Raw genomic sequence first — 110,824 nt, 5'->3', positions numbered from 1 at the left:
AAGCTACAGAACGTGGCTGACATTTCCGACCGCAGGTCCCGCCGCCGAGCCGAGACCCTGGCCGAGATCCGCGACATCGCCCTGGAGGTGATGGCCGAGGAAGGGGTGGCCGGGCTGACCCTGTCGGCCGTGGCCAGACGGCTCGGCGTCCAGCCGCCGTCGCTGTACAAGTACGTCCCGTCCCGGCACGCCCTCTACGACGTGCTGTTCAAACTCGGCCAGGAGGGCTATCTCGTCGCCGTGCGGCAGGCCGCCGCGCCGCACGAGCCGGGGTTGGCCGCCATGGGCGCCTCCCTGGAGGCCGGCGCCCGCTGGGTGATGGCCAACCAGGTGCTGGCCCAGCTCCTGTTCTGGCGGCCGGTGCCCGGCTTCGTGCCGTCACCGGAGTCCTACGCGCCCGCCCGGGACATCCACGCCCACTTCACCGTCCTGATCCGGGCCGCCGTCCGGCGGGGCGAGCTGCACCCGGACGCCGCGAGCGAGGAGGGCCTCGACCTGGCCTCCGCTCTGATCGCCGGGCTGATCTCGCAGCAGCTCGCCAACGAGCCGGACGTCACCTACGAGCAGGGCCGCTTCACCCGCCAGGTCCCGCGCCTGCCCGCTGTGTTCGCGGCCGTATACCCGCCGCCGTGAGCTGCGCCTCCGGCGACGGCGCTCCCGGCCGGTTGTCGATCTCCAGATGGGGCACGGCAGGCGGCTCGTTCACCTTGACGGCCGTCAGATAGTCCTCGAACGCCGCCAGCTTGCCCGCGTCCCTGTCCAGTCCCCTGGTCACCAGCCGCTCCCGCAGCGTCGGGCCGTCGGAGCGGACCCACAGCAGGCGCACCGGCGGCCCACCGAGCTCCGCCACCCAGCGCGCCCACCTGGCCGCCGAGTGGACCTGGCCGGTGAACGGGCCGTCGAGCAGCACCGGGCAGCCGTGCCCGCGGATCTGCCTGGCGGTCCTGGTCAGCCCGGCGTACTCGTGCACCTTGGCATGCTCGTCGTACCACCGACCCTCGCGCTCACCGTGCGGCCTGCCGTACGCCCGGAGAAGCTCGCCGACGAGGTCGCCGTACAGCGTGTCCTTGTCGAGCAGGGCCGGCACCGGGGACAGGCGCGCGAGCAGCGCGGCCGCCACCGTGGACTTGCCCGCCCCCGGCGGGCCGCTGACCACCCAGACCACGCCCTGCCCGCTCACCCGATCAGTGTGCCGTACGCGGATTCGCGTATGCGCACGCCGCCGCTGAGCGGACGACCGGGAGGCGGTACGCGGCCAGACTCCTGCACATGCTGACCATGCCGACCGTGCTCACCGGGGCGTTCCGGGTGCCGGAGCTCCGCAAGAAGGTGCTGTTCACCCTCGGGTTGCTCGCGCTGTTCAGGCTCGGGCAGGTGCTGCCGTCGCCGGGGGTGGACGTGGTGGCGGTGCGCGAGTGCGTGGGGTCGGCGCGCGGCGGGCTGTTCGACATGGTGCAGCTGCTCAGCGGGGGCGCGATGCTGCGGCTGTCGGTGTTCGCGCTGGGCGTCATGCCGTACATCACCGCCAGCATCGTCATGCAGCTGGCCGCGGTCATGGTGCCGAAGCTGGAGGCGCTGCGGAAGGAGGGTCAGGCGGGGCAGGCGCGGATCACGCAGTACACGCGCTACCTGACCGTGGCGCTGGCCGTGCTGAACGCCACCACGATCGTCGCCCTGGCGCGTGCCGGGCAGCTGCTGCCCGGGTGCCCCCGGCCGCTGCTGCACGACCCGAGCCTGCCGGCCGTGACCGTGCTGGTGCTGACCATGGTGGCGGGCACCTGCGTGGTCATGTGGATCGGCGAGCTCATCACCGGCCGCGGCATCGGCAACGGGATGTCGCTGCTGATGTTCACCCAGGTCGTGGCCGTCTTCCCGTCCTACATGGCGACCATGTTCGTGCTGAGCCCGTTCGCCTTCGTGGTCATCCTGGTGTCGGGGGTGTTCCTGGTCGCGGCCGTGGTCTTCGTGGAGCAGGCGCAGCGGCGGGTGCCCGTGCAGTACGCCAAGCGGCTGGTCGGGCGCCGGACGTACGGCGGCAGCAGCACCTACATCCCGCTCAAGGTCAACCAGGCGGGCATCGTGCCGGTCATCTTCGCCACGTCTCTGCTCTACCTGCCCACCCTTGCCATGCCGTTGCTGGGGCCCATGCTGGGGGAGGAGACGGTCGGGTGGATCGCGCGCACGCTGACGTCCGGCTCCCACCCGCTCTACATGGCGGTGTACGTCCTGCTCATCGTCGCGTTCGCGTACTTCTACGTGTCCATCACGGTCAATCCCGTCGAGGTGGCCGACAACATCAGGCGGTACGGGGGGTTCGTGCCGGGGGTGCGGCCGGGCAGGCCGACCGCGGAGTATCTCGCGTACATCCTGTCGCGGCTCACCGCGCCGGGGGCGTTCTACCTGGCGGCGCTGGCGCTGGTGCCGCTGGTGGCCTTCGCGATACTCAAAGATCCCGGTACGCAGCAGAACTTCCCGTTCGGCGGCACCAGCGTGCTGATCATGGTGGGCGTGGGGCTGGACACCGTCAAGCAGATCGAGGCCCAGGTGCAGCAGCGCACCTACGAGGGCTTCCTCAGCTCCTAGACGGCGAGCCCGGCCCGCATCGCGAACACCACGAGCTGCGCCCGGTCCCGGGCGCCCAGCTTGACCATGGCCCGGCTGACGTGCGTGCGGACGGTGTCCGGGCTGATCACCAGCTCCTTGGCGATCTCCTCGTTGGACCTGCCGGTGGCGACCCAGGCGACCAGCTCACGCTCGCGCGGCGTCAGCGTCTCCAGGCCCCGCACCGGCTCCGCGCCGTGCCGGCCGAACAGGCCGATGACCTTACGCGTGATCGCCGGAGACAACAGCGCCTCGCCCGCCGCCACCACCCGCACCGCGTTGACCAGCTCCTCCGGGGCGCTGTCCTTCAGCAGGAACCCGCTCGCGCCCGCCTGGAGCGCGGCGAAGACGTACTCGTCCACGGCGAACGTGGTGACCACCACGATCCTGGTGGCGCTCAGCTCGGCGTCGGCCGCGATCGCGCGCAGCGTGGCCAGGCCGTCCATGCCGGGCATCCGGATGTCCAGCAGCAGCACGTCCGGTCGGGTGCGGCGGAGCAGCGCGAGCGCGCCCGCCCCGTCGGCGGCCTCGCCTACGTGCCGCAGATCGGGCTCCCGCGCCAGCAGCGCCTTGAGCCCCATCCGCACCACCGCCTGATCGTCGGCCACGGCAACGGTGATCACCCGCCCCCCTGCGGCGTGCGAGCCGGTGATCACGCGTCCGCCTGCGGGGCGCGGGCCCGGAGGGTGGTGATCATGCGGGGTCCTGGGGGAAGCGGGCCACGACCTGGAAGCCGCCGCCCTCGCGTGGGCCCGCCGCGAACAGGCCTCCCGCGCCGGTCACCCCGGCGCGCATGCCGGTGAGCCCGCGCCCGTCGGCGGCGCCTGACCAGCCCACGCCCCGGTCGGCGACCTCCAGCACGAACTCGCACGGGTCGTTGGCCACCCGCACCAGCGCCCTGGTCGGACCGGCGTGCCGCAGCACGTTGGTCAGCGATTCGCGCACCACGCGGTAGACGGTGCCCCGCAGGTGGGCGGGGACGACCGGGCTCGCCGGCTCCACGTCCACGGGCAGCCCGGCCGCCCGCACCCCCGCGATGAGGCCGGACAGATCCTCGACCGCACCGGGAACCGGGTCGCCCGGGTCCTTCGGGTCGGCTGGGTCGTGCGGATCCAGGCGGTCGAGTGCCGCGCGTAGCTGGGTGAGCGTGGTGAGGCTGGTCTGCCGGATGGCCTGCAGTGACTCGCGGGCCTGCTCGGGATCGTCGTCGAGCGCGACCAGGGCGAGGCCGGCCTGCATGGCGATGGCCGCCAGCCCGTGGCCCGCCGCGTCGTGCACCTCACCCGCGAGCCGAGCCCGCACGTCCGCACCGACGCCTGCGAGCGGGACCTGGGCGGTTTCCTGGTCGGGTCCGGCCGACACGGTGAGGCGTTGTGCCTCCGGGGCCGGGATGCCCCAGGCCTTCGCCGGTGTCGCATCCGCGAGCGGGTGGCGTACGGACTGCGGGTGGCGTACGGACTCCTCGGCGCTGCGGGCGGGCGGCGGCGGGACGGCGTCGGCGGCGGCCGCGGCGGCGGCGCGGGCCTGGGCCAGGCCGCTGAACGACCACGGGACGGCGAGCCAGCCGGCCCACGCCAGCATGACGACGACCGGGACGTCACCCAGCCGCGTCAGGCGGGACAGCGCCCTTCTGCGGTCTCGCCCGCGCGTGTGCTGCGTCTCCATACCTCACCCGGCCAGGATCATGTGGTTCGATCCTAGCCAGTCCCGGGCGCGGCGATGGGGTCAGGCGGTTCCGGAGGTCAGCCAGCGCAGGGGGTTGTCGTGGGTGACGGTGCGCAGTGTGCTCTCCTCGACGCCGGCCTCGCGCAGCTGGGGCAGCACCTCCCGGAACAGGTGCGCGTAGCCGGGCCCGTCGTACTTGCGCACCTGCGACACCCGGCTCAGACCGGTGCTGAGCAGCAGCCGGTCGGCGTACCCCTCCTCGATCAGGTTCAGGGCCACGGCGGTCGTCCGCTCCAGGCCGGCCGCGAGCGCGCCCACGCTCACGTACGAGCCCGCCTCGGCGATCTTGCGGGCCACGGCCGGGTCGGCGCCCGCGTACCCCACGGCCACCCGCGAGCCCGGCAGCCCCTGTGCCAGCAGGATCTCCAGCTGGCCGAGAGCGTCCTGGCCGTAGGTGGCGACGGACAGCCGGGAGGCGAGCGAGGCGCGGGCGGCGGCGACCAGGGCGCGCTCCTCGGCGGGCGTGGCCCGGTCGCCCCAGCAGCCGACCTCGCCGATCACGCCGGGGAAGACGCCGCTGCCCTCCATCCCGTCGGAGATGTCGGCCATCAGCAGCCCGGTGAGCGTGTCCACGTCCTGGTCGCGTACGGTGCTGAACGGCTCGGTGAACAGGCCGGTGGCGGCGATCACCGGCACCCGGCCGCCCGAGGCGACGCGGGCCAGGCAGGTGGCGTCGCGGCCCATGCCGATGCAGGTCAGGTCCACGATCAGGCCGAGCTCGTCGGACTGGCGCAGCTCGCGGAGCTCGGCGGTGACGGTCTGCTCCTCGTCCAGCCAGCGGTAGGGGTCGGAGTCGATCCCGGCGGCCCAGCGCATGTCGGTGCGCAGGTGCTCGTGGGGGAGTACGGGACCGCTGACGGTGGCCGCGCGGATGGGGCCGGTTACGGTGCGAAGCATGACCTCGGGCATAGCAAACGATATCCGACATAAGTCGGAAGTTGCCTGATCAAGTGGGATATTTTACTCTCTTGGCGTTTATTGGACGTGTGCGCCGAAGTCCGCGTTTGGACATCCTCTCCAAATGCCCGACCCTTATCCTGGGGAACACACCGACTGTCCGGGGGGACCGTGCCCACGCATAAACCAGAGACCGGCGACGCCGACCTCGTCAAGGAAGAGGCGGCCGACCGCTCCGGCATGCCCGCACGTCGCTCCGGGCTCCATGGCAGGCTCGACGGCATCAGATCGACGCGTGCCGGCGCGCTCACCCTGAAGATCGTCATCGGCGTGATCGGCGGGCTCATGGTCGGGGGCGGCCTGGTCATGGTGCCGTTTCCGGGGCCGGGCTGGCTGATCGTCTTCGCCGGGCTGGCGGTGCTGGCCACCGAGTTCCACTGGGCGCACAAGGCCCTGGAGTTCGGCAAGCGCACGCTGCACGCCTGGACCGAGTGGTACAAGCGGCAGGGCTGGACGGTCCGCATCGTCGTGGCCGTGGTGACCGTGATCGCGGCCACGGCCATCGTCTACTTCGGGCTGCGCACGCTCGGCGTGGACGTGATCCAGATAGCGCGGCAGTTAGTCCTCAGGTAGCGCCGGCCTATAGGTAGAGGCCGGTGCCGTGGTCGGTCGACTGGGTGGCCACCGCGTGCAGATCACGCTCGCGCATCACCAGATAGACCTGCGCGTGCAGCTCCACTTCGTACTGCTCCTCGGGGTTGAGCAGCACCTTGTCGCCGACCTTGACCGAGCGCACGTTCGAGCCGACGCCGCAGATCTCGCCCCACGCCAGGCGGTTGGCCATCTTGACCGTCGCGGGAATGACGATCCCGGAGCCACTGCGCCGCTCCTCGGCCGCCTGCTCCAGCCGGATCATGACCCGGTCGTGCAGCATCTGAATCTCGAACTTGGGTGGTTCCACAGGCTCAAGTTTACGTACACCGCGCCCCCACCACTCCCGTACGCCTCGGCGCTCACGAGCGGCGGGATCGCCCCGGGCCCGTCCTGCGACGCGGACCGGGGTCACGGCAGGCCGAGCACCGCGAACACCGGGCGGTGATCGGTGCCCCGCAGCGGATGCACGTCGAACGTCAGCACCGCCATGCTCTCGTCGGCCAGCACGTGATCGATGGCGACGCCGGGCAGCCAGCCGCCCTGTGGCCAGGTGGCCGTGAGGCCGTGCCCGGTCACGTCGGCGGCGTCGCGGTAGCCGGTGGCGAGCAGGTCACGCACCAGCAGGTGGTCGAGCGTCGCGTTGAAATCGCCCGCCAGCACCCGCAGCGGCCCGCTCGCGTCCGCGTCGGGCAGCGCCTTCAGGCCCGATCTCCAGCACGGCTGCCTGGCATACAGCCGTAGCGCGCACGGGTGCACCGACACGACCTCCACGCGGGTCCCCGACGGGTGTGTGAGCACGGCCTTGACCTGGCGGAACCCGCCGTGCTCGATCACCTCGCCGCCGGTGAGCGGGTGCCGGGCGTACACGGCCGAGCCGCCCGCCCCCGGCTTGGGGCGCGTCACCGCGTGCGGCAACGCCTCACGCAGGCCCGCCGCGTCGAGGCGGGCCTGGGCGGCGGGGGTCAGCTCCTGCAGCGCCAGCACGTCCGGCCGCAGCCGCTCGACCAGCGCCATCAGCGCCACCTCGTCGGCGGAGCCCACCAGCAGGTTGGCCGCCAGCACCCGGAGCGTCTCCCCGCTCGCCCCTTCCGGCTCGGTGGCGGTGGCTCGGGGCAGCACGGTGCACGCCAGCACCACCGTGGTGGCGAGCGCCACCACGGCCGCGGCCCGCTGTCTCAGCGTGGCCGCCAGCAGCAGCCCGGCCCCCGCCACGACCGCCGCGTACGGCGTGTACGCCACCAGCGGCGTCCACGGCCACACCGGCTCGTACCCCGAGACCCGCAGCACCGCCCACCCCGCGAACGGCGTCACCGCCACCCAGACCAGCACCTTCGGCCAAACCCGCATACGCACCTCCGACCTGTATCGCCACAACGACCCCTCCGGGTTCACACCACCCGGAACGGCCGGGGCCGCACCGTCCCCCTTCGGGGTTCACACCACCCCGAATCGCCGGGGTCGGGTCATGAGAAGGTGTGGCCATGCGTGACGCCGAGACCAGGGTCCTCAACGCCATCGACGAGGCCGAGACCGTAGAACTGCTGGCCGAGACCGTCCGGGTGCCGAGCATCACGGGCAGCGACGCCGAGTCGGAGTTGCAGCACCACCTGGCCCGCCTGCTCACCGAGGCGGGCCTGGACGTGGACGTATGGAAGCTCGACCTTGAGGACCTCAGACGGCGTGAGGGCTTCCCCGGCGGCGAGGCCCCGCGCGTGGAGGGCTACGGCGTGGTGGGCGTGACCGGCGGGGAGGGCGTTCCGGCGCTGGCGTTGCAGGGGCACGTCGACGTGGTGCCGACGGGCGACCTGGCCAAGTGGGAGGGCAGCGACCCGTTCGCCGCGCGCGTCTCCGGCGGCGTCCTGCACGGCAGGGGCGCCTGCGACATGAAGGCGGGGCTGGCCGCCAACCTGGCGGTGGTGCGCGCGATCAGGCGGGCCGGCGTCAAGCTGGCCAGGCCGCTGGCCGTGCACTGCGTGGTCAGCGAGGAGGACGGCGGGCTGGGCGCGTTCGGCACGCTGGCCAGGGGGCACACCGCCGAGGCGGCCGTCATCACCGAGCCGACCAGCGGCGCCGTGGTCACCGCGAACGCGGGCGCGCTGACGTTCCGGCTGGAGATCGCCGGGCGGGCCGCGCACGGCGGCGCCCGCCTGGAGGGGGTGAACGCCGTCGAGGTGTTCTGGCCGGTGTTCGAGGCGATCAGGCGCCTGGAGGCGGAGCGCAATCGCGACGTGCCCGCGATCTTCGGCGGCATCCCGCTGCCGTACCCGATCGAGGTCGGCACGGTCCGGGCCGGCGACTGGGCGAGCACGGTGCCGGACCTGCTGGTCGCCGAAGGCCGCCTGGGCGTGCGGCTGGACGAGGACCCGGCCGAGGCGCGGACGGCGTTCGAGGAGGCGGTGCTGTCGCCGGCGCACCCGTGGCTGCGCGAGCACCCGCCCGTGGTGACGTGGCCGGGCGGGCAGTTCGCCAGCGGGCGGTTGCCGGCCGGGCATGCCCTGCTGGGCGAGGTCAGGACGGCCGTGGCGGACGCCGGTGGCGCCGCGCCCGCCGAGGCGGCCGCGCCGTACGGGAGCGACCTGCGGCTCTACGCGGCGGGCGGGATCCCGACGCTGCACTACGGGCCGGGCGACGTACGCTACGCGCACGCGCCGCGTGAGCAGGTGGAGCTGCGCGAGGTGCGTGAGGTGACGCGCGCCCTGGCGCTCCTGGCGGTGCGCCGCTGCGGCGCTTACTGACCAATTGGACTATAGTCCGGATATGGCCGAGAACGAGCCGCTGGAGCTCCTGCGCAGCCGCCCTGCACAGGAGCGGGCGGACGCCGCGCGCAACCGGGAGAAGGTGCTGACCGCCGCCGCCGCGCTGTTCGCCGCCCATGGGGTCGACGGCGTCTCCATGGACGCCGTGGCGGCGGCCGCGGGGGTGGGGAAGGGCACGCTGTTCCGCAGGTTCGGCGACAAGTCAGGGCTCGCGGTGGCGCTGCTCGACGAGCGGGAGCGCGACCTGCAGGAGCGGATCCTGTCCGGGCCGCCGCCGCTCGGGCCGGGCGCGCCCGCGCCGGAGCGGCTGATCGCCTTCGTCGAGGCCTATCTGGACTATCTGTTCGATCATCTGCACCTGGTGCGGATGTCGGAGACGGCCAGCCCGGGGGCCCGCTACCGGATCGGCGCCTACCGGTTCTGGCACCGGCACACCGTGATCCTGCTGACCGCCGCCCGGCCCGGGTGCGACGCCGAGGTGCTCGCCCACGCGCTGCTCGCGGCCGTGGGCGCCGAGGTGGCGGGCGTGCTGGAGGAGGCGTTCGGGCGTGAGCGGGCGGGGCGGGCCGTCCTGGAGCTGGCCGGGGCGCTGGTCAGGCCGGAGAGGTGACCCGGCGGCGGCAGTGCGGGACCACCATTGGCGTGCCCGACTGCGGGTCCGGGATGATCTCGCAGCCCAGGTCGAAGACCTGCCGCACCAGATCAGGGGTGACGACCTCGGCCGGATCGCCCTCGGCGACGATCTCGCCCTCGCGCATGACGACCAGGTGGGTGGCGTAGCGGCAGGCCTGGTTGAGGTCGTGCAGCACCGCCACCATCGTCCGGCCCGCCTCGTGCAGGTCGGCGCAGAGGTCGAGCACCTCGATCTGGTGGGCGATGTCGAGGAAGGTCGTCGGCTCGTCCAGCAGCAGGATCGGCGTCTCCTGGGCGAGCGCCATCGCCAGCCACACCCGCTGCCGCTGCCCGCCGGACAGCTCGTCCACGATCCGGTCGGCCAGCTCGGTGACGTGCGTGGCCCGCATCGCCTCCGCCACCGCCGCCTCGTCGGTCTTGGACCACTGGCGCATGAGCCGCTGGTGCGGGTAGCGGCCGCGCGACACCAGGTCGGCCACGGTGATGCCGTCGGGCACGATCGAGCTCTGCGGCAGCAGGCCGAGGCGCCGGGCGACCTCCTTCGACGGCAGCGCGGTGATGACGCCGCCGTCCAGGTGCACCGCGCCGGCCTTGGGCTTGAGCATCCTGGCCAGCGCCCGCAGCAGGGTGGACTTGCCGCACGCGTTCGGGCCGATGATCACGGTGAAGGACCCGTCGGGGATGGCCACGCTCAGGTCGGTGGCCACCACCCGCTGGTCGTAGGCGAGGGTGAGCTCGCCGCCCCACAGGCGGCTGCCAGGCGTCGGTACGGCCATCAGTGGCGGTCCTTTCGCAGGAGGAGGGCGAGGTAGGTGCCGCCGATGGCGGCGGTCAGCACGCCGACGGGCAGCTGGGTCGGGGCGAGCAGGCGCTGGGCGAGCAGGTCGGAGACGGTCAGCAGCACGGCGCCCATGAGCGCCGAGGAGGCCAGGCTCACGCCCGGCGAGCGGGTCAGCCGCCGGGCGAGCTGCGGCGCGGCCAGTGCGACGAACACCACGGGCCCGGCGGCGGCCGTCGCCACCCCGCACAGCAGCACCCCCGACACGATGGCCGCGGCCCGCACCGCCTCGACCCTGATGCCCATGGCACGGGCGGAGTCGTCGCCCATCTCGATCATCCGCAGCGGCCTGGCCACGACAGCGCAGACGGGCAGCAGCAGCACCAGGGCCAGCGCCACCGGGATCGCGTGGTCCCACCCGCGCCCGCTCAGGCTGCCGGTCAGCCACGCTCCGGCGGTGGCCGCGTCGTTGATGTTGGCCCTGGTCAGCAGGTAGGAGTTGACCGACAGCAGCAGGGCGTTGACACCGATGCCGACCAGCACCAGCCGGTAGCCCTGCACGCCGCGCCGGAACGCCAGCGCGTAGACCAGCAGCGCGGTCACCACGCACCCGGCCAGCGCGCCGCCCGCGATCGTCATGGCCGACCCGCCCGCGACCACGGCCATGATGCCGCCGGTCGAGGCCCCGGCGGTGAAGCCGATGAAGTCGGGGCTGCCGAGGGGGTTTCTGGTGAGGCTCTGGAAGATCGCCCCACTCACCCCGAACGCCGCCCCCACCAGCAGCCCGGTGGCCACGCGCGGGGCGCGCAGCTTGCTGACGATGAGCTCGGCGACCGGCGTGCCCTGCCCGAACAGCGCGGTCAGGATGTCGGGGACGGAGACGGTGAACTCGCCGGTCGAGATCGCCGCCACGGCCACCGCGCAGGCGATGAGCAGCAGCAGTGCGGTGACGCCGAGCGCGCGCGGCGCGATCCGGACGGACCAGGGGCCCAGGCGTACGGTCATAGGGCGGCGAGCCTCCTGCGCCTGGTCATCAGGATGAAGACGGGCGCGCCGAGCACCGCGCACATGATGCCCACCTGCACCTCTCCCGGCCTGGCGACGAGCCGCCCGACCACGTCGGCGGCCAGCAGCAGCACGGGCGCCACCAGCGCGGAGTACGGCAGCACCCAGCGCTGGTCGTGGCCCACCACCGCGCGCACGGCGTGCGGCACGGCCAGCCCGACGAACCACAGCGGGCCCGCCGCGGCCGTGGCCGCGCCGCACAGCAGCGTCACGGCCACCGCGGTCAGCACCCTGGTACGGGTGACCGCCACGCCCAGCGCCTTACCGGCGTCGTCGCCCAGCGACAGCATGTTGAGCGGCCTGCCCAGCAGCAGCCCCAGCGCCAGTCCGGCGATCATGAAGGGGGCCAGCCGCGTCATGGTGTCGGCGGTCTGCCCGGCCAGCGAGCCCGCCAGCCAGAACCGCATCCGATCGTACGTCTCGGTGTCCATGCGCAGGATGGCCGAGCTCGCCGCGGTGAAGACCATGCCCACCGCGATGCCCGCCAGCGCCAGCCGTACCGGACCCGCGCCCGAGCGGCCGGAGGAGCCCAGCGAGTAGACCACGACCGAGGCCAGCGCGGCGCCCGCGAAGGCGAACCACACGTAGACCGTCGGATCGGACAGGCCCAGGACCGCGAGCGCGAGCGTGACGCCGAGCGCCGCGCCCTCGTTGATGCCGAGCAGCCCGGGGTCGGCCAGCGGGTTGCGGGTCAGGCTCTGCATGAGCGCCCCCGCGAGCCCGAGCGACGCGCCGACCATGATGCCGAGCAGCGTGCGCGGGACGCGCAGCTCACGGATCACGGTGTGGTCGCTGGAGGCGTCCGGGGCGAGTAACGCGTCCAGCACCGTGGACAGCGGCATCGCCCGCGCCCCCAGCGCCACGCTGGCCATCGCCACCAGGACGAGCACGCCTGCCGCCAGCGCCAGACCGCCGACGAGAGCCGCCCGGCGCCCGCGAGGATGTGCCGGGGACGGGCCGGTGACCTCGGCGGAGACCGCCTGGGTGGCGGACTCGATCTGCCGCACCGGACCCCCTTTCGTCATGGTCAAGCTTAGGCGAGGCTAATCTAAAGCCTCAGTACGAAGGCAAGCCTAACCTTAGGAGACGAACATGTCGGGACCGGTACTGGCTCGCAGGGGCTTCCTCGCGACCACGGTCGGCCTCGCGGCCGCCCTCACCCTGTCGGCCTGTGGTGGTGGCGACGCGACCTCGGCGGCCCCGGCGTCGGACCCGACGGCACAGGCGGCCCAGGCGTGGACGTTCACCGACGACCGCGGCAAGAAACTCGACCTCCCCAAGACCCCCACCCGGGTCGTCGCCCAGGTCGGCGCGGCGGCCGCGCTGTGGGACTTCGGCGTCCGCCCGGTCGGCGTGTTCGGCCCGCACAAGCTGGCGAGCGGCGCCAAGGACCCGCAGGTCGGCAACGTCGACATCGCCAAGGTCACCGGCCTGGGCAACGTCTGGGACGAGTTCAACGTCGAGCAGTACATCGCCCTGCAGCCCGAGCTGCTCGTCAGCAGCATGTATGAGAAGGGCACGCTCTGGTACGTCCCGGAGAAGTCCAAGGACACCGTCGAGCAGATCGTCCCCACCGCCGGCATCATGCTCACCGGCCAGAACGCGAGCCAGGTCATCGGCAAGTACGAGGAGCTGGCCAAGTCCCTCGGCGCCGACATGAAGGGCGTGCCGGAGGCCAAGGCGCGGATGGCGGCCGCCACGAAGGAGCTCGCCCAGTTCAAGGACCTCAAGATCCTCATGGTGTCGGGCGGCGCCGACCAGATGTGGGTGGTGAACCCGCCCGAGTACGCCGACATCATGCACCTCACCGAGAACGGCCTGGACATCGTCAAGCCGGACAAGGTCGACGAGGGCGGCTTCTTCCAGACGCTGAGCTGGGAGAACGCCGACATGTACGACGCGGACGTGATCCTGTACGACACCCGCACCCAGGCGCTTACCCCCGAGGAGATGATGAAGAAGCCCACCTTCACCAAGCTCCCCGCGGTCAAGGCCGGCCAGCTCTACCCGTGGCGTGCCGAGGCCCCCTTCAGCTACCAGGGCTACGCCGACTTTCTGGAGGAGCTGGTGACCAACCTGAAGAAGGCTAGTGCGCTGCGGTGACCTCGACGATCTCGGCCAAGGGGAACTCGAGGTAGTCGCCGGCCTCCTCGCACCACGCGTCGAGGGCGCCGCCGCGCAGCTCGCCGTGGCTGATCGTGGCGGTCAGGCCGTCGGTCAGCGTGATGCCCGCCCGCACCCCCCGGTCGACGACGAAGCCGAGCAGTGACTGCTGGGCGGTCGGCAGCCGGACCGCCATCCTGCCGATGACGGCCCAGGTGCGTCCGCTCTGCTCGCCGGCCGACCGGCTGTCGGCGATCAGCCGGCGGGCGTGCTCCTGCGGGTCGGGCGTCGGCTCGGCGAGCACGTGCGGGGGCCCCTCGGGACCGGCGGGCTCGGGCAGCTCCGCCACCTGACCGCCGGGCAGCAGGATGAGCTTGCCGCCCAGCGGCCGCTCGACGCGGGTGCTGCGGCGGATGGCGATCTCGCCCGTGTCGGCGATCGGCACCGGGGAGTAGCCGTGCTCGCGCAGCGCGGCCAGCGTGCGCTCGGCCGTGGCGGAGGCCACCAGCACTGTGGGAGCCAGCAGCCGTATCCCCAGCCTGGCGAGTCTGCGATGCCCGGCGATCTCGGCGAGCAGCGCCGGGTCGGAGGCCTGCACGACGCAGCCCACGGTGGTCACCGTCACCTCGCCGTGCCTGCGGGCCACGTCGCGCACCAGATATTCGAGCGGCTGCGGGATGGCGCCGACCTCGGACAGCTCGTTCAGCAGCTCGTCGGCGTCATAGCCGCGATCGAGCGCGCGGCGCACGCTCTCGGTGGTGAAGCGCCACACCGAGGCCGCGCCCCGCGACTCCCGCTCGGCCACCCGGTCCAGCAGCCACGCCAGCTCGGCCGACGGCGGCCCGGTCACCACCGCGGTCAGGTCCGGGCCGAACAGGGCGCTCCTGCGCACGCTGGCCAGCGCCCTCGTCGAGGCCTCCACCAGCACCGGATCGTGCTCCACCAGGGGCACGTGCGCGTCGCTCTCGCCACCGGCCTGGCCCGACAGCCCCGCCAGCGCCCGGCCCAGATCGGTGAGCGCGTCGTTGGCCAGCAGACCGAGCAGCCGTGCCTCGTCGATCACCGCCGAGGCGCACTCGGCGAGCAGGTCGCGGTCGAGCAGCGGGGCATGCCAGTGCACGTTGCCCACCAGGGACGCGCGGTCGGCGAAGGCCGTACCCGAAGGCAGGTGCTGCAGGACGGAGAGCACCGCGCGGCGGATGCGGGCGACGGCGGGGCCGCTCTGGTCGTCGCCGAGCACGGTGCCGTACTTGCCGTCCGACCTGCGCAGCGAGGAGCGCTCCATGCGCCACCAGGCCGACAGCAGCACGCGCAGCCGGGCCGAGCCCTCGTCCAGCCGCCAGCGGTCGAACCGCTCGGTGGGCACCATGCCGCCGGACGGCTCGTCCCAGGCGAGCAGCCTGGCCACCGCGCAGATCTCCAGCAGCAGGCGCGTCTCGTCCTCGTCGCAGCCGGTCTCCTTGGCCACCCTGCGAACCTCGCGCACGCCCACGCCGCCGGACTTGAGCAGCGGCAGCGGCGTCTTGGAGGTGTTGTCCAGCAGGGCCGCGCACCGCTCCACGACGTGCGGCGCGGCCAGCGTCATCAGGTGGTCGACCTCCTCGGGGTCGACCGGGATGGTGGCCACCTCGGGCGCTTGCGGGGCGAACGGCGGACGGTAGCCGGGGCCGCGCAGGCAGAGCGCCACCTCCCGGGGCATCTCGGCGACGTTCCAGCTCGGCCGGTAGAGCAGGCCGTGGTCGGCCGACCACTTCTCCGGCGAGCCGTGGACGACGAACCTGGCCCCGTCGACGTCACGTACGGGGCCCTCCCAGGCGAAGGAGTCGAGCAGGTCGCGTGCGCCCGCGGGGGCGTGCGCCAGCAGGGTCTCCAGGCGGCCGGGGTCGCCGAGCGCCTCGGTCACCCGGTTGATCGTGCGGCGCTTGTTGGCGTGCGGGGGCAGGCCCAGGCTGCGGGCCAGGGCGCGCAGGGTGTCGGTGCTGATGGTCCAGGAGTTGAGGTAGTGGTCGAGCGGCTCGCCCAGGCCGAGCGGCGCGGTCCACCACCGGGAGACGGCCTCGGCCAGGTGGATCAGGCCGTCGGCGGCCGGCCAGGCGAGCGCGTGGTCGTAGAGGTGGTCGAGCCAGGGACGGAGCTCCTCGACCGGCGTGCCGATGAAGCCGGCCAGCCGGTCGGCGGTCGCCTCGTGGGTGACCGCGCAGGCCTCGGCGAGCTGCAGGCAGGGCAACGGGAGCCTCCGCAGCGCCTCAAGCGCGGCGAAGCCGTTGCTCAGCCGCTGGGCCAGGGTGTCGAGGCGCCGTGGCCACGGTGCGGCGATGGCGTCGGGACGGTTAGCCAGGATGCGGCAGAGCCGGTCTTCGTCGAGGGTTCGTAGCCAGCCGAGCAGGTGATCGTCCATCGGTCAGCACTCTCATGGGGTCGCGCGTGGAACTCACCGTGAGCCATGACCATCCACGGTAATGCAGATCACACCGGCTAGCAGAGGACTGCCCAGACGATCTTCCCGTGGGGCGAGAGGGCGGACCAGCCCCACCGAAGGCTTAACGAGTCGACGATGTGCAGACCTAGGCCACCGGTGTCAAGGGGGCCAGGGTATCTCAGCACGGGCACCGAGGCGCCGGGATCGGTGAAAGCACTGGTCACCAGTGATCCATGACGGACCAGGGACATGTGGACGGGGCGCTGGCAGCGGGGCTCCTCCAGGCGCAGGCCGTGGCGCAGCGCGTTGGTGGCCAGCTCCGACACCACCAGCTCCATGTTGTCGGCGAGCTCGGTGAGGCCCCACGCGGTGAGCGCCCCGGCGGCGAAGCAGCGGGCGGAGTGGACGGAGGACGCGACCGGGGGGAGCACGAACGTGGCGCTGGCGGAAGGCCCGGACATCAGCAGATCGCGCGCCGCGTCGGGCCACCAGCCGACCGGGGGCCACCAGTCGAACGTGGTCCATTGGCCGAGCGCCGTGGTGGATTGCACGTTGATCATTCTGCGACAAACTCTCGTGCACTTGCAAGAGCGAATGCACGTGCAGAGGGAACTTGCAGCCGCTACGGTATGGCCATCAAAAGGTCAATCGGTGGGAAAGGGGATCTTGTCCGCGGCCCATGATCTTTCGGCCGTGAAGTGACAGACTGTGTGGCAAGGAAACGACCAAGGAGCACCACGTGTCCATCGATCCGCCCGGTTCCGGTTCGACCGTTCGGCGCATCATGCTCGGTGCGAGCCTGCGGCGGCTGCGTGAGGACAGCGGGCTCACCCGCGACCAGGCTGGATTCCACATCCGTGCCTCCGAGTCCAAGATCAGCCGGATGGAGCTCGGTCGTGTCGGATTCAAGACACGTGATGTCGAGGACCTGCTCACCCTGTACGGCGTCGACGACAACGCCGAACGCCGAGCCCTGCTGGAGATGGTCCGCGAGGCCAACACCCCTGGGTGGTGGCACAAATACTCGGCAGAGTTGCCGGCCTGGTTCACCACCTATGTGGGCCTGGAGGAGGCGGCGAGCTTGATCCGCACCTATGAGGTGCAGTTCGTGCCCGGCCTCCTGCAGACCGCCGCGTACGCGCGGGCGGTGTACCAGCTTGGCAACCCCGAGCTGTCTCCCGAGAAGATCGAGCGCCGCGTGCATCTGCGCATGCAGCGGCAGGAGCGCTTCACTCAGAAGGACGGTCCGCGCCTGTGGGCCGTCATCGACGAGGCGTCGCTCAAGCGGACCATCGGCGGCACGTCGGTCATGGCCGAGCAGCTCCAGCATTTGCTGGCAGTCGCCGCCCTTCCCAACGTCACCATTCAGGTGATGCCCTTCAAGTTCGGCATGCACGCCGCTGAAGGTGGCGCGTTCAGCATCTTGCGGTTTCCCGAGTCCGACCTGTCGGACGTTGTCTACGTCGAACAGCTCTGGGGTGCCCTTTACCTGGACAAACGTGAGGATATCGACCCGTACCTCACTGCGATGGAGCAGTTGTGCGTGGAGAGCACCACGCCAGGGGGCACCGTCGAGCTCATCGGCGGCCTTCTCAGAAAGATGTAGATGAACCAGACCTATAACGGCATGCCTGCGGCCGACCTCACTCAGGTGGCCTGGCGCAAGAGCCGCTACAGCAACTCGCAGGGCAACTGCGTCGAGCTCGCCGAGCTCCCCGACGGTGGGGTCGCGGTGCGCAACTCCCGCTTCCCCGACGGCCCTGCCCTGATCTACACCCGCGACGAGATCCGGGCGCTGGTGCTCGGGGTGAAGGACGGAGAGTTCGACGCTCTGCTGGTGTAACGCGCTGTTAACCTCCGGCGTGCCCGCTTAACGAGGGCGCGCCGGGGGCGTAACGGGCAGGCCTCTCCGTCCCTGGAGGATGGGGTCATGCTCGACCAGATGACCCTTTATCCGATCGCCGACGACGTGCTGTTCGCACCCGGCGGCAAGGTCGTGATCCGCACCTACGGCGTCGCGCCGGCGCTCTCCGGCGGCTCGGTCTCCTACCGCACCTGGGTGACCGGCATCCGGGATCAGCCGCGTTACTGGCAGTGGGGGCACTTCGAGGACGCCACCCACGGGCACCGCCGTGTCCTGGAGTGGCTGACCGGCCGGGGGCCGCAGCCCGTCCAGGCTCCGTCCTGACCGTGTTACGCTCCAGGCCGAGCAACCGCTTGGTCGAGGAGGCGTGGTGCGGCGCGGAATCCACCTGCTGGAGGAGGTCGACTTCAGGCCCATGAACTCGCGGCGCCCGCTGGAGTACCTGACCTGGCTGACCCGCTACAAGCGCGAGGACGAGACCAGGACCGCGCCCGAGCTCACCTCCGGCATGTCCGTCCGATCCCGCGACATCGACCTGGCCGGCGCCTTCTACGCCGTCGGCATCACCGGCCACCCCCAGTTCAAGGTCGTCACCCTCTGGGAGTGCCACGGCGGCTGGGACGGCGGCTGGCGGCAGATGATGGACATCTACCGCGGCGTGGACGCGCGCCTGTTCCTCTCCGACATCGACGACCTGCGCCACTCGGCCTTCTCCCGGCCGCTCGGCGCCGTGGCCGGCAGCCCGCCGCTGTCGCGCGCGCCGCGCACCGAGTTCTACCTGTTCGAGAGCGCCAGGGTACGGCCCGGCGCCGCCCTGGACTACCTGGAGGCCGTACGCGCCGAACGTGCCCCCCTGCTGGCCGAGCACGGACACCGGCTGGCCGGCCTGTACGAGGTGCTGTTCACCGACAACGAGGCCGTCACCCTCTGGGGCGTCTCCCTCGACGACCATCTGGCCACCCAGCGGGCCCGGGACGCGGCCCTCGGCCTGGACGACGAGGCAGAGGCCGACCCCCGTCTGCTCGCCTGGGGCAGGCGGGCCCGCGACTTCCTCGACGGCCCCTGGCGGGAGACCCTTCTCGCGCCCTTCCCCGGCAGCCGTCTGGCGCCGGAGCGCGCATCGGGTTAGCGTCATGGTCGCGGAGGCAGTCATGACTGACGCGTACCTCTCCAACGGGCACGGCGCCGACGGCCACGTCGGCTCCTGCCCGGACTGCAGTGTGGCCGTCACCCTCCTCGACGGCCCCGACCCGGCAGCCGTGGCACCGCCGCGGCTGCGTGCGGCCGTGCTCGCCAAGGCCCGCCGCCGCAGGGCGCCCGCCGAGACGGGCGTGGCCGAGGTGGCGGTGCCCTACGCCGAGCAGGTCGCGCTCCTGGACGATCTGCTCGCGGGCCTGACCACCCGGCAGTGGGCCTTACCGGTCACCCGGCACCGCACCGTGCGCCGCATGATCGAGCACCTGGCGGCCAACGACGGGCCGGTGGCCTGGTTCCTCGGCGTGCGCGCCCCGGAGCCCGATGCCGTCTACCCGCGCTGGCGTGAGCAGGCGGGATCGCTCCTGCAGCGGGTCTCGGCGACCACGGGCGTGCTGCTCGGCGCGGAGGTGGAGCTGGCCGGCGCCAAGCCCGTACGCGGCCCGCTGCGGCACGCGCTGATCCAGCGGATGTTCGAGACCTGGACGCACGCCGAGGACGTCCGGCAGGCGCTCGGCCGCCCGGCTCAGCCACCGCAGCCCGGCCACCTGCGGATGATCGCCGACTTCGGGCTGGCCATGCTGCCCCGGATGATCAGGAAGTCGCGCCGCGACGTGTCCGCCACGTTCGTGCTGACCGGCCCCGGCGGCGGGACGTGGACCGTCCCGCTCTCGCCCGCCTCGGAGCGGGTGACGGCGGTGGTGTCGGCGGACCTGGCCGACTTCTGCAGGCTGCTGGCCGGCCGGTGGGAGCCGGGCTGCTTCCCGTACGCGGCTGAAGGGGATCCCGCCCTCGCCCGGGAGCTGCTCCGCGCCGCCGCCACGCTGGGCTGTGATTGATGGGCCGTGCATGATGGACGACGACGCATGATGGACGACGACGCGGAGCTGGCGGCGCGGCTGGTCGCGGGCGACCTCGACGCCCTGCGCGCCGCCTACGACGAGCACGGCGCCGCCGTCTACGGTGTGGCGGTCCGGGTGACCCGCGACGAGGCGCTCGCCGAGGAGGCGTCGCAGGAGGTGTTCGTGGCCCTGTGGGAGCAGCCGCTGTCCTACGATCCCCGCCTCGGCCCGCTGCGCGACTGGCTGGCCGGCCGGGCGCTGCACGAGGCCGCCCTGCGCGTCAGAGTCGGTTGATCGGCGCGTTCCAGGTCGCGATCACCGGCTCGCCGTGCTCGAAGGCCAGGCGTGAGTACGTGCCCGTGTCGAGCTTGAAGTAGCGGCCGTCCTCCGGCGGCAGGTCCAGCCAGCGAGCGGTCAGCACGCGCAGCAGGTGGCCGTGCGCCACCAGCGCCACCCGTCCCGGCGCCTGCCTCGCCTTGGCGATCACCCGGTCGACGCGCGCCCCCACCTCCTCGGCGCTCTCGCCAGGATGGGCCGCGTCGCCGCGGATCACGCCGTCACGCCACAGGTACCACCCCGGCCGGGTCTGCCTGATCTCGGGCGTGGTGATGCCTTCGTAGCCGCCGTAGTCCCACTCCCACAGGTCCGGGTCCACCTCGAAGCCGGTCAGCCCCGCCAGGTCCGCCGTGCGGCTCGCGCGCTGGGCCGGGGAGACCAGCACCAGATCGAACGGGCGCTCCTTGATCAACGGCGCCAGCGCCCGCGCCTGCTCCTCCCCGTGCTCGGTCAGCGGCACGTCGGTGAGGCCGGTGTGCCTGCCCGACCTGCTCCACTCGGTCTCGCCATGCCTCAGCAGCACCATCTCGTCCATGCGTCCATCATGAGGCACGCTTGACCTCGACTCCGCTTGAGGTAGCAGGGTGAAGCCATGCACGCCATCCTTCTGCACTCATACGGTCCCGCCGGGAACCTCCGCCTCGAGACCGTCCCCGACCCTTCGCCCGGTCCCGGCCAGGTCCGCATCGCCGTGCGCGCCGCCGGGCTGCACTTCATCGAGACGCTCCTGCGCCGGGGCGTGCCCGTCGGCCCGCACCCGGCGCCCGCCCTGCCGGTGATCCTCGGCGGCGAGGTGGCCGGGGTGGTCGAGGCCGCCGGCGCGGGCGTGGATCCCGCCCTGGTGGGGCGGCGGGTGGTGACCGGCGGCCTGGCCTCGGGCGGCTACGCCTCGCTGGCAGTCGCCGACGCCCGGAGCCTGACGCCGCTGCCGGACGGGCTGGAGTACGGCGCGGCCGTGGCCATGGTCACCACCGGCGCCACCGCCCTGGGACTGCTGGAGCTCGCGCCGGTGACCTCCGCCGACGTGGTGCTCGCCATGGCAGCGGCGGGCGGCGTCGGCACGTTGCTCGTGCAGCACGCCCGGCAGGTGGGCGCCACGGTGGTGGGCGCCGCGGGCGGGCCCGCGAAGGTGGCACGGGTCGCCGGGCAGGGCGCGGACCTGGCCGTCGACTACACCGAGCCCGGCTGGGCCGACCGGGTACGGGAGGCGGCCGGTGCGGTGAGCGTGGTCTTCGACGGGGTCGGCGGCCGGCTCGGGCGCGAGGCGTTCGAGCTGCTCGGCAAGGGCGGCCGCCAGGTCGTGTTCGGGCAGGCGGCGGGGGAGTGGTTCCATCCGGCCGAGGAGGAGCTGGCGGCGCGGGAGGTGACCGCACACGACGGCATCGGGCACCTGCTGGGCCGTCCGGGCGGCATGGCGGACCTGCGCGCCCGAGCCGTGGAGGCGGCGGCCGCCGGCCGCCTGACGCCCGCCGTCCAGTCCTTCCCGCTGGCCGGCGCGGCCGCCGCCCACGCAGCCCTGGAGAGCAGGAACACGATGGGCAAGGTCGTGCTCACGCCGTAGCGAGCCGCTCACGAGCCGGCGAGCTCTTCCACGATCGGGACGAAGGCGTCGAGGTCGTGTTCCTGGTGGACCACGAAGTAGGAGACGTCGTGCTCGTCGCGCCAGTATCGGAGCCGGTCCACGATGTCGCGGCGGGTTCCGGGCAGCACCTGGGGCGTCCCCTCCAGGCTCGGCCGGTCGGCGGCGCTCCAGGCCTGCGCCGGTCCGCGCTCGCCCACCTCGACGACGCTCGTGCCGAGCTCCAGACGGTCGTACCGGTCGCCGGCGGCCTTCCGTACGGCCTGGAGCTTGGCCAGGAAGGCCCCGGCGCCGCCGTCGCGCGAGTCGGGGCCGCGGCCGTCGGCACGCACCCGCATGGCCAGGTTCACCGAGTCGGCCTGCCTGGCCGCCAGCCGCATCATCCGCGGCCCGCCCGCGCCGAACAGCAGCGGGGGATGGGGGCGTTGCACGGGCCGGGGCCGCAGCCGCATCCCCCGCAGCGTGTAGTGGGCGCCCTCGAAGCCGAACTCCTCCCCGCTCCACAGGCCCTTGAGCACGGCGACGGCCTCCGCAAGCCGGTCCACCCGGACCCCCGGCGGTCGCAGCTCCAGCCCGGCCGCCTCGTAGTCGGCGGCCATCCAGCCCGTGCCGAGCCCGATCTCCAGCCGTCCTTCGGAGAGCACGTCCAGCGTGGCCAGCTCCTTGGCCAGCACGGCCGGATGGCGGAAGTCGTTGGCCAGCACCAGCGTGCCCACCCGCAGCCGGGTGGTCGCGCAGGCGGCCGCGGTCAGCGCCGCCACCGGCGCGAACCGGTCGCCGACGAGATGATCGGGCGCCAGCAGCACGTCGAACCCGGCCCCCTCGACGCGCCGGGCCTTGTCCGCCCACTCCCTGCCCGATCCGGCCTCCCGCACCACAGCCCCGAACCTGAACCGCCGCACCAGAACCTCCCCGACCGCACGAGCACGTCCCTGGCATCGTAGGCCTTACCAAGCGCTTGCTTCTAATGGGAGACTGGGCGGCATGGACGTCCCGGTGCGCCGTGCGAGCGACGACGAGGTGAGCTTCTTCGACGAGCACGGCTGGGTACGGCTGCCGCGACTGGTCACCCCGGAGACGGCGGACCGGCTTCGCGAGCGGGCCGTCGGGCGGCTCCGGAGCCGGGACCGGCAGCGCAGGACGCTCGTCGACGAGGCGTTCGGGCAGGCCAGGGACATCGCCGCCGACGACGAGCTGTTCGCCGCGCTGGCCCTGAGCCCCAGCCTCGGCCGCACCGCCGCCCGGATGCTGCGCGGCGTCCGGGCGGTGCGCGTCCAGGTGACGAACCTGCTGGTCAAGGAGCCGGGCGAGCACGGCGCCACCCAGTTCCACCAGGACTTCCCGTGGATGCCGATGGACCGCTCGGCCATGCTGACCGTCTGGCTGGCCCTGGCCGACGTGCCCGCCGACATGGGGTCACTGCGCTTCTACAGCGGCTCCCACCGCCACGGGCTGCTCGGCCGCAGCTTCACCCGGCCGGGCGACGACCAGCTCGGCCGCCACCCCTGGCTCAAGGAGCTGGAGCTGTCGCCGGCGCTCGACCTCAGGGCGGGCGACGCGACCGCGCACCACGCGCTGACCGTGCACGGCGCGCCCGCCAACCGCCGCGACCGCCCCAGACTGTCGTTCACCGTCACCTACTTCGACGCCGACGCCCGCTACACCGGCGCGCCGTACCAGCAGACCGACGGGCTGGGGCTGGTCGTGAACGAGCCGTTCGAGCATCCGAGGTTCCCGTGCCCGAGACCGTGATGGGGCCGGTCGCCGAGCTGGGGGCCACGCTCATGCACGAGCACGTCTTCGGCCTCAGCCCGGAGATCCTGTGGAACTGGCCGGACATCCCGGAAGGATGGGACCTGGAGGCACGGGCCGGGCAGGCGGCGGCCAAACTGGAGGCGCTGCGGGCCGCGGGCGTCGACACGATCGTGGACCTGACCGTGGTCGGGCTCGGCCGTTACGTCCCGGCCGTGCGCCGGGTGGCGGAGCGGACCGGGGTGAACATCGTGGCCGCCACCGGGCTCTACACCTACGACGCCCTGCCGCCGTACTTCGCCAACCGCGGCCCCGGCACGCTGTTCGGCGGGCCCGACAGGCTCAGCGAGTTCTTCGTACGGGACCTCACCGAGGGCATCGGCGGCACCGGCGTCAAGGCGGCCATCCTCAAGTGCGCCTCCGACCACCTCGGCATGACCGCGGGCTGCGCACGGGTGTTCCGGGCCGTCGCCGAGGCCCACCTGGAGACCGGCGCGCCCATCAGCACGCACTCCCACAGCGCCTCCCGCGGCGGTCTGGAACAGCAGCGGCTGCTCGCCTCCCTCGGCGTCGACCTCGGCCGGGTGGTGATCGGGCACGCCGGGGACTCCACGGACCTGGCCTACCTGGAGGAGCTCATCGCGGGCGGCTCCTACCTGGGCATGGACCGCTTCGGCATCGACACGATCAGCCCGTTCGAGGACCGGGTGGCGATCGTGGCGGCCCTGTGCGCGCGGGGGCACGCCGGCCGGCTGGTGCTCGGGCACGACTCCTACTGCTTCAACGACCGCTTCGACGAGGACGTGGTGCGGCGGCGGCACCCGAACTACCACCTGCTGCACATCTCCCGCGACGTGCTGCCCGCGCTGCGCGGGCGCGGCGTCACCGAGGACCAGATCCATCAGATGCTCGTCGACAACCCGCGGAGGATCTTCGGATGATCGAGGACTTCGACGTCAGCTCCGACTGGCACGTCGCCGCGCCGTACGACTTCCTGGCGAGGCTGCGCCGCGAGCGGCCGGTGTTCCGCAGCGAGCACCTCGGCGCGTACGTGCTCACCAGGTACGCCGACGTGCGGGCGGCCTACGGCGATCCCCGGCGGTTCTCCTCCCGGGGGTCGCTGACCATCTCGCGCAGCCTCACCCAGCGGACGCGGGACAGGCTGGGCGAGCACGGGTCGTTCCTGTCGAGCTTCGTGGCCAACGTCGACCCGCCCGACCACACCCGGCTGCGGCGGTCGGTGTCGCGGGCGTTCACCCCGCGCGCCGTGGCCGCGCTGGAGCGGAGCTTCAGGCGGCTCAACGAGGACCTGCTCGACCGGGCCGAGCCGCGGGGGAGCGCCGACTTCGTGACCGACCTCGGGCACGAGCCGTCGATCAAGCTGACCGCCCGGTTCATCGGGGTGCCGGAGCCGGACGAGGACTTCGTCCAGGCGCACGTCAAGGACTGGTTCCAGCTCTTCTTGTCGCCTCAGCCGCCGGACAGGCAGCTCGAACTGGCCGACAGTTTCCTGACCTATCTGGATTACGTGGACCGGCTGGTCGCCGCCAGGGCGAAGGAACCGCGCGACGACTTCACCTCACTGATGACCTCGCTGATCGGCGACGAGCTGAGCCACCGGGAGGTGGTGGAGCTGATCTCCACCATCCTGCTCGGCGGCAACGACACCGTGCCCAACCAGCTCGGCAACACCGTCCTGCGGCTGTTGCGGGAGGACCGCTGGCCGGTGCCGCCCGAGCTGATCCCGAACGCGGCCGAGGAGTGCATGCGCGTCGACGGCGCCTCGCTCGGCTCCTTCCGCTACGCGGTGACGGACATCCCCCTGCACGGGGTGGTGATCCCGGCGGGGGCGCTCGTGCTGCTGTCCACCGACTCGGCCGCCCACGACGAGACCGTCTTCCCCGACCCCGACCGCTTCCTGATCGACCGGCCCAACGCCGACGCGCACCTCGTCTTCGGCCACGGCATCCACTTCTGCGTCGGCGCCGCGCTCGGCCGCCTGCAGCTCCGCACCGCCCTCGACACGCTCGGCCGCCGCCTGCCCGGCCTGCGCCTGGTCCCCGGCCCGATCACGTACCGTCGATCACTCGTGGGCCGCGGACTGACGAGCCTGCCCGTGGAGTGGTGAGGGCTCAGCGTCCGTCCGGAGCGGTGTCCAGCTCGGCCTGACGCACCCGGGACATCGGCACGGCGCACGCGAGCACCCCCGCCGTGGCCAGCACCACGACCGGCCAGCCGCCCGCGTCACCCGGCCCCTGCCGCCCTATCAGGAACTCCGCGAGCACTTCCAGAAATGACCCGGCCACCTCCGCCACCACCAGTGCGATGATCAGCGTCGCGCCGGAGCGGCCCAGCAACCGGCTCGGCGTGATCGCCTGGCGGTGGCTGAGCAGGGTCACCCCCGCCAGCGCCGCCCCGGCCCAGGGAACCGCCCGGCCGAGGACGTACGGGATCAACCCCCAGTCCATGCCGGCCAGCACGAGCAGGGTGAACGGCTGGCTCACCAGGACGGCCACCCACGCTAGCCGGAGCGCGCCGGCCCGCCGGCGCAGCAGCACGGCGAGGACGGCTCCGATGGACGTCGCCGCGAAGGCCATCCACGACGGGTCGATCCTGAAGTCCCCGTTCACTTCCAGGGACGGCTTGGTGGCGAAGTCGTCGATGAGCCCTTCCATCGCCGTCAGCCCGAACAGGTACACCACGATCGCCCGCAGCGCCGGATGGGCCAGCGTGAACCGCACCCCCTCCACGGCCTCCCCCCACACCCCGGCCCGAGGCGGCGCGAGCTCCTCGGGCGCGCGGACGAGACCGAACAGCCACGCGGAAGCGGCGAACCCCAGGGCCGCGAAACCGACGGCCACCGCGATCGCTCCGGGAGAGTCGCCGAACTGAAAGGCGAGGCCGAAGGAGCCGAGACCGCCCACGATCACCAGCACGGCGTTGACCGGGACGAACCGGTCCCGCTCGACTGCCGCGGGCAGGTAGGCGTCCTGGGCGAGCTCGCCCGACACGCGCAGCATCCCCACGCCCACCGCCACCAGCACGACGTGCGGCAGAGTGACGGCATCCAGCCAGATGGCCGCGGCCAGGGAGGCGAGCAGGCCCGCCCCCAGCCATCCGATCATCGCCAGCGCCGTCCCACGCCGCACCCGGTCCACCAGGACGCCCAGGGGGAGGGCGAAAAGGATCGGCAGCAGGCTCACGGCCGCCTGCGACAGCCCGAACTCGGCGTAGCCCGACCCGAGCACCGTCAACATGGTCATCATCAGCAGACTCGCCTCGATGATGACGGCGAGCTGCCGGCTCACGCCGCCGGCCAGGTAGAGCACGAGGCCGCGCCGGGGGGTGTGGGTGATCATGTGGGGCATCCTGTCCGCTCGTACGCACCCTGGCAACCGGGCGGATTTCCGCACGCCTGTACGCTCCCTGGCGACTGGCTTGATCTCGTGAGAAAGTCGTATGTCTAGTGATCTAGGGGGATGTGCATGGAGCCGGTGGCCGTCGGGTTGATCGGGGCGGGGCCGTGGGCCGAGATGGCGCACGTGCCGATGCTGACCAAGAGCCCGCACACCCGGCTCGCCGGAGTCTGGGCCCGGCGGCCCGAGGCGGCGGCCCGGCTCGGCGCGCCCGTGTTCGACCGGGTCGAGGAGCTGTTCGACGCCTGCGAGGCCGTCGCCTTCTGCGTGCCGCCCGCCGTACAGGCCGAGCTGGGCGAGCGCGCCGCGCGGGCGGGCAAGGCGCTGCTGCTGGAGAAGCCCCTCGCCGACTCGCTGGAGGCCGCGCGGCGGCTGGCGGACGCGGTGGCCGAGACGGGCGTGCCGACCCAGATGGTCCTCACCCTGAGGTACGCCGCCCGTACCCGGGAGTTCCTGGCCCGGTGCGCCGAGATCGAGCCGTTCGGCGGGCACGCCGCCAACATCTCCGCCTCGCTGACGGGCGACCATCCCTTCGCCACCCCATGGCGGCTGGAGCGCGGCGCGCTGCTGGACGTGGGCCCGCACATGATCGACCTGCTCGACGCCGCGCTCGGCCCGGTGACCGGGGTGCGCGCGCACGGGCACCCGCTGCGCTGGGCCGGGCTGCTGCTGGAGCACGAGGGCGGCGCGGTCAGCGAGGCGTCGCTGTGCCAGGCCGGCGTCGGCGAGATGCCCCCCACCAGCGTCGCGGTCTACGGCGCCAAGGGCAACGCCGTCCTGCAGCGGGGCGGCGACGACGACCCGCTGGCGAAGGTCGCCGAGGAGTTCGCGCACACCGTCCGGCAGGGCGGCGGGCATCCGCTCGACGCCGCCCACGGGCTCAGGCTGCAGCACATCATCGCCGAGGCGGAGAAGCAACTGCGCACCCCTTGACTCAAGGTGCCATCTGGAGCATTGATAGCGTTTGTCCGACGCGCAGTGCTGCAGCGAAGTCCGGTGTGAGTCCGGCGCTGTCCCGCAACTGTCATAGCCAGGTCGCCTGCCTCTGCGTGACGTCATCAACCCTCGTGGAAAAGGGTGATCCGTCGCTCTTCGCGGGTCTCTCGGTTCCGACAGTGTGAAAGGACATCTCGTGAGGCCCGTACGCACGGTCTTCGCGGGCGCGCTGCTGGGAACGCTGGTGCTGGCCGGATGCGGTCAGCCCAGCACAACAGCCACCCCCGCCGCCAGCCCCGTCACCTCCCCGTCCGCCACCGGCACAGCCACCGGCGGCACCGCCTTCCCCGTCACGGTCGAGGCCGCCAACGGCAAGATCACCATCCCCAAGCGGCCGGAGCGGATCATCTCGCTCTCCGCCACCCACACCGAGACGCTGTTCGCCATCGGCGCCGGCCCCCAGGTGATCGCCGTCGACGACCGCTCCAACTACCCGGCCGAGGCGCCCAAGACCGACCTGTCGGGCTTCAAGCCGAACGTCGAGGCCATCATCGCCCACAAGCCCGACCTGGTCGTGGTCTCCGACGACATCGACCAGATCATCACCGAACTGGGCAAGGTGAACGTCCCCGTCCTGTGGGAACCCGCCGCCACCGGGCTCGACGAGGCCTACGACGAGATCGCCGACCTGGGCGCCGCCACCGGCAACGAGGCCAAGGCCGACGAGGTCGTGACCGGCATGAGGACCTCCCTGGACAAGCTGGCCGCCGAGGCGCCCAAGGCCAAGAACCTTACCTACTACCACGAGCTCGACCAGACGCCGTACGCCGCCACCTCCAAGACCTTCATCGGGCAGCTCTACGGCCTGTTCGGCGTGACCAACATCGCCGACAAGGCCCCCGACTCGGCAGGCGGCTACCCCAAGCTGTCGGCCGAGTTCGTCGCCCAGGCCGACCCCGACCTGATCTTCCTGGCCGACGTGAAGTGCTGCGAGCAGAACAAGGCCGCCCTGGCCAAGCGGCCGGGCTGGCAGAACCTGTCCGCGATCAAGAACGACCAGGTGGTCGAGCTGGACGACGACGTCGCCTCCCGCTGGGGGCCCCGCGTCGTCGACCTCGCCCGGACCATCGGCGAGGCGGTCACGAAGGCGGCCGCACGCTAGTGGCGCTGACCGCCGAGGTCACCCCATCACGCGCCCGGCCACTCTGGCTGGCCGGCGCGCTGGTGGTCCTGGCCGCGTCCATGGTCGCGGGCCTGCTGGGCGGCGCGGCCGACATCTCCCCGTGGCAGGTGATCCTCCAGGCGGCGGACTGGCTGCCGTTCCTGACCGTCGACTCCGGGCTGGCGCCCATCGAGCAGGGCCTGCTGTACGAGCTGCGCCTGCCCAGGGTGCTGGTCGCGGCCGTGGTCGGCGGCCTGCTGGCCATGGCGGGGGCCGGCTATCAGGGCGTGTTCAGAAACCCGCTCGCCGACCCGTACCTGCTCGGGGCCGCCGCCGGAGCCGGGCTGATGGCGACCGTGGCCATCGTGCTGCTGCCGGCGCTCGCCGCCTACATCCCGGCGGCGGCCTTCGCCGGAGCCGTCGGCGGCGTGTTCCTCGCCTACGCGCTCGGCAACACGGCCGGCCGTTCCGGCGGCACCGCCACGCTGGTGCTCGCCGGGGTGGCCGTCACCTCCTTCCTCACCGCGATCCAGACGTTCATCCAGCAGTTCAAGGTCGAGAAGCTGCAGCGCATCTACTCGTGGATCCTCGGCGACGTCGGCGGCGGATGGGACCAGTTCTGGCTGGTGCTGCCGTACGCCGCGGTCTCGGCCGTGCTGCTGCTCCTGCACGGCCGGATGCTGGACGTGCTGTCGGTGGGCGAGGAGGAGGCGACCAGCCTCGGCCTGCGGGCGTCCCGGGTGCGCTTCGTCGTCCTGCTGGCCGCCTCCCTGGCCACCGCGGCGGCCGTGGCGGTCAGCGGGCTCATCGGCTTCGTCGGGATCGTCGTCCCGCACGTCGTACGGCGGCTCGCGGGCGGCTCCTACCGCAGTGTGCTGCCCCTGTCGCTGATCGGCGGCGCCGCCTTCCTGGTGCTCGCCGACCTCGCCGCCCGCACCGTGATCGCCCCCGCCGAGCTGCCCATCGGCGTCGTCACCATGTTCGTCGGCGCGCCGTTCTTCGTGGTCGTCCTGCGCATGACCCGGCGGGCCGCCACATGATCACCGTCAAGGGCCTGTCGGTACGGCTCGGCGAGCGAGAGGTGCTCACCGACGTCGACCTGGAGGTACGGCGCGGCGCGTGGCTGGCGGTCATCGGCCCGAACGGCGCGGGCAAGTCCACCCTGCTCAAGGCCGTCATGGGCCTGCTCGCCCACCGCGGCGAGGTGACCCTCGACGGCAGGCCGTCCGGCACCCTCAAACCCAGGGAACGGGCCCGGCTGGTCGCCTACGCACCCCAGACGCCCGCGCTGCCACCCGACATGACCGTCTTCGACTACGCCCTGCTCGGCCGCACCCCGTACATCCCCTATCTCGGCAGGGAGAGCCGCACCGACCGGAACGTCACCGAGTCCGTGCTGGACCGGCTCCACCTGACCGCGTTCGCCGCCCGCAGGGTCGGCGAGCTGTCCGGCGGCGAGCGGCAGCGCGTCGTGCTGGCCCGAGCGCTCGCCCAGCAGGCCCCCGTGCTGCTGCTCGACGAGCCCACCACCGCCCTCGACCTCGGCCACCAGCAGCAGGTGCTCGAACTCGTCGACCGGCTCAGGCTCGCCGACGAGCTCACCGTCGTCACCACGCTGCACGACCTGACCGTCGCCGGCCAGTACGCCGACCACCTCCTCCTGCTGGCCGAAGGTCGCGCCATCGCCTGCGGCGAACCCGCCGAGGTGCTCACCGTGCCGCTCGTCAGCGACCACTTCGACGCCCGTGTCATGATCGAGCCAGGCCCCGGCGGGCGGCCCGTCGTGCACCTCGTCAGAGGAGGACCGTGAAACTCACCACGAGGACCGAGGACGGCGTCGAGCTCGGCGCGCTGCTCTGGGAGTTCGGGCCCGGCTGGCGGATGATCTCCTCAGCCATGCTCGGCGGCGGCATCGGCCCCCGCGAGTGGATACTCAACGCCCAGGTCATCGCCGGCTACTCCCGCATGGACCCGGTCGAGCACCTGGCCGAGCTGGGCCCCGGCGGCGACGGCGTCGGCATGATGACCGCCGCCTCCGTCGACCGCAACGTCCGCTCGCAGGACGGCGGCGCCGAAGTCGTCGCCACGGTCGGCTTACGTGTCCCCACCTGGGCCGCCGCTCCCGAAGGCGCCGCCGACCCGGAGCTCGCTCCCATGCTCGGCGCCCCGCGGGTGGGCACGATCAACATCGTCGCGGTGCTGCCGGTCGCGATGACGGACGCCGCCCTGGTCAACGCCGTGATGACGATGACCGAGGCCAAGTCGCAGGCGCTCCTGGAAGCGGGCTTCCCGTGCACCGGCACCGCCTCCGACGCCCTCTGCCTGGCCGTCCCCGCCGCCGGGCCGTCGGAGCTGTTCTGCGGGCCGCGCTCGGAGTGGGGGGCGCGGCTGGCGCGCGCGGTCCATTCGTCCGTACGACGCGGCGCCGAAGCGTGGCGGCCTTGGGACGGAACGTAATCGAATTTGGGTAAGTAGCATGTGCGTAAGGGCTTGATTCCCGATACTGAGTGGGTGACCACGATGGCGACCGAACCGACGACCGCACGCACGGTTCTGCCGGGCGTGCCTCCGTTCACTGTCGATGACCTGCTCAAGTTTCCCGACGACGGGAACCGATATGAGCTCTTCAACGGGAGCCTACTGGTGAGCCCTGCCCCGACCCCGCTGCATCAGCGCGTCATCTTTCGTCTCCAGCGGATTCTGGACGATGCGGCACCCCCTGGTCTTGAACCGCTGTCGACGGTGAACCTCAGGGCGGGTGACAAGGATTACTACATCCCCGACCTCGTGGTGGTGCCGGAGACCGCGACCGAGGCCGCGTCGCTCATGTTCACGCCCGAGGACATCCTGCTCGCCGTGGAAGTCGTCAGCCCGAGCACCAAGATCCGTGACAGGGCGTTCAAGAGCGAGGCCTATGCCGCTGTGGGCATCTCCGCCTATTGGCGGATCGAGCTCGATGAAGGTCCGACCGTCTACATCTACGAACTTGACGGCGATTCCTACGGGACGCCTACCCCCGTCAAGGCTGGGAGCGTTGCCACCATGGCGATGCCCTATCCGGTCACCTTCGACCCCGGCGATCTGGTCTGAGCGGGCGGCGCGGCTGGACCGTAGTTCTCGGCCGCGCCTTGAGGGGTGACGTGGCCCGCCTCCAGGTCGGCTTCGAGCAGCGCTGGATCCCGCTCCTGGGGTGGGCCGACGCCGCCGCCGCCCGTCGTCTCCACGATGAACGCCTCGCCGGCGGCGAACCGGATGTTGTTCACCTTTGACGCCAGGCGCTCGATCGAGCCGTCCGGCCGGCGCTTGAAGAAGCCGCCCAGTCTGCCGGGCTGCCCGCCGTCGCGCCCCGGCGGGGCCAGGCGCAGGCGGTCGCCCCGGGTCGTCACATGGCAGTCGGCCAGGAACCGGTAGACGGTGCGCGAACCCAGCCCGCCACGGTGCCGTCCCGCGCCGCCCGAGTCCGGGATCGTCTCGATCGACTCGACCACCAGCGGGCAGCGGCCCTCCACCGGCTCCACCTGCGGCACCGAGTTGCGGCCCACACCGAAGTGCACGCCCGTCGCGTTCGGCCCGTCCAGCCCCGGCCGCGCCCCGACGCCGCCGAAGTCGTACGAGAGATGGATCCAGTACGGCGCGTCCACGGAGGCGATCGAGAACGGCTGCAGGATCCCGCTCGCCGCGATGGCCCGCTCGGGCACCGCGTCGGACAGCGCCTGGAAGACGGCCTCCATGGCGGCGTAGATGGGGACGAAGCGGCCGCCGCAGGGATAGGGGGAGCGGGCGTCGAGCAGCGAGCCGGGCGGCAGTCGCACGTCGATCGCGCGCAGGCAGCCGTCGTTCATCGGGATCGTCGGGTCCAGGAAGCACCGCACCGCGAACACGGCCGCCGCCAGCGACTGCGACGCCGACGCGTTGATCGCCGCCGGCACCTGCGGGTCCGTCCCCGCGAAGTCCACCACCACCGATGCCCCATCGATCACCGGGGTGCCAGCACCCGGCCCTGCCTCACCGCCCGCCGACACCCCACTACGCCGGGTGCCGGCTTGCTGGGCGTCGTCCGGTGGGCTGGTGGGGGTGTCGTCCGGTTGGTTCTGCTGGCGTGCGTGGGGGGTCTCGTTGCCGGGGTCGAGGGTCCGCGCGTTGGGCTGTGGATGGTCGAGGGTGATCGTCACGCGGATGTGGTGGGGGTTGTCGGGGTTCATGCCGTCGTCGTCTATGGGGTAGGACGCCTGGTAACGGCCTGGGGGGAGGGCGGACAGGGCGGCTCGGGTCCTGGTCTCGGTGTAGTCGAGGTAGGCGTCGATCCCGGCCCGCAATCCCGTCTCGCCGTACTCCCGGATCAGGGCGTCCATGCGGGTGGCGGCGACGGCGGTGCCCGCGACGAGGGCGCGTACGTCGCCCATCACCTTGTCGGGGGTGCGGCTGTTCGCCCGCAGGATGGCCTCCACCGCGGGCTCCAGGCCGTCGGCGGTGGCCAGGCGGACGGGAGGGAGTTGCAGGCCCTCCAGGTAGATGTCCGTGGCCAGGGGAGCCATGCCGCCCGCGGACAGGCCGCCCAGGTCCGAGACGTGGATCATGGTGGCGGTGAAGTAGGCGGGTATGCCTGACGTGCAGACCGGGCGGTAGACCAGCAGGTCGTTGGTGTGGACGCCGCCCCTGTAGGCGTCGTTGAGCACGAACACGTCGCCGGGACGCATCGTCGCGAGCGGGATGTCCTTGACGAGCTCCGGAAGGGCGACCTTCAGCGCCATGCTGTTCATCAGCGTGGTGGCCATGGAGTGGGCGATCAGGCGGCCGTCGGCGTCCAGGATGGCGGCCGAGGCGTCGGAGCCCTCGACGATGAAGGTCGAGTACGCGGAACGCACCACGACGATGCCGGCCTCTTCGGCGGCGACGACCAGGGCGTTCCTGAGCACCTCGGCGGTCAGGGCGTCGCTCATGCGCCGGGCTCGCGGATCAGGTGTACGGCGCGCGCTTCGTCGAGATGCGCGGTCCAGCCTGGCGGGACGACGATCGTGGACCCGGGGTCCTCGATGACCGCTGGGCCGTGCAGCCTGTCCAGGGTGTCCCTGGTGTGCAGGGGAACCTCTACGTATGCGCCGCCGAAATACGCGGGACGGGTGGGGACGGCCGTCGATGGTTCCTCGGCCGTTGGGGTGGGGTCGGGTTCGGCTTTACGGGTGGGGTCGCGTTCCGCCGGACGGGTTGCGTTGAGCTCCGCCGTACGGGTTGCGCCGGTCTCCGCCGTACTACTTCTCGCCGTACCGGCGCTGGGAGGGGGTGCGGTGATGGTGGGGTGGTGGGCGGGTGCGGTGGTGGCAGGGGCTGCGGGAGCGGTGGCGGGGGCGGTGCCGCCCAAGCGGTCGCTGCCGGCCATGGGGGTGCTGATGGGGCGTGACTTCGGGTCCTCAGCGAGGGTGGGTTGGGGTGGTGGGGGGAGGGTTAGGCGGAGGCGGTAGGCGACTACTTCTATGGCGGACTGTTGGGCTATGCCGTACACCTGGGTGTATTTCGTGAAAAAGCGGGATGCGAGCTCCTCTCGGGCGGAGCTCCAGGGGATCGTCAGGTCGTGGGACTGGCCCCGGAAGCGGACGTCGGCTGAGCGGGTGATTTCCAGGCCGGGGGTCGTCAGGGGAAGGCCGAGGTCGGCAGCGGCGGTGTAGGCCAGCGTGGCAAAGAGGGCGTCGGGGTCCTCGGCGTCGAGGCGGGAGATGACGCGTTCGGTGGACAGGGCGCCGGTGAGGAGACCGGCGGCGGAGGCGACGCCGGAGTGGGCGGGGACGAGCACCCGCGAGATGCCGAAGCGCTCGGCGACGCGGGCCGCGTGCATGGGGCCCGCGCCGCCGAAGGCGACCAGGGCGAAGCCGCGCGGGTCGATGCCCCGCTGCACGGTCACCACGTGGACGGCCGAGGCCATCGAGGCGCTGACGATCTCGTGGACGGCGTGTGCCGCCTCGGCCCTGGTGACTCCCAGCGGGCCCGCCAGGCGGTCGACGGCCCGCGCGGCGAGGGACGGTGACAGCGGGATGGTGGCCGAGGAGAGGTAGCCGAGCACCAGGTTCGCGTCCGTCACGGTGGGTTCGCCGCCGCCGAGCGCGTAGCAGGCGGGGCCGGGGGAGGAGCCGGCCGAGCGGGGGCCGACGCGGAGCGCGCCGGCGGCGTCCAGCCAGGCGATGCTGCCGCCGCCCGCGCCGATCTCGGCCAGATCGATGGCGGGTGTCTTGATGGGCACCCCGGTCCCGGCCCGGCGGCCGCCGAAGCTGCCCTTGCCGCCCACGTGGAACTCGCGGGTGATCTCGGGGCGGCCGTCGCGGACCACGCAGACCTTGGCCGTGGTGCCGCCCATGTCGAAGGAGACGACCCTGCTGACCATGGGGCCCGCCCCGGTGCGCGCCGCCGCCAGGACGCCGGCCGCGGGCCCCGACTCGATGGTCGCCACCGCCCGCCGGGCCGCCAGTTCGGCGGAGATCACGCCGCCGCTGGAGTCCATGACGTGGATCGGCGCGCCGATGCCGAGCTCGGCCAGGCGGGCGGTCAGGCGGGAGAGGTACGAGGCCATGAGTGGCCCGACATAGGCGGACATGATGGTGGTGGTGGCGCGTTCGTACTCGCGGATCTCGGGCCAGATCTCCGATGAGATCACCACGTTCGGGACCGACTCGCGCAGGATGGCGGCGACCTGCCGCTCGTGCGCCGGGCAGGCGTAGGAGTGCAGCAGGCAGACGGCGGCGGAGGTGATGCCGCGCGCGGTGATCCGCGCGGCGACGCGCCGTACGGAGTCGAGGTCCAGGGGTGTGAGCACGGTGCCGCGCGCGGAGACGCGCTCGACCACCTCGAAGCAGTCGGCGGCGGCCACCGGCGGGGGTGGCGGGGTGAAACGCAGGTCGTAGCGGTCCTCCTCGACCCGGGCGTAGCGGCCGAGCGGGATGACCGAGCGGAAGCCCTGGGTGGTCACGAAGGCCACCCGTGGGCCCCGGCGTTCGAGCACCGCGTTGGTGGCCAGGGTGGTCGCGTGGACGACCCTGCTGACCTGGGCCGGGTCCACGCCGCCGAGCACGCGCGTAACGCCGGAGGCGATCCCCACGATGGGGTCGTCGTGGGTGCTCAAACTTTTGGCGGCCGTCAGCGTGCCGGTGGGGGCGCGCAGGACCACGTCGGTGAAGGTCCCGCCGACGTCGACGCCGATCGCGTAACCCATCTGCGCAAGGAAAGCACACAAGCAAGCGCTTGTCTACATGGCGATGTCTTGACTTACGGCAGGTGCTTGGGACGCTGGTCATAACTATTCTTCAGGGAGCGGTGGATGGCGCGTCTCACAGCCCTGGCAGGCGGTGTCGCGGTGATGACCGTCCTGCTGGCCATGCCCGCGACGGCACACGAGCATCCCAGCGGGATCACCGATCTGGTGACCCCCGCGGTGGTCCGGGTGGAGGCCGTCTCGCACGTCGAGATCACGCTGCTCGACCACCTGGGTGAGCTCAAGCATGTGGAGCGTTCCTACGACATCCCTCTCGGCCAGGGCACCGGCACCGTGGTCAACCCCGAGGGCGCGATCGTCACGCTCACCCGCGTCGTCAAGACCGACGACGAGGACGTGGCCGTGCTGGCGGCCAACCGGATCTTCGCCGCGCACCACAAGGTCAAGATCCCGCAGGACACCAAACGCCACTCGCTCAAGGACCCGCAGCTCGACCGCCACCTCGAAGAGTGCTATCCGCCGAAGAAGTCCACCGCCACGTGCATCATCGACGTGACGACCGACATCACGATCTTCCCGAACGTGTCCCCGGCCGACTCCGACGGCTTCAAGGCGGAGCTGGTCAGAGCCGGGTCCGGCCCCGACGCCCCCGCCGTGCTGATGCCCTCGGGCCGGGCCGTCGGCAGCGTCGGCATGCCCACCGCCCCGCTCGCCGACAAGGTGCCCGACCTGGTGGGCTCGCCCACCAGCGTCGCCGGTTTCCTCGGCAGGCCTGGCCCGAGCGTGCGCAGCACCGTCGAGATCGCCCACCTGGGCAAGGGTGGCGGCGCGGGCGACAAGGGCAGGCCGTTCGCGGACCCGGAGAGCAAGATCGACGAGCCCGTCAAGCTCGGCGGCCTGGCCGATCGGGGCATGGCCGGCGCGCCGGTCATCGGCGACAAGGACGGGCACGTCATCGGCATGCTCGTCGGCGGCGGCAAGAACGCCAGGATGATCGGCGTACGGGAGATCACCTCGATCCTGACCAAGGCGGGGATCGCGCCGCGCAGAGGGGCGATCGACTCGGCCTTCGAGGGCGCGCTGACCCGCTACCACACCAAGTACTACACCGAGGCGGCGCCGGGCTTCCAGCGCGTCCTGGAGCTCTATCCCGGCAACACGGTGGCCGCCGAGCTGCTGAAGGTCTCGCTGGCCAAGCGGGGCGGCCCGGAGGACGAGGGCACCAAGCAGGCGGCCGTGCCGGTCGCCGAGTCCACGCCGCTGTGGCCGTTCATCGTGGCGGCCGCGGTGCTGTTCGTCGCCGCCGGGACCGGCGCGTTCGTGCTGTGGCGGCGCCGCTCGCCGGCCGACCCGCCCGAGCCGCCGTCACCACCATCAGCGCCATCTCCACCGACACCGCCCGCGATCACCGCGGAGCCTCTCGACGAGGGGTCCAGCCAGACGGTCGTGGTGCGCAGGTCGGTGGCGTTCGGGGCGGTCCCCCAGCAGAAGCAGGTGCTGACCGCGCAGGAGCCGTCGATCAAGTACTGTACGGCCTGCGGCATGAGGCTGGGGCACGGGCACCGGTTCTGCGGCTACTGCGGTCACCCCAGCGAGACGTGATGCAATTGAACGAGCGAGGACTCATCGGCCAGGAGGTGGCCGGCTACTACATCGAGGACATCGTCGGCAAGGGCGGCATGGCCGTCGTCTACCTGGCGCTGGACCCTCGGCTGAGCCGCCGCGTGGCACTGAAGATCCTCAACCCGGTGCTGAGCGTCGACGACCGGTTCAGGCAGCGGTTCATCCTGGAGTCCAGGACCGTCGCCAGCATCGAGCACCCCAACATCATCCCCATCTACGAGGCCAACGCCGACGACGACGGTGTCCTCTACATCGCCATGCGCTATGTCGACGGCCTCGACCTGCGCCGGCTGATCTACGACCGGGGGCCGCTGCCGCTCGGGCAGGCCAACCGGATCTTCGCCCAGGTGGCCGCCGCCCTGGACGCGGCGCACGCGCACGACCTGATCCACCGTGACGTGAAGCCGGCCAACATCCTGCTCGCGGGCGACCACGTCTACCTCACCGACTTCGGCATCACCAAGCACCGCACGTCGATCTCCGGGCTGACGCAGACCGACCAGTTCATCGGCACGCCGCGGTACATGTCCCCCGAGCAGATCAACAAGGAGCATATCGACGGCCGGGCCGACCAGTACGCCCTGGCCTGCGTGGTCTACGAGGCGCTGTCGGGGCGGCTGCCGTTCCAGCGTGACAACGACATCGCGCTGCTCTGGGCGCACCTGGCCGAGCAGCCGACGCCGCTGTCGCAGCTGCGGGCGGAGCTGCCGCCGGAGGTCGACGGGGTGATGATGCGGGCGCTGGGCAAGGCGCCCGAGCAGCGTTACGGGTCGTGCGCGGAGTTCGTCGCCGCGCTGCGGGACGCGATCAGCGGCGTCGCGGCGTCGGCGCCCGTCCCGGCGGGCCCGATCACCGCGCCGGGGGCCGCGCCGTCGACCGGCCCGTCCTCGCTGCCCGTGCAGCTGGCCAAGGTACGGCAGCGCACCGCGGCGGCCAGGCCGGGCAGGCTGCCGATCGTGGCGGCCACGCTGACCGCGGCCCTCGCGGCGCTGGCGCTGGTCGTCATGATCATCATCAACCAGCGGGGTGACGCCTGGGTCCGCTACCAGGACACCACCGCCGCCCCGGTGACGTTCGAGTATCCGGCCTCCTGGACCGCGCGCACGCACGCCGACCTGTTCTCGCTGGCCTCGCCGCGCGCCGCGGAGTTCGAGGCGATGTTCGTCTCCGGCGCGAGCGCCAACTGGTCGCGGGTCAACCCGATCATCACCGGCGACCCGGAGGAGGCGGTCGGCGTGTACGTCCAGGTCTCCGACACGCTCGACGCGGGCGCCGGCCGCGAGCAGATGAAGGCCATGCTGGAGGGCCTGCTGCCGGGCGAGATCGAGGTGACCGCGCCCGTCCCCGACCGCGCGGGCAACAGCGAGGCCACCCGCTACGACGGCTCGCTGCGCGACCGCAACACCGGCAACGGGCTCGGCTTCGTCGGCTACGTCATCGACCACGAGCCCAAGCCGATCCTGGTGCTGTACTTCTGCGCCCAGAACCGCTGCGACGACAGCAACCAGGTCCGCGTGCGGCAGAGCGTGCTCGTGTCCTGAGCGGCGGACGGCTTGTAACTGACTTGGATGCGGCTTGACCAGGCTGTTCAAGCCGCCGGTCGGCGTCTACCCTCTCGACCTTGTGGGCATTCGAATCGTCATTGTGGACGACCAGGCGATGGTCCGGGCGGGGCTGCGCATGGTCGTGGAGAGCGAACCCGGCATGGAGGTCGTCGGCGAGGCGGCCGACGGACGCGACGCCATCGTCGTGGCCCGGCGCACCCGGCCCGACATCGTGCTGATGGACATCTCCATGCCGCGGCTCGACGGCCTGAGCGCGGCCAGGGAACTGCTCGACACCCCGTCCCCGCCCAAGGTCATCACGCTCACCACGTTCGACACCGACGAGAACCTCTGGGCGGCCCTGCGCGCCGGCACCAGCGGCTTCCTGCTGAAGGTGTCCCCGCCCGAGCAGCTCATCGAGGCCATCCGCATCGTGCACGCCGGGGACGCGCTGCTCGACCCGGCCGTCACCAGCCGGGTGATCGCCTCCTTCGCGGGCCGCGCCGAGCCGGTGCCCTCGCCCAGGCTGGACGAGCTGACGCCGCGCGAGCTGGAGGTGCTGCGCCTGCTCGCCCGCGGGCTGACCAACGCCGAGATCGCGCGCAAGCTGTTCGTGGGGGAGGCTACGGTCAAGACGCATGTGGCGCGGGTGCTGATGAAGCTGGGGCTGCGCGACCGGGCCCAGGCGGTGGTCTTCGCCTACGAGTCCGGCGTGGTGCGGCCGGGCGACGCGGACTGACCGCATCTCAGCATACGGAACCCATTTTGTGAGCTTAGGGGGCGCTATGTGTATATTTTTCGTCATAAGGCGGGAGTGACAGGAGAAATTTCATGCATGCGTTCCCCAGGGTGCTGTTCGACGAGGCCCACAGCGAGTCGTGGACCATCCGGCGAGAGGTGGCCGAGGCCATCAGCCCCGCCCACCCCGACGACAACAGTTACGCGCGCGCCGCCGGGCTGCTGCGCCATCTCGGCCACACCGTGACGGCGCACACCGAGGGCCCGCTCGACGCGGGAACGCTCCAGGAACAGGACCTGCTGGTCATCGCGCACCCGTCGGGTGAGCGGTGGGAGCGCACCACCGGGCAGGGCAGCCCGGTCTTCGCCCCGGCTGAGCTGGACGCCGTGGAGGCGTTCGTGGCCGGTGGCGGCGGGCTGGTCGTGCTGGCCGAGGAGGAGCAGGACAAGTACGGCAACAACCTGGCCGAGCTGCTCGCCCGGTTCGGCGTGGGCGTGGAGCACACCACCGTGCGCGACCCCCGGCACGCTCACCGGGGCGTCGCCACCTGGGTCCTGGCCGACCGCGCCACCGCGGACGGCCTGCTCGCGGGCGTCCGCACCGCCTGCTTCTATCGCAGCGGGGTGCTGACCGCGCCGGACTCCGCCACCGTCCTGTTCACCACCTCGCCGGACGCCGCCCCGGCAGGCGCCCCGCTGGCGCTCTCGCTCCGGTACGGCCAGGGACGCGTGGTGGTGTTCGCCGATTCGGACCTGTTCGGCGACGACTCGATCGAGGACCACGACCATCTCCGGCTGTGGGGCAACGTGATCACCTGGGCCGCCAGGATGCCCGGCCATCGGCCGGCCGTGGAGCAGGCGGGTCCGGCCGCGGTGACCCAGGCGGGAGACGGCCTCAGCGCCGGGCCCGGGGCCGCACCGTCGGCCGAGCTCAAGGCCGAGCCGTCGGCCGAGCTCAAGGCCGTGCTGTTCGGCGAGCTCAAGGCCGTCGTCGAAGAGCTGCGGCCGATGCAGGCCAAGGACGGGTCGGTGCCCGAGGGCAAGGGGCGCGGCAAGGAGCTGGTCGCCGCGATCGCCGCCAAGGTCGGCGAAATGTCACCATATTTCCCCCAAGGCGCCGCCTACCTCCAGGCCGTACAGGACGACCTCGCCGCATGGTCCCAGCAGGACCTCGGCGTCCCCGACTTCCTCGACTCGCTGAACCTCTTCCACCCCGACACCCAGCGCGTCGACGGCCTCGAACACCTCGTGCTCTTCCCGATGTACACCCAGAACGGCAACCCGGACCGCAACCTGGAAGCCGTCTGGATCCGGACGATCTGGCCCGGTTGGCTGGCGGCGCTCGAGTCGGGCGGCTACGACAACCCGATGTTCGTGCCGATCGCGTTCGAGGACTTCACCTCCGGCTACGACACCCACTCGGCCGTGCTCTTCCCCGAGACGGTCGCGGTCCGCCAGGCGCCCGAGCGCTTCACCTGGGGCGGCATCTTCGCCGACCGGGAGGCCGCGAGGTTCAGGCGGGTGTCCAAGGCCGCCACCGAGACGCTCAGGCTGGAGCTGCCGCCGGACGCGGCCAGGCTGCTGGAGTCGCAGCGGCTCGCCCAGGACACCTTCGTGCTCTGGGACCTGGTCCACGACCGTACGCACAGTCACGGTGACCTGCCCTTCGACCCCTTCATGATCAAGCAGCGGATGCCGTACTGGCTCTACTCCCTGGAGGAGCTGCGCTGCGACCTGACGGCGTTCGGCGAGGCGGTGAAGCTGGAGAGCGAGGGCGTGCCGTACGCCCGGTACGTGCAGCACGCGATCCTGTTCGACCGGCTTTTCCGGTTCCCGATCACGGGGGCCCGGGTGCGCAACTACGACGGGCTCGGCGGTCAGCTCCTGTTCGCCTACCTGCACCGCAACGACATCGTCCGGTGGACCGACAACCGGCTCTCGATCGACTGGGACCGGGTCGCCGACGGCGTGGCCGACCTGCGGGGCGAGGTGGAGAAGCTCTACCGCGACAGCATCGACCGGTCCAAGCTGGCGCACTGGCTGGCGGCGCACGAGCTGGTCGGCGCCTACGTCGAGCCGCACCCGGCCTCCGTCTGGGCGCAGGGCGTCCAGGCGCTGCCCGAGGAGCAGAAGGCCAAGGTGGACGCGGTGCTGCCGGACGAGTTCCCCCTGAGCATGTTCTACGAGGCGCTGCGCCGTAAGCTGACAGACGTGGTCGAATCGACGAGGGGGATCCGCGCGTGATCATCGTGGTGACGGGCGCCGGCGGCCCCACTGGCACGGCAGTGTCCGAATATTTCCGCAAAAATGGGCACACCGTGCTTGAGGCCGGCAGAGACCAGGTCGACCTGCTCGACCGCGCCGCCGTGCAGGCGTTCGCCGGCCGGATCGAGGCCGAGCACGGCCACGTCGACGGGGTGATCCACCTGGTCGGCGGCTGGCGCGGGTCCGATTCGTTCGCCGAGACCGACCTCGGCGACTGGGACGCCCTGCACGACCTGCTCGTGCGCACCCTCCAGCACGTCTCGCTCGCCTTCGAGTCGCTGCTGCGCAAGAGCGCCAACGGCCGCTTCGTGATCGTCTCGGCCCAGGCCGCCCAGCGCCCGAGCGCCGGCGGCGCCGCCTACGCGGCCGCCAAGGCCGCCGCGGAGGCCTGGACGCTGTCCCTGGCCGACGCGCTCCAGGGCACCGGCAGCGCGGCGACCATCCTCGTCGTCAAGGCGCTGGTCAACGACGCCATGCGCGCCGCCAAGCCGGACGCCCGCTTCCCCGGCTTCACCGACGTACGCGACCTCGCCGAGGCGATCGGCGGGCTCTACGACCAGCCCGCCGCGCAGGTCAACGCGACCCGATTGGACCTCACCACGTGATTCGGCACGACCCCCGGCTCAAGGGCTTCGCCAGCGACAACTACGCCGGAGTGCACCCGGAGATCCTGCACGCCATCGCCGAGGCCAACGGCGGCCACCAGATCTCCTACGGCGACGACGTCTACACCGAGGCCCTGCAGGACATCTTCCGGCGCCACTTCGGCGACCAGGCGCGGGCCTGGCCCGTCTTCAACGGCACCGCCGCGAACGTCATCTCCCTGCGGGCCATGACCGCCCACTGGGAAGCGGTCATCTGCCCCGAGACCGCGCACATCAACACCGACGAGGGCGGCGCGCCGGAGGTGGCCGGCGGCATCAAGCTCCTGACCGTCCCCACCCCCGACGGCAAGCTCACCCCCGAGCTCGTCGACCGCCAGGCGTGGGGCTTCGGCGACGTGCACCGCGCCCAGCCGAAGGTCGTGTCCATCTCCAACACCACCGAGCTCGGCACCGTCTACACCCCCGGCGAGATCGCCGCGATCTGCGCGCACGCGCACGAGCGCGGCCTGCTCGTCCACCTCGACGGCTCCCGCCTCACCAACGCGGCCGCCGCCCTCGACGTGCCGCTGCGGGCGCTGACCACCGACGCGGGCGTGGACGTGCTCTCCTTCGGCGGCACGAAGATCGGGCTGCTGTACGGCGAGGCGGTCGTGGTGCTCAATCCCGAGGCGGCCACCGGCGTCGACTACATCCGCAAGACGTTCATGCAGTTGTCGTCGAAGATGCGGTTCGTGTCCGCGCAGTTCGAGGCGCTGCTCTCCGGCGACCTCTGGCTGCGCAACGCCCGGCACGCCAACGCCATGGGCAGACGGCTGGCCGAGGCCGTCCGCGACCTGCCCGGCGTCGAGGTGCCGCGCCCCGTCGAGGCCAACGCGGTCTTCGCCGTCCTGCCCGCCGACGTCACCCAGCGACTGCAGAAGCGCTTCCGCTTCTACACCTGGAACGAGGCGACGGGCGAGGTCCGCTGGATGTGCGCGTGGGACACCACCGAAGCCGACGTGGACGCCTTCGCCGCCGCGGTGGCCGAGGAACTGGGCGTCCAGCCCTCCTGACAGCGTCCTTCCTGAACGCCGGGCCGGCATCGAGCGCTTCGAGCGCCGGGCTCAGGCCTGGCGTTCAGCGCTTGAGGGCCAGGCGGGCGGCCTGGTGGCCGCCGATGCCGTGCACCCCGGCCCCCGGCGGCGTCGAGGCGGAGCAGAGGAAGACGCCCGGGAGCGGGGTGCGCCACGGCGCGGGCGACCACACCGGCCGCTTCACGAACTGCCCGAGGCTGGCCAGCCCGCCGCCGATGTCGCCGCCCAGCAGGTTGGCGTTCGCCGCTTCCAGCGCGGCCGGCCCCATGACGTGCCGGGCCAGCACCCGCTCGCCGAACCCCGGCGCGAACCGCTCGATCTGCGCCTCGATCGCGCCCGTCATGTCCACCGGCGACCCGTTGGGAACATGGCAGTAGGCCCACAGCGTGTGCCCGCCCCGGCCGGGGTCCGCGGCGTACGGCTGCACGAGCAGGACGTACGGGCGCGGCGAGTGATGTCCGGCGGCCGTCTCCGCCTCGCTGAGCGTGATCTCCTCCAGCGTGCCGCCCAGGTGCACGGTGCCCGCGCCGGCCACCGCCGGGTCCCGCCACGGCACCGGCCCGTCGAGCGCCCAGTCCATCTTGAACACGCCCGGCCCGCGACGGAAGCGGGACAGCCGCCGCCGGTAGGGGGCGGGCAAGTCGGCCATCCGCAGGAACTGCTCCGGTGACACGTCGAGCACCACCGTCTCCGCGTCGAGCTCGGCCAACCGGCGCACCCGGTGACCGGTCACCGCCTGGCCGCCCAGCTTGCGCAGCAGGGCGACCAGGGCATCGGCCAGCACCTGGGAACCGCCCTTGACCAGCGGCCAGCCCACCAGGTGGGCCAGCGCGCCGAGGGTCAGGCCGTACCCACTGGTCAGCGGCGATCGGAGGTCCAGCATCGTGTGCGCGGCCATGCCCGCCAGCAGCGCGCGCCCCGCCACGGTCCTGAACCCGCGCCGCGCGAGCGTCGTGGCGGGCAGGGCGGCGATCATCCCGAAGCGCGCGGCGGCGGCGAGGGTGGCCGGCCGCACCTGCTGAGCCCCCCACGGGCCCAGCGGCCGCAGCAGCAGGTCCGTGAGCGGGAACCCGGCCCGCGCCACCGCCCCCGCCGTCGCCCGCCACACCGCCGCGTCCCGTCCCAGCCCCTCGCAGGTGCGGCGCACGTCGCGGTGCAGGAGCACGGCGGGGCGGTCGTCGAGCGGATGCGCGGCGGCCACCGGCGGGTGGACGAACTCGACGCCGTCCAGGTCCAGCTCGCGCAGCGCGGGGGAGGCCAGCGCCATCGCCATCACGGTCGCGCCCAGGTCGTGCACCCGGCCGGGCAGCGTCAGCTCCGCCGAGCGCAGCCCGCCGCCGAACCGGTCGGCCGCCTCCAGCAGCAGCACCTCGCGCCCGGCCAGGGCCAGCGTCACGGCCGCGACGAGCCCGTTGGGGCCCGATCCCACGACGACCGCGTCGGCGCTCATCAGGACGCCGGCAGTGCGCCCCGCCGGGCGAGCAGATCCGTCATGAGGTCGATCTCGGCCTTCTGACCGTCGACGATCTTGCGTGCCATCCTGACCACCTCCGTGCGGTCCGACAGCCTGAGCAGGCCCTCGGCCATCTCCACGCCGCCCTCGTGATGGCGGATCATGAGCCGAAGGAACTGCACCTCGGCCTCGGCGCCCGTCAGCTCGTCCAGTTTGGCGAGGTCCTGCTGCGAGGCCATGCCGGGCATCTCCCGCGTCGAGGCCGACACCTGGACGTGGCCGTGGCCGTTCATCCACCGCATCGGCCGCAGGTCCGTCGACTGGGTGAGCCCCCACTGCTCCAGCCAGCCCAGGAACATGCCGCGCTGGTTGGCCTGCGTGTTGATGATGTCGAAGGCCAGGTTTCGGATCTCCCCGGACTCGCTCTTGTCCCTGATCGTGAAGGACATGGCGACGGCCTGCGCGTGGTGCGTGGCCATGTCGCGGGCGAACCCCGCCTCCGGCGAGGTGTCACCGGGCGTGCCCCGGCCACCGAACACGAGGAACACCGCGGCGGCGGCGACGACCAGGACGGCGAGGGCGACGAAGAGCGATCTGCTGGCGGGTTTCTCCATGGCCTCTACAGCCTACCCAGCCCCTGGTCCAGTTGTGATCGCATGCTTATCCGCACCTTATTCTCCGCATACGCCCGGAGGGCATAGGGTGACCCAAGTTGGTACGCCGATGGAGGAACGATGACGAAGGAGAAGGCGCAGGCGCGGCGCGAGCATCTGCAGAAGATGCGAGCCCAGCAGCAGCGCAAAGAACGTCGCACCGCCCTGCTGATGTGGGGCACAGGCGGTCTCGTCGTCGTGCTGCTCGTCGGCCTGGTCGGCTACTACCTGATCGAGCAGTCGCGCGTGACCTCGCTCGACGGCGTGACCAGCGTCACGTACGACGGCGGGCAGCACGTGGCGAACACGGTCGCCTACAAGGAGACCCCGCCGGTCGGTGGCGAGCACAACGGCTACTGGCAGGCCTGCGCCATCTACGACAAGCCGATCCACAACGAGCACGCCGTCCACTCCCTGGAGCACGGCGCCGTCTGGATCACCTACCGCCCCGACCTGCCCAAGGCCCAGGTGGACAAGCTCAAGGAAGTGGCGGGCTCGACGGGTCAGCAGGACTACATGCTGGTCAGCCCGTTCCCCAACCTGCCCGCGCCGGTCGTGGTCTCGTCCTGGGGTCACCAGCTGAAGCTGGACAACCCCGAGGACCCGAAGCTGGGCGCCTTCATCAAGCGCTACCAGAACGGCCCGGACACCCCTGAGCCGGGCGCCACGTGCGGCGGTCCGCAGGCCATCTCCACCACGGCCGACCAGGCTCCGCTCCCGCAGCCGGAGCAGCCGCAGCAGACCCAGGCACCGGCCAGCCCGATGCCGTCGCAGTCGCAGCAGTAAAAGCACGAGAGACCCCTGGGCGGGAGAGAGACCCGCCCAGGGGTTCCGTACGCTCAGGGCCGTGACGCGCTTAGAGGTCATCACCCACGTCCTGGCACCCCCTGAGCGAGTCTTCGCCGAGTCGCTGTCGGTGGAGGCGCACACCGCCTCCATGAGCGCCTCGGGCGAGCGGGCCGTGGCCGGGGTCACGTCCGGCCGGCTCACCCTGGGCGACCAGGTCACCTGGCAGGCCCGCCACTTCGGCGTCACCTGGCGGCTGACCTCCGTCATCAGCGCCTGCGCCCCGCCCACGTCCTTCGTCGACGAGCAGGTGGCGGGCCCCTTCCGGCGCTGGTGGCACGAGCACCGCTTCGAGGACGACGGCGACGGCGGCACCCTCATGCGGGACGTGATCGACTTCGCCGCCCCCGCCGGGCCGCTGGGCCGGATGGCCGAGGCGCTGGTGCTGCGCCGGCACATGACCCGGCTGATCCTGCGGCGCAACCGCCACCTCAAGACGGTCACCGAGCGAGGTCTCAGCTGAGCACGTCCTCCGGCGGCACCCAGTCCAGGCCGTGGGCCTCGGCCACGGGACGGCTGGTGAGGTGGCCCTCGTGGGTGCTCAGGCCGAGCGCCAGGGCCTCGTCCCGGCGCATCGCCGCCGCCCAGCCGTGGTCCGCGATCGCCAGCGCGTACGGGAGGGTGACGTTGGTCAGCGCGAAGGTGGAGGTGTGCGGGACCGCGCCCGGCATGTTCGCCACGCAGTAGAAGATCGAGTCGTGCACCGGGTAGGTCGGCTCGGCGTGCGTGGTCGGGCGGGAGTTCTCGAAGCAGCCGCCCTGGTCGATGGAGATGTCCACCAGCACCGAGCCGGGTTTCATCCGGCTGACCAGCTCGTCGGTCACCAGCCTGGGCGCCTTGGCGCCGGGGATCAGGACGGCCCCGATGACCAGGTCGGCCTCCAGGACGGCCCGCTCGATCTCCAGGATGTTGGAGGCGACCGTCTGGCAGTGGCCCTGATAGATCAGGTCGGCCTGGCGGAGCTTGTCGATGTTCGTGTCCAGCAGGAGCACCTCGGCCTGCATGCCGAGTGCGATGGCGGCCGCGTTCATGCCGGAGACGCCCGCGCCGATCACCACCACCTTGGCCGCGTACACGCCGGAGACGCCGCCCATCAGGACGCCCCTGCCGCCCTGCGAGCTCATCAGATGGTAGGCGCCGACCTGGGGCGCGAGCCGGCCCGCCACCTCGGACATGGGCGCGAGCAGGGGGAGGCGGCCGTCGGGCGTCTGCACGGTCTCGTAGGCGACGCCGGTGATCCCCGCGTCGAGCATCGCCCGCGTGCAGGCCTGCGACGCGGCCAGGTGCAGGTAGGTGAAGAGCACCTGGCCCTTGCGCATCCGGTGGTACTCCTCCGCGACCGGCTCCTTGACCTTGAGGATCAGGTCGCATCCGGCCCAGACCGAGTCCGCGTCGGGCAGGATGACCGCGCCCGCCGCCTGGAACTCGGCGTCGGGGATGGCGGAGCCGAGGCCCGCCTCCCGCTCGACGAAGACCTGATGGCCGTGGCGTACCAGCTCGTGGGCGCCCGCCGGGGTGAGCGCCACCCGGTGCTCGGTGTTCTTCACCTCGCGGGGAACTCCGACCTTCATGGTCCCCACCCCGTTTCCGCTGAACTGTGGGATTGCCGTAATTCTTTCTCCATTCTCCTCCACTTAACAGAAAAGCGAGATTTGTTCACCGGATTACCCGGCTTCCGACGGTCCTCGATAAGCTCACCGGCAGCCCGAAACGTCAGGATGGGGACGTCATCGATGGACAAGCCGGAAGAGCCGCCAGCCGCGGATCCGGGGCATCCGCAGGCGAGCAGGCTCACCACCATCGTGCTGATCGTCTCGCTCGTCCTGGTGGTGCTGGTCGCGGGGGTGCTCGGCACCATCGCCGTCCTCATGACCAGGAGCCCGGACTCCCCGCTGCTCGGCGGCGCGCCGCCGAAGCGGCTGGCCACGCCGATCCACTTCGCCCCCGTACGCGAGACGAAGGCGGCGCCGTGTCCTGGTGAGGAGGCCGCGCTCGACGAGACCCAGGCCACCTGCTACCTGCTCGAGAACGGCGTCACGGTCAACGCCGTGCAGGAGATCGAGGCGGTGCGCGAGACGGACGGCACCCACTCGGTCCGCATCGCGGTCGCGCCGGCGTACAAGCAGAAATTAGTCGACCTCATCGACGAGCAGGTCGCCGACCAGCGGCAGATCGCGGTCGTGCTGGTGCCGAGGACGGTCGTGGCGGCGCCCGTCGTCACCCAGAGCATGGACGGCGACAGCCTGAGCATCGTCGGGTTCTCCAAGGAGGACGCCGAGGCGCTGGCCACGCGCCTGCTCGGCGCCACCGGCACCCCGACCGGCGACCCGACCGGAACCCCCACCGGCGACCCGACCGGAACCCCCACCGGCGACCCGGCCGGAACCCCCACCGGCGGCCCGGCCACCTCTCCCGGCCGGCCCACGGGGGCCGCCACCACGGGCACGGGCACGCCGACCGGCACCTCGACCGGCAGCCCGACAGGTGACCCCACAGGCGACACGGCCGGCGCCGACGGGACGCTCAACCCCAAGTACGACAGCTGCCGGCAGGCCAGAGCCGCCGGGTACGGCCCGTACACGAAGGGCGTCCACCCCGAGTACGCCTGGTACACCGACGTCGACAACAACGGCGTGGCCTGCAACGGCGCAGACCTGAGCTAGACGAACAGCCCCTCCACCGCGCCGATCCCGAAGTAGGCCAGGAAGAGCAGCGAGACCACCCAGAGCAGCCACGGGATCTCCGAGAACTTCCCCCGTGCCGCCTTGATGAGCGTGTAGACGATCACCCCGGCGCCCACCCCGTTCGTGATCGAGTACGTGAACGGCATCAGCGCGATCGTCAGGAACGCGGGCACGGCCAGCTCCAGGTCCTGCCAGGGCACGTTCCTGCTCTGCATCATCATCAGCGCCCCCACCAGCACCAGCGCGGGTGCGGCCGCGGCGGCGGGCACCACCGCGGCCAGCGGCGTGAACAGCAGCGTCAGCCCGAGCAGGGCCCCGGTGAACAGGCTGGCCAGCCCGGTCCGCGCCCCCTCGCCCACGCCGGCCGCCGACTCGACGAACACCGTGTTGGCCGACGAGCTCACCGCCCCGCCGACCATGCCCGCCACGCCGTCCACGGTGAGGATCCGGCCCAGCCGCGGCACCCGGCCGCGCTCGTCCACCAGCCCGGCCTCGTCGCTGACGCCGATGATCGTGCCCATCGCGTCGAAGAACCCGGACAGCACCAGCGTGAACAGCACCACGGTCGCCGTCAGCACGCCCGCGCGGGCGAAGCCGCCGAGCAGGTCGACCTCGCCCACCAGGCCGAAGTCCGGCGCCGACACCAGCGACTCGGGCACCCGGGGCGTCACCACTCCCCACGCCCCGGGCTCGACCGTGGCCAGCGAGTTCACCAGGACGGCCACCACAGCGGTCACGGCGATGCTGATGAGGATGGCCGCCGGGGTCCTGCGGACGAACAGGACGATCATCAGCAACAGGCCGAAACAGAACACCGAGACCGGCCACCCCGACAGCCGCCCGGTCGCACCGAGCTGCACGGGCGTGCCCGTGCCGCGCGCCACGAACCCGGCGTCCACCAGGCCGATGAGCGCGATGAACAGCCCGATGCCGACGCTGATGGCGTGCTTGAGCGCGAGCGGGATCGCGTTCATGATCAGCGTGCGCAGCCCCGTCACCGCGAGCACGATGATGACCAGCCCTTCGAGCACGACCAGCCCCATCGCCTGCGCCCAGGTCATGAACGGCGCGGCCTGGTAGGCCACCACCGCGTTCAGCCCCAGGCCGGCGGCCAGCGCCAGCGGCGCGTTGCCGATGACGGCCATGAGCAGCGTGGAGATGGCCCCCGCCAGCGCGGTCGACGTGGTGAGCTGCGAGATCGTCAGCTTCGCGCCGGTGACGTCCTGCGCGCCGGCCAGGATGATCGGGTTGAGCAGGATGATGTACGCCATCGCCATGAACGTGGTGATGCCGCCACGCATCTCACGGCCGACGGTCGTCCCTCGCCCGGACAGCTCGAAGAACCTGTCGAGCACCGCCATCCCCCTTCACGATCAAGGGGGATGGCGGGTTGCCTACCCGGCGGGCGACGTGATCACGCCTGCTCGTGCCGTCCGCCGCCGACCAGCGCGGCGAACTCCTCCAGCCCGATCCGGCCGTCACCGTCGCTGTCCGCGGACACGATGAACGCCTCGACCTCCGACTCGGAGGCGCCGAGCCCGCCCAGCGCCTGGTTGGCCTGCCTGATCTCGGCGGCCGTCAGCAGACCGTCACCATCGGTGTCGAACCGCTCGAACTCCGCCTTCGCCGCTTCACGCGCGTCTGCCATGAGATCCCTCCCCGTTGTGAACCAAGGCGATATCCTCGGGTCTGATCGGAACCCGAGTCAACCGCAGTCCCGTCGCGGCCCGTACGGCGGCCGCGATGGCGGGGGTGGACGACAGCGTCGGCGGCTCGCCCGCGCCGCGCAGCCCGTACGGCGCCGCCGGGTCCGGATTCTCCAGGATCTTCAGCGTCATCGGCGGCATGTCGAGGATGGTGGGGATCAGATAGTCGGTGAAGGACGGGTTCAGCACCACGCCGTCGCGCACCTGGATCTCCTCCATCAGCGCCAGCCCCAGGCCCTGCGCCGACCCGCCGTGGATCTGCCCCTCCAGCGCCTGCGGGTTGAGGATCCGGCCCACGTCCTGCACGGCCGCCAGCTCCACCACCTTCACCAGGCCCAGCTCCACGTCCACGTCCACGACCGCCCGGTGCACGCACAGCGCGAGCTGGGTGTGCGAGTGCCCCTGCCCGGTGTCGGGGTGCATCGGGTACGTGGGCCGGTGCCGGTACTCGCGCGTCTCCTCGATCGGGCCGAGCTTCTCCAGCGCCTCCCGGGCCGGCATCCCGCCGAAGCGCTCCCGTACGGCCTCGCAGGCGGCCTTCACCGCGCCCCCGGTGACGTACGACTGCCGCGAGGCGGACGACGAGCCCGCCGAGCCGACAGAGGTGTCGGCGGTCGCCACGGTCACCCGCTCGACGCCCAGCTCGGTACGGGCGATCTGCGCCTGGATCGTCACCAGGCCCTGCCCCACCTCGGCCGCCGCGGTGTGCACGGTGACGTGCGGCTCGCCGCCGACCAGCTCGGCCCGCACCCGGGCCGTGGAGTAGTCGTCGAAGCCCTCGGAGAAGCAGATGTTCTTGATCCCGACGCCGTAGCCGACGCCACGCCGCACCTGCTCGCCATGGGTGGTCTGTGAGACGCCGCCGGGCAGGGCGCGCAGGTCCTGCCCGGCCGGGGCGGGGAGGGGGAAGTCCGCCAGGTCGCGCAGCATGTCCGCGAGCGGCGCCGGTGAGTCGATCACCTGGCCGGTGATGAGCGAGGAGCCCTGGGAGACCGCGTTGCGCACCCGGATCTCCACGGGCGACAGGCCGCACGCCTCGGCCAGCCGGTCCATCTGCGACTCGTAGGCGTAGCAGGCCTGCACCGCGCCGAAGCCGCGCATCGCGCCGCAGGGCGGGTTGTTGGTGTAGACGCCGGTCGCGTCCACCCGCACGTTCGGCACCTCGTACGGGCCCGCGCCGAGCGAGGCGGCGTTGCCGACGACCGCGGGGGAGGAGGAGCAGTAGGCGCCGCCGTCGAGCAGGATGTCGGCCTTGACGTAGACGAGCCTGCCGTCGCGGGTGGCGCCGTGCTCGTAGCGCATCCGGGCCGGGTGGCGGTGCACATGGCCGAAGAACGACTCCTCGCGGCCGTACGAGATCTTCACCGGGCGGTCCAGCCGCAGCGCCAGCATGCAGGCGTGGACCTGCATCGACAGGTCCTCGCGCGCGCCGAAAGCGCCGCCGACGCCGGACAGGGTCAGCCGCACCTTGTCCGGCGGCAGGCCCAGGCAGGGGGCGAGCTGGTCGCGGTCCACGTGCAGCCACTGGGTGGCGATGTAGAGGTCGACGCCGCCGTCCTCGGCGGGGACCGCCAGGCCGGACTCCGGGCCGAGGAAGGCCTGGTCCTGCATGCCTACTTCGTACTCGCCCGTGACGACGACCTCGGCCTCGAAGGTGTCGCCCGTGCGCACCGGCTGATATCTGACGAAATCTCGGGATTCGCGGGGGTCTGTCACGGCCGCGCGTGGCTCGTACTCCACCACGATCGCCGCCGCCGCCCTGCGCGCCGTCTCCGGATGGTCGGCCGCCACCAGCGCCACCGGCTCGCCCTGGTAACGCACCTGGTCGATGGCGAGCACCGGCTGATCCTTCACGTCCAGCCCGTAGAACTTCTCGCCCGGCACGTCCTCGTGCGTCAGCACGGTGCGCACCCCGGGGATCGCCAGCGCCGGGCCCACGTCGATGGCGCGGATCCACGCCGAGGCGTGCGGGCTGCGCAGCGTCGCGCCCCAGACCATGCCCTCCAGCCACAGATCCGAGGCGTACGCGAACTCGCCCGTGACCTTGAGCACCGCGTCCGGCCGGGGCGCGCTGACGCCGACCCCCTGCGGTGCCTGGCTCACCGTCTCCGTCAGCCTCTGGGTGGACATCCTCTGAGTGGACATCTTTCGAGTAGAGCACCACTGCCGGCCACCCGGAATGCGCGCGGCGTGAAATCGAGGTAAGCGGTTCACCGGCCGACTTGTATATTCCTCCAAGTGCGGATAAGTGACCTGTTGGCCATCGAGGAACTACACCTCAGACTGCTCGCCGGTGACCCCGGCCGCGCGTTCGACACCGTGCACATCACGGACCTGCCCGAACCCGGCCGCTACCTGTCGGGCGGGGAGCTGGTGCTGACCGGGCTGATGTGGCGGCACTCGCCCGCCGACTCCGCTCGCTTCGTCGCCGCCCTCGCCGAGGCCGGGGTCACGGCGCTCGGCGCCGGTCAGGCCTGGCTGGGGCATGTGCCCCAGGACCTCGTCGACGCCTGCGAGCAGGCCGGCCTGCCGTTGCTCGAAGTGCCCACCGAGACCTCCTTCCGCACCCTGACCGAGCTGGTGACGCCACGCCTGTCGGGCGACGCGCGTGACGCGCTCGGCCGCCACCGCCGCCTCCTCGCCGCGGTCGCCGACGGCGCCGGCCTGCCCGAGCTGTTCGCGCTGACCGCCGCCGAGCTCGGCGTCACGGGCGCGGTGGTCTCCGCCGCCGGCCATGTGATCCTCGGCTCGCCGGCAGATCCGGTACGGCTGGCGCGGGCCTACCTGACCGCGCCACGGCTGCCCTGCCTTGCCGGGGGACACACCGTGTTCGGCGTCGGCCGCGGCCACCGCGCGGCGGGCTGGGCGCTGGCCTGCGACGGCGACCTGCTCGACCGGCCCGACCTCGGCTACGAACTGGCCGCCTGCGTCGAGCTGGAACGCGGCCGGATGGAGGAAGGACGGCGGGTCGAGCGCCGCCTGACCGGCCACCTCGTCCAGGGCGCCGCCTCCGGTGCCGACCCGGCCGAGCTCAGCGCCCGCCTGCGCACCTGCGGCCTCGACGACACCGCCCCGTACGCCATCGTCACCGCCACCACCCGTCCGACGACCGGCCACCCCACAGACGGGGAGAGCGCGTCTGGTGCGGGTCAGGACAACCCGCCGGGTGGGGAGAGCGGGCGCGGGGCCGGCGTGGGACCGGCCGGGGTGGGGGCTGGGTTCGAGGTCGTGGGTGGGCGGCGGGGGGAGGAGGGGGTGCTCGACGGGTGGGTGCTGGAGGAGCTGCTCGGGCGGGAGGTGGTCGCCGCGGCCATCGGTGGCGGGGCGGTGGCGGTGGTCCCGTTGCGGGGGCGCGCGGTGGAGGAGCTGGCGGGGCGGCTGCGGGCGGGGGCCGAGGTGCTCGGCGCGCTGCCGGGGACCCGCGTCTGCGTGGGCGTGAGCGGGGCGCTGATCGGGGCGGCCGCGCTCAAGGGAGGCCTCGACGAGGCCGGGCACGCCGTGCGGCTGGCGCGGGGCCGGTCGGGCGGGGTGGCCACCAGCGACGAGATCTACACCCACGCGCTGCTGCTGGCCACCGTCCCCGGTGACGTGCGCGCCTCGTTCGCGGACCGCCTGCTGGGGCCGCTGCGCGACTACGACACGCGCCACCAGTCCGAGCTCGTCCGCACCCTCGCCACGTTCCTCGACTGCGCCGGGTCCTGGAACGCCTGCGCCGAGCGGATGCACGTCCACGTGAACACCGTCCGCTACCGGGTCAAGCGGGTGGAGGAGCTCACCGGCAAGGACCTGTCCACGATGGCGGACCGGGTGGACTTCTTCCTGGCGCTCAGGGCCGGCTGACGCTCACACGAGGTGCACGACAGGGACGCCGAGCAGCTCGTGCACCGCCCGCTGCTCCTCCTGCGCCCGCTCCAGCCACAGGTCGGTGCCCATCGTCCTGGCCAGGGGGACGCCCTCGCCGATGTGGGTCAGGGCGGCGCGGGCGTCGCCCAGCATGCGGCAGGCGCGCGACAGCCGCACCAGACAGCGCAGCTCGCCCATCCGGATCCCGTGCGTGCGGTTGAAGACCAGGGCCTGCCGCAGATGCTCCAGCGCCGTACGAGGCTCGTCCTGGGCGAGGCAGACCTCGCCGAGCACCATGCGGATGTTGCCCGCCTGGCCGGTGTCGCCCACCGCCTCGGCGGCGGCCATGGCGGCCTCCAGGTGCTCGCGCGCCTCGCTCGCCCGGTCGAGCCCGTGGCAGGCGCTGCCCGCCATCAGATGCGCGTAGCGGACGCCCACCTCCGCCCCGATCCGCCGGGCGATCAACAGCTGGCGGCTCGCGTACGACAGCGCCCGCTCGTGGCCGCCCAGCTTGTTCTCGGCGTTGGCCAGGTTGCCCAGCGTCCGCTGCTCGCTGAAGGCGTCGCCCAGCTCCTTGGCCAGCGCGAGCTGGGCGTGCAGGTGCTCGACGACCTGGGTCATCCGCTGCTGGAACGACAGGCCGGAGGCCACGTGGCCGTGGGCGTGGTAGAGGCCGCGCCGGTCGCCGAGCCGCTCGCAGACGCTCAGGGCCTGCAGGTTGAGGGCGATCTGGTGCTCCGGCTGATGGGCGTAGTGCTGATACCAGAACAGGGCGAAGGTCAGCGCCACGCCGAGCCGGGCGAGCCGATCGTCCTGGCTGGACATGGCCTGTCCGGCGACCGCGACCAGGTTCGGCTCCTCGCGGTCGAGCCAGGCGCGGGCCTCGTCCGGACTGCTGACGTGATGCGGCTCGGCCGTCACCGCGTCGGCCTCGGGCTGTACCCGGTGCGGGTCCATGGTGGTGCTGGCCAGCCGGGCCGAGGCGACGTAGTGACTCAGCGCCCGGATGAGCGGCCCGGTCGTGTCGTCCGGCGCCACCTCGGCCGCGAAGAGCCGGATCAGGTCGTGCTGCTGGTAGCGGCCGGGCCCCGCCGGATCGAGCAGGTGCGCGTCCACCAGCCGTTCCAGCGCTCTCTCGGCCTCGTCCGTGCCGGTCCCCAGCAGCGCGCCGGCCACCTCGGCGGTCAGGTCGTGCACGTGCAGGAGACCGAGCAGGGACATCGTGTGCGCGGCGGTGCGGTCCAGCGGCCGGGCGCCGTCGCTCAGCGCGCTCCAGCTGGCCGCCAGGCTGGCCCTGACGGCCAGCTCGCCCGCCTCCAGCTCCTGCAGCCGTCGGTGCTCGTCGCGTAGCCGGCCGGTCAGCGTCGACACGCTCCACCCCGGGCGGTCGGCCAGGCGCGCGCCCGCGATGCGCAACGCGAGCGGCAGGCCGTCGCAGAGCCGCACCAGCCAGGCCGTCTCGGCGGGGTCGGCGCCCACCCGCCCGGCGCCCGCCAGCTTGGCCAGCACAGTGACCGCCTCGGAGAGCGGCATCCGGGACAGGTGCAGCTGCGCGCAGTCGTCGCCCGCGGCCAGGGTCTCGCGGCTCGTCACCAGGAACGTGGCGCCGGGGGCCGACAGCAGCGGCTGGATCTGGCCCAGACCCGCCGCGTCGTCCAGCAGCACCAGCATCCGCCTGCCGGCCAGCCGGCTGCGCCACAGCGCCGCCGCCTCGTCGACCTCCGCCGGGACCGCCTCACCGTCCGTCCCGAGCGCCCGCAGGAACCTGCCCAGCACGTCCAGCGGGCTGAGCGCCGGCAGGTTGACGGTGGCGCCGCGCAGGTTCACGTACAGCTGCCCGTCGGGGAAGCGGTCCCGCACCAGGTTGGCGATCCGTACGGCGAGCGCGGACTTGCCCACCCCCGGTGGGCCGGAGATGGCCACCAGCGGGCTCGGCGGCGCGCCGTCCCACGGCGCGAGCAGCGACTTCAGCCGGATGATCTCCTTCGCCCGGCCCACGAACCCGGCCAGGTCCCGGGGAAGCTGACGCGGCGCCTGCGCTCCCAGCGCCGGCACACCCGGCACCGGCACCCCCGACGTCGGCGCTCCCAGCGCCGGTGCCCTGCCGTCGGCCGACCCTCCCGCCGGTTCGCCGGGCCGTCCCACCGCTTGGTCGGGCCCTTCCGCCGGTGCGGCCGGCCCTGAGGGGGAGGCGGTTGCAGGGCCGTTCGGAGTCTCGCCCGGCGCTGCGGGGAAGGCGACGGTCGGGGCGCTCGGCTCGTCGGGTGCGGGGTGGCTCGGGGGCGTGGGCTCGCCGCGCAGCACCAGCGCGTGGGAGCGGCGTAGCGACTCGCCCGGGTCCACGCCGAGCTCGTCGCGGAGGACACGGCGGCCCTCCTCGAAGGCCGCCAGCGCCTCGGCCCGCCTGCCACACCGGAACAGCGCCAGCATCAGCAGTTCGCGCAGCCGCTCGCGGATCGGATGGCGGCGGGTGAGGTCCCGTACGGACATCAGGGCGTCGTGCGGCCGGTCGAGCCGGAGCAGCGCCTCCGCGCGGTATTCGGCGGCGGTGAGGCGGTGGTCGGTGAGGCGGGCGCGTTCGGCGTCGGCGAACGGGCCGGACACGCCGGTCAGGGGCTCACCACGCCACAGGGACAGGGCCGCGTCCAGCAGGCGCAGCGCCTCGTCGTGCGCGCCGGTGCCGGCCGAGAGGCCGGCCGCCTCCACGTGCCGGAGGAACAGGGTGGTGTCGACCTGATGCGGGTCCAGGCGGAGCACATAGCCGCCGGTGTCGCCGGCCAGCAGCCCGGACCGCTCCCGCCGGCTGCGGGAGGGCTCCAGGACTTTCCTGAGGCCGGCGACGTAGGTGTAGACGCTCTGTTCGGCGGTGCGTGGGGGCTGATCCCCCCAGACGCCGTCGATGAGGCGGTTCATCGGCACCACGCGCCCGGCGCGTGAGGCCAGAATCGCCAGCACAGCCTGTCTGCGAGGAGAGCCGAGATCGATCACCGCGCCGCCGCGTGCGGCGGACACGGGGCCGAGAAGGCTGATGCGGATGTCCTCGGCCATACGACTCCCCACACGGATGCAGACTGTCCGGACTACGGCAGCGTAGACCGGATCTTTCTGAAGCAGTGAAGATCACTGGGTAGCGATGTCAGGCGGAGAGAAAGAGGTTCTTATGTAGATGAAATGTAGACGCCATGTCTAGGGTGAACACCGCGTAGCTCGTCGGCTGAGACGGCAGGGGCGCCACTCTCCAGGCCAAGCCTCAGCAGCACAGCTCATCGGTCATGGCAGCCATGGCGGTCAAGGGGGCAGACGTTTCAGCGGTTGCGGCCGTACTATTGCTGCCGACGGCCACGAGGGCCGCGAGCAAGGCAACGAGTGCGGACAGGGTAAGACGCGTGCGCATGAGGATCTCCCTCGCCGATCTGCGGGTTTTGCTCGGAACTTATCATCTCAGGGAGTGGCGACCGTGACCACATCTGACCTAGTCGGACTCCGTATCAAGACGGTGAGGCGGCAGCGTGGTCTGTCTCAGGCCCAGCTCGCGCATCCCGAGTTGTCTGACAGCTATGTCTCCTTGATCGAGAGCGGCAAGCGTACCCCCACTCCTGCGGTTCTGGAGTTGCTGGCCCAGAAACTCGACTGCTCGCTGTCCTATCTCATCAACGGCGTCACCGCCGAACAGATGGAGGACATCGAGCTCGCACTCGGTTATGCCAGGCTTGCGCTGGAGAACGGTGAAGTCCAGGAGGCGCGCTCCCGCTTCACCGAGCTTCTGGCGGACAACAACCTGACAGGTCTCACATCACTACGTCAAGACACCGAATTCGGCCTGGCCCTCGCCACTGAGGCGTGCGGCGACCGTAGCGGCGCGATCGCGATCCTGCACCACCTGCAGAGCGAGGAGCTGCCCGCGGACCGCCGGATCGAGGTCGCCATCGCGCTGTGCCGCGTCTACCGGCAGAGCAACCGGCTGACCGAGGCGGTCGAGATCGGCGAGCGGGTCCTGGGCGCCACGGCCCGGCCCGGCTGGTCGGACCTGCTGGTCGAGCTGGGCGCGACCCTGCTGGCCGCCTACCTCGTGCGCGGCGACCACCTGCGCGCCCGGCAGTTCGCCGCCGAGCTGCTCAACGCGGCCGAGGCGCTCGGCACCCCCCGGGCCATGGCCGCCGCCAACTGGAACGCCGCCTACACCGCCGACCACACCGGCCACCGCGAGGAGGCCCTGGTCTTCACCGAGCGCGCGCTGGCGCTGATGGGGGAGACCGAGCAGCCGCGTCTGCTGGCCAAGATGCGGGTCGCGCACGCGCAGCTCAAGCGCCGGGTGCAGCCGCAGGAGGCGGCCAAGCTGACCCAGCAGCTCAAGCGCGCCATCAGCGAGCAGGAGCAGAGCTCCACCAGCGTGATCGACCGGGCGCGGGCGCTGACCGAGCTCGCCAGCGTCGAGTTCATGACCGGCGAGATCGACAAGGCGATCGAGCACGGGCACGCCGCCGACGAGCTGCTGACGGCCTCGGGCATGAACCAGGTGCCGGAGACGCAGCTGCTGCTGGGGCGGGCGCACAGCGTGCGCGGAGACGTCGCCGAGGCCGAGCGCCACCTGGAGCGGATCCGCGCGGCGCTGACGCCGCTGCCTTCCTCCTACCAGTCCGCCGGCTCGTGGCTCGCCACGGCCGAGACTCTGGAGCACATGGGCGACGCCGACGGCGCGGTCGACGCCTACGAGCGCGCGCTGGCCTGCGCCGGACTCTGAGGGGACGCTGGAGGGGACGGGTTCGCGGCGGGCGAATTGTAGCGGTCGAGTCCGGACCGGGCGGACACGTCGGTAGCCTGGGGGATGTCATGAAGAAATCCCCGTTCGCGGCCGCCGCCGCGATTCTCGCTGCCCTGTTCGTGCTCGCCACCGCCGCGCCCGCCCTGGCGCACGACGCGCTCAAGAGCAGTGACCCGGCGAAGGGCGCCACGGTCAAGGCCCTCGACGAGGTCAAGCTGGAGTTCACCGGCAACGTGCGGATGCCGTTCGTCATCGTGCGCGGTGCCGGTGACGTCCAGCACCAGGCCGGGAAGCCGGACCTGGACGGGCCGGTGGTGACGCAGAAGCTCAAGGGCGAGCTGTCCGACGGCGCGTACGTGATCGCCTACCGGGTGGTCTCCTCGGACGGGCACCCGATCGAGGGCGAGGTCCCCTTCACGGTGAAGGGCGCCACGCCGTCGCAGACGGCGGCGAGCCCCGAGGCCACCGCCACCGAGCCCGCCTCCCCTGCGGCTTCACCCGAGGCCTCACCGGCCCAGTCACCCGTGCAGGCGCCGGCCGAGCCGGTGGCGGCCGAGGGCGCGGCCACGACCACCTTCCCGATCTGGCTGCTGGTCATCGTCGGCGCGCTCGTCGGCATCGGCGTCGGGTTCCTGCTGAGCGCGCGGAAGAAGAAGCCGTGAGCAGGGCCGCCCGGCTCGGGCTGGCGGCGGCCGTGGCGGCGGTCGCCGCCCTGGTGATCGCCATGATCGCCGGAGGCGCGGCGTTCCCCCGGATCATCCTGGGCGTGCCCTCGTCCGGCGTGGTCACGCGCTGGGGGCTGCCGGTCTCCAAGCTGTCCATGGACGTGGCCGGCCTGACCACGGTCGGCCTGCTGCTGGCGGCCACGATCCTGCTGCCCAACGACAAGGGCATGCTCGGCAAGGCCGCGCTCGGCTATGTCCGGGCCGCCTCGTGGGCGGCGCTGGCCTGGGCCGGGACGGCCTTTCTCACGATGGTGTTCAGCGTCTCCGACGTGTGGGCCAGGCCGGTCCCGGAGATCCTCAACCGCAGCTTCCTGGTCGGCTACGCCACCCAGGAGAGCCCCGGCATCGCGCTCACCCTCGTCGTGCTGTTCGGCGTGTCGATCGCGCTGTTCTCGCGGGGCGCCATCACCGCCGGGTCCACGGGCGCGCTGCTGCTGTTCTCCCTGGTCGCCCTGCTGCCGCCCGCCCTCACCGGGCACTCGGCGTCCTCGCCCAACCATGGCCTGGCCACCACCGGCCTGGCGCTGCACCTGCTCACGATGGCGTTGTGGGTCGGCGGGCTGGCGGTGCTCGCGCTGCACGCCGTGCTGAAGAAGCCGCAGCTCGACGTGGCCGCCGACCGCTTCTCCACGATGGCCCTGTGGTGCTACGCCGGGGTCGGCGTGTCCGGGCTGGCGAGCGTGGTGGCCCGGCTGACCGACGTGTCCGACCTGTGGACGTCCAGCTACGGCGTGCTGATCGTGGCCAAGATCGTGGCCTTCGTGCTGCTCGGCTACGTGGGCTGGTGGCACCGGCAGCGCACGATGGTGGAGCTCACCGCGGGCAGGCCGCGCGCGTTCGCCCGGCTGGCCGGCGGCGAGCTGCTGCTCATGCTCGCCACCGTCGGCCTGGCCGTGGCGCTGGCGCGCACGCCCCCGCCGCCCGTCAGCCTGCCCGCCGGCCGCGCCTTCGACCTGCTGGGCTATCCGGTCCCGCCGCCGATCTCGCTGGCGAACATCGCCTCCCTGTGGTGGTTCGACCTGTTCTTCGCGATCGTGGCCGCCGTCCTGGCGGGTCTGTACGGCGCGGGCGTCGTCAGGCTGAGGCGCCGCGGCGACACGTGGTCGACCGGCCGCACCGTGTCCTGGTTCATCGGCGTGGTGATCCTGGTCCTCGTCACCCAGAGCGGCCTGGCCCGCTACGCCAAGGTCATGTTCGACGTGCACATGATCGAGCACATGACGCTCGCCATGATCGTGCCGATCTTCCTGGTCCTCGGCGGGCCCGTCACTCTCGCCCTGCGCGCGCTCCGGCCCGCCGCCAAGCGCGGCGACCGGGGGCCGCGTGAATGGCTGATGGCGATCCTGCACAGCCGGTTCGTCAAGGTCGCCGGGCATCCGGCCATCGCCACCGCGATCTTCATCGCCTCCACCTACGCGCTGTACTTCACGCCGCTGTTCGAGTCCGCGATGCAGGAGCATCTCGGGCACATCATCATGACCCTCCACTTCCTGGTCAGCGGCTGCCTGTTCTTCTGGGTGGTCATCGGCGTCGACCCGGGCCCCTACCGCCTGCCGCACGTCGGCAGACTGCTGCTGCTCTTCGTCACCATGCCGTTCCACGCCTTCTTCGGGATCGCGCTGATGATGACGGGGTCGGTCATCGCCTCCGGCTGGTACGAGCAGCTCGACCGGACCTGGGGCGAGTCGTTGCTGCGCGAGCAGCAGAACGGCGGGGCCATCGCCTGGGGCTTCGGCGAGATCCCCACCCTGATCGTGCTGCTGGCCATCGCCGCGCAGTGGTACCAGAGCGACGAGCGCACCGCCCGGCGCAGCGACCGCAAGGCCGACCGGACCCCGGGCGGCGACCCGGAGCTCAACTCCTACAACGACTACCTGGCCCGCCTCAACCGCGCGGACAAGGGCGAATGACGTAGGCGTCAACGACCTGGGTCCACTTCCGGTGGCCGTGCGGCCGGGATCCATGGACCTGGGTCCGATGCCGCGCGGGCCCGCGCCCGATGGACGGGACGCGTGATCGAGCCGGTGGGGCGGTCGATCCGCTAGCGCTGCTGGGCTGGACGGCGGGGTGCGTGTGCTGGTGGTCGCGATGGGCCGGCCCTGGGCATGCTGCTCCAGAACGCGCCGGCCGCGATCGTGATCTGCTGGATCATTCTGCTGATGACGGCAGGCATCGTACGCACCAACCGAAAAGAGGTGGCCTGACTATATATCCGCAGTAGCCGTACGGAGATGGCCACCTATCTTCGATCCATACGATTCTGGCATCACGGGTAGCCTTTCCCCAGGGGGACAGTCGGGGGCGGTCTGCCGTCCAGTCGGAGGGGATACGCGTCACATGTGAAGCCGGTCGCGTGGAGACCGGCGCCTGCTCGGGCCTCAGGAAGGCGGAGTTCGGGTTGACGAAAGATACGCGCATGCGCGAGGGGGAAGGCCTGGCCGAGGCGCTCGAAACCTGTCTGTCCGACTGGTCACAGCGGACCGGGATCACCGTCGAGGTCTGGGCGCTGCCCTCCGCCGACGTGCCGTCGCGCACCGCCCAGGGGGTGCTCACGGCGATGAGGGAAGCCCTGGCCAACGTCGAGTCGCACAGCGGCGCCGGCGCGGTGTCGATCGCCGTGACCGCGGGCAGCGGCGGCCTGCGCATGACGGTCAGCGACCACGGCCAGGGATTCGACACCACGAAGGCGGCCCGGGGCATCGCCCGCATGCGAGCCGCGTTCGCGGAGCTCGGTGGCACGTTGACGGTCAGCAGCGTGCGGGGGGAGGGCACGACGGTGACAGGGGTGGTGCCTAGGCGAGGGTGAGGATCTCGCTCCCCGTCTCGGTCACCACGATCGTGTGCTCGAACTGGGCCGTGCGCTTGCGGTCCTTGGTCACGGCGGTCCACTGGTCGGGCCAGATGTCGTAGTCGATCGTGCCGAGCGTCAGCATGGGCTCGATGGTGAACGTCATGTTGGGCACCAGCTCCACCCGCAGGGACGGGTCGTCGTAGTGCGGCACCATCAGGCCGGAATGGAAGCTCGTGCCGATGCCGTGGCCGGTGAAGTCGCGGACCACGCCGTAGCCGAACCTCTTGGCGTACGCCTCGATGACCCGGCCGACCACGTTGAGCTGGCGGCCCGGGGCCACCGCCCTGATCGCCCGCATCGTCGCCTCGCGGGTGCGCTCCACCAGCAGCCGGGACTCCTCGTCGACCTCGCCCACCAGGAAGGTGGCGTCGGTGTCGCCGTGCACGCCGCCGATGAAGGCGGTGATGTCGACGTTGACGATGTCGCCGTCGCGCAGCACGGTGTCGTCGGGGATGCCGTGGCAGATCACCTCGTTGATGGAGGTGCACAGCGATTTGGGATAGCCCTTGTAGCCCAGGGTGCTCGGATAGGCGCCGTGGTCGATGAGGTAATCATGACCGATCCGGTCGAGCTCGTCGGTGGTGACGCCGGGGCGCACGTGCCTGCCGACCTCTTCGAGCGCCTGGGCGGCGATCCGGCCCGCCACGCGCATGCGCTCGATCATCTCGGGGGTCTTGACGTCGGACTCGTCGATCTTGGGGCGCTTCTTGCCGACGTACTCCGGCCGCTCGATCTGGGCGGGGACCTTTCGCATGGGCGAAATTCGGCCGGGCTGGAGCAGAGTCGTCATGAAACACGAGTCTACGGGGCAGAATCGGTGACGTGAGCGATGGCCAATGGTGGTTCTGCCTCAAGCACATGCGCGTCGAGCCCGACCGGGGCTGCCCCGACAAGGATCGGATGGGCCCCTACGCGAGCGAGCAGGAGGCGGCCGGCGCCCTGCAGCGCGCGGCCGACCGTAACAAGGCGTGGGACGAGGCGGACCTGGACGACGACTGACCGGCTGGCCGGGCTGCCTGGCCGGGCCGGCTGACTGGGCTGGCCGGCCGGGCCGGCTGACTACGGCAGCACGGCGTAAGCGCGCACCGGGAAGGTGCCGAGCCCGGCGATCATCGGCGGCGCGGCGTGAAACCTGAACCCCTCGTCAGGCAGCGCCGCGAGGCCGGTCAGGTGCTCCACCAGCACGATGCCGGCCTTCAACAGCAGCGTGTGCGCCGGGCGCTCGCCGTGGGGCGGCGTGTCGTCGATGTTCGCCGAGTCGATCCCGACCAGCGCGGGGCCCTGCTCCGCCAGCCACGCCGCCGACTCGGGGGCGAGATAGGGGTGCTCGCCGACGTACGTCCCGGTCCCGAAGTGGCGGTCCCAGCCGGTGTGGATCAGCACGGCGCGGTCTCGTACGTCCAGATTCTGGTTGATCCGCACCTCTCGCCCGCCCTCGGCCCGCACCACGAGGCCGGGCAGGTCGGCGAGCCTGCTCGCCGGCACCTGCGACAGGTCGGCGCCGTCGGGGTAGCGGTGGTGCGGGGTGTCGAGGTAGGTGCCGGTGTTGGCGGCCAGCGCGATCGTGCCCATGTGGAACTCGGTGCCCGGCGCGTACACCTCGCGGGAGTCCGCGCGGCTGAGGTGCACGCCGAGCCGCGGGGCGGGCACCCCCGGGTAGGTGATCATGCCTTCGACGATGCGATGGCTGAGTTCGACGATCACAACGGCTCCCTTCGTGGCAGGTGAGGTGCCCATGATGATTGACTCGGCTTCATGGACATCGACCCCCGCCGGTTACGGATCCTCCACGAGGTGGCGCGCCGGGGCGGCGTCATGCGGGCTGCCGAGGCCCTCTATCTCACCTCCTCGGCGGTCTCTCAGCAACTCGCCCAGCTGGAGCGTGAGGTGGGGCTGGCGCTCATCGACCGCTCCCAGCGCCGGGTCTCCCTCACCCCCGCCGGCCGCATCCTGGCCGGTTACGCCGAGCGCGTCGAGGACGAGCTGGCCGAGGCCAGGCGCGAGCTCACCCGCTTCACCGAACGGCTGTCCGGCCCGGTCCGCATCGCGGCCTTCCCCACGGTGATCCACCACATCCTGGTCCCGGCCATGCGGGCTCTCGCCGACAGCCACCCCAAGATCATTCCGTCCATCCACGAGGTGTACGGCCCGCCCGCGCTGCAGGAGCTCAGGCACGGCGTCGTGGACGTGCTGATCACCGAACGCGACATGAGCCTGCCCCGGCCCGCCCAGCCCTCACTGGCGTCCCGTGCCCTCTACGTGGACGAGTACCGCATCGTGGTGCCGCCCGCCTGGCCGGAGCCGCAGCGGTTCGCCGACCTGGCCGACGTGCCGTGGGTGGCCAGTGAGCCCGACAAGGCTTGCGGCCAGGCGCTGGACCGGCTCGCCGCGCTGCACGGCTTCGAGCCGCGCAAGGTCCACGTGATCGGCGAGTTCGGGCCCACGCTGGCGCTGGTGGCGGCGGGTCACGGGGTGGCGATCGTGCCGACGCTGGCTCTGCTGGACGTGCCCGAGGGTGAGGTGCGGGTCAGCGACCTCGGCGACGTGGGGGCGCGCCGGATCGACGTGGTCACGCGGGGGAGCCGGACCAGGTCGGGGGAGCCCGACCCGGTGCAGGCGATCGTCATCGGGGCCGTCGAGGCCGCCACCGCCAGCCTGGACGCCACCCTGCGTGGCCATCTGCGCAGCGCCGAGCCGCAGGAGAGCTGAGTCTCTCCTGCGTTGCGCCGCTCTCGCGTTGCGTGGCGGGAGAGTTGAGCCGCTCTTGCGTTGCGCCGCTCTCGCGTTGAGCCGCGGGAGAGGTGAGCTACTCCGACACCCGTGGGCCGCTGACCCGGTCGAGCAGGCGGGCCAGCCGCTCGCGCAGGCCGGGGCGCTGCGGGATCTCGCCCGCGGCCGCGCTGACCAGGTGCTGGGCGCCGTCGAAGCTGACCGGCCCGTCGGCCGGGATGGCGATGGCGTCGTGGGCCAGCCCGGACAGCTCCCGGTCGCCGCCTTCGAGGGCCAGGATGGTGGCGCCGGTGCGGCGGGCGTCGTCGACGCGTTCGAGGAGCGGGACCGGGGCCTGCTGCTCAGCCACCACGAACAGGGTCTCGCCCCGCCTGGCCCGCTGGATGCGGTCGAGCCCGACGCGCAGGTGCGGGGGCGCGCCGGCCGACGGCGCCCAGCGCACCAGGGTGGGGGCGAGCTGCGGCAGGTCCGCCAGCCTGGCCTCGTCGGCGAGGTGGGCGGTCAGATGCCACGGCTCCTCGTCGGGGGTGCCGACCAGCAGCAGGCCGCCGGGGGAGCGGGTGGTGCGCAGGGCGCGGCCGAGCTCGCGGGTGCGCTCGACCCAGCCGGTCTCGGCGAGGAGGTCGCGCAGGTAGGCCACCGATCCTGAGTCCATGCACCCATGGTGCACGACATGCGCCACTTGGTAACCGGTTTCCTCCCCGATTCGGATGTCACATGTCTGACAATCCATCTCGTTATACCGTCATTCGTACTCTTGACAGGTGGTTACCGGCGGGTAACGATCGGTTTCGCGGCGCCGCCGTCCCGTGAGCGCACCCCCCTCGAGAGAGACGGCACACATGAAGTTACGTGTCCGCGTCAGCGTGTCCGCGATCCTGCTCCTGATCTTGTCCCTCGTCGCCACCCCGGCGCACGCCGCCACGGCGGGCGACGTCGTCACAGCCGAGCCCACCACCGTCTACCTGCTGCCCGGCCGGCACCTGGAGGTGCCGGTCAACGCCTGGCACCTGGTCTACCGCTCCACCTCCGCCACCGGCTCGCTCAACGCCGTCTCCGGCACCCTCCTGGTGCCCAAGGCGCGCTACTCCCTCGGCGCGCGGCCCATCGTCGGGTACGCCACCGGCACCCACGGCCTCGGCGACCAGTGCGCCCCCTCGGTGAGCATGAGCGAGGGCCGCGAGGCGGAGCTGGCCCTGATCAGCCTGTTCCTGCTCAAGGGCTTCGCCGTCGCCGTCACCGACTACGAGGGCCTCGGCACCCCGGGCACGCACACCTACATGGCGGGCGTCTCTCAGGGTCACGCCGTGCTCGACTCGATCAGGGCCGCCACCCGCGTCCCCGGAGCGGGCCTGTCGAACCGGGCCCCGGTGGCCGTGATGGGCTACTCGCAGGGCGGCGCGTCCGCCGGCTGGGCCGCCCAGCTCCACCCCGCCTACGCCCCGGAGCTCCGGCTCAAGGGCGTCGCCGCGGGCGGCGTCCCCGCCGACCTGCACGCCGTGGCCGACCACCTGGACGGCACCGACGACTTCGGCCTGGCCGCCGCCGCGGGCATCGGGCTCGACGCCGCCTACCCGGAGCTCGACCTTGAGGCCGACCTCAACGACCGGGGCCGCGACCTGCTGGCCGACGCCGCCGACGACTGCGTGGGCGACCTGGGCAAGCTGGCCGGCCTCCGCTTCGCCGACATCAGCACCGTCGACCTGCTCAACCAGCCCAAGTGGCTGGCCCGCCTCGCCGAGAACCGGCTCGGCTCGACTCCTCCCCGGGCGCCGATGTTCCTCTACCACGCACGCGGTGACGAGACCATCCCGCACGAGGTCGGCGCCGCCCTGCGCACGCAGTACTGCGCCGCCGGCGTGAATGCCAGATGGGCGTCCCTGTCGGCGAACAGCCATGTGCTCGGCGCCGTCCAGGGCGGGCCGCTGGCCATCGAGTGGCTGGCGCTGCGGCTGTACGGCCTGCCCGCCTTCGGCAACTGCTGACCGGTGCCCCGCTGCCGGGCCCCCGTCCAGCCGGGGCCCGGCGATGGCCATCGGCGCGAAGCTGGCATGATCGAGGCTATGACTGACGTGAGCGGGCTTTCCATCGGCATCCTCGGCGGCACCGGTGACCAGGGCAAAGGGCTGGCGCTACGGTTCGCCATGGCCGGGCTGCGCGTGGTGATCGGGTCGCGCAGCGCCGAGCGGGCGAGCGAGGCGGCCGACTCCATCGGCGCGGGCGCGACCGGCGCCGCCAACTCCGAGGTCGCCGCCGGATGCGACATCGTGATCGTGGCGGTGCCCTACGACGGGCACAAGGCGCTGCTGGAGTCGCTGGCCACGGAGCTGGCCGGGAAGATCGTGGTCGACTGCGTGAACCCGCTGGGGTTCGACAAGAAGGGCGCCTACGCGCTGCCCGTGGCGGAGGGCAGCGCCGCCCAGCAGGCGGCGGCGGCGCTGCCGGACAGCCGGGTGGTCGCGGCGTTCCATCACGTGTCCGCCGTGCTGCTGATGGATCCGGCCGTGGAGAAGGTGGACCTGGACGTCCTCGTGCTCGGCGACGACCGCGAGGCCACCGACACGGTGCAGGCCCTGGCGGAGCTCATCCCCGGGGTGCGCGGCGTCTTCGGCGGCCGGCTGCGCAACGCCTTCCAGGTGGAGGCGCTGACCGCCAACCTCATCTCGATCAACCGCCGCTACAAGGCGCACGCCGGCCTGCGCGTCACCGACATCTGACGGCCGTCCGGCCGATCGCGGCCGGCCCCGCGTCGGCAGTCCGGCGACGGCCGGCCCCGCGTCGGCAGTCCGGCGACGGCCGGCCCCGCGTCGGCAGTACGGTCGTGGCCGGCCCGCCGGGCGGTCAGTCACAGCCAGCCCGCGTCCTCGGCGATGCGGATGGCGTCGATCTTGTTCCGGGCGCCGGTCTTGGCGATCGCGCCCGTCAGGTAGTTGCGCACGGTGCCGGGCGACAGGTGCAGGCGGGAGGCGATCTCCTCCGCCGAGGACCCTCTGGCCGCCTCCTTCAGCACGCTCGACTCGCGCGGCGTCAGCGGGCTCTCGCCGTACTCCATCGCCGAGGACACCAGCTCGGCGTCCAGCACGCGCAGGCCCGCCGCCGTGCGCCTGATGGCGTCCGCCAGGCGGTCGCCGGGCGCGTCCTTGACCAGGAACGCCTCGATGCCGGCCGTGAGCGCGCGGCGTACCTGACCCGGCTGCCCCAGCGCGGTGAGCACCAGGACCCGGCACGACGGCAGCCGCTCGCGCAGCGAGACGGCGGCGGTGATGCCGTCCAGGACCGGCAGGTCGATGTCCAGGACCGCCACGTCGGGGCGGCTGGCCAGCGCGGCGGGGAGGATCTCGTCACCGCGCGTGACCTCGGCGACCACTTCGAGGTCCGGCTCCAGCCGCAACAGGGCTGTGAGAGCGGCCCGGATCATGTGCATGTCCTCCGCGAGCAGCACCTTGATCACGCGACCCACCCGCCGTCGGCCGTCATGCCTGTACGTCCGCCGTCCGCTCCCATGTCCGCACGCCCGCTGTCCGCTCTCATGTCTGTACGTCTATCTGTACGTCCGCCGTCCGGTCTCATGCCGGGACCTCCACGGCCAGCAGGAAGCCGTTCGGGCCGCTGGGGACGACGGTGAGGGTGCCGCCCGCCTGGACGGCGCGTTCGGCCAGGCTGGTGAGGCCGCCGCCGGCCGGGGCGCGCTCACCGGTGGCGCCGTCGTTGGCCACCTCCAGGCGCAGCCGCCCTTCGTGCGCCGACGTGGTGATCGTGCAGGTGGTGGCCAGGCTGTGCCGCAGGACGTTGGTGACCGCCTCGCGCACCGCCCAGGCCAGCGTCTCGTCCGAGCGTTTCGGCAGCGGGGTGTCGGCGAGGTGGGCCTGGCAGCTCACGCCGGACGACTCCAGCAGCGCCACGGCCCGGTTCACCTCGCCGGCCAGCGACAGCTCTCGGTAGCCGCGCGCCACCTGCCGCACGTCCTGGGCCGCCTCCCTGGCCACCTTGACCAGCTCGGCCACCTCGCTCCGGGCCGCGTCCGGGTCGCGGTCCAGCAGCCGGGAGGCCAGGTCGCCCTTGAGCGCGATGGCGGTGAGGCTGCGCCCCAGGCCGTCGTGCAGGTCGCGGGAGATGCGCAGCCGCTCCTTGAGCACCGCGGCCTCCGCCAGCTCGGCCCTGGCCTGCTCAAGGTCGGCGGTGACACGGACGAAGCGGACCAGGGCGTAGGTCAGCGCGCCGGTGATGGGCACCGAGGAGGCGTAGAAGAGGGTGATCACGATGGCGGGCAGTCCGGTGAACAGGGCCACGCCCTCGTAGGCGACCATCAGGGTCACGGCGGCGGCGCCCCAGCGCAGCGGCAGGAGCACCAGCACCGCGCCGGCCAGCAGCGGCGCGGCGATCGCGGAGTAGCCGGTGGGCAGCAGGAAGTCGGGCAGGTAGGTGACGACGGCCTGCCCCGCCAGGGTGAGCGGGAACAGCGGGGGCCGCTCCCCGCGCAGCCCGGCCCGCATGTTCAGGTAGTGCAGGCAGACGATCCCGAGCATCGCGAGGCCGGCCACCAGGCCGTACATCGGATCGATGAAGACGTACACCAGCCCCGGCAGCGAGTAGGTGATGGCCACGCCGGTGATCAGGCCGGCCGCCAGACGCCGTGCGGAGGTGGAGGTCACGGGCACGATTATGACCGTCGTGGCTCCCACCGGAACCAGAGCCTCAGCGCCACGGCCCCGACGGCCGCCCAGCAGGCCAGGTTGAGGGCGGGCCCGGCCACCGCGCCGGTGGAGATGGCGTCCACCACGGCGGTGGTCGGCAGCAGGTCCAGCGCGGTGCGTACGAAGGAAGGCAGCGGGATCGGCCCCATCGCGCCCGCGCCGATCCCGGCCAGCAGGAAGACGGGCACGGTGTAGGCGGCGGCCAGCTCGGCGCGCGAGATCGCGGCCGTGTAGGCGGCGCCGAGCAGGGCCATCACGGCGGAGCCCGCGACGATGGCGGCGCCGAACAGCAGCGGGTCGGGCGGGAACGGCACGTCGGCGAGGAACCGCACGGCCACCATGGACAGCAGGATCAGGCCCACGGTCTGCGTCACCGTGCTGGCGATCTGACCTGCCAGGATCTGCCCGTCGGTCAGTCGCGTGGTGCGCAGCCGCTTGAGCACGAGCTGGTCGCGGCGGCTCGTCAGGGCGACGACGATGTTCATGAACGCGGTGATCGCCAGCAGCACGGCCAGCAGGCCGTGGAAGAGCTGGGCGACGTCGGCCAGGTTGCCGGGCCGGACGTTGCGCATGAGCACCGGCAGCCCGACGGCCAGCCCCACGGGTGTCACGACCGAGGCGAACAGCATGGTGCGGTCCCGCCAGAACAGGCGGGTGCCGAGGCGGTAGGTGGCGGCGAGGCTCATCGGGCGCTCCTGGTCAGGTCGAGGAAGAGGTCTTCGAGCGTGGCCGCGCGGACCTCCAGGCCCGTCAGCCGCAGGCCGCGTCCGGCGGCCCAGGTCAGCAGCGTCTGCGCGGCCAGGTCCGGGTCGTCGGCCCGGCAGACGGCGATCTCGCCCTCCACCGTGACCGGCAGCGGCAGGTCGGCCGGCCGCACGCCTTCGGGCAGCCGGAACGCCACCCGGCCGCTGCGGGCGGCGAGCGTTTCCGCCATGCCGCCGGCCGCGACGATCTCACCCTCGTCCAGGATCGCCATCGAGGTGGCCAGCCGCTGCGCCTCCTCCAGGTAGTGGGTGGTGAGCAGGATCGTGGTGCCCCGCGCGGCCAGGCCGCGCACCACCTCCCAGGTGTCGCGCCGCCCCTCCGCGTCCATGCCGGTGGTCGGCTCGTCCAGGAAGAGCACGTCCGGGCCGCCCAGCAGGGCCAGTGCCAGATCCAGCCGCCGCTTCTCGCCGCCGGAGAGCTGGCGCACCTTGGTGCCCGCCTTGGCGGTCAGGCCGGCCAGCTCCAGCGCCTCGCCGCGCGGGCGGGGCGCGGCGGTGAAGTCGCGCCACGTGTCGACGGTCCGCGCCACGGTCAGGTCGGGGAAGAACCCGGCCTCCTGCAGCATGATGCCGGTCCGCTGCCGCACGGCCGCGCGGTCGGCGACCGGGTCGAGGTCGTGCACGCGTATGGTCCCGCCGTCGGGCCGCTGGAAGCCCGCGAGCAGCTCCACGGCCGTGGTCTTGCCCGCGCCGTTCCTGCCGAGCAGCGCGAAGATCTCACCGGCGGGCACCTCGAACGAGATGCCCCGTAGAGCCGCGAAGTCGCCGTAGCTCTTCCTGAGGTCGTGCACCCGAATCGCTGTCATGACTGTGACTATGTCGGCGGCGCGTTCCGGACGGCAGTGAAGAATTCATGACTTTCGCGACAGCCTCAGCAGCGCGCCGGCCACCTCCTCCGGGTCCACGAGCTGGTGCAGATGCATGCCGGGCGTGCGCAGCACCGGCCAGCCGCGCCGCCGCGCCTCCTCGGCCACCGTGTCGTACGGCGGGCCGTACCACAGGCACGAGCACCTGACGGCGTCCCACCCGGCGGGCACCGGGATCGGGTCGGTGTAGAAGCCGAGCGGCAGCCTCGGCTGCTCCGCCACCACCCGCTCCCGCACGGCCGCGTCGGCGGGGAACATGGGCGCGACGTCCTCCTCGCTCCACCAGTCCGTCCAGCGCGGCAGCACCCCGTCGGCGCCGGCCAGCTCGCGCAGGAACGGCAGGAAGCCCTCCTGCCCGGCCCGCACCAGCCCGCGCGCCGGCGGCAGATGGGCGTCCGCGAACACGCACGCCACCACCCGCTCGCCCAGCCCCTCCTTGACCACCGGCAGGAACAGCCCCGCGTTGCTGTGCGCGACCAGCACGAGAGGCGTCTCGGGCGCCGCCGCGCGCACCGCCGCCACCACCCTCGGCCAGTACGGCGCGGGGCCGGCCGTCACCCCGGTCAGGTCGGGCACCACGGCGGCGTGTCCCCTGCGCTCCAGCGCCGCCGCCACCGGCGCCCACGTCGAAGGTCCCACGCTGGGACTGTGCACGAGCACGAACGTCATAAGCCCACCTTGCCGCACCCCGCGCACCCCTCCCCGCCATGTCAGCTCAGGGCGGAGGAGTCCTCCAGGGCCGCGGGTCAGACGATGAGGGTGTGGCGGGAGGCGGGGTGTTTCACCCCGTCGTAGGAGCGCCAGGCGGCGGCCAGCGCGCGCACCGCCTGCGACAGCTCCTCGCGGGGAAACAGGAAGTGCAGCCGCAGGTGGTCCTCATGACCGCCCAGCGGGTCGAACGACCTGCCGGGCGGCGCCGCGACCCCATGCCGGAGCGCCACCTGCGCGAAGGAGCCCGCCTCGCCGCGCGGCAGCCGTACCCAGATCGTCTGACCGCCCTGGGCGGGCTCGAACGACCACGACGGCAGGTGCGCGCGCAGCTCGGCGCACAGGTGGTCGTGGCGGGCGCGCAGCGTGCGCACGCGCGCCCGCCGGATGTCCGCCAGCCGCCGCAGCAGCGCGACGGCGGCGAGCTGGCCCACCACCTCACCGCCCAGATCGTGTACGGCGCGCAGCCGGGCCAGCCGGGAGATCAGGGGAGCGGGGGCGCGGATCCAGCCGATCCGCAGCCCGCCCCACACCACCTTGCTCAGCGAGGCGATCGTGATGACCTGCTCGCCGCGGGCGTAGGAGGCGACGGGAGCGGGGGTCCGGCCGTCGAAGCAGAGCTCGGCGCAGACCTCGTCCTCGATCAGCGGCACGTCGTGCCCGGCGGCGAACGCGGCCAGGCGTCTGCGGCTGCCCGCGTCCATGACCGAGCCGGCGGGGTTGCTCGCGGTCGGCACCGCGTAGATCAGCGCGGGACGCTCACGCGACGCGGCGGCCAGGCCGGGCGGGTCCAGCGTCACGGGGCGGACGACGGCGGCGGCGTGCCGGAACACCTCGATCGCCCCCGGGTAGGTCGGGGACTCGGTCAGCACCGTGTCGCCGGGCGACACCAGCAGGCCGGTGAGCAGCGTGAGCGCCTGCTGCGCGCCGGTCGTCACGATGATCTCCCGCGCGGTCGTGGGCAGGCCGCGGTCGCGGTAGTAGGAGGCCACGGCCGCACGCAGGGCCGCGTTCCCGGCGGGCTGGTAGCCCAGGTCGCGCATCCCGGCCAGGCGTTCGATCGCCTCCGCGTACGCCTCGGCGAGCTCGGGCGGCGGCTCGTCCGGCGCGGCGCAGGTCAGCAGCCGCACCCCGTCCGGCGGGTCCAGGATGTGCAGGAGCAGCGGGTTGGCCACCACCCCGTCGGCGGTACGGGTGGCGGGCAGATCCAGCGCGGCCACCCGGGTGCCGCTGCCCTGGCGGCGCACCACGCGGCCCTGCTGCCGCAGCAGGTCGTAGGCGGCCACCACGGTGCCCCTGCCGACCGCCAGCCGCCCCGCGAGCATCCGGTCCGGCGGCAGCCGGAGGCCGGGAGGCAGCACGCCGTCGTCGATGAGCGCCCGCAGGCGGGCCGCGAGCAGCAGGTAGAGGGGCCCACGACCGGAAGCCCAGCGGCCGAGCCGGTCGACCAGGTCATCGGCATTGGCCTCATTCATGAACCAATTTTGTCTGATTGGCTCTGCTGGAGGGCCTACTTCGCGGACATCCTTACGGGTATGAGCGCTTACCGTCCCGAAACGAGGGCTGTCCACCTGCCCCAGCCGATCATCGAGGGCAGCCGCCCGATCGCCGTGCCCCTCTACCAGACCTCCGGCTTCGTCTTCGACGACCCCGAGGTCATGGCGAACGCGATGAGCCGCCCGGACGGCCCGTTCGTCTACGGCCGGTACACCAACCCCACCGTCCGCTCCCTCGAACAGGCGATCTCCGGCCTGGAGGGCGGCAGCGGCGCCGTCGCCACCGGATCCGGCATGGGCGCCGTCAACATCGTGCTGCTCGGCCTGCTCCAGCCGGGCGACCACTTCATCGCGCAGCAGGCCCTGTACGGCGGGACCGCCGCGATGATCAACGAGCTGGCCGGCAGGTTCGGCATCACCGTCAGTTACGTGCCCGAGGACGACCCCGACGCCCTGCGCGCCGCCGTGCGGTCCGAGACCAAGCTCGTCTACCTGGAGACCATCGCCAACCCGATGGGCCAGGTCGCCGACCTGCCGGGGATGTTCGCGGCGGCACGCGAGCTCGGCCTCGTCTCCGTGGTGGACAACACCTTCGCCACCCCCATGCTCTGCCGCCCGATCGAGCACGGCGCCGACATCGTCATCCACTCCACCACCAAGTACCTGTCCGGGCACACCGACGTCGTCGGCGGCATGGCCGTCTTCGCCGACGACGCGCTCTACAAGAAGGTGTGGCACTTCGCCATCGAACTCGGCGCGTCGGCCGACCCGTTCGCCGCCTGGCTCACCCTGCGCGGCCTGCAGACGCTGCCGCTGCGGATGGAGCGGCACTGCGCCAACGCCCGGCTGCTCGCCACCCGCCTCGCCGACCACCCCGCGGTGGCGGCCGTGCACTGGCCCGGCCTGCCGTCGCACCCGTCGTACGAGCTCGCGGGCAAGCTGCTGCCGGACTTCGGCGGCGTGTTCGCCTTCGACCTGGCCGGCGGGCGCGCGGCGGGGGAGAAGTTCATGAGTTCGGTACGGCTCGCGCTGCTGGCTCCCTCGCTGGGCGGTGTCGAGACGCTCATCCTGCACCCGGCCACCACCTCACACCGCGCGTTGAGCGCCGACGAGCTGGCCCGGCACGGGATCAGCGAGGGCACGGTGCGGGTCGCCGTCGGCATCGAGCACCCCGAGGACCTGTGGGCCGACTTCGAGCAGGCGTTGACGTAGAACTGAGGGAGCAGCCGACGATCGAAGGGCTAACTGTGATGACGGTGTCATACGAGGACGTGGTGAGCGCGGCCGAGCGCATCGGCGGCCATGTGCTGCGCACGCCCGTGCTCGAGATCGCGCCGGGGCGGTTCCTCAAGCTGGAGCAGCTCCAGCACTCCGGATCGTTCAAGGTACGGGGGGCGTTCAACCGCATCCTGTCGGCGGGCGAGCTCCCGGAGGACGGCGTGATCGCGGCCAGCGGCGGCAACCACGGGCTCGCCGTCGCCTACGCCGCGCGGGCGCTCGGCGTCCGGGCGGAGATCTTCGTGCCGGAGGTGACGAGCCCGGTGAAGCTGGCCGGGCTGCGCGCCCTCGGCGCCCACGTCACCCAGACCGGGGCCATCTACTCCGAGGCGGCGGAGGCGGCGGCCAAGCGCGCGGCCGAGACGGGCGCGCTCAAGGTGCACGCCTACGACCAGCCGGAGGTGGTGGCCGGTCAGGGCACCACCGGACTGGAGCTGATGGCCCAGACGGGCGGCGTGGACACCGTCGTCGCGGCGGTCGGCGGCGGCGGCTTCGCGGCCGGCGTGGCCGTGGGCGCCCGCATCCTCACCGGCTCCACCGGCTCCTCCGGGGTTCCCGGGCACTCCGGGGCCGCCGGCTTCGCCGGGGGGCCCAAGCTGGTCGCGGTGGAGCCCGAGCGGATCCCGACGTTGCACGAGGCGCTCAAGGCGGGCGGGCCGGTGCCCGTCGAGGTGGGCGGGGTCGCGGCCGACGCGCTCGGCGCCAGCCGGCTCGGCGATCTGGCCTACGACATCCTGTCCCGGGCCGGCGCGCTGAGCGTGCTCGTCACGGACGACGCCATCGTGGCGGCGCGCCGTACCCTCTGGGAAGAGCATCACCTGGTCGCCGAGCACGCGGGCGCGACCGCGTACGCGGCGCTGCTGTCGGGCGTCTACGTCCCCGAGCCCGGCGAGCGGGTCGCGGTGCTGGTGTGCGGCGCCAACACCGACACCGCGACCCTGGCGCACGGGCAGGGCTGACCCCCGGAGCGGCGGTTACCGGTAGGTGTGCTCGGGGGCGGGGAAGGCGCCGCTGATCACGTCGTCGGTGAAGGCGCGGGCGGCGCGGTCGAGGTCGCCGGCGAGGTCGGCGTACTGCTTGACGAAGGCGGCCGGGTGTGGCGTCAGGCCCATGAGGTCCTGCCAGACCAGCACCTGGGCGTCCGTTCCGGGGCCCGCGCCGATGCCGATCGTGGGGATCGCCAGCGACGCGGTCACCCGCGCGGCCAGGTCGGCGGGCACGCATTCGAGGACCACGGAGAAGGCGCCGGCCCGCTCCAGGTCCTTGGCGTCGGCCATGAGCTCCTCGCCCTCCTGGCCGCGCCCCTGGACGCGGTAGCCGCCGAGCACGTTGACCGACTGCGGCGTCAGCCCGAGGTGCGCCATCACCGGGACGCCCGCCGAGACCAGGGCTTCGACCTGGGGCAGGATGCGCCGCCCGCCCTCCAGTTTGACCGCGTGGGCGCCGGCCTCCTTCATGAAGCGGGCCGCCGACTCCAGCGCCTGTCCCGGTGAGGACTGGTAGGAGCCGAACGGCAGGTCGGCCACCACGAGGGCGCGTGCGGAGCCGCGTACCACGGCCGCGGTCAGTGACAGCAGCTCGTCGACGGTGACGGGGAGGGTGGAGTCGTGGCCGTACACGACCATCGCGGCCGAGTCGCCCACCAGCAGGACCGGGATGCCCGCCTGGTCGAACGCGCGGGCCGTCATCGCGTCGTAGGCGGTGACCATGGGCCACCGCTCTCCGCGCTTCTTGGCCGCGGCGAGGTCGCGCACGGTGACGCGGCGACCGGAGACGCCGCCGTACAGGGTGGATGAAGACATGAGACAGCCTCCAGAGACGTCTCGAGGCGCCCCAGCGGCGTCCCCGGACTCCTCCCGATGATGCCACGGCGGAAAACGGGTGGCGAAAGTGTCGGTACGGGTTGCCACAATAGGCCCGGAGGTAAGCAATAAAAATGGCTCTCGAACCTTACCGGCGTCTGTTCCGGCTCCCTGGCGTCGGCGTGCTGCTGGCGGTCGGCGTGCTGGCCCGCGTCCCTGTCACGGCGATCGGGATGGCGCTGACGCTGCACGCGGTCGAGTCCCTCGACCTCGGCTACATCATGGCCGGGCTGCTCACGATGGCGAGCACGGTCGGCCTGGCCGTCGGCTCCCCGCTGTCGGGGCGGTTCGTCGACCGTTACGGTCTGCGTCCCGTCCTGGCGGTCACCACGGCGGCGCAGGCGCTGTTCTGGGCCACCGCCTGGGCGCTGCCGTTCCCTGTGCTGGTCGGCGCGGCGGCGGTGGCCGGGCTGCTGGGGCTGCCGGTGTTCAGCGTGGTCCGGCAGTGCCTGGCCGCGATGGTGCCGCTGGAGCAGCGCCGCACGGCCTTCTCGCTCGACTCGATGTTCGTGGAGCTGTCCTATATGACGGGGCCGGCGCTGGCGGTGTTCGGGATGATCACGTTCGGCAGCGGGCCGACGATGGCCGTCATCGCGATCGGCCTGACCGGGTCCGGTCTGGCGCTGCTGCTGCTCAATCCGCCGATCAGGTCGGCCGAGGAGCTGGCGGAGCCCGGGGCGAAGGTGTCGCGGCGGCAGTGGCTCACGCCGGGCCTGCTCGCCCTGCTCGCCACCGTGGCCGCCGCCACCTTCGTGCTCACCGCCACCGAGCTGGCGATGGTCGCCACCATGGAGGGCTCGAAGCAGACGGCGTGGATCGGGCTGGCCGTCGGCATCTGGTGCGTCTACTCCCTGACCGGTGGGTTCGTCTATGGCGGGCTGTCGCGCGGGTTCTCGCCGTTGCTGCTCATCGCGAGCATGGCCCTGCTCACCGTGCCCGTGGGGCTGGTGTCGGGCGCGTGGTGGTGGCTGGTGCTCGCGCTGCTGCCGTCGGGCCTGCTGTGCGCCCCGTCGCTGTCGTCCACCGTCGAGGCGCTCACCCGCAGGGTGCCCGCCGGGGCCAGGGGAGAGGCCATGGGCCTGCACGGCACCGCCCTGCTGATCGGTGCGGCCGCGTCCGCGCCCGTCGCCGGGGCGATCATCGACGCCCACGGGGCCGGCTGGGCGTTCGCCGTGTCGGGGCTGATCGGCGTCGCGATCGTGCTGGTCGCGTTGCCGTTCTCGCGTCGGCCGCCGCGGCCGCCCGCGGAGACGCTCAGCGGCGACCTGAGCGGTGACGCGCTGCGGGAGGCGCCGGCCCCGGGCTGAGCGAGTGTGATTCATATTACGAAACGGCACCGTTGCGTATCGAAATGCCTTGCGATACGGTTGCGTAGCGAAACTTGACCGTATCGAAATTGAGGTGCTGTTGTGAACCCCAACACGGGCCATCCACGCCGCTGGGCGATCCTCGGCGTGCTGGTGTTCAGCCTGCTGGCGGTCGTGCTCGACAACACGATCCTGAACGTGGCGATGAAGACCATCGCCGACCCGGTGGCCGGGCTGGGGGCGACGCAGAGTGAGCTGGAGTGGGCGATCAACTCCTACACGCTGGTGTTCGCCGGACTGCTGTTCACCTTCGGGGTGATCGGTGACCGCACGGGCCGCAAGCGGATGCTCTTCATCGGCATGCTGCTGTTCGGCCTGGCCTCGCTGGCCAGCGCCTATGCGCAGGATCCGACCCAGTTGATCCTGGCCAGGGCGGCGATGGGCATCGGCGGCGCGGCGATCATGCCCGCGACGCTGGCCATCATCTCCAACGTCTTCCCCCCCAGTGAGCGCGGCAAGGCCATCGGAATCTGGGCGGCCGGCGTCGGCTTGGCGGTCGCGATCGGGCCGATCACCGGCGGCCTGTTGCTCGAGCACTTCTGGTGGGGCTCGGTCTTCCTGGTCAACGTGCCGATCGTGCTGATCAGCATGGTGCTCATCGCCGGGATCGTGCCCGAGTCGCGTGACCCGAAGCCGTCGAAGCTCGACCCCGTCGGCGTGCTGCTGTCGATCATCGGCCTGGTCGCCGTCGTCTACGGCATCATCCGGGGCGGCGAGCTGGCCACCTTCACCTCCGCCGAGGTGCTGGTGCCCACGTTGTTCGGCGTGGCCGTGCTCGGCGTGTTCGTCTGGTGGGAGCGGCGCATCGACAACCCGGTCTTCGACGTCCGCAACTTCAGCAACGTCAAGTTCAGCTCGGCCATCGCCATGATGGGCATCGTCTTCTTCGCGATGATGGGCGGGATGTTCTTCCTCACCTTCTACCTGCAGATCGTGCTGGGCTACAGCGCGGTGCAGGCGGGGGCGCTGCTGATCCCGTTCGCCGCGGCGCAGCTCATTTTCTCGCCGCTCAGCCAGCGGGTGAACGAGCGGTTCGGGGCCAAGCTGTCGGCCACGGTCAGCCTGGTCGTGGTCACGCTGGTGCTGGCGAGCTACGCCCTGTTCGACCAGAACACCCCGATCCTGTTGATCCTGGTCGTCTTCTTCGTGCAGGGTGCCGCGATGGCGAACATCATGCCGCCGGCCACCACCGCGATCATGGAGGCGCTGCCCCGCGAGAAGGCCGGCGTCGGCTCGGCCATGAGCAACACCGTCCGGCAGGTCGCCGGCGCGCTCGGCGTGGCCGTGCTCGGCTCGGTGCTGTCGTCCACCTACCGCGGGGAGATCGCGCCGACCCTGCAGGGCCTCCCGGCCGCCGCCCAGCACGCGGGTGGCGAGTCGATCATGGGGACCGTCGAGGTCGCCAGGGAGCTCGGCGAGCGCGGGCAGGCCATGCTGCAGCCCGCCTACGAGGCGTTCCTGCACGGCATGCACGTCACCGCGCTGGTGTCGGCGGTGGTCGCGCTGTTCGGCGTCGCCGTCGTGGCGAGGTGGATGCCCGGCAAGCCGCCCCGGGTGGTGCAGCCGGAGCAGAAGGAACCAGCGGTAGTGTGAGGCCGCGATGACCATCCAGGAACCGGTGACGGCCCGTCCGGTAGGCCGCCCACGCAGCGAGAAGGCCGAGCGTGCGATCGTCGAGGCGACCCTCGACCTGATCGCCGAGGGCATGGGGATCTCCGAGCTGTCCATCGAGGCGATCGCGTCGAGGGCGGGCGTCGGCAAGACGACCATCTACCGGCGCTGGTCCAACAAGGAGGACCTCGTCGTCGACGCGCTCGCCACGCTCAAGGCGCCGCTGCCGAAGCTGGCCGGAAAGTCGGTGCGCGACGACCTGATCGCCCTGGTCGACGCCATGCGCCGGGAGTCCGGCCACAGCCGCGCCCGGTGCGTGATGAACATCGCGATGAGCGAGGCGGACCGCAACCCGCGGCTCACCGAGCGCTTCTTCAAGCGGGCGATCGAGCCGCGGCGGGCGGCCATGCGGGAGACGATCGCGCGCGGCGTCGCCACCGGCGAGCTCCAGCCGGACCTGGACGTGGAGATGGGCATGGCGCTGCTGTCGGGCGCCATGCTCTGGTACGGCAAGTGGGGGCCCGCCGGCGAGCTGCCGGAGGACCTGGCCGAGCGGATCGTCGACCACATCCTCACGGGTCTGGCCGCCTGATCAGACGGCTTCGCCCAGGATCGGGCGGCCGTGCTCCAGATAGACGGTCTCGCCCAGATCGCGGGCGACGGCGGCGGCCTTGACCCGGCGGGCGAGCCGTTCGATCAGCACGTCGTCCAGCTCGTCCACCGAGTAGAAGTCGTAGGCGCTCAGCTCGTGGTCGGCGAACGTGATCCGCGCCCGCGCCTCCGGCCCGAGCACGTCGCCGTCGAACACGAAGAGGATCAGCTCGCCCAGCTCCGGATGCGGCGCCCAGTCGGCCACGAGCAGCCGCCCGATCGGCGGCCGGATGCCGAGCTCCTCCCGCACCTCGCGCACGCACGCCTGGTAGGGCGTCTCGCCCGGCTCGACGTGCCCGCCGGGGATGTCCAGGGAGGGCTTGTACGTGGGCCGCACCAGCATCACGCGGTCACCCTCGTCGAAGAACAGGGCTCCGGCGGCGGCGCGAGCCCGGGCGGGCGGCGCATCGTGATCGCTCACTCTCTGACAGTACGTGAGCAGTGGCCAAGCACCAGTGAACGGAAGGTGACAAACCTCCCTTCTCGGGACGGCAGGGAGCCCAAGCGGCCTCTAGGGAGCCTTCTCCCGCCAGCGGTTGGTGATGGGCAGGCGGCGGTCCCGGCCGAAGTTCTTGGGGGTGATCTTCGGGCCCGGCGGATACTGCCTGCGCTTGTACTCGGCCCCGTCCACCAGCCCGATCACCCGCGTCACCAGCTCGGGATCGTGCCCGGCGGCGATGAGCTCGCGCGAGCCCATGTCCTTCTCCACGTAGTCGTCGAGCAGCAGGTCCAGCACCTCGTAGGGCGGCAGCGAGTCGGTGTCGCGCTGGTCGGGGCGCAGCTCGGCGCTCGGCTCCTTGGTGATGGAGTTCTCTGGGATCGGCCGGGCGGCCTCCAGCAGGAACGTCGGGTCGGTGTGCGTGTTGCGCCATCGGGCCAGGTCCCACACCATGAGCTTCGGCACGTCCTTGATGGGCGCGAAGCCGCCGGCGGAGTCGCCGTACAGGGTGGAGTAGCCGGTCGCCAGCTCGCTCTTGTTGCCGGTGGTGAGCACCAGGTGGCCGTGCTCGTTGGACAGTCCCATGAGGATCATGCCGCGGACCCTGGCCTGCAGGTTCTCGGCCGCGAGGCCGGACAGCTCGATCTCCTTCTCGAAGGCGGCGACGATGTCGGCGATCGGCGCCACCTGGGACGTCACCCCCTGCCTGCGCACCAGCTCCTCGGCGTCGGCGAGGGAGTGGGCGGAGGAGTAGCGCGAGGGCATCAGCACGACGTGCACCCGGGAGGGCCCGATGGCGTCGGCGGCGATGGTCGCGGTGAGCGCCGAGTCGATGCCGCCGGACAGGCCCAGGATCACCGACCGGAAGCCGTTCTTGGCGACGTAGTCACGGACCGCGAGGACCAGCGCCGAGTAGACCTCGGCCTTTGTGTCCAGCGGCTCGGCCAGCCGCGCGGGCTCGGGCAGGTACGGGGCGACCGGGTCCTGCGACAGCACGAGCCGCTCGACGGTGATGGTGGATCCGTCGCCCGCGTCGTACGGGAACGTGCCCTGCTCGGCGGTGGAGACGGGCAGGTCGAGGTCGGCGACCAGCAGCTCCTCCCGGAACTGGGCGGCCCGCGCGAGCAGCTCTCCCGAGGCGTCCACCACCAGGGAGTCGCCGTCGAAGACCAGCTCGTCCTGACCGCTGACCTGGTTGACGTAGACGAGCGCGCAGCCGGCCTCGCGCGCCCTGCGCGCGCACAGCTCCAGCCGGACGTCGTCCTTCTCCTTCTCGTACGGCGAGGCGTTCGGCACGACCAGCAGCCCGGCTCCGGCCTGGCCCACGACGGAGACCGGGCCGCCCTCCTGCCAGAGGTCCTCGCAGACGGCGATCGCCACGTCCACCCCGTGCAGCCGGAAGATCGGCAGCCGGTCGCCGCGGACGAAGTAGCGGTACTCGTCGAAGACGCCGTAGTTGGGCAGGTGGTGCTTGGCGGTGCGGGTGACCACCCGGCCCTGGTGGAGCACGGCGGCGGCGTCGAGGGGGGCGCCCTTGGGCTGGCCGACCCGGGGGGCGCGGTTGGCCCGGTCGACGTAGCCGACGACCACGGGCAGCTCGCCGAGCCCTTCCCGCTGGAGCCTCACGGCCACCTCGTCCAGGGCCGCGATGCTGGCGTCCACGAACGAGGTGCGCAGCACCAGGTCTTCCACGGGGTAGCCGGTGAGGAACATCTCGGTGAACACCACGAGGTGAGCGCCGCGTTCGGCGGCGTCACGGGTCCAGGTGATCAGCCGGTCGGCGTTGCCGGTCAGGTCGCCGACGGTCGGGTTCGTCTGTGCCAGGGCAATGCGCAGTTGTGCCACGGGAAACAGCCTAGTACGACCTCATTTTTATCGTCAAAGCGACGAAAAGTGTGCTCATCGCGTGGCGACGGCCCCCGGGGTCACCAGCCCGGACTCGTAGGCGGCAACCACGAGCTGCGCCCGGCCGAACAGGCCGAGGTGTTCGAGCAGGAGGCGCACCGCCTCGGCGACCTCCGGCTCGGGCAGGGACAGCGTCTGCCCGATCTGCCGGTTCGTCAGCCCGCGCGCCACCAGTTTCAGCAGGTCGAGCCGGGCCTCCGACAGCCCGGCCAGCGCCGGGGGAGTCCCGGGGTCCATGCGCCCGGCGAAGCCCGAGATGAGCCGGGTGGTGACCGCCGGGTCGATGAGAGCGTCCCCGGCCGCGGCAGCCCGGATCGCGGCGACCAGCTGCTCGGGGGGCGAGGTCTTGAGCACGAAACCGCTGACGCCCGCGCGCAGCGCCGCGTACAGGTTCTCGTCGCTGCCGAAGGTGGTCATCATGATCACTTTCGGCGGGTTCTCGTCGGCGAGGATGCGGCGCGCGGCGGCCAGCCCGTCCAGGTGCGGCATCTGGATGTCGAGCAGCACCACGTCCGGCCGGGTGGCGCGGACCGCCGCGATGGCCTCCTCGCCGTTCGTCACCTCACCGGCCGGCTCCAGGCCCGCCTCGGCGCTCAGCACGACCTTCAGCCCGGCCCGTACCAGCGCCTGATCGTCGGCCACCAGCACCCGCAACGGCCTGCCATCGCCCGGCCGGGCCGTTGCGGGCGGCTCCTGCACCCGCTGGGGCTCCTGCACCCGCTGGGCCAGCATGTCGCTCTCCAGGCGGCGCAGCGCGCCCGTCAGGTCCAGCCCGAGCTCCTCGCGCCAGGCGATGCGGGCCCGCCGCAGCGCGCCGAGCGCGTCACCCTGCCGTCCTGTCCGGTAGAGCGCCAGGGCCAGCAACCGCCAGGCCTCCTCCCGCAGCGGATGGCCGGCCGCGTGCGCCTCCAGGTCGGCCACCAGCGCGGTCGCCCTGCCCATCGCCAGGCCGGCGTCCGCCCGGCGCTCCACCGCGATCAGCCGCAGCTCCTCCAGCCTGGCCGCCTCCGTCGCCGCCCAGTGCAGCTCGGCGAACTCCGCCAGCGCGGGTCCCCGCCAGAGCGCCAGCGCGCTCTCCATGGCCGCCCACACCTCGGCGGCGGGCCCGTCGGTCTTGACCAGGCTCTGGAACCACCATGAGTCCACCTGCTCGGGCCGGGCGCGCAGGGCGTACCCCGGAGCCGCCGAGACCAGCACGGCGGCCTCCTCGCGCGGCGCCCGGCCGGGTTCGAGCGCGCGGCGCAGCCGGGAGACGTACCCCTGGATGGTCGACAGCGCCTGCGCGGGCGGGTTGCCCGGCCACAGTTCGTCGATGAGGGTGCTCACCGGGACGGCGTGGCCGTGGGCGACCAGCAGGCGCGCGAGCACCGCCCGCTGGCGCTGGCCGCCGAGGTCGAGCGGGTCGCCGTCGGTCCAGGCCTGGAACGGTCCCAAAGCAGTGAAGGTCAACATCGTAGGCGTAAGCGTAGAGCCCATGCGAGGTCCTGGTAAATGGGGACTTATCCAGGCCGGAGCCCGGTCAGCGCCGCCTGATCGCCGGCCCCAGCGCCAGCATGCCGGCGGTCGCGACCAGCCCGATCGCCCCCGTGGTGAACCACAGGGCCCGCGGCCCGCCCGCCTCCAGCAGACCGCCGCCGAGCAGCGGCGCCAGCACCGCCGCGACCGACCAGGCGAACCCGAACAGCCCCGAGTACCGCCCGCGCAGGTGCGGCGGCGCCAGCCGGGCGAGGATGGTGCCCGCGATCCCGGCGGTGACGACCTCACCCGCCGTCCACACCGCGATCGTGACCGCCAGCCAGAACGTGGTGCTGACGAAGGCCGTCAGCGCGAACCCGGCGCTCATCACGGCGATGCCCAGCGCCAGCGTCCTGACCGGGTCCCTGCGGCCCAGCCACCCGGAGACCAGCGGCTGCACGATCACGATCAGCACCCCGTTCAGCGCCATGGCCAGGCCGAACTGCGCGGGCGTCAGGCCCACCCCGCCCGCCTTGTCCGTCATGGCCATCGGCAGCGTGGTGAACGTCTGGGAGTACAGCAGCGCGTTGCCCAGGATGACCAGCGTGAACCCGACCATCAGCCGGTCGCGCAGCACCTCCGCGAACCCGCCCGCCTCCGTCTTCCCCTCGGGCCTGGTCTCCGGCACCGCCCGCCAGACCAGGACGGCGAACGCCACGCAGCTCACCGCGTCCACCCAGAACAGCCAGAGGAACCCAGCCTGCGCCAGCCATCCGCCCGCCGTCATGCCCACCGAGTAACCGAGGTTGATCGCCCAGAACAGCAGCCCGTACGCCCTGGGCCGCTCCTCCGGCGAGATCAGGTCCGCGACCAGCGCGTTCGAGGCGGGCCGGTAGGCGTCGGCCACCAGGCCGAGCAGGAACATCGAGGCCAGGATGGCCGGCAGCGTGGTGCTGTAGCCCAGCGCCAGCATCGCCGCGGCGGTGGCGACCATGCCGCCGGCCAGCGTCGCCCGGCGGCCGATCCGGTCGGCCAGCACCCCGGCGAACAGCTGCGACACCAGCGAGCCCGCGCCGAACAGCGCCATCACCAGCCCGGCGGCGGCCACCGAGAGCCCACGGGCCTGGGTCAGGTAGACGCCGGTGAACGGCATGACCATGGTGCCCAGGCGGTTCACCAGCGTGCCGCCCCACAGGGCCCAGAACGGGCGGGGGAGCCCGCCGAAGGAGGAACGCAGGAAGGACGGCTTGACGACGGTACTTGTCACCCGCCAAGGGTGATGTGCCCCGGTTTTGCGTGGCGAACGATTTAGCCCACACTAAAACGCATGACGGTGACCTGGGATCTGACACCGGAGCACGTGGCCCGCATCCGGTTCGCCTTCTCCCCGATGTGGGAGCTCGTGGCCAGCCTGCGCACTCTTCAGGACCCGGCCAGGCAGTCGATCCACCTGCCGTGGATCAAGTGCGTGCGCCCTCGCCTGGCCGGCCTCGACCTGACCGAGCTGTACGCACTGGTGCCCGCGACCGGCTACCTGGCCGACTTCCTCACCCCGCCGCCCGACACGCCGCTGCCGGACTTCGCCGCCGAGCTCGCCCGTGTCCGGCGGACCTCGCCCGAGCTGGCCGCCGAGGAGGCCGCGCGCGTCGAGGGAGCCGATCCGGCCGTCATCAAGCGGTTCAGGGCCGACCCGGCGGCCGGCGTGGCCCGGGTCGCCGACGCGCTCGCGGCCTACTGGGAGGCGTGCTTCGCCGAGTTCTGGCCGCGCGTCTACGGCCTGCTGGAGCGCGACGTGCTGCGCAGGTCACGGCAGCTCGCCCAGGGCGGCGCCCGCGAGCTGTTCGCCTCGCTCGACCCGGCCGTGACGTGGACGGGGGACCGGCTGCTCGTCGACCGGCCGTACTGCGAGGCGGGCGGCCTGCACGGCGACGGCCTCGTCCTGGTACCGACCGCCTTCTACTGGCCGTCGGTGGCGGTCATGACCGCGCCGTACCAGCCGATGCTCGTCTATCCGGTGCTCGGTGTCGGCACCCTCTGGCAGCAGGGGCCGCCGCCCGCGCCCGGCGCGCTGGCCGCGCTCATCGGCGGCAGCAGGGCACGGATCCTGCTCGCGCTCGCCGAGCCGAGCACCACCTCGGCGCTGGCCGGGCGGATGTCGCTCACGCCCGGCGCCGTCAGCCAGCACCTCGGCGTGCTGCGCGACAGCGGGCTCACAGTCGGGATGCGCGTCGGCAAACAGGTCGTCTACCGCCGCACCCCGACCGGCGACGCGCTCGCCGGATCTCAGGTGTAGCGGCTGGACTCCATCAGCCAGTCCAGGTGGGCGCGCGGCGCGGCCAGATAGGCGCACGCGACCTTGCTCACGTCCCTGGCCGTACGCGGCGCGAGATCGTCCAGCGGCAGCTGCCTGGCGGCCTGCTGCATGTCACGGCAGCGCTCGGCGATCCGGTCGAGCACCCAGGACACCGCCTCCCGCTCGCCCAGCCCCAGCTCGTGCCTGGCGATCACCACGAGGTTGTGCGCGTCACCGCGCTCCTTGGGCCGCGAGGCCACGTCGTTGCACCACGCGGTGACGTCACTGCAGGAGTTCACCAGCTCCTGCCATGGCTCCGAGCGGTGCACCCACGCGGGCACCTCCACCCGCAGGCACGGCTCGACCAGGTCGTAGAGGTAGGGGCCCACCGTCCCCCTGCGCAGCGCCGGGTACTCCGCCAGCGTCGGGATCGTGCCCGACACCCGGTTGGCCGCCTCGGTGCGGCAGGCGTAGTGCTGACGCTGCAGGCTGACCGCGAACCGCCGCCGCCACTGGTCGCTCATCCGCGAGCTCGTCACCCGCCACAGATCCGCGAACGCCGCCTCCAGCGGATGGTCGCAGGCGCCCTCCAGCATCCCCTGGAACACCTCCAGCGGACACGGCCCCTCGTCCAGCTCGTCGTCCAGGTGGAACAGCCACGTCAGCCACTGCGCGAACAGCGCCGCCGCCGCCGCGTCGAACTCGGCGAACGCCCGGCCCGCCATCCGGTGGAACCCGACCCCCTGGTCGGCCCGCAGGCCCGTCCTGCGCGCCCAGTCGATGACCGCCGCCTCGATCGCGTAGACCGCCGGATGCATCCGGCACGGCGCGGCCATCGCCGGCACCCGCTCGGTCAGCGGCAGCAACGCCAGGGCCGCCGAGCCGCCCCGGCGCGGCAACGGCAGCAGCGGCTTCCAGTGCAGCACGGACCGCAACGCGGACCGTACGGAAGCGATCACCGTGGTGCTCCCCGCGGTAGTCACAGCGGTCCGTAAAGCCAGTTGCCGACGGCGGCCGGGTCGTCGCTGACGTAGAACTCCCCGGCGGCCAGCACCAGCTCCTCCACGGTCAACACCCCCCTGCCCGTACGGTCCAGCCGGTCGAAGGCGACGTCCACGTCGTCGTAGGCGGTGCCGAACGCGGCCAGCATCGTACGGAACTCGCCCGGCCCGATCAGGCCGTCCCGGTCCCCGTCGCACAGCTCCGCCACGGCCACCGCGGCCGGACGGAACACCGTGTCGTACCGGTCGCCCTCGACGAACGCCGCCGTCATGGCCTTGCGGAAGTCTTCGCGCGACATGCCGAGGTCCGTGTCGCCGCCGAGCGTGCCGGACAGCGCCGCCCAGATCCCGTCGAAGCTGTCGACGAGGCTGCTGCCGGTGACCGACGTGGGTGACTCCCCGAAGCCCACCAGGATGCGCGCGCCCAGCCCCAGCAGGTCCTCGCGCTCCACGACCCCCTTACCGCCTGCGTCGATGTGGTCGAAGGCCCGATCGAGCTTGTGATTGAGCAGGTCGATAGCCACCAATGCCTCCCCCGAGACTGACTGCGTGATCACAGTAAGTGTGGGCGGGCCCTTTGTCAGGGAGGCTCGCACCGGCACCCCCCGTAACCTGTGCGAAACACGGACACGGCATGCTGATATGAGACCCGTACCAGCCGTCACGAGGGGACGCCGTGGACCGCCAGCAGGAGTTCGTGCTCCGCACACTTGAGGAACGCGACATCCGGTTCATCCGGCTCTGGTTCACCGACGTGCTCGGTTTCCTCAAATCCGTCGCCATCGCGCCCGCCGAGCTCGAAGGCGCCTTCGCCGAGGGCATCGGCTTCGACGGCTCGGCCATCGAGGGCTTCGCGCGCGTCTACGAGGCCGACATGCTGGCCAAGCCGGACCCGTCGACCTTCCAGATCCTGCCGTGGCGCAGCGAGACGCCCGGCGCCGGGCGCATCTTCTGCGACATCCTCATGCCCGACGGCTCGCCGTCACACGCCGACCCCCGCTGGGTGCTCAAGCGCACCCTCGCCAAGTGCGCCGACATGGGGTTCACCTTCTACACCCACCCGGAGATCGAGTTCTTCCTGCTGAAGAACCGCCCGGAGGCCGGGCAGCGCCCCGAGCCGATCGACTCGGGCAGCTACTTCGACCACACCCCGCACAGCTCCGGCCACGACTTCCGGCGCCAGGCGATCATGATGCTGGAGTCGATGGGCATCTCGGTCGAGTTCAGCCACCACGAGGGGGCGCCCGGCCAGCAGGAGATCGACCTGCGTTACGCCGACGCGCTCACCACCGCCGACAACATCATGACCTTCCGCCTGGTCATGAAGGAGGTCGCGCTGGAGCAGGGCATCTGGGCCTCCTTCATGCCCAAGCCCTTCACCGAGCACCCCGGCTCCGGCATGCACACCCACATGTCGCTGTTCGAGGGTGACCGCAACGCCTTCTACGAGGCCGGCGCCGACTACCAGCTCTCCAAGATCGGCCGCTCGTTCATCGCCGGCCTGCTCCGGCACGCCGCCGAGATCACCGCGATCACCAACCAGTGGGTCAACTCCTACAAGCGGCTGTGGGGCGGCGCCGAGGCGATCGCCGGCCAGGGCGGCGAGGCCCCCTCCTACGTGTGCTGGGGCCACAACAACCGCTCGGCCCTGGTCCGGGTGCCGATGTACAAACCGCACAAGGGCGGCTCGACCCGCATCGAGTTCCGCTCGCTGGACTCCGCCTGCAACCCCTACCTCGCCTTCGCGCTCATCCTGGCCGCCGGCCTCAAGGGCATCGAGGAGGGCTACGAGCTCCCGCCGGCCGCCGAGGACAACGTGTGGACGCTCACCAGCGCCGAGCGCCGCGCCCTCGGCATCCGGCCGCTGCCCCAGTCGCTCGACGACGCGATCGCGGTCATGGAGCAGAGTGAGCTCGTGGCCGAGACGCTGGGGGAGCACGTCTTCGACTTCTTCCTGCGCAACAAGCGCTCCGAGTGGAACGACTACCGCCGCCAGGTCACCGAGTTCGAGCTGGGCCGCTACCTTCCGGTGCTGTAGGACCGGGTCAGCGCCGCTCGTCGTCGGGGCCGGGCACCGCCGGCAGGGACTCGGCGCCGCCTTCGAGCAGCCGGGCCATGTCGGTCGAGCGCGGGAGCATCGTCTTCTCGTAGCCGCGCACGGCGTCGTCGACGGTGGCGGAGCGGGCGAGTGCGAGCGCCAGTTCGCCGGCGTCGAGCATGGCGAGGTTGACGCCGGCGCCCAGCGGTGGCATGAGGTGGGCGGCATCCCCGAGGAGCGTCACGCTGGGCGAGTGCTCCCACGTGTGCGGCACCGGCAGGGCGAGGAGCGGGCGATCGACGTAGGCGCCGTCGTTGTCGGTGATCATCCGGAGCGTCTGTGGTGACCAGGCCGCGAACTCGCCGAGGAGATGCGCGCGGATGCCCTCGGTGTCGTCGGGGCGAAGTCCGTTCGCCGCGATCCAGTCCGCGGGGACGCGCTGCATGTGTAGACGCGCATGTGGCCGCCGCTGTTCCGCTGCGCGAAGAGGCCACGCTCCCCGTCGGCGGCGTGGGCGCTGCCTTTCCCGACCAGTTCGGCCAGCTCGGGGCTGCGAACAGCCCTCTACAGGCTCTCAGCTCGGTGACAGCGCTGCCGCGGTGAGGCTCAGGTGCCGGACGAGAGCGTCGGCCGCGGCGGCGGGGTCGCGGGCGAGCGCGGCCTCCTCCAGGCGGCCGTGCTCCTCGGTGGCCGAACGGCTGGGCGCGCGGTGGCTGGACCAGCGGCGGGCCAGCTCGCTCGCCGTCCACATCCGGTCGAAGGTGTCGAGCAGGACGGAGTTGCCGCAGCCCTCCAGCAGGGCGCGGTGGAAGCCGCGGTGGGCCTCGGACCAGGCGTCGCTGTAGTACTCGCCCTCCTCGGGCGCGAACGCCGGAGTGCGCGTCAGCCTGTGGTGGGCGGCGCGTACGCGGGACTCCCACTCGACGTCGCCGCGCTCGATCGCCATGCGCAACATGGCCGATTCGACGGTCAGGCGGGCCTCGGTGAGCTCCTGCCAGCGGCGGTCGGAGAAGGCCGGCACGGCGAAGCCGCGGTTGGGCAGCCGGCTGGCGAGCCCCTCACCCACCAGGCGCACCAGGGCCTCGCGCACCACGGCCAGGCTGACCCCTTGCTCCTTGGCCAGCTCCTGCGGCTTGAGGGGATCTCCCGGCGAGTAGGCCCCGTGCAGGATGGCCTCCCGAAGCCGGGCGTGAACCTGCTCCGAGAGCATCTGCTTCCCCGGCAAGCCAGGGCCACCGACCGTCTGCGTCACGGCCACATCCTAACCCGCCATCAGATAATCGATTATTCATGCTATGATCGATCGTAATCCCCACCTGAGAAAGGACGTAACACGATGAGCGGCAACGACCCCTTCGCCCGCCTGCCCGAAGCGGCGGCCTTCGCCGTCGCCAGCACCACCCTGACCGACGGCGCGGCCCTGCCCTCGGCGCAGATGTCCGCCGGTGTCCCCGGCGGCGAGGACATCTCCCCGCAACTGTCCTGGAGCGGAGCCCCCGAGGGCACCAAGAGCTACGCCGTGACCGTTTACGACCCCGACGCCCCCACCGGCTCCGGTTTCTGGCACTGGGCCGTGGCCGACATTCCCGCCACGGTCACCGGGCTGCCGGCGGGCGCCGGCGACGACACCGGCTCCGGCCTGCCCGAAGGCGCCTACCAGTTGTCCAACGACGCCCGCGTCGCCCGTTTCATCGGCGCCGCGCCGCCCGCCGGCCACGGCCCCCACCGCTACTTCGTCGTGGTGCACGCCCTGGACGTCGAGCACATCGGCGTCCCGGCCGAAGCCACTCCGGCCTACCTGGGCTTCACCATGGCCGGCCACATCCTCGGCCGCGCGGTGCTGACCGCCACCGCCGAGATCCCGGCCTGAGCCGTCGCACGCTGGAAGGGTGACACCGGGAGGAAGGCTCAGTGACCGTACGTGGGCTCATCGACACCACGGAGATGTACCTCCGCACGGTTTTCGAGCTTGAGGAAGAAGGCGTCGTCCCGCTGCGGGCCCGGCTGGCGGAGCGGCTCGCCCAGTCGGGCCCGACCGAGTGCTCGTCAGCGTGATCCGGATGCCGTGGGAGGAGGTGCGCGACGAGGCGGGACGGTGTGCATGCGTCGCAGTTCGTCGCGGTGCAGTGCGCTCAGGCGGGCCAGGACTTTCCCCCTCGGGGGTCAGCGTCACCCGCACCGCGCGGCCGTCGGTGGGATGCGCGCTGCGGCGGACGAGTCGTTGCGTCTGGGCGCGGCTGACCAGTCCGACCACGCTGTGGTGGCGCGGTGACGCGTGACCTGTGCCGATATGCCCCTGGAGGCCAGTTTATATCGTGCTACGATAGAAATAGGTAGTGGGCAAGGAGGTGCGTCGTGCTCGACGACCACGAACGTGAAACGCTGAGTGAGATCCAACGCCGGCTGCTGGGCGAGGACCCGAAGTTCGCCCAGTCCTTCGACGCCGACGCGCGCCAGCTGCGCAAGGCGGCGCCCGACCTGTCCAGACGGACCTACACCACCATGCTGGTCATCACCTCGGGGTTCGGCGTGACCTTGCTGCTGGCCGGATCGCCGTTCATCGCCCTGCTGTTCGCCGTGCTGACCATCTGGGTCTGGCACGCGCGTTCGCTCCGCCTGGAGAGCGACCGCGAGCAGTCCTGAGGCGTCAGGCGCCGCTCGGATGCCCGCGACGAGCAGGGTGTCCACCCCGGCCCGGCCGAGCTTCGCCGCCCCGTCCGGCGAGTTCGGCGGTGCGGTGGCGCCGGCCGGCGGCGAGGGCTGACGAGCCGCACAGGGTGACCCTGGTCACTTTGGGATGGAAGTCACCTGGTGGCAACTTCGGCCCCGTATCTTTTACCGATCACCCGGATCCGGCCGAGACTCCGGGGCCGCACGGCGTGGTGGAGCGTTCCTGACGTCGGCGGGTGTGGGCCGGGAAGCTTCTGGCAGGTTTGTCGCGTTATGTCGTACGTCGGAGCCCTGGCGCTGACTGATCAACCGATCCGATAAAATCGGCCCATTCAAATTAATATTTCCGGACTTTACGCCTCTCGCGGCGTTATAGGAGGGTGTGGCATGACGACGGCTGCCCTGCAGACCGTGTTGACCGTTCCCGAGCGGTTCCGGGGACCGGTAGGAGTCGCCAACGGCGGCTGGCTGGCCGGCACCCTCGCGGACGCTCTCAATGGCAAACGATCAGCGGTCGAGGTCACGCTGCACGCGCCCACGCCCCTGGAGAGCGAGCTACGCCTGGAGCACGTCGCCAACACCGTGGCCCTCTACGACGGCGACAAGCTGCTCGTGGAGGCCATCCCGGTGGCCGAGGAGCTGACGCCGCCCCCGTTCGTGACCTTCACCGACGCGGCCCGCGCCGAGGCCGGGTTCGCCGGTCACCACGGGCACTCCTTCCCCGAGTGCTTCGCCTGCGGGCTGCGTGAGCCGGGCGACGGTCTGCGCATCTTCCCCGGCCCCGTGAACAGGGACGGCGACAGTGACGGTGGCCTGGTCGCCGCCGGCTGGCGGGTGCCGTTCGCGGTCGCCGACGAGGACGGGGTGCCGGCCTCGATCGTGGGCGCGGCGCTCGACTGCGTCACCGGCTGGGCGCATTTCGGCCCGGGGGAGTCGGCCCTGCTCGGCCGCCTGGCCCTGGAGTTCCACCGCGAGGTGATCCCGGGCGGCGTCTACTCCATCGTCGGCCAGGCCACCGGCCGCGAGGGCCGCAAGCTGTTCAGCAAGAGCGCCGTGTACGAGGTGGACGGCAGCCTCGTGGCCGCCGCCCGCGCCACCTGGATCGCTCCACGCTGAACAGTCAGGCAAAATCAGTACATATGCGAATCACTGTCGTCGAGCACGAGGCCGCCGCCGGGCTCGGCAACCTCGGCCGCTGGCTCGGCCTGCCCTGTGACGTCGTCAGGCCGTACCTGGGGGAGGAGATCCCCGAGCGGGCGCGGGACGGTCTGATCGTGCTCGGGGGCGAGGCCGCCGCGTGGGAGGACGAGCGCTTCCCCTGGCAGCCCGCCACCCGCGACCTGCTGCGCCGCAGTGTGGACGACGGCACCCCGACGCTGGCCGTCTGCCTGGGCGCGCAGCTCATGACCATGGCCTGCGGCGGCACGGTCGAGCGGGGCGGCGCCGGGCTGGAGGTCGGCGCGTGCGAGGTGTTCGCGCTGCCCGCCGCCGCCTCCGACCCGCTGCTCTCGGGGGTCGGCGCCGCCGTCGCCGTGCAGTATCACCGGGACGCGATGACCCGGCTGCCCGACGGCGCGGTGCCGCTGCTGACCGGGACCCGCTACCCCCACCAGGCCTACCGGCTCGGCCCGGCGGCCTGGGCGGTGCAGTTCCACCCGGAGGCGACTCCGGAGATCTTCGCCTCGTGGACGGCCGGCTCGGGTCTCGACTCGGCTCAGGAGCTCAACGACGGTGTACGGGCCGCCGCGGGCGCGTCGGAGGCCACCTGGCGGCCGATGGCCGAGGCCTTCGCCGACGTGATCCGGGGAACGGCGCGAAGCGGCGCTGCCTGACCCGGATTCCGTCGCCCGCCCGCACCGGGAACGGCACCGGGGACTGTCAAGATGGAGGGGTGCCCAGGATCGAGTCCACCGCAGCCCGCCTCGCCCGACTCGGATTCGCCGACGCGGCCGGCGCCGCCCGGCTGGTCGAGCGGGCGGGGGTCGACCTCGAAGGCCTGCTCGAATCGCTGGTCGCGGTGCCCGATCCGGCCCTGGCGCTGGCCTCGCTGACCCGGCTGGCCGAGCGGGAGCCCGCCGCCCTCGACCGGCTGCGCGCCGACGAGGGGCTCAGGGAGCGGGTGCTCGCCCTGCTCGGCGTGAGCGCCGCGCTCGGCGACCACCTCGAACGCCATCCCGAGCACCTCGACCTGCTGGCCGTGCCCACGCTGACCGAGCACCGGGCGGCGCTGCTGCGCGCGGTCGGCGCCGAGCCCGACGCGGCCGAGCCGCGCGCCTCCGCCGCGGACCCGCTGATCGCCTTGCGGGTCGCCTACCGGGGGCGGCTGGCGCACGTGGCCGCCCGCGACCTGACCGGACAGGCCACGCTGCCCGAGGTCACCGCCGAGCTGTCCGACCTCGCGGGCGCGGCCCTGGAGGCCGCGCTGGCCATCGCGCGCGCCGAGGTCGACGAGGGTGCGGCGGACGGCGAGGTACGGCTCGCGGTCGTGGGGATGGGCAAGTGCGGCGCTCGCGAGCTCAACTACATCAGCGACGTCGACGTGATCTTCGTGGCCGAGCCGCGCGAGGGCGCGGACGAGACCAAGGCGCTGCGCGCCGCCACCCGGCTGGCCCAGGCCATGATGCGCGCGTGCACGGCCGCCACCCCCGAAGGCTCGCTGTGGGAGGTGGACGCCGGGCTGCGGCCCGAGGGCCGGTCCGGGCCGCTGGTGCGCACGCTGGCCAGCCACCTGGCCTACTACCGGCGCTGGGCCAAGACCTGGGAGTTCCAGGCGCTGCTCAAGGCCCGGCCCGTCGCGGGCGACCCGGAGCTGGGCGCCGCGTACGTCGAGGAGGTCAACGAGCTCGTCTGGTCGGCCGCCACCCGCGACAACTTCGTCGAGGACGTGCAGGCCATGCGCCGCCGCGTCGAGGCGCACGTACGGTCCGAAGGGGAGCGGCAGATCAAACTGGGGCCCGGCGGGCTGCGCGACATCGAGTTCGCGGTGCAGCTGCTGCAGCTCGTGCACGGGCGGCTCGACCCGCTGCTGCGCCGCAGGGCGACGCTGTCCGCGCTGGCCGCGCTCTCCCGTGGCGGGTACGTCGCCCGCGACGACTCACGCGGCCTGGCGGAGGCCTACTCCTTCCTGCGGAAGGTCGAGCACCTGCTGCAGCTGCACCGGATGCGCCGCACGCACGTCCTGCCCACCGACGCCGACGACCTGCGCAGGCTGGGGCGGGCGCTGGGCATGCAGGTGGATCCGGTGGGGGAGTTCACCTCGCGGTGGCGGCGTCACGCCATGGAGGCGCGGCGGCTGCACGAAAAACTGTTCTACCGGCCGCTGCTGCAGGCGGTGGCCCGGCTGCCCGACAGCGAGGCCCGGCTGTCCACGGCGGCGGCCGCCGCCCGGCTGCGGGCGCTCGGCTACGTCGACCCGGACGGCGCGCTGCGCCACATCGCCGCCCTGTCCACGGGAGTGTCCAGGCGCGCCTCCATCCAGCGGACGCTGCTGCCGGTCATGCTCGGCTGGTTCGCCGACACGCCGGACCCGGACGCGGGGCTGCTGGGCTTCCGCCAGGTCAGCGACAAGCTCGGTACCACGCCGTGGTACCTGCGGCTGCTGCGCGACGAGACCGCGGTGGCGGCGCGGATGGCCCGTGTGCTGGGCACCAGCCGGTACGCCACGGGGCTGCTCACCAACGCGCCGGAGGCCGTCGCGCTGCTGGGCGGGGACGAGGAGCTGGCCGTACGGTCCTCCGGTGCGCTGCTCGGCGAGGCGTCGGCCGCGGTGTCCCGGCACGGTGACGACACCGAGACGGCGGTGGCCGCAGTCCGGGCGCTGCGCCGCCGGGAGCTGTTCCGCATCGCCGTAGCCGATATTTCCGGACTTATCGATATAGAGCGGGTCGGAGTGGCGCTGTCGTCGCTCAACGACGTGACGATCCAGGCCGCGCTCGACGCCGCCCTCGGCAAGGTGTCGGCCGAACGCCGCGCGCCGTTGCCGACCAGGTTCGCGGTCATCGCCATGGGCCGGCTGGGCGGCATGGAGTCCTCCTACGCCAGCGACGCCGACGTCATGTTCGTGCACCAGCCGCTGCCGGACGCGGCCGAGCGCGAGGCCTCCGACGCTGCCTTCGCGGTCGCCAACGAGCTGCGGCGGCTGCTGGCGCTGCCCGCTCCCGACCCGCCGCTGCTCATCGACCCCGACCTGCGCCCCGAGGGCAGGCAGGGCCCGCTGGTACGCACCCTGGCCTCCTACCGCGCCTACTACTCCCGCTGGTCCTCGCCGTGGGAGGCGCAGGCCCTGCTGCGCGCCCGGTTCTCGGCCGGGGACGCCGAGCTGGGCGCGGCCTTCGTCGCCGGGATCGACGAGCTGCGCTACCCGGCCGGCGGCGTCACCGACAGCGCCCTGCGCGACATCAGGCGGCTCAAGGCCCGCATGGAGGCCGAACGGCTGCCCCGCGGCGCCGACCCCGCGCTGCACACCAAGCTCGGCCCCGGCGGGCTGTCGGACGTCGAGTGGGTGGCGCAGCTCCTGCAACTCCGTCACGCCGGGACGACGCCGTCCCTGCGCACCACCCGCACCCTGGAGGCGCTCCGCGCCGCCACCGCCCACCAGCTCCTCGACCCCGCCGACGCGGACGAGCTGGCCCGCGCCTGGCGCTTCGCCTCCCGGATCAGGGACGCGATCATGCTGGTCAAGGGCCGGCCGGGAGACAGCGTGCCCGCCGACACCCGCGAACGCCGCCTGATCGCGCAGACCCTTGGCTACCCGCCCGACGGCTCGGAGGACTTCCGCGACGATTACCGCCGCGTCACCCGCCGCGCCCGGCAGGTCGTGGACCGCGTCTTCTATGGCGCTTGATGAGAAATGTCACCGATCGGCTGCGCAGAGTGCTCTGGGGGGTGTATCAAGGCGCGGGGTGATCACACTTGTTATCCACGTACATCGATCTCGCGCTCGGCCTGATCCTGCTGTTCCTGCTGCTGTCGCTGCTGGTCAGCGGCCTGAACGAGGCATTCGTGCGGGTGCTGTCCATCCGCAGCAAGTTCCTGTGGGCGTACCTGCGCGACACGCTCGACGGCAGCGACGCGCAGGGAAAGTCATGGCTGCCGTCCGGGATACGCGAAGTGTTCAGCTCGCTGCCGTTCTTCCGCGACCCGCGACCGGCGCACGACTCACGGCCCGCGCCCAGCCAACTGCCCGAGATGCCGGAGCGGGAGGACAAGGCCCAGGACGCGATGACCATCCTGCTGTACGAGCGGGTGCGGGAGATCGACCACCCGAAGCGGGGCCGGACCAGCATCGCCGACCTGCCTCCCGAGAGGTTCTCCGTCGCGATGATGGAGATGGCCGCCCGCGAGCCGGGCGGCGTCGAGGGGCTGCTGGAGAAGCTCAAGGCCATGGACAGCCCCCTGTACGGCCACCTCAAGGGCGTGTGGGAGACGGCGCAGCGCGACCTGGACCGCTTCCGGCAGGGCGTCGAGGGGTGGTTCGACAGCGAGATGCAGCGGTTGTCGATGCTCTACCGGCGTTACGTCAAGTGGGTGGTCGCCGCCCTGGGGCTGCTGGTGACGCTGCTGTTCACCATGGACGGGCTCGAGTACACCAAGACGCTGCTGCGGGACAACGGCTTCCGCGCCTCCGTCACGGCCGTCGCCGAGGCCGGGCCGGACGCGTACAACGAGCTCAAGGCGCGCTGCGAGCAGAGCGACCCCGTGCCGTGCATCACCGAGACGCTCAGCCAGCCCGCCCTGCTCAAGGTGCTCGACCAGGGGATCGTCCGTATCGCCCTGCCTGCGGAAGGCGACCCGTCGATCACCTGGAACGGCGGCGCGTGGTGGGACCGGCTCACCACGCCCAGCCATTGGCCCGGCTTCCTGCTGACGTACGTGGCCCTGCTGTTCGGCGCCCCGTTCTGGTGGGACCTGTTCCGGCGCGTCACCGGCATCCGCTCCCGGCGGTAGTCCGTACAGCGGTGATCCGTTAGCGTGCTTCGGATGGACACCGAGCGGTTGATCATGCGCAGGTGGCGGGAGAGCGACCGCGAGCCGTTCGCGGCCATGAACGCCGACCCCGAGGTGATGGAGCACTTCCCCAGCCCGCTGACCAGGGCGGAGAGCGACGCGTTCGTCGACAAGATCGAGTGGGGCTTCGGCGAGTACGGCTACAGCCTGTGGGCGCTGGAGGTGCGTGAGACCGGCGACTTCATCGGGTTCGCCGGGCTGCTGCTGCAGACGTTCGAGGCGCCGTTCACGCCGGCGGTGGAGGTCGGCTGGCGGCTGGCCCGGCACGCCTGGGGGCACGGTTACGCGACGGAGGCCGGTGCGCGGGCCCTTGAGCACGGCTTCACGGAGGCCGGCCTGGAGGAGATCGTCTCCATGACCGCCCGGCTCAACGTGCGATCCCGGGCGGTGATGGAACGGCTGGGCCTGACCCGCGACCCCGCCGACGACTTCGACTTCCCCCGCCTCCCCGAGGGCCACCCGCTGCGCCCGTCCGTCCTCTACCGGATCAGCCGCGCCCGGTTCACGCCACGCTTGCGACCAGGGCGTTGACGTAGTCGACGTACTGGATGACGTGCGGGGGCGTCAGCTGCGCAGATGTGTCCAGGTGCCGTGCGGGGCCGCGCGCAGGAGCGCGGACAGGCCGGCTTCGTGGAAGGCCAGTTCGAGGTCGGCCAGTCCCTCGGAGAAGTGGGCCCAGCCGTCGTAGTGGGCCGGGATCACGAGATCCGCGTCCAGGACGGCCGCGGCGGCCGCTGCTCGTCGGCTGTCGAACGTCAGGGGCCGCCCGCCGAACTTCGCGGGTACGCGGGCCGCTCCGGCGTGGAGCAGGGCCACGTCGATGTCCGGGAGGTGACGGGAGATCTCCGTCACGGTACGGATGGAGGCGTTGTCGCCGCTGACGTAGATCGTGGGGAGTCCTGGACCGGAAAGGACGAACCCGGTGACCTCGCAGTTGACGTTGCCGTCGGCATCGCGATCGCCGTCCTCGGGGCCGTGGACTGCGGGGACGGCGAGGACGGTGAGATGGCCTGCGCCGTCGCCGCGAAGCACGCGGTGGCCGTTCCAGGGAGCGAGGCCGATCGCCGGGGAACCGAGTCGCGCCGCGGTGAGCGGGCCGGTGATGACCAGCGGGGCGGTTTCGGCGCACACGCGTCCACGCTCGTCCAGGTTGTCCGGGTGCAGGTCGTGGCTGACCAGCACCAGGTCGACCGCGCCCAGGGCGTCCACGGCGACAGCGGGCCCCGCCGTCTTCGTCAGGTACCCATGCGGTCCGGCATCGTCGAAGGTGGGATCACTGACGATGCGCAGGCCGCCGATGTCGATGACGGCCGTGGGCCCACCCAGGATGGTGATCGCACACTCCTGCCGTGGCAGCCTTGGCGTGGTCATCGCCGACCTCACTTGACGGTCTCGATCGGGTGCGTCGCAGCACTCCCTTACGGCCGGCGGACGGCATGAACCGCCGCCGGCCGGTGGCGGTGACGGCACGCGAGGTGGGCGCGCTCACGACGGCAGTTCGGCCCCGGACTGTTCGCGCACGAGGTAGTCGGCGTACCAGTCCGGCCAGTTGGGGTCTTCGGCGCCGGTGCGGGCCTCGTGCTCGCCGTGCGCGGCCGCGGCGCGGCGCAGCGCGGCCGCGAGGTCGGATGCCGAGGTGAACGTGGTGACCGACGGGTCCAGCCGTCCCGGGAGCCGGGTGGTGATCTCTTGCAGGACCCAGCCGTTGCCGTCGGGGTCGCTGAACGACAGGAACGAGCCGTAGCTCCCGCGCTGCGGATCCGGACCGGGCACCCGGGCGTCGGTCCCGGCGTGGTGGAACACGCCGCCGGCGTCGTGGAAGACATCGCTCGGGTCAGCGCCGAGTCGCTTGAGCTCGTCGTAGGCGGCTTCGATGTCATGGACGATCAGATGAAGGCCCTGAGCCGAGCCCGGCGTCTGGGAGGTGACCGACGTGCCGAAGATGACCGAGGCCGGCGAGCCGGGCGGGGTCACCTGCACCACCCGGAAGTCCTCGCCGGTGGCGACGTCGGCGTCCAGCCGCCAGCCCAGCGCCGTATAGAAGTCCTTGGCCCGGTCGACGTCAGCGACCGGCACCACGACGATTTCCAGTTTCATGTCCATGACCTGTGCCTCCTCCGTTCGCACCCGAGGCACGATGCGATTCGTGCAATTTGCCCGCAGGCGGCCCACGGGAAACTCACTGTCGTCCGAGGTCAGGGTGCGTCGCCGGCAAAAGGGCGGCCCGTAGGCTCGATCGTGAACAGGGCTGACAGCCGAGGCCTGTGTCCGTTCTGAGCGGCAGCGCCCGCTCGACGAGGACGAGGGGTAGCAGTGAACGATCTGTCGGAGAACATCGTGGTCGTCATCGGGGGAACCTCCGGCATCGGGCTGGAGACGGCCCGCCAGGCCCACGACGCCGGTGCGAAGCTCATCCTCACGGGTCGCGACCAGGGGCGGCTCGACGCCGCGCGTGACGAGCTCGGCGCGTCCACCGCGACGCTCGACCTGGCCGATGCCGACGGGCTGCGCCGGTTCTTCGGCGAACTGCCCGCGCAGGTCGATCACGTGCTGGTCAGCGGGAGCGGCCCCGCCTACGCGCCGATCGCCGAGATGGACTTCGACCAGGCGCGGGCCGTGCTCGACGAGCACCTGCTGGGGTCGCTGCGCATCGCGCGGGAGTGCGCCGCCCGTGTCCGCGCCGCCGGATCGCTGACGTTCATCACCGGCACTCACGCCCGCCGCCCCGGCGTCGGGCTGACCCTCGCGGCCATCGGGGCCGCCGCGCTGCCCGCCATCACGGCGAACGCCGCGCTCGAACTCGCCCCGATGCGGGTCAACGCGATCGCCGCCGGATTCGTCGACACTCCGCTGTCGGCACGCCTGCTCGGCGACGAACTCGAACGCCGCCGAGAGCGGCTGCGCACGACACTGCCGATCCAGCGGGTCGTCGGACCGGTGGACGTGGCGGCGCTCGCCCTGCACCTGATGACCAATACGGCGCTCACCGGGGCGACCTACGATGTGGACGGCGGCCAGCAGCTCGTCCCCTGAGCCTTCACCGCGTCGTGGACGCGCACCAGCCGTGGGCCGGAGCGTCCCGCGGCTCCCTTCGCGCGGGGGAAGCCCCGGGGTCCGTGATGCGTGGTACGCGAAGCCCGGCGGAGGCGCGTTCAGCCGGCGGCACGTATGGGGCGGACGCGTACGGTGTTGCGTACGGGGTCGCCGTCCTGGTCGTCGGTGTACTCGGTGATCTTCACGTAGCCGTGTTCGTCGTAGACGCGGTCCAGCTCCGGGCTGCCGGCCCAGTGGTCCAGGGCCAGTGCGGGAGCGTTGTGCGCCTGGGCCAGACGGCCGGCCTCGTCGAGCAGGGCGGTGCCGACGCCGTGGCCGTCGGGGCCGCGGTCCGTCAGCACGGTGTGGATGAACAGGGATCCTGCGGGCACGACGCCGGCCGGGACTCGGGGCGGGACCATGGGCGCCGCGGCCATCATGCCGACGCATCGGCCGTCTCGTTCGGCCAGGGTGATGACGCCTTGGGCGGTCCAGCCGGTGAGCCGCTCGGCGAAGCCGGGGATGCGGGAGAACGGCACGGTGCCCCACTGCTGGGGGCGGTCTCGGGCTATGAGCCATGCGTGGACGGCGTCCATCAGGGTCAGCAGGGCGGCGACATCGCCGGTCGACGCCGGTCGCAGGCAGGGGGGAGATGACATGGCGGCCTCCAGGAGAGTTAGACTGTACCCGATTGATTCAACTTTCTAAGGATTAGATTGTCAAAGCAATCCAGGGTTCAGAACGTCACCAGGGCCGTTCAGGAGCTGCAGGACGCCACTGACCTCATCGACGAGCTGGCGGCCCGGCGCCTCGGCGTCAACCGCACCGACCTGAGGTGTTTGAGCAGGCTGACCGCACGCGGCCCGCTCGCCGCGAGCGAGCTGGCGGCCGCGGCCGGTCTCACCGGAGGGGCCGCCACCACCGCCATGGACCGCCTGGAGCAGGCCGGCCTGGCCGAACGGGTCCGCGACGCGGCCGACCGGCGTCGTGTCCTCGTGCACCTGACCGAGCCGGGCGAACGGGCCGTCCAGGAGATCTGGGGCCCGATCGCGGCCGACGCCCAGGCTGAGCTGCTCCGGTTCAGCGCCGCCGAGCTCGAGGTCATCGAGATCTTCCTGGGCCGTGCGCTGCACAATCAGGTCCGTCACGCCGACCGTCTGCGCGAGGAGAGCGCCGGCCCCCGCTGAGGGGGACGGCGCTCTCAGGCGGGGCCGCCGAGGCGGGTCAGGAGCACAGCGCGGTGTCGAGGGCCTTGTTGACCTTGTCCGCCGCCGCCTGGGTCGTGGGCAGGGCGGTGACGGCGATCGTGGCCGCGCGGCCGTCCTCGGTGATGCCGGTACGGGTCTCGTAACCGTCGATGTCGCCGCCGTGGCCGTAGGCGTACCCGCCGCAGCTCAGCTTGATCTTGAGCAGGCCGAGCCCGTACGTCCAGCCGGCGGGGAAGCCGGGGGCCTTCATGGTGTCCTTCATCTGCTTGAGCTGCGCCGGCTTGAGCAGCTTGCCGTCCATCAGCGCGGCCAGGAAGAGGTTGAGGTCGCTCGGCGTGCCGATGAGCTGACCGGCGGCCCAGCCCCAGGACGGGTCCAGGCGGGTGACGTCCGCCAGGGATTCGGCGGCCTGCTTGCCGGGCTTCTTGGCGGCGTACCCGCTGGGGTGCGGCCCGCGGATGCCCTCCTCGCCGATGCCGGGCCAGTAGGTGCCACGCAGTCCGGCCGGCTTGATGATCCGCTCGGTGATCTCCTCGCCGATCGGCCGCCCGGTCACCTTCTGGATGAGCAGGCCGAGGGCCACATAGCCGGTGTTGCTGTACGCCCAGCCCTTGCCGGGGGCGAAGTCCGGCTTGTGCGCCAGCCCGGTGTCGAGCAGCGCGTGCGGCTCGGTGTACCGGTGCTGGATCTTGAAGATCGACGGCATGCCGGCGGTGTAGCTGTGCAGGCCGCTGGTGTGCTGGAGAAGCTGCCGGGTGGTGATCTCGCGGCCGTCGTTGCCCTTGCCGCGGATCAGCTTGGGCAGGTACTTCTCGACCGGCGCGTCCAGCTTGATCTTGCCCTCGCCGGCCAGCTGCAGCGCGACCACGGCGGTGAACATCTTGGTGTTGCTGGCGATGCGCACCTGCCCGTCGACGGGGACCTCAGCCTTCGTCTTCAGATCGCCCACCCCGGCGGTGTAGTCACGCACGCGCCCGTCGGCGTCGCGCACCGACGCCAGGGCGCCGGGGAGCTCACCGCCGCGCACCACCTTGTCCAGGCTGCTCTGCACGGCGTCGTCGGAGCCGCTCTTGCGCACGGTGCCGGCGCTCGCCGGAGCGGCGAGGGCCATGCCGCCCAGCACGGCGACGGCCAGGGCGGCGGCCAGAGCGGCGGCCAGAGCCGGCCGGCCGCGACGGGTGTCGGACGGGGACGTGACGGTGGGGTGCGACATCGGGGACTCCCTGCTTGACGGCTCGTTGAGCGATGTCACCAGCATGTCGGCGCGCCGCCCGATGATCGATCCCACCAACTGGAAACCAGAGGTACAGCCAGCGCTACCGCCCCCGTGCCGCTCGGGACGGGCGCCGTCCGCGACGAATCCGGCAGCGCCGAGGGTGCTCCTCGCGAGGTGGTACGGCGAGCGCCGTGGCGGCTGTCCGGATGCGGACATTCGTGGGCGCGGGCGGCCGACCAGGAGCATGCTTGGAACGTCCCAAACGCCCCGTCAATGTGGAGCCGCGCCATGGGTTACCCCCCGAACCAGCAGGACCCGTACGGTCAGCCAGGGCCGTATGAGCCGCAGCCGTACAGCCAGCCGTACATGCCCGCGCCGATGTCGGGGCCGCAGTACGCGCCGGTGCGGTACACGCAGGTCAAAGAGCGCGGGTTCAACCCGGTCACCTTCGGGGTGCACGCCTGCCTGTGGTTCTTCCTGCACTGGTGGCTGGCCCTGTTCACGATCGGCCTTTGGCTGCTCGTGGCGATTCCGGTGACGTTCATCGGCTGGCGAGTGACCCGGACCGTGCCGGTACAGCAGGTCCAGCAGCCGCCCTATCCGCCGCAGGCCGGCTGGTAGGAACGTCGGTCAGGAGGGCGCGTGTCGCCCCCCATGACCGTCCACGGCGCCAGGCACGGGAACGGCCCCGGCATCGATCAAGACGCCGGGGCCGTTCGGCAGCCTGCCGTCACACGTCGTAGTAGAGCTCGAACTCGTGCGGGCGCAGCCGGATCGGTCGACCTCGTTGTCGCGCTTGTAGGCGACCCACGTCTCGATCAGGTCCGGCGTGAAGACGCCCACCCCCAAGGAGCGGGCAGGAACTGGTAGAGGTCCTTGTCCATGGGTCCGGCGCCTCGATCTTGCTGCGGGTGCCGAGCGGTCGATTGGGTAGAGTAGGAAAGTAAGACAATCCGACTCTCCTGCCTAGGAGCATCTTTGTCCATCACCTCTGTAGCCCGCGCCAAGGTACGGGCCAAAGCTCAGCTCACCGTCCCTGACGAGATCCGCCGAGCCCTCCACATCGGAGAGGGGGATGAAGTCGAGTTCACCGTGCACGACGATGGCACGGTGACGGTCCGTGGATTCGTATCGATCCCCACCGACCAAATATGGTTCTGGACACCGGAGTGGCAGGCTGGTGAGGGGCAAGCCGAGGCTGATATCGCGGCCGGCCGGACGACCTTCCACCGCTCTGCCGAGGACATGTTCGCTCATCTTGACGGCATCGACCTGGGTGAGGATGCCTGATGCCGACCTTCGCCACGGCGGACCGGTTCGAGCGCGACTGGAAGCGGCTCACAGCGGAGCAGCAGGCGAGGTTTCGCAAGGTGATCACTGAGGCGTTCGTCCCTGACCTCATCGCCGACGGTCCTTTTCGCGGCGGGCTTCGCGTAAAGGGCGTCACCGCCTATCCGGGGGTGTTCGAGATGACCTGGGCCCCCGATGGCCGTGCCACGTTCAGGTACGGCGACGAGCGAGTTCCCGGTGAGGTGCACATCATCTGGCGCAGGATCGGCACCCACGATATCTTCACCCCGCCGCCTGGGCCATAGATCGTTGTGACGGTTCGGGGCGCACGCGGTGGGCGTGGCGTTGGGGGCGGCCGTCATAGTCGGGTGCCTGCTCGGCGGTCTGTGGCTTCCTATGCGGGGCTGAGCTGCTTGCTGCCTTCATTTAGCTGATGCTGTTCACCCAGATGCCGATGGGAATGGACAGCGCGCCGGATATGAGCACGCCAGCGAAGAAGATGGCCAGTTCGCGGCGCCAGGCGGCGCGAATGGTCGCCTTGGTCTCGCCAACGAGGATCTGTCGAATCTTCTCGGCCTCGTCCTTGTTGAGTTCGAGGAGTCGCTGTTGGCGCTCGGCTTCGGCGAGGAGTGCTTCGCGAGCGGCCTGCTGAGCTTCGACGTCGCGCCGTAGTTCGTCCATGAGGTCGGCGGCTTCGGTGATAGCGGTGTTGACGGCCTCGACGCGGTGTCGGAGTTGCTGACTTGGCTCGTCTCTGGCGTACTTCAGTTGTCGACGGAGCCGTATTGCTTCTTGGGTCACCCAGCCAGCCAGGGCGAACGACATCGTGAGAAGTGCGGCTAGGCCAGAGCCCAGGCTGAACCATGGGTCTATCTCCAGCACACCGAAGCCGGTGAGTCCAACGATGATCGTGAAGACGCAGAAGCTGAGGAAGGCGAGCCGCCGGAAGCTGCGGAGGGGCAAGGTCCGGGGCGGGGTGTTCTTGGCGGGCATTGCCCTATTGCATCGCGTGGTGGCCGGTTTTGAGGCGATGGTGGCCGAACGTTGATAATTGCTCTTTCAAGATCGACGCGAGGGGAACATAATCCAGTAGGCGACTCTCGCTGAATTTGACTTCTTGCCAGCGCTCGTGTCCCGAGCTGCTGGGCTACTCGGGCGCGGCCTCCGTCAGCAAGGACGTCGACCGGGCGCTGCGGAAGACCGCCAAGCAGGAGCAAATGGCGTCGTAACAGCTCCTCAAGCTGGAGATCGACCGTCTCGACCGCATCATGGCCAGCCTGTGGAGATCGAGTCCGGGGACGACCTGTGAGCACGCCGGCGCCGACCCCGCTGGAGCTCTCCCCGAAGCAGTTGAGGTCGATCGGCGAGTCCACGGCCTGGCTTAACATCTGATCGGGTGCCATCCGAAGCGGGAAGACTATCGCCTCGCTGATGCGGTGGATCATTTACATCGCCACCGCGCCCTGCGGCGGCTCGCTGGTGATCGTCGGCAAGACGAGCGCGACGCCTGGTCGGAGAACCGGCTGCGAGGCATGACCTGCGCCGGGGCGTACGTCGATGAGATCACCCTGATCGAGCGCGAGTTCTGGGACCAGCTCCTCGCCCGGCTCAGCGTCAAGAACGCCAAGTTGTTCGGCACCACGAATCGCGACGCGCCTAACCATTGGCTGAAGCGGCAGTTCCTCGATCGCAAGCACGAACTCGACCTGCGGCACTGGCACTTCACGCTGGACGACAACACGGCTTTGGACCCGGTCTTCGTCAAGGCGCTCAAGGCAGAGCAGCATTACACGGAACAGGCGGCGAGCTGATGACAGCGGAACCGTTATCATCAGCTCGACCAGCGCAGAACGGCCCGGCACCGATCAGGGTGCCGGGCCGTTCTGGTCCGGTTCTGTTCCGGCTGACGTTGCTCAACAACTACAAGCAACGACAACCTTTCTCCAGCTCAGCGCCCGTTTCCAAGAAGATCGCCGAGGCCGGGAACCCTGCCGTCACACGTCGTAGTAGAGCTCGAACTCGTGCGGGTGCGGGCGCAGCCGGATCGGGTCGACCTCGTTCTCGCGCTTGTAGGCGACCCACGTCTCGATCAGGTCCGGCGTGAAGACGCCGCCCTCAAGGAGGTAGTCGTGGTCCGCCTCCAGGGCGTTGAGCACCTCGGTCAGTGAGCCGGGGACCTGCGGGACCTGGCGGGCCTCCTCGGGCGGGAGCTCGTAGAGGTCCTTGTCCATGGGCTCCGGCGGCTCGATCTTGTTGCGGATGCCGTCGATGCCGGCCATCAGCATGGCCGAGAACGCGAAGTACGGGTTGCAGGACGGGTCCGGCACCCGGAACTCGATGCGCTTGGCCTTCGGGTTGGAGCCCGTGATCGGGATGCGGACGCACGCCGAGCGGTTGCGCTGGGAGTAGACCAGGTTGACCGGCGCCTCGTAGCCCGGCACCAGGCGGTGGTAGCTGTTGACCGTCGGGTTGGTGAACGCCAGCAGCGACGGCGCGTGCTTGAGCAGGCCGCCGATGTAGTAGCGGGCCGTGTCGGACAGACCGGCGTAGCCGACCTCGTCGTAGAACAGCGGCGAGCCGTCCTTCCACAGCGACTGGTGGCAGTGCATGCCGGACCCGTTGTCACCGAAGATCGGCTTGGGCATGAACGTGACGGTGTGGCCGTACTCAAGGGCGGTGCTCTTGATGACGTACTTGTAGAGCATCAGGTTGTCGGCCGTCTTGAGCAGCGTGCCGAACCGGAAGTCGATCTCCGCCTGGCCCGCCGTGCCGACCTCGTGGTGCTGCATCTCGACGTCGATGCCGCACTCGATGAGGTTGCGGACCATCTCCGAGCGCAGGTCGGTGAAGTGGTCCATCGGCGGCACCGGGAAGTAGCCGCCCTTGTAGCGCGGCTTGTAGCCGAGGTTGCCGCCTTCGGTGGCCTTGCCGGTGTTCCAGGCGCCCTCGATGGAGTCGATGTAGTAGTAGCCGGCGTTCTCGCGCGTCTCGAAGCGGACGTCGTCGAAGATGTAGAACTCGGCCTCCGGGCCGAAGTAGACCGTGTCGGCGATGCCGGTGCCACGGAGATACTCCTCAGCCTTGCGGGCGACATTACGCGGGTCGCGGCTGTAGGCCTCGCCGGTCAGCGGGTCGTGCACGAAGAAGTTGATGTTGAGCGTCTTGTGCTGGCGGAACGGGTCCAGCACCGCGCTCGACGGGTCCGGCAGGAGCAGCATGTCGGACTCGTGGATGGCCTGGAAGCCGCGGATCGACGAGCCGTCGAACATGAGGCCGTCGGTGAAGACGTTGGCGGCGAAATTCTCAACCGGGAAAGTGAAGTGATGCGTCGTCCCCGGCAGGTCGGTGAACCTGACATCGACGAACTGCACCCCTTCGTCTCTGATGAACTTCAGGACGTCGTCGGCGGAGCTGAACACTCTCGAACCTCCCTGGGGACGGGCTATCAGCCCGACCGTACGGCGGGGCCGTTTCCATAGAGTGTCTCGATTGTTTCGCACGTGTTACGCGGATGGTCAGGTCGGCTGTGATCCCGCCGGCACGCGGAAGGCCGGGGGCGCGGTGTCCTGCGGCGTGGCCTGGCCAGGAGTGAGCAGCCCGGGGCGGAAGACGAGCACCAGCCCCGCCGCGGTGATCACCGCCAGCACGGCCGCCGCCGCGAACCAGGCGCGCGAGATCCGGCGGCCGGACCCCGAGGAGCGGGCCGCCCTGCCCGCCGCCGCTCGCATGCTGCGCCGCTCGTCCTCGCTGATCTGCGCCACCAACTCGTTGAAGCGCGCGTCCAGGTCGTCCCCATACGGCATGGCGTACATGATGGGCCCGAAGTGGCCCGCTTTGAAGCGCGGTTGGGTCACGATCCCGACCGGCCGCCCTGCCGGATACCGTGGAGCCATGAGCAGGAACGAGCCGCGCTGGACGCAGACCTGGCTCGGCGGGATGCGATCCGCCGGCGTCGACCTTGGATATCCGGGCCAGCGCCTGGGGCTGCCCCAGGAGGGCAGCGGGTCGATCGCCGGCTGGGGGCGCAGGATCGGCGCCCTGGTCATCGACTGGATGATCTGCACGTGGGCGATCACGCAGCTGCTGTTCAGGACCGACCCGGCCGCGTCGCCGTGGGTTCCGGCCCTGATCTTCGCGGTGCAGTATCTCGTCCTCGTCGCCCTCATGGGCCAGACATTCGGGCACCGGCTGACCGGGATCAGGGTCGCGGCGATGGACGGCGGCGATCCGCGCCTCGTGCCGGTGCTGGTGCGCACCGTGCTGCTCATCCTCGCCGTGCCGGCGCTGATCTTCGACCGGGACCACCGCGGCCTGCACGACAGAGTCTCCAACACCATGGTCGTCCGTATGTGATCTCCGTGCGAAAACCGTACCGGGTATGAAAATGAACCCGGTATGGTTATGCTGCCGTCATGATGTCAGGGCTCAGGCAGCGTAAGAAGGAGCAGACGCGGCTGCGCATCGCGGAGGTGGCGCTGCGGCTGTTCGACGAGCGTGGGTACGACGCGGTGACGGTCAATGAGGTGGCCGAGGCCGCGGGCGTCGCCAAGGTGACGCTGTTCAGCTACTTCCCGACCAAGGACTGCCTGGTCCTCGACGGGATCCAGGACGACCCCGCCGGGATCGTCGCCGGACGGCGGCCCGGCCGGTCGCCCCTCGACGCGCTGCGCGAGCACTACCGCGCGGTCGCGGCCCAGGGCGCCGACGGCGTCGACGTCGAGCGGCTGCTGACCCAGGTCCGGGTGGTGTCCCGGACCCCGGCTCTCATGGCCGGCGTCTACCAGGCCCACATGGGCCAGCGCTACGAACTGGCCGCCGTACTGCAGGCCGCCTTCGGGAAAGCCGCAGAGGGCGCTGACGCGGAGATCGCCGCCTCGGAGGCTGCCCGCGAGGGCGGCGAGGGCGGTGAGGCGGGGGAGTTGGCGGCGCGGATCATGGCCGGGCAGATCACCGCGACGCTCA

Annotated in this window: 110 protein-coding genes and 1 pseudogene (1 of these 111 running past the window's edge); 63 read left to right on the top strand and 48 right to left on the bottom strand. The window is 71.8% G+C overall.

Annotation, left to right across the window (positions count from 1 at the left end; all coding sequences use genetic code 11):
• The first annotated feature begins 12 nt into the window (after positions 1-12).
• A complete protein-coding gene (locus ACIBQX_RS07010) occupies positions 13-633 on the top strand; it encodes a TetR/AcrR family transcriptional regulator (protein ID WP_397001464.1) in 621 nt (206 codons plus the stop codon).
• On the opposite strand, the gene ACIBQX_RS07005 is transcribed toward ACIBQX_RS07010, so the two are convergent.
• Positions 575-1,180 carry an AAA family ATPase gene (locus ACIBQX_RS07005; protein ID WP_397001462.1) on the bottom strand — a complete coding sequence of 202 codons (606 nt, stop codon included), beginning with the start codon at positions 1,178-1,180 and terminating at the stop codon, positions 575-577. The genes ACIBQX_RS07010 and ACIBQX_RS07005 overlap by 59 nt on opposite strands.
• Before the next feature lie 98 nt (positions 1,181-1,278).
• On the opposite strand from ACIBQX_RS07005, the gene secY reads away from it, so the two are divergent.
• Positions 1,279-2,583, top strand: a complete 1,305-nt coding sequence (gene secY, locus ACIBQX_RS07000; protein ID WP_397001566.1) for a preprotein translocase subunit SecY — start codon at positions 1,279-1,281, stop codon at positions 2,581-2,583.
• Here the strand turns inward: secY and ACIBQX_RS06995 are convergent.
• The 3 genes from ACIBQX_RS06995 to ACIBQX_RS06985 all read right to left on the bottom strand — a co-directional run bounded on the left by ACIBQX_RS06995 (position 2,580) and on the right by ACIBQX_RS06985 (position 5,223).
• Complete coding sequence (locus tag ACIBQX_RS06995; RefSeq protein ID WP_397001460.1) at positions 2,580-3,224, bottom strand: response regulator; 645 nt, start codon at positions 3,222-3,224, stop codon at positions 2,580-2,582. The two genes, secY and ACIBQX_RS06995, sit on opposite strands and share 4 nt — an antisense overlap.
• A 70-nt stretch (positions 3,225-3,294) precedes the next feature.
• The gene (locus ACIBQX_RS06990; RefSeq protein WP_397001458.1) at positions 3,295-4,266 is read right to left on the bottom strand and encodes a sensor histidine kinase; all 972 of its coding nucleotides are present in this window, start codon (positions 4,264-4,266) and stop codon (positions 3,295-3,297) included.
• A gap of 60 nt (positions 4,267-4,326) precedes the next feature.
• Positions 4,327-5,223: an aryldialkylphosphatase gene (locus ACIBQX_RS06985; protein ID WP_397001456.1), complete on the bottom strand. Its 897-nt coding sequence runs from the start codon at positions 5,221-5,223 to the stop codon at positions 4,327-4,329.
• Between the two features lie 171 nt (positions 5,224-5,394).
• On the opposite strand from ACIBQX_RS06985, the gene ACIBQX_RS06980 reads away from it, so the two are divergent.
• Positions 5,395-5,856 carry a TIGR02611 family protein gene (locus tag ACIBQX_RS06980; RefSeq protein ID WP_397001454.1) on the top strand — a complete coding sequence of 154 codons (462 nt, stop codon included), beginning with the start codon at positions 5,395-5,397 and terminating at the stop codon, positions 5,854-5,856.
• A 7-nt stretch (positions 5,857-5,863) separates the two neighbouring features.
• Here ACIBQX_RS06980 and ACIBQX_RS06975 read toward each other — a convergent pair whose 3' ends face one another.
• Together ACIBQX_RS06975 and ACIBQX_RS06970 are read right to left on the bottom strand one after the other, a co-directional pair.
• Positions 5,864-6,184 carry a GroES family chaperonin gene (locus tag ACIBQX_RS06975; RefSeq protein ID WP_397001452.1) on the bottom strand — a complete coding sequence of 107 codons (321 nt, stop codon included), beginning with the start codon at positions 6,182-6,184 and terminating at the stop codon, positions 5,864-5,866.
• A 101-nt stretch (positions 6,185-6,285) separates the two neighbouring features.
• Positions 6,286-7,224 carry an endonuclease/exonuclease/phosphatase family protein gene (locus tag ACIBQX_RS06970; protein WP_397001450.1) on the bottom strand — a complete coding sequence of 313 codons (939 nt, stop codon included), beginning with the start codon at positions 7,222-7,224 and terminating at the stop codon, positions 6,286-6,288.
• A gap of 134 nt (positions 7,225-7,358) precedes the next feature.
• Between ACIBQX_RS06970 and ACIBQX_RS06965 the strand changes: the two genes are divergently transcribed.
• Together ACIBQX_RS06965 and ACIBQX_RS06960 are read left to right on the top strand one after the other, a co-directional pair.
• Positions 7,359-8,612, top strand: coding sequence for an ArgE/DapE family deacylase (locus ACIBQX_RS06965; RefSeq protein ID WP_397001448.1), 1,254 nt, complete (start codon positions 7,359-7,361; stop codon positions 8,610-8,612).
• Positions 8,613-8,634: 22 nt separating this feature from the next.
• Positions 8,635-9,243: a TetR/AcrR family transcriptional regulator gene (locus ACIBQX_RS06960; protein ID WP_397001446.1), complete on the top strand. Its 609-nt coding sequence runs from the start codon at positions 8,635-8,637 to the stop codon at positions 9,241-9,243.
• Here the strand turns inward: ACIBQX_RS06960 and ACIBQX_RS06955 are convergent.
• Genes ACIBQX_RS06955 through ACIBQX_RS06945 form a run of 3 tightly spaced genes read right to left on the bottom strand, consistent with a single transcriptional unit; the run spans position 9,227 to position 12,107 of the window.
• Positions 9,227-10,042 carry an ABC transporter ATP-binding protein gene (locus tag ACIBQX_RS06955; RefSeq protein ID WP_397001444.1) on the bottom strand — a complete coding sequence of 272 codons (816 nt, stop codon included), beginning with the start codon at positions 10,040-10,042 and terminating at the stop codon, positions 9,227-9,229. The genes ACIBQX_RS06960 and ACIBQX_RS06955 overlap by 17 nt on opposite strands.
• Positions 10,042-11,049, bottom strand: coding sequence for a FecCD family ABC transporter permease (locus ACIBQX_RS06950; RefSeq protein WP_397001442.1), 1,008 nt, complete (start codon positions 11,047-11,049; stop codon positions 10,042-10,044). The genes ACIBQX_RS06955 and ACIBQX_RS06950 overlap by 1 nt, the downstream gene beginning before the upstream one ends.
• A complete protein-coding gene (locus tag ACIBQX_RS06945; protein WP_397001564.1) occupies positions 11,046-12,107 on the bottom strand; it encodes a FecCD family ABC transporter permease in 1,062 nt (353 codons plus the stop codon). Before ACIBQX_RS06945 ends, ACIBQX_RS06950 begins: the two co-directional genes overlap by 4 nt.
• 94 nt (positions 12,108-12,201) lie before the next feature.
• Between ACIBQX_RS06945 and ACIBQX_RS06940 the strand changes: the two genes are divergently transcribed.
• Positions 12,202-13,212, top strand: coding sequence for an ABC transporter substrate-binding protein (locus tag ACIBQX_RS06940; protein WP_397001440.1), 1,011 nt, complete (start codon positions 12,202-12,204; stop codon positions 13,210-13,212).
• On the opposite strand, the gene ACIBQX_RS06935 is transcribed toward ACIBQX_RS06940, so the two are convergent.
• Positions 13,196-15,610 carry a helicase-associated domain-containing protein gene (locus ACIBQX_RS06935; RefSeq protein ID WP_397001438.1) on the bottom strand — a complete coding sequence of 805 codons (2,415 nt, stop codon included), beginning with the start codon at positions 15,608-15,610 and terminating at the stop codon, positions 13,196-13,198. The two genes, ACIBQX_RS06940 and ACIBQX_RS06935, sit on opposite strands and share 17 nt — an antisense overlap.
• Before the next feature lie 77 nt (positions 15,611-15,687).
• Positions 15,688-16,191 (bottom strand): ATP-binding protein, encoded by a 504-nt coding sequence (locus ACIBQX_RS06930; RefSeq protein ID WP_397001436.1) that lies wholly within the window; start codon positions 16,189-16,191, stop codon positions 15,688-15,690.
• A gap of 224 nt (positions 16,192-16,415) precedes the next feature.
• On the opposite strand from ACIBQX_RS06930, the gene ACIBQX_RS06925 reads away from it, so the two are divergent.
• The 6 genes from ACIBQX_RS06925 to ACIBQX_RS06900 all read left to right on the top strand — a co-directional run bounded on the left by ACIBQX_RS06925 (position 16,416) and on the right by ACIBQX_RS06900 (position 19,825).
• Complete coding sequence (locus ACIBQX_RS06925; RefSeq protein ID WP_397001562.1) at positions 16,416-17,237, top strand: helix-turn-helix domain-containing protein; 822 nt, start codon at positions 16,416-16,418, stop codon at positions 17,235-17,237.
• Positions 17,238-17,474 (top strand): DUF397 domain-containing protein, encoded by a 237-nt coding sequence (locus ACIBQX_RS06920; RefSeq protein ID WP_397001434.1) that lies wholly within the window; start codon positions 17,238-17,240, stop codon positions 17,472-17,474.
• Between the two features lie 87 nt (positions 17,475-17,561).
• Positions 17,562-17,819, top strand: coding sequence for a hypothetical protein (locus tag ACIBQX_RS06915; RefSeq protein WP_397001432.1), 258 nt, complete (start codon positions 17,562-17,564; stop codon positions 17,817-17,819).
• A gap of 46 nt (positions 17,820-17,865) precedes the next feature.
• On the top strand, positions 17,866-18,624 hold the full coding sequence (locus tag ACIBQX_RS06910; protein WP_397001431.1) for a hypothetical protein: 759 nt from the start codon (positions 17,866-17,868) through the stop codon (positions 18,622-18,624).
• 22 nt (positions 18,625-18,646) lie between these two features.
• A complete protein-coding gene (locus tag ACIBQX_RS06905) occupies positions 18,647-19,528 on the top strand; it encodes a maleylpyruvate isomerase family mycothiol-dependent enzyme (protein WP_397001429.1) in 882 nt (293 codons plus the stop codon).
• Positions 19,529-19,555: 27 nt separating this feature from the next.
• Positions 19,556-19,825, top strand: a complete 270-nt coding sequence (locus ACIBQX_RS06900) for a sigma factor (RefSeq protein WP_397001427.1) — start codon at positions 19,556-19,558, stop codon at positions 19,823-19,825.
• On the opposite strand, the gene ACIBQX_RS06895 is transcribed toward ACIBQX_RS06900, so the two are convergent.
• Positions 19,812-20,402: a histidine phosphatase family protein gene (locus ACIBQX_RS06895; RefSeq protein ID WP_397001425.1), complete on the bottom strand. Its 591-nt coding sequence runs from the start codon at positions 20,400-20,402 to the stop codon at positions 19,812-19,814. The two genes, ACIBQX_RS06900 and ACIBQX_RS06895, sit on opposite strands and share 14 nt — an antisense overlap.
• A gap of 57 nt (positions 20,403-20,459) precedes the next feature.
• Between ACIBQX_RS06895 and ACIBQX_RS06890 the strand changes: the two genes are divergently transcribed.
• Positions 20,460-21,428 (top strand): zinc-binding dehydrogenase, encoded by a 969-nt coding sequence (locus ACIBQX_RS06890; protein ID WP_397001423.1) that lies wholly within the window; start codon positions 20,460-20,462, stop codon positions 21,426-21,428.
• 8 nt (positions 21,429-21,436) lie between these two features.
• Here ACIBQX_RS06890 and ACIBQX_RS06885 read toward each other — a convergent pair whose 3' ends face one another.
• Positions 21,437-22,348 (bottom strand): TIGR03621 family F420-dependent LLM class oxidoreductase, encoded by a 912-nt coding sequence (locus ACIBQX_RS06885; protein ID WP_397001421.1) that lies wholly within the window; start codon positions 22,346-22,348, stop codon positions 21,437-21,439.
• A gap of 82 nt (positions 22,349-22,430) precedes the next feature.
• Between ACIBQX_RS06885 and ACIBQX_RS06880 the strand changes: the two genes are divergently transcribed.
• The 3 genes from ACIBQX_RS06880 to ACIBQX_RS06870 are packed head-to-tail and all read left to right on the top strand — an operon-like array spanning position 22,431 to position 25,326.
• The gene (locus ACIBQX_RS06880; protein WP_397001419.1) at positions 22,431-23,198 is read left to right on the top strand and encodes a phytanoyl-CoA dioxygenase family protein; all 768 of its coding nucleotides are present in this window, start codon (positions 22,431-22,433) and stop codon (positions 23,196-23,198) included.
• Entirely contained in the window at positions 23,183-24,139 is a 957-nt protein-coding gene (locus ACIBQX_RS06875) for a phosphotriesterase (RefSeq protein ID WP_397001417.1), read from the top strand. The genes ACIBQX_RS06880 and ACIBQX_RS06875 overlap by 16 nt, the downstream gene beginning before the upstream one ends.
• Positions 24,136-25,326: a cytochrome P450 gene (locus ACIBQX_RS06870; RefSeq protein ID WP_397001415.1), complete on the top strand. Its 1,191-nt coding sequence runs from the start codon at positions 24,136-24,138 to the stop codon at positions 25,324-25,326. Before ACIBQX_RS06875 ends, ACIBQX_RS06870 begins: the two co-directional genes overlap by 4 nt.
• A gap of 4 nt (positions 25,327-25,330) precedes the next feature.
• On the opposite strand, the gene ACIBQX_RS06865 is transcribed toward ACIBQX_RS06870, so the two are convergent.
• Complete coding sequence (locus ACIBQX_RS06865; RefSeq protein ID WP_397001413.1) at positions 25,331-26,557, bottom strand: hypothetical protein; 1,227 nt, start codon at positions 26,555-26,557, stop codon at positions 25,331-25,333.
• A 126-nt stretch (positions 26,558-26,683) separates the two neighbouring features.
• On the opposite strand from ACIBQX_RS06865, the gene ACIBQX_RS06860 reads away from it, so the two are divergent.
• The 6 genes from ACIBQX_RS06860 to ACIBQX_RS06835 all read left to right on the top strand — a co-directional run bounded on the left by ACIBQX_RS06860 (position 26,684) and on the right by ACIBQX_RS06835 (position 31,802).
• Positions 26,684-27,547: a Gfo/Idh/MocA family protein gene (locus ACIBQX_RS06860; RefSeq protein ID WP_397001411.1), complete on the top strand. Its 864-nt coding sequence runs from the start codon at positions 26,684-26,686 to the stop codon at positions 27,545-27,547.
• 199 nt (positions 27,548-27,746) lie between these two features.
• On the top strand, positions 27,747-28,712 hold the full coding sequence (locus ACIBQX_RS06855) for an ABC transporter substrate-binding protein (RefSeq protein WP_397001409.1): 966 nt from the start codon (positions 27,747-27,749) through the stop codon (positions 28,710-28,712).
• Entirely contained in the window at positions 28,712-29,752 is a 1,041-nt protein-coding gene (locus tag ACIBQX_RS06850) for a FecCD family ABC transporter permease (RefSeq protein WP_397001407.1), read from the top strand. Before ACIBQX_RS06855 ends, ACIBQX_RS06850 begins: the two co-directional genes overlap by 1 nt.
• Positions 29,749-30,522: an ABC transporter ATP-binding protein gene (locus ACIBQX_RS06845; RefSeq protein WP_397001405.1), complete on the top strand. Its 774-nt coding sequence runs from the start codon at positions 29,749-29,751 to the stop codon at positions 30,520-30,522. Before ACIBQX_RS06850 ends, ACIBQX_RS06845 begins: the two co-directional genes overlap by 4 nt.
• Positions 30,519-31,169, top strand: a complete 651-nt coding sequence (locus ACIBQX_RS06840) for an adenosylcobinamide amidohydrolase (protein WP_397001403.1) — start codon at positions 30,519-30,521, stop codon at positions 31,167-31,169. Before ACIBQX_RS06845 ends, ACIBQX_RS06840 begins: the two co-directional genes overlap by 4 nt.
• Before the next feature lie 63 nt (positions 31,170-31,232).
• A complete protein-coding gene (locus ACIBQX_RS06835; protein WP_397001560.1) occupies positions 31,233-31,802 on the top strand; it encodes a Uma2 family endonuclease in 570 nt (189 codons plus the stop codon).
• Here the strand turns inward: ACIBQX_RS06835 and ACIBQX_RS06830 are convergent.
• Positions 31,766-33,652, bottom strand: a complete 1,887-nt coding sequence (locus ACIBQX_RS06830) for a hydantoinase B/oxoprolinase family protein (protein WP_397001401.1) — start codon at positions 33,650-33,652, stop codon at positions 31,766-31,768. The genes ACIBQX_RS06835 and ACIBQX_RS06830 overlap by 37 nt on opposite strands.
• Complete coding sequence (locus ACIBQX_RS06825) at positions 33,649-35,910, bottom strand: hydantoinase/oxoprolinase family protein (protein ID WP_397001399.1); 2,262 nt, start codon at positions 35,908-35,910, stop codon at positions 33,649-33,651. The genes ACIBQX_RS06830 and ACIBQX_RS06825 overlap by 4 nt, the downstream gene beginning before the upstream one ends.
• A 105-nt stretch (positions 35,911-36,015) precedes the next feature.
• Between ACIBQX_RS06825 and ACIBQX_RS06820 the strand changes: the two genes are divergently transcribed.
• The 6 genes from ACIBQX_RS06820 to ACIBQX_RS06795 all read left to right on the top strand — a co-directional run bounded on the left by ACIBQX_RS06820 (position 36,016) and on the right by ACIBQX_RS06795 (position 43,737).
• Complete coding sequence (locus ACIBQX_RS06820) at positions 36,016-37,512, top strand: zinc ribbon domain-containing protein (RefSeq protein ID WP_397001397.1); 1,497 nt, start codon at positions 36,016-36,018, stop codon at positions 37,510-37,512.
• Complete coding sequence (locus tag ACIBQX_RS06815; protein ID WP_397001395.1) at positions 37,512-39,074, top strand: serine/threonine protein kinase; 1,563 nt, start codon at positions 37,512-37,514, stop codon at positions 39,072-39,074. The genes ACIBQX_RS06820 and ACIBQX_RS06815 overlap by 1 nt, the downstream gene beginning before the upstream one ends.
• An 82-nt stretch (positions 39,075-39,156) precedes the next feature.
• Positions 39,157-39,816: a response regulator gene (locus ACIBQX_RS06810; RefSeq protein WP_397001558.1), complete on the top strand. Its 660-nt coding sequence runs from the start codon at positions 39,157-39,159 to the stop codon at positions 39,814-39,816.
• Between the two features lie 92 nt (positions 39,817-39,908).
• The gene (locus ACIBQX_RS06805) at positions 39,909-42,059 is read left to right on the top strand and encodes a DUF6421 family protein (protein ID WP_397001393.1); all 2,151 of its coding nucleotides are present in this window, start codon (positions 39,909-39,911) and stop codon (positions 42,057-42,059) included.
• The gene (locus tag ACIBQX_RS06800) at positions 42,056-42,685 is read left to right on the top strand and encodes an SDR family NAD(P)-dependent oxidoreductase (RefSeq protein ID WP_397001391.1); all 630 of its coding nucleotides are present in this window, start codon (positions 42,056-42,058) and stop codon (positions 42,683-42,685) included. Before ACIBQX_RS06805 ends, ACIBQX_RS06800 begins: the two co-directional genes overlap by 4 nt.
• Positions 42,682-43,737 (top strand): threonine aldolase family protein, encoded by a 1,056-nt coding sequence (locus ACIBQX_RS06795; RefSeq protein ID WP_397001389.1) that lies wholly within the window; start codon positions 42,682-42,684, stop codon positions 43,735-43,737. Before ACIBQX_RS06800 ends, ACIBQX_RS06795 begins: the two co-directional genes overlap by 4 nt.
• A 64-nt stretch (positions 43,738-43,801) precedes the next feature.
• Here ACIBQX_RS06795 and ACIBQX_RS06790 read toward each other — a convergent pair whose 3' ends face one another.
• Together ACIBQX_RS06790 and ACIBQX_RS06785 are read right to left on the bottom strand one after the other, a co-directional pair.
• Positions 43,802-45,208 (bottom strand): phytoene desaturase family protein, encoded by a 1,407-nt coding sequence (locus ACIBQX_RS06790; protein WP_397001387.1) that lies wholly within the window; start codon positions 45,206-45,208, stop codon positions 43,802-43,804.
• On the bottom strand, positions 45,208-45,825 hold the full coding sequence (locus ACIBQX_RS06785) for a DUF305 domain-containing protein (RefSeq protein ID WP_397001385.1): 618 nt from the start codon (positions 45,823-45,825) through the stop codon (positions 45,208-45,210). The genes ACIBQX_RS06790 and ACIBQX_RS06785 overlap by 1 nt, the downstream gene beginning before the upstream one ends.
• A gap of 120 nt (positions 45,826-45,945) precedes the next feature.
• On the opposite strand from ACIBQX_RS06785, the gene ACIBQX_RS06780 reads away from it, so the two are divergent.
• Together ACIBQX_RS06780 and ACIBQX_RS06775 are read left to right on the top strand one after the other, a co-directional pair.
• On the top strand, positions 45,946-46,650 hold the full coding sequence (locus tag ACIBQX_RS06780; protein ID WP_397001383.1) for a DUF3105 domain-containing protein: 705 nt from the start codon (positions 45,946-45,948) through the stop codon (positions 46,648-46,650).
• Between the two features lie 61 nt (positions 46,651-46,711).
• A complete protein-coding gene (locus ACIBQX_RS06775) occupies positions 46,712-47,173 on the top strand; it encodes an SRPBCC family protein (RefSeq protein WP_397001381.1) in 462 nt (153 codons plus the stop codon).
• Here the strand turns inward: ACIBQX_RS06775 and ald are convergent.
• Positions 47,166-48,281, bottom strand: coding sequence for an alanine dehydrogenase (ald, locus tag ACIBQX_RS06770; protein ID WP_397001379.1), 1,116 nt, complete (start codon positions 48,279-48,281; stop codon positions 47,166-47,168). The two genes, ACIBQX_RS06775 and ald, sit on opposite strands and share 8 nt — an antisense overlap.
• Before the next feature lie 162 nt (positions 48,282-48,443).
• Between ald and ACIBQX_RS06765 the strand changes: the two genes are divergently transcribed.
• The gene (locus ACIBQX_RS06765) at positions 48,444-49,373 is read left to right on the top strand and encodes an excalibur calcium-binding domain-containing protein (RefSeq protein WP_397001377.1); all 930 of its coding nucleotides are present in this window, start codon (positions 48,444-48,446) and stop codon (positions 49,371-49,373) included.
• Here the strand turns inward: ACIBQX_RS06765 and ACIBQX_RS06760 are convergent.
• The 3 genes from ACIBQX_RS06760 to ACIBQX_RS06750 are packed head-to-tail and all read right to left on the bottom strand — an operon-like array spanning position 49,370 to position 53,230.
• The gene (locus ACIBQX_RS06760) at positions 49,370-50,755 is read right to left on the bottom strand and encodes an NCS2 family permease (RefSeq protein WP_397001375.1); all 1,386 of its coding nucleotides are present in this window, start codon (positions 50,753-50,755) and stop codon (positions 49,370-49,372) included. The two genes, ACIBQX_RS06765 and ACIBQX_RS06760, sit on opposite strands and share 4 nt — an antisense overlap.
• 53 nt (positions 50,756-50,808) lie before the next feature.
• Positions 50,809-51,042 (bottom strand): EF-hand domain-containing protein, encoded by a 234-nt coding sequence (locus ACIBQX_RS06755; RefSeq protein ID WP_397001373.1) that lies wholly within the window; start codon positions 51,040-51,042, stop codon positions 50,809-50,811.
• Positions 51,026-53,230, bottom strand: a complete 2,205-nt coding sequence (locus tag ACIBQX_RS06750; RefSeq protein WP_397001371.1) for a molybdopterin cofactor-binding domain-containing protein — start codon at positions 53,228-53,230, stop codon at positions 51,026-51,028. Before ACIBQX_RS06750 ends, ACIBQX_RS06755 begins: the two co-directional genes overlap by 17 nt.
• A gap of 108 nt (positions 53,231-53,338) precedes the next feature.
• On the opposite strand from ACIBQX_RS06750, the gene ACIBQX_RS06745 reads away from it, so the two are divergent.
• Complete coding sequence (locus ACIBQX_RS06745; protein ID WP_397001369.1) at positions 53,339-54,940, top strand: PucR family transcriptional regulator; 1,602 nt, start codon at positions 53,339-53,341, stop codon at positions 54,938-54,940.
• Positions 54,941-54,943: 3 nt separating this feature from the next.
• Here ACIBQX_RS06745 and ACIBQX_RS06740 read toward each other — a convergent pair whose 3' ends face one another.
• Positions 54,944-57,991 carry an AfsR/SARP family transcriptional regulator gene (locus tag ACIBQX_RS06740; protein WP_397001367.1) on the bottom strand — a complete coding sequence of 1,016 codons (3,048 nt, stop codon included), beginning with the start codon at positions 57,989-57,991 and terminating at the stop codon, positions 54,944-54,946.
• Between the two features lie 400 nt (positions 57,992-58,391).
• Between ACIBQX_RS06740 and ACIBQX_RS06735 the strand changes: the two genes are divergently transcribed.
• The 4 genes from ACIBQX_RS06735 to ACIBQX_RS06720 all read left to right on the top strand — a co-directional run bounded on the left by ACIBQX_RS06735 (position 58,392) and on the right by ACIBQX_RS06720 (position 63,236).
• Positions 58,392-59,684, top strand: a complete 1,293-nt coding sequence (locus tag ACIBQX_RS06735) for a helix-turn-helix domain-containing protein (RefSeq protein ID WP_397001365.1) — start codon at positions 58,392-58,394, stop codon at positions 59,682-59,684.
• An 89-nt stretch (positions 59,685-59,773) separates the two neighbouring features.
• Positions 59,774-60,367 carry a copper resistance protein CopC gene (locus tag ACIBQX_RS06730; protein WP_397001363.1) on the top strand — a complete coding sequence of 198 codons (594 nt, stop codon included), beginning with the start codon at positions 59,774-59,776 and terminating at the stop codon, positions 60,365-60,367.
• Positions 60,364-62,340, top strand: a complete 1,977-nt coding sequence (locus tag ACIBQX_RS06725) for a cytochrome c oxidase assembly protein (protein ID WP_397001361.1) — start codon at positions 60,364-60,366, stop codon at positions 62,338-62,340. The genes ACIBQX_RS06730 and ACIBQX_RS06725 overlap by 4 nt, the downstream gene beginning before the upstream one ends.
• Positions 62,341-62,846: 506 nt before the next feature.
• Complete coding sequence (locus ACIBQX_RS06720) at positions 62,847-63,236, top strand: sensor histidine kinase (RefSeq protein WP_397001359.1); 390 nt, start codon at positions 62,847-62,849, stop codon at positions 63,234-63,236.
• On the opposite strand, the gene map is transcribed toward ACIBQX_RS06720, so the two are convergent.
• Positions 63,223-64,071 (bottom strand): type I methionyl aminopeptidase, encoded by an 849-nt coding sequence (map, locus tag ACIBQX_RS06715; RefSeq protein WP_397001357.1) that lies wholly within the window; start codon positions 64,069-64,071, stop codon positions 63,223-63,225. The genes ACIBQX_RS06720 and map overlap by 14 nt on opposite strands.
• 32 nt (positions 64,072-64,103) lie before the next feature.
• Between map and ACIBQX_RS06710 the strand changes: the two genes are divergently transcribed.
• The gene (locus ACIBQX_RS06710; protein WP_189143216.1) at positions 64,104-64,280 is read left to right on the top strand and encodes a hypothetical protein; all 177 of its coding nucleotides are present in this window, start codon (positions 64,104-64,106) and stop codon (positions 64,278-64,280) included.
• Between the two features lie 60 nt (positions 64,281-64,340).
• Here the strand turns inward: ACIBQX_RS06710 and ACIBQX_RS06705 are convergent, their stop codons facing one another.
• Positions 64,341-64,985: a cyclase family protein gene (locus tag ACIBQX_RS06705; protein ID WP_397001355.1), complete on the bottom strand. Its 645-nt coding sequence runs from the start codon at positions 64,983-64,985 to the stop codon at positions 64,341-64,343.
• Between the two features lie 51 nt (positions 64,986-65,036).
• Here ACIBQX_RS06705 and ACIBQX_RS06700 point away from each other — a divergent pair, with 51 nt between their 5' ends.
• Positions 65,037-65,990 carry a LysR family transcriptional regulator gene (locus tag ACIBQX_RS06700; RefSeq protein ID WP_397001353.1) on the top strand — a complete coding sequence of 318 codons (954 nt, stop codon included), beginning with the start codon at positions 65,037-65,039 and terminating at the stop codon, positions 65,988-65,990.
• A gap of 97 nt (positions 65,991-66,087) precedes the next feature.
• Here ACIBQX_RS06700 and ACIBQX_RS06695 read toward each other — a convergent pair whose 3' ends face one another.
• Entirely contained in the window at positions 66,088-66,666 is a 579-nt protein-coding gene (locus ACIBQX_RS06695) for a hypothetical protein (protein WP_397001351.1), read from the bottom strand.
• 187 nt (positions 66,667-66,853) lie between these two features.
• On the opposite strand from ACIBQX_RS06695, the gene ACIBQX_RS06690 reads away from it, so the two are divergent.
• Positions 66,854-67,996, top strand: coding sequence for a lipase family protein (locus ACIBQX_RS06690; protein WP_397001349.1), 1,143 nt, complete (start codon positions 66,854-66,856; stop codon positions 67,994-67,996).
• Between the two features lie 78 nt (positions 67,997-68,074).
• Positions 68,075-68,728 carry an NADPH-dependent F420 reductase gene (npdG, locus tag ACIBQX_RS06685; RefSeq protein WP_397001347.1) on the top strand — a complete coding sequence of 218 codons (654 nt, stop codon included), beginning with the start codon at positions 68,075-68,077 and terminating at the stop codon, positions 68,726-68,728.
• 128 nt (positions 68,729-68,856) lie between these two features.
• On the opposite strand, the gene ACIBQX_RS06680 is transcribed toward npdG, so the two are convergent.
• The 6 genes from ACIBQX_RS06680 to ACIBQX_RS06655 form a co-directional block, all read right to left on the bottom strand.
• Complete coding sequence (locus tag ACIBQX_RS06680; protein WP_397001345.1) at positions 68,857-69,462, bottom strand: DNA-binding response regulator; 606 nt, start codon at positions 69,460-69,462, stop codon at positions 68,857-68,859.
• A gap of 115 nt (positions 69,463-69,577) precedes the next feature.
• Positions 69,578-70,663 (bottom strand): sensor histidine kinase, encoded by a 1,086-nt coding sequence (locus ACIBQX_RS06675; RefSeq protein WP_397001343.1) that lies wholly within the window; start codon positions 70,661-70,663, stop codon positions 69,578-69,580.
• A gap of 8 nt (positions 70,664-70,671) precedes the next feature.
• Entirely contained in the window at positions 70,672-71,391 is a 720-nt protein-coding gene (locus ACIBQX_RS06670) for an ABC transporter permease (RefSeq protein ID WP_397001341.1), read from the bottom strand.
• Positions 71,388-72,275, bottom strand: coding sequence for an ABC transporter ATP-binding protein (locus tag ACIBQX_RS06665; protein ID WP_397001339.1), 888 nt, complete (start codon positions 72,273-72,275; stop codon positions 71,388-71,390). The genes ACIBQX_RS06670 and ACIBQX_RS06665 overlap by 4 nt, the downstream gene beginning before the upstream one ends.
• A gap of 45 nt (positions 72,276-72,320) precedes the next feature.
• Positions 72,321-73,004, bottom strand: a complete 684-nt coding sequence (locus ACIBQX_RS06660; protein WP_397001337.1) for an alpha/beta hydrolase — start codon at positions 73,002-73,004, stop codon at positions 72,321-72,323.
• Positions 73,005-73,081: 77 nt separating this feature from the next.
• Positions 73,082-74,518, bottom strand: coding sequence for a PLP-dependent aminotransferase family protein (locus ACIBQX_RS06655; protein WP_397001335.1), 1,437 nt, complete (start codon positions 74,516-74,518; stop codon positions 73,082-73,084).
• Between the two features lie 60 nt (positions 74,519-74,578).
• Here ACIBQX_RS06655 and ACIBQX_RS06650 point away from each other — a divergent pair, with 60 nt between their 5' ends.
• Both ACIBQX_RS06650 and ACIBQX_RS06645 read left to right on the top strand, forming a co-directional pair.
• Complete coding sequence (locus ACIBQX_RS06650; protein WP_397001333.1) at positions 74,579-75,751, top strand: trans-sulfuration enzyme family protein; 1,173 nt, start codon at positions 74,579-74,581, stop codon at positions 75,749-75,751.
• A gap of 38 nt (positions 75,752-75,789) precedes the next feature.
• Positions 75,790-76,776, top strand: coding sequence for a threonine/serine dehydratase (locus tag ACIBQX_RS06645; RefSeq protein WP_397001331.1), 987 nt, complete (start codon positions 75,790-75,792; stop codon positions 76,774-76,776).
• A gap of 15 nt (positions 76,777-76,791) precedes the next feature.
• Here the strand turns inward: ACIBQX_RS06645 and panB are convergent, their stop codons facing one another.
• Positions 76,792-77,619, bottom strand: coding sequence for a 3-methyl-2-oxobutanoate hydroxymethyltransferase (gene panB, locus ACIBQX_RS06640; RefSeq protein WP_397001329.1), 828 nt, complete (start codon positions 77,617-77,619; stop codon positions 76,792-76,794).
• A 134-nt stretch (positions 77,620-77,753) separates the two neighbouring features.
• Between panB and ACIBQX_RS06635 the strand changes: the two genes are divergently transcribed.
• The 3 genes from ACIBQX_RS06635 (at position 77,754) to ACIBQX_RS06625 (ending at position 81,249) form a co-directional block, all read left to right on the top strand.
• Positions 77,754-78,986 (top strand): MFS transporter, encoded by a 1,233-nt coding sequence (locus ACIBQX_RS06635; RefSeq protein WP_397001327.1) that lies wholly within the window; start codon positions 77,754-77,756, stop codon positions 78,984-78,986.
• Between the two features lie 102 nt (positions 78,987-79,088).
• Positions 79,089-80,639 carry an MFS transporter gene (locus ACIBQX_RS06630; RefSeq protein ID WP_397001325.1) on the top strand — a complete coding sequence of 517 codons (1,551 nt, stop codon included), beginning with the start codon at positions 79,089-79,091 and terminating at the stop codon, positions 80,637-80,639.
• A 7-nt stretch (positions 80,640-80,646) separates the two neighbouring features.
• Entirely contained in the window at positions 80,647-81,249 is a 603-nt protein-coding gene (locus tag ACIBQX_RS06625) for a TetR/AcrR family transcriptional regulator (protein ID WP_397001323.1), read from the top strand.
• On the opposite strand, the gene ACIBQX_RS06620 is transcribed toward ACIBQX_RS06625, so the two are convergent.
• The 4 genes from ACIBQX_RS06620 to ACIBQX_RS06605 all read right to left on the bottom strand — a co-directional run bounded on the left by ACIBQX_RS06620 (position 81,250) and on the right by ACIBQX_RS06605 (position 86,374).
• The gene (locus ACIBQX_RS06620) at positions 81,250-81,729 is read right to left on the bottom strand and encodes an NUDIX domain-containing protein (RefSeq protein WP_397001321.1); all 480 of its coding nucleotides are present in this window, start codon (positions 81,727-81,729) and stop codon (positions 81,250-81,252) included. It abuts the gene before it with no gap.
• 90 nt (positions 81,730-81,819) lie between these two features.
• Positions 81,820-83,592 (bottom strand): NAD+ synthase, encoded by a 1,773-nt coding sequence (locus tag ACIBQX_RS06615; protein ID WP_397001319.1) that lies wholly within the window; start codon positions 83,590-83,592, stop codon positions 81,820-81,822.
• 54 nt (positions 83,593-83,646) lie between these two features.
• The gene (locus tag ACIBQX_RS06610) at positions 83,647-85,104 is read right to left on the bottom strand and encodes a BTAD domain-containing putative transcriptional regulator (protein ID WP_397001317.1); all 1,458 of its coding nucleotides are present in this window, start codon (positions 85,102-85,104) and stop codon (positions 83,647-83,649) included.
• 67 nt (positions 85,105-85,171) lie between these two features.
• Positions 85,172-86,374, bottom strand: coding sequence for an MDR family MFS transporter (locus ACIBQX_RS06605; RefSeq protein WP_397001315.1), 1,203 nt, complete (start codon positions 86,372-86,374; stop codon positions 85,172-85,174).
• A 60-nt stretch (positions 86,375-86,434) separates the two neighbouring features.
• On the opposite strand from ACIBQX_RS06605, the gene ACIBQX_RS06600 reads away from it, so the two are divergent.
• A complete protein-coding gene (locus ACIBQX_RS06600) occupies positions 86,435-87,400 on the top strand; it encodes a DUF5937 family protein (protein ID WP_397001313.1) in 966 nt (321 codons plus the stop codon).
• Here the strand turns inward: ACIBQX_RS06600 and ACIBQX_RS06595 are convergent.
• Both ACIBQX_RS06595 and ACIBQX_RS06590 read right to left on the bottom strand, forming a co-directional pair.
• Positions 87,391-88,359: a terpene synthase family protein gene (locus tag ACIBQX_RS06595; protein ID WP_397001311.1), complete on the bottom strand. Its 969-nt coding sequence runs from the start codon at positions 88,357-88,359 to the stop codon at positions 87,391-87,393. The two genes, ACIBQX_RS06600 and ACIBQX_RS06595, sit on opposite strands and share 10 nt — an antisense overlap.
• Before the next feature lie 20 nt (positions 88,360-88,379).
• Positions 88,380-88,925, bottom strand: a complete 546-nt coding sequence (locus ACIBQX_RS06590; protein ID WP_397001309.1) for an EF-hand domain-containing protein — start codon at positions 88,923-88,925, stop codon at positions 88,380-88,382.
• A 152-nt stretch (positions 88,926-89,077) separates the two neighbouring features.
• On the opposite strand from ACIBQX_RS06590, the gene glnA (ACIBQX_RS06585) reads away from it, so the two are divergent.
• Positions 89,078-90,439 carry a type I glutamate--ammonia ligase gene (gene glnA, locus ACIBQX_RS06585; protein ID WP_397001307.1) on the top strand — a complete coding sequence of 454 codons (1,362 nt, stop codon included), beginning with the start codon at positions 89,078-89,080 and terminating at the stop codon, positions 90,437-90,439.
• 7 nt (positions 90,440-90,446) lie between these two features.
• On the opposite strand, the gene ACIBQX_RS06580 is transcribed toward glnA (ACIBQX_RS06585), so the two are convergent.
• Positions 90,447-90,884: an FAD-dependent oxidoreductase gene (locus ACIBQX_RS06580; RefSeq protein WP_397001305.1), complete on the bottom strand. Its 438-nt coding sequence runs from the start codon at positions 90,882-90,884 to the stop codon at positions 90,447-90,449.
• A gap of 129 nt (positions 90,885-91,013) precedes the next feature.
• Positions 91,014-91,691 (bottom strand): GntR family transcriptional regulator, encoded by a 678-nt coding sequence (locus tag ACIBQX_RS06575; RefSeq protein ID WP_397001303.1) that lies wholly within the window; start codon positions 91,689-91,691, stop codon positions 91,014-91,016.
• An 84-nt stretch (positions 91,692-91,775) separates the two neighbouring features.
• On the opposite strand from ACIBQX_RS06575, the gene ACIBQX_RS06570 reads away from it, so the two are divergent.
• From ACIBQX_RS06570 to ACIBQX_RS06535, 8 genes and pseudogenes are all read left to right on the top strand, one after another.
• Positions 91,776-92,309, top strand: coding sequence for a YbhB/YbcL family Raf kinase inhibitor-like protein (locus tag ACIBQX_RS06570; protein WP_397001301.1), 534 nt, complete (start codon positions 91,776-91,778; stop codon positions 92,307-92,309).
• Positions 92,310-92,350: 41 nt separating this feature from the next.
• Positions 92,351-92,476, top strand: a pseudogene (locus tag ACIBQX_RS06565) (dihydrofolate reductase); the annotation flags it as partial.
• Between the two features lie 318 nt (positions 92,477-92,794).
• Entirely contained in the window at positions 92,795-93,082 is a 288-nt protein-coding gene (locus ACIBQX_RS06560) for a DUF3040 domain-containing protein (RefSeq protein WP_397001299.1), read from the top strand.
• Between the two features lie 414 nt (positions 93,083-93,496).
• Positions 93,497-94,225 (top strand): hypothetical protein, encoded by a 729-nt coding sequence (locus ACIBQX_RS06555; RefSeq protein ID WP_397001297.1) that lies wholly within the window; start codon positions 93,497-93,499, stop codon positions 94,223-94,225.
• A 23-nt stretch (positions 94,226-94,248) separates the two neighbouring features.
• Complete coding sequence (locus ACIBQX_RS06550) at positions 94,249-94,941, top strand: type 1 glutamine amidotransferase (protein WP_397001295.1); 693 nt, start codon at positions 94,249-94,251, stop codon at positions 94,939-94,941.
• 59 nt (positions 94,942-95,000) lie between these two features.
• Positions 95,001-97,952 (top strand): bifunctional [glutamine synthetase] adenylyltransferase/[glutamine synthetase]-adenylyl-L-tyrosine phosphorylase, encoded by a 2,952-nt coding sequence (locus ACIBQX_RS06545; RefSeq protein ID WP_397001293.1) that lies wholly within the window; start codon positions 95,001-95,003, stop codon positions 97,950-97,952.
• A 68-nt stretch (positions 97,953-98,020) separates the two neighbouring features.
• On the top strand, positions 98,021-99,055 hold the full coding sequence (locus tag ACIBQX_RS06540; RefSeq protein WP_397001291.1) for a hypothetical protein: 1,035 nt from the start codon (positions 98,021-98,023) through the stop codon (positions 99,053-99,055).
• Positions 99,056-99,088: 33 nt separating this feature from the next.
• Positions 99,089-99,646, top strand: coding sequence for a GNAT family N-acetyltransferase (locus tag ACIBQX_RS06535; RefSeq protein WP_397001289.1), 558 nt, complete (start codon positions 99,089-99,091; stop codon positions 99,644-99,646).
• Positions 99,647-99,679: 33 nt separating this feature from the next.
• Here the strand turns inward: ACIBQX_RS06535 and ACIBQX_RS06530 are convergent, their stop codons facing one another.
• Positions 99,680-100,486, bottom strand: coding sequence for an MBL fold metallo-hydrolase (locus tag ACIBQX_RS06530; RefSeq protein ID WP_397001287.1), 807 nt, complete (start codon positions 100,484-100,486; stop codon positions 99,680-99,682).
• 114 nt (positions 100,487-100,600) lie between these two features.
• Positions 100,601-101,218: a VOC family protein gene (locus ACIBQX_RS06525; RefSeq protein WP_397001285.1), complete on the bottom strand. Its 618-nt coding sequence runs from the start codon at positions 101,216-101,218 to the stop codon at positions 100,601-100,603.
• Between the two features lie 210 nt (positions 101,219-101,428).
• Here ACIBQX_RS06525 and ACIBQX_RS06520 point away from each other — a divergent pair, with 210 nt between their 5' ends.
• Positions 101,429-102,148, top strand: a complete 720-nt coding sequence (locus ACIBQX_RS06520) for an SDR family oxidoreductase (RefSeq protein ID WP_397001283.1) — start codon at positions 101,429-101,431, stop codon at positions 102,146-102,148.
• Between the two features lie 119 nt (positions 102,149-102,267).
• Here ACIBQX_RS06520 and ACIBQX_RS06515 read toward each other — a convergent pair whose 3' ends face one another.
• A complete protein-coding gene (locus tag ACIBQX_RS06515; RefSeq protein WP_397001281.1) occupies positions 102,268-102,807 on the bottom strand; it encodes a GNAT family N-acetyltransferase in 540 nt (179 codons plus the stop codon).
• 57 nt (positions 102,808-102,864) lie between these two features.
• On the opposite strand from ACIBQX_RS06515, the gene ACIBQX_RS06510 reads away from it, so the two are divergent.
• Positions 102,865-103,335, top strand: a complete 471-nt coding sequence (locus tag ACIBQX_RS06510) for a MarR family transcriptional regulator (protein ID WP_397001279.1) — start codon at positions 102,865-102,867, stop codon at positions 103,333-103,335.
• Between the two features lie 37 nt (positions 103,336-103,372).
• On the opposite strand, the gene ACIBQX_RS06505 is transcribed toward ACIBQX_RS06510, so the two are convergent.
• Positions 103,373-104,569 (bottom strand): serine hydrolase domain-containing protein, encoded by a 1,197-nt coding sequence (locus tag ACIBQX_RS06505; RefSeq protein ID WP_397001277.1) that lies wholly within the window; start codon positions 104,567-104,569, stop codon positions 103,373-103,375.
• A gap of 291 nt (positions 104,570-104,860) precedes the next feature.
• Here ACIBQX_RS06505 and ACIBQX_RS06500 point away from each other — a divergent pair, with 291 nt between their 5' ends.
• The 3 genes from ACIBQX_RS06500 to ACIBQX_RS06490 all read left to right on the top strand — a co-directional run bounded on the left by ACIBQX_RS06500 (position 104,861) and on the right by ACIBQX_RS06490 (position 106,167).
• Positions 104,861-105,193 carry a hypothetical protein gene (locus ACIBQX_RS06500; RefSeq protein WP_397001275.1) on the top strand — a complete coding sequence of 111 codons (333 nt, stop codon included), beginning with the start codon at positions 104,861-104,863 and terminating at the stop codon, positions 105,191-105,193.
• Between the two features lie 357 nt (positions 105,194-105,550).
• Complete coding sequence (locus ACIBQX_RS06495; RefSeq protein WP_397001273.1) at positions 105,551-105,862, top strand: AbrB/MazE/SpoVT family DNA-binding domain-containing protein; 312 nt, start codon at positions 105,551-105,553, stop codon at positions 105,860-105,862.
• Complete coding sequence (locus ACIBQX_RS06490) at positions 105,862-106,167, top strand: hypothetical protein (protein ID WP_397001271.1); 306 nt, start codon at positions 105,862-105,864, stop codon at positions 106,165-106,167. The genes ACIBQX_RS06495 and ACIBQX_RS06490 overlap by 1 nt, the downstream gene beginning before the upstream one ends.
• A gap of 121 nt (positions 106,168-106,288) precedes the next feature.
• Here ACIBQX_RS06490 and ACIBQX_RS06485 read toward each other — a convergent pair whose 3' ends face one another.
• Positions 106,289-106,855 (bottom strand): hypothetical protein, encoded by a 567-nt coding sequence (locus ACIBQX_RS06485; protein ID WP_397001269.1) that lies wholly within the window; start codon positions 106,853-106,855, stop codon positions 106,289-106,291.
• A gap of 539 nt (positions 106,856-107,394) precedes the next feature.
• Here ACIBQX_RS06485 and ACIBQX_RS06480 point away from each other — a divergent pair.
• Positions 107,395-107,673, top strand: a complete 279-nt coding sequence (locus ACIBQX_RS06480; protein WP_397001268.1) for a phage terminase large subunit — start codon at positions 107,395-107,397, stop codon at positions 107,671-107,673.
• Positions 107,674-107,856: 183 nt separating this feature from the next.
• Here the strand turns inward: ACIBQX_RS06480 and glnA (ACIBQX_RS06475) are convergent, their stop codons facing one another.
• Together glnA (ACIBQX_RS06475) and ACIBQX_RS06470 are read right to left on the bottom strand one after the other, a co-directional pair.
• Positions 107,857-109,281 (bottom strand): type I glutamate--ammonia ligase, encoded by a 1,425-nt coding sequence (gene glnA / locus ACIBQX_RS06475; RefSeq protein WP_397001266.1) that lies wholly within the window; start codon positions 109,279-109,281, stop codon positions 107,857-107,859.
• A gap of 96 nt (positions 109,282-109,377) precedes the next feature.
• Positions 109,378-109,665 carry a hypothetical protein gene (locus tag ACIBQX_RS06470; RefSeq protein ID WP_397001264.1) on the bottom strand — a complete coding sequence of 96 codons (288 nt, stop codon included), beginning with the start codon at positions 109,663-109,665 and terminating at the stop codon, positions 109,378-109,380.
• A gap of 88 nt (positions 109,666-109,753) precedes the next feature.
• On the opposite strand from ACIBQX_RS06470, the gene ACIBQX_RS06465 reads away from it, so the two are divergent.
• Both ACIBQX_RS06465 and ACIBQX_RS06460 read left to right on the top strand, forming a co-directional pair.
• On the top strand, positions 109,754-110,215 hold the full coding sequence (locus tag ACIBQX_RS06465) for an RDD family protein (protein ID WP_397001262.1): 462 nt from the start codon (positions 109,754-109,756) through the stop codon (positions 110,213-110,215).
• 59 nt (positions 110,216-110,274) lie between these two features.
• A protein-coding gene (locus ACIBQX_RS06460) for a TetR/AcrR family transcriptional regulator (RefSeq protein ID WP_397001260.1) crosses the window boundary here: on the top strand, positions 110,275-110,824 show its 5' portion. Its footprint extends 143 nt past the window's final position; only the first 550 of its 693 coding nucleotides appear in the window; it begins with the start codon at positions 110,275-110,277; the stop codon falls past the right edge of the window.

The organism is Nonomuraea sp. NPDC049714 (assembly GCF_044465295.1).
Taxonomy (GTDB): Bacteria; Actinomycetota; Actinomycetes; order Streptosporangiales; family Streptosporangiaceae; genus Nonomuraea.
This window is presented reverse-complemented; position numbering and strand designations above follow the sequence as displayed.

Excerpts from the sequence above, each read along its gene's own strand:
- secY (WP_397001566.1), top strand. The coding sequence starts at position 1,279 with ATGCCGACCGTGCTCACCGGGGCGTTCCGGGTGCCGGAGCTCCGCAAG.
- ACIBQX_RS06990 (WP_397001458.1), bottom strand. The coding sequence starts at position 4,266 with ATGGAGACGCAGCACACGCGCGGGCGAGACCGCAGAAGGGCGCTGTCC.
- ACIBQX_RS06985 (WP_397001456.1), bottom strand. The coding sequence starts at position 5,223 with ATGCTTCGCACCGTAACCGGCCCCATCCGCGCGGCCACCGTCAGCGGT.
- ACIBQX_RS06970 (WP_397001450.1), bottom strand. The coding sequence starts at position 7,224 with ATGCGGGTTTGGCCGAAGGTGCTGGTCTGGGTGGCGGTGACGCCGTTC.
- ACIBQX_RS06965 (WP_397001448.1), top strand. The coding sequence starts at position 7,359 with ATGCGTGACGCCGAGACCAGGGTCCTCAACGCCATCGACGAGGCCGAG.
- ACIBQX_RS06960 (WP_397001446.1), top strand. The coding sequence starts at position 8,635 with ATGGCCGAGAACGAGCCGCTGGAGCTCCTGCGCAGCCGCCCTGCACAG.
- ACIBQX_RS06955 (WP_397001444.1), bottom strand. The coding sequence starts at position 10,042 with ATGGCCGTACCGACGCCTGGCAGCCGCCTGTGGGGCGGCGAGCTCACC.
- ACIBQX_RS06950 (WP_397001442.1), bottom strand. The coding sequence starts at position 11,049 with ATGACCGTACGCCTGGGCCCCTGGTCCGTCCGGATCGCGCCGCGCGCG.
- ACIBQX_RS06940 (WP_397001440.1), top strand. The coding sequence starts at position 12,202 with ATGTCGGGACCGGTACTGGCTCGCAGGGGCTTCCTCGCGACCACGGTC.
- ACIBQX_RS06935 (WP_397001438.1), bottom strand. The coding sequence starts at position 15,610 with ATGGACGATCACCTGCTCGGCTGGCTACGAACCCTCGACGAAGACCGG.
- ACIBQX_RS06930 (WP_397001436.1), bottom strand. The coding sequence starts at position 16,191 with ATGATCAACGTGCAATCCACCACGGCGCTCGGCCAATGGACCACGTTC.
- ACIBQX_RS06925 (WP_397001562.1), top strand. The coding sequence starts at position 16,416 with ATGCTCGGTGCGAGCCTGCGGCGGCTGCGTGAGGACAGCGGGCTCACC.
- ACIBQX_RS06920 (WP_397001434.1), top strand. The coding sequence starts at position 17,238 with ATGAACCAGACCTATAACGGCATGCCTGCGGCCGACCTCACTCAGGTG.
- ACIBQX_RS06915 (WP_397001432.1), top strand. The coding sequence starts at position 17,562 with ATGCTCGACCAGATGACCCTTTATCCGATCGCCGACGACGTGCTGTTC.
- ACIBQX_RS06905 (WP_397001429.1), top strand. The coding sequence starts at position 18,647 with ATGACTGACGCGTACCTCTCCAACGGGCACGGCGCCGACGGCCACGTC.
- ACIBQX_RS06900 (WP_397001427.1), top strand. The coding sequence starts at position 19,556 with ATGATGGACGACGACGCGGAGCTGGCGGCGCGGCTGGTCGCGGGCGAC.
- ACIBQX_RS06895 (WP_397001425.1), bottom strand. The coding sequence starts at position 20,402 with ATGGACGAGATGGTGCTGCTGAGGCATGGCGAGACCGAGTGGAGCAGG.
- ACIBQX_RS06890 (WP_397001423.1), top strand. The coding sequence starts at position 20,460 with ATGCACGCCATCCTTCTGCACTCATACGGTCCCGCCGGGAACCTCCGC.
- ACIBQX_RS06880 (WP_397001419.1), top strand. The coding sequence starts at position 22,431 with ATGGACGTCCCGGTGCGCCGTGCGAGCGACGACGAGGTGAGCTTCTTC.
- ACIBQX_RS06870 (WP_397001415.1), top strand. The coding sequence starts at position 24,136 with ATGATCGAGGACTTCGACGTCAGCTCCGACTGGCACGTCGCCGCGCCG.
- ACIBQX_RS06865 (WP_397001413.1), bottom strand. The coding sequence starts at position 26,557 with ATGATCACCCACACCCCCCGGCGCGGCCTCGTGCTCTACCTGGCCGGC.
- ACIBQX_RS06860 (WP_397001411.1), top strand. The coding sequence starts at position 26,684 with ATGGAGCCGGTGGCCGTCGGGTTGATCGGGGCGGGGCCGTGGGCCGAG.
- ACIBQX_RS06845 (WP_397001405.1), top strand. The coding sequence starts at position 29,749 with ATGATCACCGTCAAGGGCCTGTCGGTACGGCTCGGCGAGCGAGAGGTG.
- ACIBQX_RS06835 (WP_397001560.1), top strand. The coding sequence starts at position 31,233 with ATGGCGACCGAACCGACGACCGCACGCACGGTTCTGCCGGGCGTGCCT.
- ACIBQX_RS06830 (WP_397001401.1), bottom strand. The coding sequence starts at position 33,652 with ATGAGCGACGCCCTGACCGCCGAGGTGCTCAGGAACGCCCTGGTCGTC.
- ACIBQX_RS06825 (WP_397001399.1), bottom strand. The coding sequence starts at position 35,910 with ATGGGTTACGCGATCGGCGTCGACGTCGGCGGGACCTTCACCGACGTG.
- ACIBQX_RS06820 (WP_397001397.1), top strand. The coding sequence starts at position 36,016 with ATGGCGCGTCTCACAGCCCTGGCAGGCGGTGTCGCGGTGATGACCGTC.
- ACIBQX_RS06815 (WP_397001395.1), top strand. The coding sequence starts at position 37,512 with ATGCAATTGAACGAGCGAGGACTCATCGGCCAGGAGGTGGCCGGCTAC.
- ACIBQX_RS06805 (WP_397001393.1), top strand. The coding sequence starts at position 39,909 with ATGCATGCGTTCCCCAGGGTGCTGTTCGACGAGGCCCACAGCGAGTCG.
- ACIBQX_RS06790 (WP_397001387.1), bottom strand. The coding sequence starts at position 45,208 with ATGAGCGCCGACGCGGTCGTCGTGGGATCGGGCCCCAACGGGCTCGTC.
- ACIBQX_RS06785 (WP_397001385.1), bottom strand. The coding sequence starts at position 45,825 with ATGGAGAAACCCGCCAGCAGATCGCTCTTCGTCGCCCTCGCCGTCCTG.
- ACIBQX_RS06780 (WP_397001383.1), top strand. The coding sequence starts at position 45,946 with ATGACGAAGGAGAAGGCGCAGGCGCGGCGCGAGCATCTGCAGAAGATG.
- ald (WP_397001379.1), bottom strand. The coding sequence starts at position 48,281 with ATGAAGGTCGGAGTTCCCCGCGAGGTGAAGAACACCGAGCACCGGGTG.
- ACIBQX_RS06765 (WP_397001377.1), top strand. The coding sequence starts at position 48,444 with ATGGACAAGCCGGAAGAGCCGCCAGCCGCGGATCCGGGGCATCCGCAG.
- ACIBQX_RS06760 (WP_397001375.1), bottom strand. The coding sequence starts at position 50,755 with ATGGCGGTGCTCGACAGGTTCTTCGAGCTGTCCGGGCGAGGGACGACC.
- ACIBQX_RS06755 (WP_397001373.1), bottom strand. The coding sequence starts at position 51,042 with ATGGCAGACGCGCGTGAAGCGGCGAAGGCGGAGTTCGAGCGGTTCGAC.
- ACIBQX_RS06750 (WP_397001371.1), bottom strand. The coding sequence starts at position 53,230 with ATGTCCACCCAGAGGCTGACGGAGACGGTGAGCCAGGCACCGCAGGGG.
- ACIBQX_RS06740 (WP_397001367.1), bottom strand. The coding sequence starts at position 57,991 with ATGGCCGAGGACATCCGCATCAGCCTTCTCGGCCCCGTGTCCGCCGCA.
- ACIBQX_RS06730 (WP_397001363.1), top strand. The coding sequence starts at position 59,774 with ATGAAGAAATCCCCGTTCGCGGCCGCCGCCGCGATTCTCGCTGCCCTG.
- ACIBQX_RS06720 (WP_397001359.1), top strand. The coding sequence starts at position 62,847 with ATGCGCGAGGGGGAAGGCCTGGCCGAGGCGCTCGAAACCTGTCTGTCC.
- map (WP_397001357.1), bottom strand. The coding sequence starts at position 64,071 with ATGACGACTCTGCTCCAGCCCGGCCGAATTTCGCCCATGCGAAAGGTC.
- ACIBQX_RS06700 (WP_397001353.1), top strand. The coding sequence starts at position 65,037 with ATGGACATCGACCCCCGCCGGTTACGGATCCTCCACGAGGTGGCGCGC.
- ACIBQX_RS06695 (WP_397001351.1), bottom strand. The coding sequence starts at position 66,666 with ATGGACTCAGGATCGGTGGCCTACCTGCGCGACCTCCTCGCCGAGACC.
- ACIBQX_RS06690 (WP_397001349.1), top strand. The coding sequence starts at position 66,854 with ATGAAGTTACGTGTCCGCGTCAGCGTGTCCGCGATCCTGCTCCTGATC.
- npdG (WP_397001347.1), top strand. The coding sequence starts at position 68,075 with ATGACTGACGTGAGCGGGCTTTCCATCGGCATCCTCGGCGGCACCGGT.
- ACIBQX_RS06670 (WP_397001341.1), bottom strand. The coding sequence starts at position 71,391 with ATGAGCCTCGCCGCCACCTACCGCCTCGGCACCCGCCTGTTCTGGCGG.
- ACIBQX_RS06665 (WP_397001339.1), bottom strand. The coding sequence starts at position 72,275 with ATGACAGCGATTCGGGTGCACGACCTCAGGAAGAGCTACGGCGACTTC.
- ACIBQX_RS06660 (WP_397001337.1), bottom strand. The coding sequence starts at position 73,004 with ATGACGTTCGTGCTCGTGCACAGTCCCAGCGTGGGACCTTCGACGTGG.
- ACIBQX_RS06655 (WP_397001335.1), bottom strand. The coding sequence starts at position 74,518 with ATGAATGAGGCCAATGCCGATGACCTGGTCGACCGGCTCGGCCGCTGG.
- ACIBQX_RS06650 (WP_397001333.1), top strand. The coding sequence starts at position 74,579 with ATGAGCGCTTACCGTCCCGAAACGAGGGCTGTCCACCTGCCCCAGCCG.
- ACIBQX_RS06645 (WP_397001331.1), top strand. The coding sequence starts at position 75,790 with ATGACGGTGTCATACGAGGACGTGGTGAGCGCGGCCGAGCGCATCGGC.
- panB (WP_397001329.1), bottom strand. The coding sequence starts at position 77,619 with ATGTCTTCATCCACCCTGTACGGCGGCGTCTCCGGTCGCCGCGTCACC.
- ACIBQX_RS06635 (WP_397001327.1), top strand. The coding sequence starts at position 77,754 with ATGGCTCTCGAACCTTACCGGCGTCTGTTCCGGCTCCCTGGCGTCGGC.
- ACIBQX_RS06625 (WP_397001323.1), top strand. The coding sequence starts at position 80,647 with ATGACCATCCAGGAACCGGTGACGGCCCGTCCGGTAGGCCGCCCACGC.
- ACIBQX_RS06610 (WP_397001317.1), bottom strand. The coding sequence starts at position 85,104 with ATGTTGACCTTCACTGCTTTGGGACCGTTCCAGGCCTGGACCGACGGC.
- ACIBQX_RS06600 (WP_397001313.1), top strand. The coding sequence starts at position 86,435 with ATGACGGTGACCTGGGATCTGACACCGGAGCACGTGGCCCGCATCCGG.
- ACIBQX_RS06580 (WP_397001305.1), bottom strand. The coding sequence starts at position 90,884 with ATGCAGCGCGTCCCCGCGGACTGGATCGCGGCGAACGGACTTCGCCCC.
- ACIBQX_RS06570 (WP_397001301.1), top strand. The coding sequence starts at position 91,776 with ATGAGCGGCAACGACCCCTTCGCCCGCCTGCCCGAAGCGGCGGCCTTC.
- ACIBQX_RS06555 (WP_397001297.1), top strand. The coding sequence starts at position 93,497 with ATGACGACGGCTGCCCTGCAGACCGTGTTGACCGTTCCCGAGCGGTTC.
- ACIBQX_RS06550 (WP_397001295.1), top strand. The coding sequence starts at position 94,249 with ATGCGAATCACTGTCGTCGAGCACGAGGCCGCCGCCGGGCTCGGCAAC.
- ACIBQX_RS06535 (WP_397001289.1), top strand. The coding sequence starts at position 99,089 with ATGGACACCGAGCGGTTGATCATGCGCAGGTGGCGGGAGAGCGACCGC.
- ACIBQX_RS06530 (WP_397001287.1), bottom strand. The coding sequence starts at position 100,486 with ATGACCACGCCAAGGCTGCCACGGCAGGAGTGTGCGATCACCATCCTG.
- ACIBQX_RS06525 (WP_397001285.1), bottom strand. The coding sequence starts at position 101,218 with ATGGACATGAAACTGGAAATCGTCGTGGTGCCGGTCGCTGACGTCGAC.
- ACIBQX_RS06515 (WP_397001281.1), bottom strand. The coding sequence starts at position 102,807 with ATGTCATCTCCCCCCTGCCTGCGACCGGCGTCGACCGGCGATGTCGCC.
- ACIBQX_RS06505 (WP_397001277.1), bottom strand. The coding sequence starts at position 104,569 with ATGTCGCACCCCACCGTCACGTCCCCGTCCGACACCCGTCGCGGCCGG.
- ACIBQX_RS06500 (WP_397001275.1), top strand. The coding sequence starts at position 104,861 with ATGGGTTACCCCCCGAACCAGCAGGACCCGTACGGTCAGCCAGGGCCG.
- ACIBQX_RS06490 (WP_397001271.1), top strand. The coding sequence starts at position 105,862 with ATGCCGACCTTCGCCACGGCGGACCGGTTCGAGCGCGACTGGAAGCGG.
- ACIBQX_RS06485 (WP_397001269.1), bottom strand. The coding sequence starts at position 106,855 with ATGCCCGCCAAGAACACCCCGCCCCGGACCTTGCCCCTCCGCAGCTTC.
- ACIBQX_RS06480 (WP_397001268.1), top strand. The coding sequence starts at position 107,395 with ATGACCTGCGCCGGGGCGTACGTCGATGAGATCACCCTGATCGAGCGC.
- ACIBQX_RS06470 (WP_397001264.1), bottom strand. The coding sequence starts at position 109,665 with ATGCCGTATGGGGACGACCTGGACGCGCGCTTCAACGAGTTGGTGGCG.
- ACIBQX_RS06465 (WP_397001262.1), top strand. The coding sequence starts at position 109,754 with ATGAGCAGGAACGAGCCGCGCTGGACGCAGACCTGGCTCGGCGGGATG.